Origin of the sequence: Pseudomonas entomophila, assembly GCF_029193575.1 — a bacterium.
GTDB classification, from domain to species: Bacteria; Pseudomonadota; Gammaproteobacteria; order Pseudomonadales; family Pseudomonadaceae; genus Aquipseudomonas; species Aquipseudomonas entomophila_G.
Genome location: NZ_JARGCS010000044.1, coordinates 1 through 113,248, shown reverse-complemented (window position 1 = coordinate 113,248; position 113,248 = coordinate 1). Strand labels below are relative to the sequence as shown.

Annotated in this window: 103 protein-coding genes, 1 tRNA gene and 1 pseudogene; 44 read left to right on the top strand and 61 right to left on the bottom strand. The window is 66.5% G+C overall.

Annotated features, from left to right (window positions below; translation table 11 throughout):
* Positions 1-301: 301 nt before the first annotated feature.
* The 3 genes from feaR to P0Y43_RS20660 all read left to right on the top strand — a co-directional run bounded on the left by feaR (position 302) and on the right by P0Y43_RS20660 (position 3,246).
* Positions 302-1,216 carry a transcriptional regulator FeaR gene (gene feaR / locus P0Y43_RS20670; protein ID WP_275639128.1) on the top strand — a complete coding sequence of 305 codons (915 nt, stop codon included), beginning with the start codon at positions 302-304 and terminating at the stop codon, positions 1,214-1,216.
* Between the two features lie 128 nt (positions 1,217-1,344).
* Positions 1,345-1,740, top strand: a complete 396-nt coding sequence (locus P0Y43_RS20665) for a c-type cytochrome (RefSeq protein ID WP_275639127.1) — start codon at positions 1,345-1,347, stop codon at positions 1,738-1,740.
* A 189-nt stretch (positions 1,741-1,929) separates the two neighbouring features.
* Entirely contained in the window at positions 1,930-3,246 is a 1,317-nt protein-coding gene (locus tag P0Y43_RS20660) for a hypothetical protein (RefSeq protein WP_275639126.1), read from the top strand.
* A 53-nt stretch (positions 3,247-3,299) separates the two neighbouring features.
* Here P0Y43_RS20660 and P0Y43_RS20655 read toward each other — a convergent pair whose 3' ends face one another.
* A complete protein-coding gene (locus P0Y43_RS20655) occupies positions 3,300-3,812 on the bottom strand; it encodes a nuclear transport factor 2 family protein (RefSeq protein WP_275639125.1) in 513 nt (170 codons plus the stop codon).
* Positions 3,809-4,930, bottom strand: a complete 1,122-nt coding sequence (locus tag P0Y43_RS20650) for an amidase (protein ID WP_275639124.1) — start codon at positions 4,928-4,930, stop codon at positions 3,809-3,811. The genes P0Y43_RS20655 and P0Y43_RS20650 overlap by 4 nt, the downstream gene beginning before the upstream one ends.
* A 182-nt stretch (positions 4,931-5,112) precedes the next feature.
* Between P0Y43_RS20650 and P0Y43_RS20645 the strand changes: the two genes are divergently transcribed.
* Positions 5,113-5,592, top strand: coding sequence for a MarR family winged helix-turn-helix transcriptional regulator (locus P0Y43_RS20645; protein ID WP_275639123.1), 480 nt, complete (start codon positions 5,113-5,115; stop codon positions 5,590-5,592).
* Between the two features lie 130 nt (positions 5,593-5,722).
* Here P0Y43_RS20645 and P0Y43_RS20640 read toward each other — a convergent pair whose 3' ends face one another.
* Genes P0Y43_RS20640 through iacA form a run of 7 tightly spaced genes read right to left on the bottom strand, consistent with a single transcriptional unit; the run spans position 5,723 to position 11,360 of the window.
* Positions 5,723-6,220, bottom strand: coding sequence for a flavin reductase (locus tag P0Y43_RS20640; RefSeq protein WP_275639122.1), 498 nt, complete (start codon positions 6,218-6,220; stop codon positions 5,723-5,725).
* An 11-nt stretch (positions 6,221-6,231) separates the two neighbouring features.
* The gene (locus tag P0Y43_RS20635; RefSeq protein ID WP_275639121.1) at positions 6,232-7,191 is read right to left on the bottom strand and encodes a PDR/VanB family oxidoreductase; all 960 of its coding nucleotides are present in this window, start codon (positions 7,189-7,191) and stop codon (positions 6,232-6,234) included.
* 31 nt (positions 7,192-7,222) lie between these two features.
* Positions 7,223-7,963, bottom strand: a complete 741-nt coding sequence (locus P0Y43_RS20630; RefSeq protein ID WP_275639218.1) for an SDR family NAD(P)-dependent oxidoreductase — start codon at positions 7,961-7,963, stop codon at positions 7,223-7,225.
* Between the two features lie 25 nt (positions 7,964-7,988).
* Positions 7,989-8,465, bottom strand: coding sequence for an aromatic-ring-hydroxylating dioxygenase subunit beta (locus tag P0Y43_RS20625; protein WP_275639120.1), 477 nt, complete (start codon positions 8,463-8,465; stop codon positions 7,989-7,991).
* Between the two features lie 16 nt (positions 8,466-8,481).
* Complete coding sequence (locus P0Y43_RS20620) at positions 8,482-9,756, bottom strand: aromatic ring-hydroxylating oxygenase subunit alpha (protein WP_275639119.1); 1,275 nt, start codon at positions 9,754-9,756, stop codon at positions 8,482-8,484.
* Positions 9,757-9,810: 54 nt separating this feature from the next.
* Entirely contained in the window at positions 9,811-10,173 is a 363-nt protein-coding gene (locus P0Y43_RS20615; protein WP_275639118.1) for an IacB protein, read from the bottom strand.
* A gap of 17 nt (positions 10,174-10,190) precedes the next feature.
* A complete protein-coding gene (gene iacA / locus P0Y43_RS20610; RefSeq protein WP_275639117.1) occupies positions 10,191-11,360 on the bottom strand; it encodes an indole-3-acetate monooxygenase in 1,170 nt (389 codons plus the stop codon).
* A 45-nt stretch (positions 11,361-11,405) separates the two neighbouring features.
* Between iacA and P0Y43_RS20605 the strand changes: the two genes are divergently transcribed.
* Positions 11,406-11,651, top strand: coding sequence for a hypothetical protein (locus tag P0Y43_RS20605; protein WP_275639116.1), 246 nt, complete (start codon positions 11,406-11,408; stop codon positions 11,649-11,651).
* A 290-nt stretch (positions 11,652-11,941) separates the two neighbouring features.
* Here P0Y43_RS20605 and catA read toward each other — a convergent pair whose 3' ends face one another.
* The 3 genes from catA to P0Y43_RS20590 are packed head-to-tail and all read right to left on the bottom strand — an operon-like array spanning position 11,942 to position 14,369.
* On the bottom strand, positions 11,942-12,877 hold the full coding sequence (catA, locus tag P0Y43_RS20600; protein WP_275639115.1) for a catechol 1,2-dioxygenase: 936 nt from the start codon (positions 12,875-12,877) through the stop codon (positions 11,942-11,944).
* Between the two features lie 52 nt (positions 12,878-12,929).
* The gene (catC, locus tag P0Y43_RS20595; protein WP_275639114.1) at positions 12,930-13,220 is read right to left on the bottom strand and encodes a muconolactone Delta-isomerase; all 291 of its coding nucleotides are present in this window, start codon (positions 13,218-13,220) and stop codon (positions 12,930-12,932) included.
* Between the two features lie 27 nt (positions 13,221-13,247).
* Positions 13,248-14,369, bottom strand: a complete 1,122-nt coding sequence (locus tag P0Y43_RS20590; protein ID WP_275639113.1) for a muconate cycloisomerase family protein — start codon at positions 14,367-14,369, stop codon at positions 13,248-13,250.
* A 103-nt stretch (positions 14,370-14,472) separates the two neighbouring features.
* Here P0Y43_RS20590 and P0Y43_RS20585 point away from each other — a divergent pair, with 103 nt between their 5' ends.
* The gene (locus tag P0Y43_RS20585) at positions 14,473-15,375 is read left to right on the top strand and encodes a LysR family transcriptional regulator (protein WP_275639112.1); all 903 of its coding nucleotides are present in this window, start codon (positions 14,473-14,475) and stop codon (positions 15,373-15,375) included.
* Here P0Y43_RS20585 and P0Y43_RS20580 read toward each other — a convergent pair.
* Positions 15,335-16,225 carry a LysR family transcriptional regulator gene (locus P0Y43_RS20580; protein ID WP_275639111.1) on the bottom strand — a complete coding sequence of 297 codons (891 nt, stop codon included), beginning with the start codon at positions 16,223-16,225 and terminating at the stop codon, positions 15,335-15,337. The two genes, P0Y43_RS20585 and P0Y43_RS20580, sit on opposite strands and share 41 nt — an antisense overlap.
* Before the next feature lie 138 nt (positions 16,226-16,363).
* Between P0Y43_RS20580 and P0Y43_RS20575 the strand changes: the two genes are divergently transcribed.
* The 5 genes from P0Y43_RS20575 to P0Y43_RS20555 all read left to right on the top strand — a co-directional run bounded on the left by P0Y43_RS20575 (position 16,364) and on the right by P0Y43_RS20555 (position 25,945).
* Complete coding sequence (locus P0Y43_RS20575) at positions 16,364-17,095, top strand: SDR family oxidoreductase (RefSeq protein ID WP_275639110.1); 732 nt, start codon at positions 16,364-16,366, stop codon at positions 17,093-17,095.
* 16 nt (positions 17,096-17,111) lie between these two features.
* Complete coding sequence (locus tag P0Y43_RS20570; RefSeq protein WP_275639109.1) at positions 17,112-17,600, top strand: DUF1097 domain-containing protein; 489 nt, start codon at positions 17,112-17,114, stop codon at positions 17,598-17,600.
* A gap of 56 nt (positions 17,601-17,656) precedes the next feature.
* Positions 17,657-18,547 carry an SDR family oxidoreductase gene (locus P0Y43_RS20565; RefSeq protein ID WP_275639108.1) on the top strand — a complete coding sequence of 297 codons (891 nt, stop codon included), beginning with the start codon at positions 17,657-17,659 and terminating at the stop codon, positions 18,545-18,547.
* An 816-nt stretch (positions 18,548-19,363) separates the two neighbouring features.
* The gene (locus P0Y43_RS20560) at positions 19,364-22,213 is read left to right on the top strand and encodes an ATP-binding protein (RefSeq protein WP_275639107.1); all 2,850 of its coding nucleotides are present in this window, start codon (positions 19,364-19,366) and stop codon (positions 22,211-22,213) included.
* Positions 22,214-22,378: 165 nt separating this feature from the next.
* The gene (locus tag P0Y43_RS20555) at positions 22,379-25,945 is read left to right on the top strand and encodes a hypothetical protein (protein WP_275639106.1); all 3,567 of its coding nucleotides are present in this window, start codon (positions 22,379-22,381) and stop codon (positions 25,943-25,945) included.
* Between the two features lie 192 nt (positions 25,946-26,137).
* On the opposite strand, the gene P0Y43_RS20550 is transcribed toward P0Y43_RS20555, so the two are convergent.
* From P0Y43_RS20550 to P0Y43_RS20540, 3 genes are all read right to left on the bottom strand, one after another.
* Positions 26,138-28,663 (bottom strand): TonB-dependent siderophore receptor, encoded by a 2,526-nt coding sequence (locus P0Y43_RS20550; RefSeq protein ID WP_275639105.1) that lies wholly within the window; start codon positions 28,661-28,663, stop codon positions 26,138-26,140.
* Between the two features lie 99 nt (positions 28,664-28,762).
* On the bottom strand, positions 28,763-29,704 hold the full coding sequence (locus tag P0Y43_RS20545; RefSeq protein WP_275639104.1) for a FecR domain-containing protein: 942 nt from the start codon (positions 29,702-29,704) through the stop codon (positions 28,763-28,765).
* A complete protein-coding gene (locus P0Y43_RS20540) occupies positions 29,701-30,228 on the bottom strand; it encodes a sigma-70 family RNA polymerase sigma factor (RefSeq protein WP_430540269.1) in 528 nt (175 codons plus the stop codon). The genes P0Y43_RS20545 and P0Y43_RS20540 overlap by 4 nt, the downstream gene beginning before the upstream one ends.
* Positions 30,229-30,471: 243 nt before the next feature.
* Between P0Y43_RS20540 and P0Y43_RS20535 the strand changes: the two genes are divergently transcribed.
* From P0Y43_RS20535 to P0Y43_RS20505, 7 genes are all read left to right on the top strand, one after another.
* Positions 30,472-30,633, top strand: a complete 162-nt coding sequence (locus tag P0Y43_RS20535) for a DUF2986 domain-containing protein (protein WP_275639103.1) — start codon at positions 30,472-30,474, stop codon at positions 30,631-30,633.
* A gap of 42 nt (positions 30,634-30,675) precedes the next feature.
* Positions 30,676-31,224, top strand: coding sequence for an AAA family ATPase (locus tag P0Y43_RS20530; protein ID WP_275639102.1), 549 nt, complete (start codon positions 30,676-30,678; stop codon positions 31,222-31,224).
* A gap of 132 nt (positions 31,225-31,356) precedes the next feature.
* Positions 31,357-32,388: an alpha/beta hydrolase family protein gene (locus P0Y43_RS20525; RefSeq protein ID WP_275639101.1), complete on the top strand. Its 1,032-nt coding sequence runs from the start codon at positions 31,357-31,359 to the stop codon at positions 32,386-32,388.
* A gap of 242 nt (positions 32,389-32,630) precedes the next feature.
* The gene (locus P0Y43_RS20520) at positions 32,631-33,116 is read left to right on the top strand and encodes an Hcp family type VI secretion system effector (protein WP_275639100.1); all 486 of its coding nucleotides are present in this window, start codon (positions 32,631-32,633) and stop codon (positions 33,114-33,116) included.
* Positions 33,109-33,822, top strand: a complete 714-nt coding sequence (locus P0Y43_RS20515; protein ID WP_275639099.1) for a DUF4225 domain-containing protein — start codon at positions 33,109-33,111, stop codon at positions 33,820-33,822. The genes P0Y43_RS20520 and P0Y43_RS20515 overlap by 8 nt, the downstream gene beginning before the upstream one ends.
* A complete protein-coding gene (locus P0Y43_RS20510; RefSeq protein WP_275639098.1) occupies positions 33,819-34,127 on the top strand; it encodes a hypothetical protein in 309 nt (102 codons plus the stop codon). The genes P0Y43_RS20515 and P0Y43_RS20510 overlap by 4 nt, the downstream gene beginning before the upstream one ends.
* Positions 34,128-34,488: 361 nt before the next feature.
* Positions 34,489-35,715, top strand: a complete 1,227-nt coding sequence (locus P0Y43_RS20505; protein WP_275639097.1) for an MFS transporter — start codon at positions 34,489-34,491, stop codon at positions 35,713-35,715.
* 137 nt (positions 35,716-35,852) lie between these two features.
* Here the strand turns inward: P0Y43_RS20505 and P0Y43_RS20500 are convergent, their stop codons facing one another.
* Genes P0Y43_RS20500 through P0Y43_RS20440 form a run of 13 tightly spaced genes read right to left on the bottom strand, consistent with a single transcriptional unit; the run spans position 35,853 to position 44,693 of the window.
* A complete protein-coding gene (locus P0Y43_RS20500) occupies positions 35,853-36,899 on the bottom strand; it encodes an EscU/YscU/HrcU family type III secretion system export apparatus switch protein (RefSeq protein ID WP_275639096.1) in 1,047 nt (348 codons plus the stop codon).
* Positions 36,892-37,710 (bottom strand): type III secretion system export apparatus subunit SctT, encoded by an 819-nt coding sequence (sctT, locus tag P0Y43_RS20495; protein WP_275639095.1) that lies wholly within the window; start codon positions 37,708-37,710, stop codon positions 36,892-36,894. The genes P0Y43_RS20500 and sctT overlap by 8 nt, the downstream gene beginning before the upstream one ends.
* Positions 37,711-37,716: 6 nt before the next feature.
* Positions 37,717-37,986 carry an EscS/YscS/HrcS family type III secretion system export apparatus protein gene (locus tag P0Y43_RS20490; RefSeq protein ID WP_275639094.1) on the bottom strand — a complete coding sequence of 90 codons (270 nt, stop codon included), beginning with the start codon at positions 37,984-37,986 and terminating at the stop codon, positions 37,717-37,719.
* A 3-nt stretch (positions 37,987-37,989) separates the two neighbouring features.
* Positions 37,990-38,646, bottom strand: coding sequence for a type III secretion system export apparatus subunit SctR (gene sctR, locus P0Y43_RS20485; RefSeq protein ID WP_275639093.1), 657 nt, complete (start codon positions 38,644-38,646; stop codon positions 37,990-37,992).
* Positions 38,643-39,626: a type III secretion system cytoplasmic ring protein SctQ gene (sctQ, locus tag P0Y43_RS20480; protein WP_275639216.1), complete on the bottom strand. Its 984-nt coding sequence runs from the start codon at positions 39,624-39,626 to the stop codon at positions 38,643-38,645. The genes sctR and sctQ overlap by 4 nt, the downstream gene beginning before the upstream one ends.
* Positions 39,627-39,628: 2 nt before the next feature.
* Positions 39,629-40,102 (bottom strand): hypothetical protein, encoded by a 474-nt coding sequence (locus P0Y43_RS20475; RefSeq protein WP_275639092.1) that lies wholly within the window; start codon positions 40,100-40,102, stop codon positions 39,629-39,631.
* Between the two features lie 13 nt (positions 40,103-40,115).
* Positions 40,116-41,438: a FliI/YscN family ATPase gene (locus P0Y43_RS20470; RefSeq protein WP_275639091.1), complete on the bottom strand. Its 1,323-nt coding sequence runs from the start codon at positions 41,436-41,438 to the stop codon at positions 40,116-40,118.
* On the bottom strand, positions 41,435-42,025 hold the full coding sequence (locus tag P0Y43_RS20465) for a FliH/SctL family protein (RefSeq protein WP_275639090.1): 591 nt from the start codon (positions 42,023-42,025) through the stop codon (positions 41,435-41,437). The genes P0Y43_RS20470 and P0Y43_RS20465 overlap by 4 nt, the downstream gene beginning before the upstream one ends.
* The gene (locus tag P0Y43_RS20460) at positions 42,022-42,639 is read right to left on the bottom strand and encodes a type III secretion protein (RefSeq protein ID WP_275639089.1); all 618 of its coding nucleotides are present in this window, start codon (positions 42,637-42,639) and stop codon (positions 42,022-42,024) included. Before P0Y43_RS20460 ends, P0Y43_RS20465 begins: the two co-directional genes overlap by 4 nt.
* The gene (gene sctJ / locus P0Y43_RS20455; RefSeq protein ID WP_275639088.1) at positions 42,636-43,412 is read right to left on the bottom strand and encodes a type III secretion system inner membrane ring lipoprotein SctJ; all 777 of its coding nucleotides are present in this window, start codon (positions 43,410-43,412) and stop codon (positions 42,636-42,638) included. Before sctJ ends, P0Y43_RS20460 begins: the two co-directional genes overlap by 4 nt.
* Positions 43,413-43,416: 4 nt before the next feature.
* Complete coding sequence (locus P0Y43_RS20450; RefSeq protein ID WP_275639087.1) at positions 43,417-43,845, bottom strand: hypothetical protein; 429 nt, start codon at positions 43,843-43,845, stop codon at positions 43,417-43,419.
* 5 nt (positions 43,846-43,850) lie between these two features.
* Positions 43,851-44,069: a hypothetical protein gene (locus P0Y43_RS20445; protein ID WP_275639086.1), complete on the bottom strand. Its 219-nt coding sequence runs from the start codon at positions 44,067-44,069 to the stop codon at positions 43,851-43,853.
* A 24-nt stretch (positions 44,070-44,093) separates the two neighbouring features.
* Positions 44,094-44,693 carry a type III secretion protein gene (locus P0Y43_RS20440; RefSeq protein WP_275639085.1) on the bottom strand — a complete coding sequence of 200 codons (600 nt, stop codon included), beginning with the start codon at positions 44,691-44,693 and terminating at the stop codon, positions 44,094-44,096.
* Between the two features lie 84 nt (positions 44,694-44,777).
* On the opposite strand from P0Y43_RS20440, the gene P0Y43_RS20435 reads away from it, so the two are divergent.
* Positions 44,778-45,563, top strand: a complete 786-nt coding sequence (locus P0Y43_RS20435) for a tetratricopeptide repeat protein (protein ID WP_275639084.1) — start codon at positions 44,778-44,780, stop codon at positions 45,561-45,563.
* Between the two features lie 5 nt (positions 45,564-45,568).
* On the opposite strand, the gene P0Y43_RS20430 is transcribed toward P0Y43_RS20435, so the two are convergent.
* The 11 genes from P0Y43_RS20430 to P0Y43_RS20380 form a co-directional block, all read right to left on the bottom strand.
* Positions 45,569-45,985, bottom strand: a complete 417-nt coding sequence (locus P0Y43_RS20430; protein WP_275639083.1) for a hypothetical protein — start codon at positions 45,983-45,985, stop codon at positions 45,569-45,571.
* Between the two features lie 11 nt (positions 45,986-45,996).
* Positions 45,997-47,307, bottom strand: coding sequence for a type II and III secretion system protein family protein (locus tag P0Y43_RS20425; RefSeq protein ID WP_275639082.1), 1,311 nt, complete (start codon positions 47,305-47,307; stop codon positions 45,997-45,999).
* Positions 47,304-49,445: a type III secretion system export apparatus subunit SctV gene (sctV, locus tag P0Y43_RS20420; RefSeq protein ID WP_275639081.1), complete on the bottom strand. Its 2,142-nt coding sequence runs from the start codon at positions 49,443-49,445 to the stop codon at positions 47,304-47,306. Before sctV ends, P0Y43_RS20425 begins: the two co-directional genes overlap by 4 nt.
* Entirely contained in the window at positions 49,442-49,777 is a 336-nt protein-coding gene (locus P0Y43_RS20415; RefSeq protein ID WP_275639080.1) for a tetratricopeptide repeat protein, read from the bottom strand. Before P0Y43_RS20415 ends, sctV begins: the two co-directional genes overlap by 4 nt.
* Entirely contained in the window at positions 49,774-50,136 is a 363-nt protein-coding gene (locus P0Y43_RS20410; RefSeq protein WP_275639079.1) for a hypothetical protein, read from the bottom strand. The genes P0Y43_RS20415 and P0Y43_RS20410 overlap by 4 nt, the downstream gene beginning before the upstream one ends.
* Entirely contained in the window at positions 50,133-51,050 is a 918-nt protein-coding gene (locus P0Y43_RS20405) for a SctD/MshK family protein (RefSeq protein ID WP_275639078.1), read from the bottom strand. Before P0Y43_RS20405 ends, P0Y43_RS20410 begins: the two co-directional genes overlap by 4 nt.
* Positions 51,051-51,161: 111 nt before the next feature.
* Positions 51,162-51,326 carry a hypothetical protein gene (locus P0Y43_RS20400; protein ID WP_275639077.1) on the bottom strand — a complete coding sequence of 55 codons (165 nt, stop codon included), beginning with the start codon at positions 51,324-51,326 and terminating at the stop codon, positions 51,162-51,164.
* Between the two features lie 281 nt (positions 51,327-51,607).
* Positions 51,608-53,872 carry a patatin-like phospholipase family protein gene (locus tag P0Y43_RS20395; protein ID WP_275639076.1) on the bottom strand — a complete coding sequence of 755 codons (2,265 nt, stop codon included), beginning with the start codon at positions 53,870-53,872 and terminating at the stop codon, positions 51,608-51,610.
* 92 nt (positions 53,873-53,964) lie between these two features.
* A complete protein-coding gene (locus P0Y43_RS20390) occupies positions 53,965-54,189 on the bottom strand; it encodes a hypothetical protein (protein ID WP_275639075.1) in 225 nt (74 codons plus the stop codon).
* Between the two features lie 456 nt (positions 54,190-54,645).
* Complete coding sequence (locus tag P0Y43_RS20385; protein ID WP_275639074.1) at positions 54,646-54,771, bottom strand: hypothetical protein; 126 nt, start codon at positions 54,769-54,771, stop codon at positions 54,646-54,648.
* A gap of 74 nt (positions 54,772-54,845) precedes the next feature.
* Positions 54,846-55,631 (bottom strand): helix-turn-helix transcriptional regulator, encoded by a 786-nt coding sequence (locus P0Y43_RS20380; protein WP_275639073.1) that lies wholly within the window; start codon positions 55,629-55,631, stop codon positions 54,846-54,848.
* 211 nt (positions 55,632-55,842) lie between these two features.
* Between P0Y43_RS20380 and P0Y43_RS20375 the strand changes: the two genes are divergently transcribed.
* Positions 55,843-56,664 (top strand): carbon-nitrogen hydrolase family protein, encoded by an 822-nt coding sequence (locus tag P0Y43_RS20375; protein ID WP_275639072.1) that lies wholly within the window; start codon positions 55,843-55,845, stop codon positions 56,662-56,664.
* 124 nt (positions 56,665-56,788) lie between these two features.
* Positions 56,789-58,111, top strand: coding sequence for an APC family permease (locus P0Y43_RS20370; RefSeq protein WP_275639071.1), 1,323 nt, complete (start codon positions 56,789-56,791; stop codon positions 58,109-58,111).
* A 43-nt stretch (positions 58,112-58,154) separates the two neighbouring features.
* On the opposite strand, the gene P0Y43_RS20365 is transcribed toward P0Y43_RS20370, so the two are convergent.
* The 3 genes from P0Y43_RS20365 to P0Y43_RS20355 all read right to left on the bottom strand — a co-directional run bounded on the left by P0Y43_RS20365 (position 58,155) and on the right by P0Y43_RS20355 (position 61,672).
* Entirely contained in the window at positions 58,155-59,489 is a 1,335-nt protein-coding gene (locus tag P0Y43_RS20365) for an MFS transporter (protein WP_275639070.1), read from the bottom strand.
* A 220-nt stretch (positions 59,490-59,709) separates the two neighbouring features.
* On the bottom strand, positions 59,710-60,333 hold the full coding sequence (locus P0Y43_RS20360) for an NIPSNAP family protein (protein ID WP_275639069.1): 624 nt from the start codon (positions 60,331-60,333) through the stop codon (positions 59,710-59,712).
* 58 nt (positions 60,334-60,391) lie between these two features.
* Positions 60,392-61,672, bottom strand: coding sequence for an OprD family porin (locus tag P0Y43_RS20355; RefSeq protein WP_275639068.1), 1,281 nt, complete (start codon positions 61,670-61,672; stop codon positions 60,392-60,394).
* An 890-nt stretch (positions 61,673-62,562) separates the two neighbouring features.
* Between P0Y43_RS20355 and P0Y43_RS20350 the strand changes: the two genes are divergently transcribed.
* The 7 genes from P0Y43_RS20350 to P0Y43_RS20320 all read left to right on the top strand — a co-directional run bounded on the left by P0Y43_RS20350 (position 62,563) and on the right by P0Y43_RS20320 (position 70,811).
* Positions 62,563-63,714 (top strand): ABC transporter substrate-binding protein, encoded by a 1,152-nt coding sequence (locus P0Y43_RS20350; protein ID WP_275639067.1) that lies wholly within the window; start codon positions 62,563-62,565, stop codon positions 63,712-63,714.
* Positions 63,715-63,798: 84 nt separating this feature from the next.
* Entirely contained in the window at positions 63,799-64,836 is a 1,038-nt protein-coding gene (locus P0Y43_RS20345) for a branched-chain amino acid ABC transporter permease (RefSeq protein ID WP_275639066.1), read from the top strand.
* A complete protein-coding gene (locus P0Y43_RS20340; RefSeq protein WP_275639065.1) occupies positions 64,833-66,632 on the top strand; it encodes a branched-chain amino acid ABC transporter ATP-binding protein/permease in 1,800 nt (599 codons plus the stop codon). Before P0Y43_RS20345 ends, P0Y43_RS20340 begins: the two co-directional genes overlap by 4 nt.
* Entirely contained in the window at positions 66,632-67,423 is a 792-nt protein-coding gene (locus tag P0Y43_RS20335; RefSeq protein WP_275639064.1) for an ABC transporter ATP-binding protein, read from the top strand. Before P0Y43_RS20340 ends, P0Y43_RS20335 begins: the two co-directional genes overlap by 1 nt.
* Before the next feature lie 50 nt (positions 67,424-67,473).
* Complete coding sequence (locus P0Y43_RS20330) at positions 67,474-68,463, top strand: ketopantoate reductase family protein (RefSeq protein ID WP_275639063.1); 990 nt, start codon at positions 67,474-67,476, stop codon at positions 68,461-68,463.
* A 13-nt stretch (positions 68,464-68,476) separates the two neighbouring features.
* A complete protein-coding gene (locus P0Y43_RS20325; protein WP_275639062.1) occupies positions 68,477-69,244 on the top strand; it encodes a class II aldolase/adducin family protein in 768 nt (255 codons plus the stop codon).
* A gap of 19 nt (positions 69,245-69,263) precedes the next feature.
* A complete protein-coding gene (locus tag P0Y43_RS20320; protein ID WP_275639061.1) occupies positions 69,264-70,811 on the top strand; it encodes a methyl-accepting chemotaxis protein in 1,548 nt (515 codons plus the stop codon).
* A gap of 185 nt (positions 70,812-70,996) precedes the next feature.
* Here P0Y43_RS20320 and P0Y43_RS20315 read toward each other — a convergent pair whose 3' ends face one another.
* The 3 genes from P0Y43_RS20315 to mqo all read right to left on the bottom strand — a co-directional run bounded on the left by P0Y43_RS20315 (position 70,997) and on the right by mqo (position 74,624).
* The gene (locus P0Y43_RS20315; RefSeq protein WP_275639060.1) at positions 70,997-72,217 is read right to left on the bottom strand and encodes a multidrug effflux MFS transporter; all 1,221 of its coding nucleotides are present in this window, start codon (positions 72,215-72,217) and stop codon (positions 70,997-70,999) included.
* Complete coding sequence (locus P0Y43_RS20310; RefSeq protein WP_275639059.1) at positions 72,214-72,762, bottom strand: TetR/AcrR family transcriptional regulator; 549 nt, start codon at positions 72,760-72,762, stop codon at positions 72,214-72,216. Before P0Y43_RS20310 ends, P0Y43_RS20315 begins: the two co-directional genes overlap by 4 nt.
* A 218-nt stretch (positions 72,763-72,980) precedes the next feature.
* Complete coding sequence (gene mqo / locus P0Y43_RS20305; protein WP_275639058.1) at positions 72,981-74,624, bottom strand: malate dehydrogenase (quinone); 1,644 nt, start codon at positions 74,622-74,624, stop codon at positions 72,981-72,983.
* A 416-nt stretch (positions 74,625-75,040) separates the two neighbouring features.
* On the opposite strand from mqo, the gene choX reads away from it, so the two are divergent.
* From choX to P0Y43_RS20290, 3 genes are all read left to right on the top strand, one after another.
* Positions 75,041-75,976 (top strand): choline ABC transporter substrate-binding protein, encoded by a 936-nt coding sequence (gene choX / locus P0Y43_RS20300; RefSeq protein ID WP_275639057.1) that lies wholly within the window; start codon positions 75,041-75,043, stop codon positions 75,974-75,976.
* Positions 75,977-76,000: 24 nt separating this feature from the next.
* Positions 76,001-76,927 carry an alpha/beta hydrolase gene (locus tag P0Y43_RS20295; RefSeq protein ID WP_275639056.1) on the top strand — a complete coding sequence of 309 codons (927 nt, stop codon included), beginning with the start codon at positions 76,001-76,003 and terminating at the stop codon, positions 76,925-76,927.
* Between the two features lie 294 nt (positions 76,928-77,221).
* Entirely contained in the window at positions 77,222-77,977 is a 756-nt protein-coding gene (locus P0Y43_RS20290) for an outer membrane protein (protein ID WP_275639055.1), read from the top strand.
* A 214-nt stretch (positions 77,978-78,191) separates the two neighbouring features.
* On the opposite strand, the gene P0Y43_RS20285 is transcribed toward P0Y43_RS20290, so the two are convergent.
* The 6 genes from P0Y43_RS20285 to dapA form a co-directional block, all read right to left on the bottom strand.
* On the bottom strand, positions 78,192-78,515 hold the full coding sequence (locus tag P0Y43_RS20285; protein WP_275639054.1) for an ASCH domain-containing protein: 324 nt from the start codon (positions 78,513-78,515) through the stop codon (positions 78,192-78,194).
* Positions 78,516-78,878: 363 nt separating this feature from the next.
* Positions 78,879-78,968, bottom strand: a tRNA-Ser gene (locus P0Y43_RS20280).
* Between the two features lie 92 nt (positions 78,969-79,060).
* Complete coding sequence (gene purC, locus P0Y43_RS20275) at positions 79,061-79,771, bottom strand: phosphoribosylaminoimidazolesuccinocarboxamide synthase (protein ID WP_275639053.1); 711 nt, start codon at positions 79,769-79,771, stop codon at positions 79,061-79,063.
* A 30-nt stretch (positions 79,772-79,801) separates the two neighbouring features.
* Complete coding sequence (locus tag P0Y43_RS20270; RefSeq protein ID WP_275639052.1) at positions 79,802-80,560, bottom strand: MBL fold metallo-hydrolase; 759 nt, start codon at positions 80,558-80,560, stop codon at positions 79,802-79,804.
* Complete coding sequence (gene bamC / locus P0Y43_RS20265; protein WP_275639051.1) at positions 80,561-81,673, bottom strand: outer membrane protein assembly factor BamC; 1,113 nt, start codon at positions 81,671-81,673, stop codon at positions 80,561-80,563.
* Positions 81,674-81,690: 17 nt separating this feature from the next.
* Positions 81,691-82,569, bottom strand: coding sequence for a 4-hydroxy-tetrahydrodipicolinate synthase (dapA, locus tag P0Y43_RS20260; RefSeq protein ID WP_275639050.1), 879 nt, complete (start codon positions 82,567-82,569; stop codon positions 81,691-81,693).
* Positions 82,570-82,818: 249 nt separating this feature from the next.
* On the opposite strand from dapA, the gene P0Y43_RS20255 reads away from it, so the two are divergent.
* Both P0Y43_RS20255 and P0Y43_RS20250 read left to right on the top strand, forming a co-directional pair.
* The gene (locus P0Y43_RS20255; protein ID WP_275639049.1) at positions 82,819-83,379 is read left to right on the top strand and encodes a glycine cleavage system protein R; all 561 of its coding nucleotides are present in this window, start codon (positions 82,819-82,821) and stop codon (positions 83,377-83,379) included.
* A gap of 10 nt (positions 83,380-83,389) precedes the next feature.
* A complete protein-coding gene (locus P0Y43_RS20250; protein WP_275639048.1) occupies positions 83,390-83,863 on the top strand; it encodes a peroxiredoxin in 474 nt (157 codons plus the stop codon).
* 34 nt (positions 83,864-83,897) lie between these two features.
* Here the strand turns inward: P0Y43_RS20250 and P0Y43_RS20245 are convergent, their stop codons facing one another.
* Positions 83,898-84,968: an AI-2E family transporter gene (locus P0Y43_RS20245; protein ID WP_275639047.1), complete on the bottom strand. Its 1,071-nt coding sequence runs from the start codon at positions 84,966-84,968 to the stop codon at positions 83,898-83,900.
* Between the two features lie 21 nt (positions 84,969-84,989).
* Positions 84,990-85,229, bottom strand: coding sequence for a sulfurtransferase TusA family protein (locus P0Y43_RS20240; RefSeq protein ID WP_275639046.1), 240 nt, complete (start codon positions 85,227-85,229; stop codon positions 84,990-84,992).
* Positions 85,230-85,348: 119 nt separating this feature from the next.
* Here P0Y43_RS20240 and P0Y43_RS20235 point away from each other — a divergent pair, with 119 nt between their 5' ends.
* The gene (locus P0Y43_RS20235; RefSeq protein ID WP_275639045.1) at positions 85,349-86,782 is read left to right on the top strand and encodes a M48 family metalloprotease; all 1,434 of its coding nucleotides are present in this window, start codon (positions 85,349-85,351) and stop codon (positions 86,780-86,782) included.
* Between the two features lie 40 nt (positions 86,783-86,822).
* Here P0Y43_RS20235 and nadA read toward each other — a convergent pair whose 3' ends face one another.
* Together nadA and P0Y43_RS20225 are read right to left on the bottom strand one after the other, a co-directional pair.
* On the bottom strand, positions 86,823-87,881 hold the full coding sequence (nadA, locus tag P0Y43_RS20230; protein ID WP_275639044.1) for a quinolinate synthase NadA: 1,059 nt from the start codon (positions 87,879-87,881) through the stop codon (positions 86,823-86,825).
* A gap of 275 nt (positions 87,882-88,156) precedes the next feature.
* A complete protein-coding gene (locus P0Y43_RS20225; RefSeq protein WP_275639043.1) occupies positions 88,157-89,665 on the bottom strand; it encodes a YdgA family protein in 1,509 nt (502 codons plus the stop codon).
* Between the two features lie 397 nt (positions 89,666-90,062).
* Here P0Y43_RS20225 and P0Y43_RS20220 point away from each other — a divergent pair, with 397 nt between their 5' ends.
* The 3 genes and pseudogenes from P0Y43_RS20220 (at position 90,063) to P0Y43_RS27125 (ending at position 93,607) form a co-directional block, all read left to right on the top strand.
* The gene (locus tag P0Y43_RS20220; protein ID WP_275639042.1) at positions 90,063-91,415 is read left to right on the top strand and encodes an APC family permease; all 1,353 of its coding nucleotides are present in this window, start codon (positions 90,063-90,065) and stop codon (positions 91,413-91,415) included.
* 44 nt (positions 91,416-91,459) lie between these two features.
* Positions 91,460-92,749 (top strand): annotated as a pseudogene (locus P0Y43_RS27130) (HAMP domain-containing protein); the annotation flags it as partial.
* A 102-nt stretch (positions 92,750-92,851) separates the two neighbouring features.
* Complete coding sequence (locus tag P0Y43_RS27125; protein ID WP_430540270.1) at positions 92,852-93,607, top strand: methyl-accepting chemotaxis protein; 756 nt, start codon at positions 92,852-92,854, stop codon at positions 93,605-93,607.
* A gap of 40 nt (positions 93,608-93,647) precedes the next feature.
* Here the strand turns inward: P0Y43_RS27125 and P0Y43_RS20210 are convergent, their stop codons facing one another.
* Entirely contained in the window at positions 93,648-94,472 is an 825-nt protein-coding gene (locus P0Y43_RS20210; protein WP_275639040.1) for an IclR family transcriptional regulator, read from the bottom strand.
* A 237-nt stretch (positions 94,473-94,709) separates the two neighbouring features.
* Between P0Y43_RS20210 and P0Y43_RS20205 the strand changes: the two genes are divergently transcribed.
* Genes P0Y43_RS20205 through P0Y43_RS20175 form a run of 7 tightly spaced genes read left to right on the top strand, consistent with a single transcriptional unit; the run spans position 94,710 to position 101,268 of the window.
* Entirely contained in the window at positions 94,710-95,735 is a 1,026-nt protein-coding gene (locus tag P0Y43_RS20205) for an ABC transporter ATP-binding protein (RefSeq protein ID WP_275639039.1), read from the top strand.
* Positions 95,732-96,622, top strand: a complete 891-nt coding sequence (locus P0Y43_RS20200) for an ABC transporter permease (RefSeq protein ID WP_275639038.1) — start codon at positions 95,732-95,734, stop codon at positions 96,620-96,622. Before P0Y43_RS20205 ends, P0Y43_RS20200 begins: the two co-directional genes overlap by 4 nt.
* 3 nt (positions 96,623-96,625) lie before the next feature.
* Positions 96,626-97,420, top strand: coding sequence for an ABC transporter permease (locus P0Y43_RS20195; RefSeq protein WP_275639037.1), 795 nt, complete (start codon positions 96,626-96,628; stop codon positions 97,418-97,420).
* Between the two features lies 1 nt (position 97,421).
* Positions 97,422-97,712 carry a (2Fe-2S)-binding protein gene (locus P0Y43_RS20190; RefSeq protein ID WP_275639036.1) on the top strand — a complete coding sequence of 97 codons (291 nt, stop codon included), beginning with the start codon at positions 97,422-97,424 and terminating at the stop codon, positions 97,710-97,712.
* Entirely contained in the window at positions 97,709-99,064 is a 1,356-nt protein-coding gene (locus tag P0Y43_RS20185; protein ID WP_275639035.1) for an NAD(P)/FAD-dependent oxidoreductase, read from the top strand. Before P0Y43_RS20190 ends, P0Y43_RS20185 begins: the two co-directional genes overlap by 4 nt.
* On the top strand, positions 99,061-100,197 hold the full coding sequence (locus P0Y43_RS20180) for an NAD(P)/FAD-dependent oxidoreductase (protein WP_275639034.1): 1,137 nt from the start codon (positions 99,061-99,063) through the stop codon (positions 100,195-100,197). The genes P0Y43_RS20185 and P0Y43_RS20180 overlap by 4 nt, the downstream gene beginning before the upstream one ends.
* Before the next feature lie 15 nt (positions 100,198-100,212).
* Entirely contained in the window at positions 100,213-101,268 is a 1,056-nt protein-coding gene (locus P0Y43_RS20175) for an ABC transporter substrate-binding protein (RefSeq protein WP_275639033.1), read from the top strand.
* Between the two features lie 55 nt (positions 101,269-101,323).
* Here P0Y43_RS20175 and P0Y43_RS20170 read toward each other — a convergent pair whose 3' ends face one another.
* The 4 genes from P0Y43_RS20170 to P0Y43_RS20155 form a co-directional block, all read right to left on the bottom strand.
* Positions 101,324-102,490, bottom strand: coding sequence for an N-acetylmuramoyl-L-alanine amidase (locus tag P0Y43_RS20170; protein WP_275639032.1), 1,167 nt, complete (start codon positions 102,488-102,490; stop codon positions 101,324-101,326).
* A gap of 313 nt (positions 102,491-102,803) precedes the next feature.
* Positions 102,804-104,492: an MBL fold metallo-hydrolase gene (locus P0Y43_RS20165; protein ID WP_275639031.1), complete on the bottom strand. Its 1,689-nt coding sequence runs from the start codon at positions 104,490-104,492 to the stop codon at positions 102,804-102,806.
* A gap of 96 nt (positions 104,493-104,588) precedes the next feature.
* Positions 104,589-106,265 carry a cyclic peptide export ABC transporter gene (locus P0Y43_RS20160; RefSeq protein WP_275639030.1) on the bottom strand — a complete coding sequence of 559 codons (1,677 nt, stop codon included), beginning with the start codon at positions 106,263-106,265 and terminating at the stop codon, positions 104,589-104,591.
* 164 nt (positions 106,266-106,429) lie between these two features.
* Complete coding sequence (locus P0Y43_RS20155; protein WP_275639029.1) at positions 106,430-113,248, bottom strand: non-ribosomal peptide synthetase; 6,819 nt, start codon at positions 113,246-113,248, stop codon at positions 106,430-106,432.

The following is a 113,248-nucleotide window of genomic DNA, read 5'->3' as shown; positions in this document are numbered from 1 at the left end:
GGTTTGCCCCGCGATAGGGCCGGCACAACCACAACACTGTTTCGCAAACACGCACCAAACACGAAAACGCTACCTTTCGGAGCATTTTTCAGAAAGAAAACCCTATTCAAAAAACACGAAATGCGGCCATAACTTAAATTTTTATCTATATATTTCAGTTATTTGATACAAATCCGAGATACAAACCCTCAAGACCAGGCGCGCATTTTGCTTGAAATTTCAAGTGAATATGGGTGCATATCGCACCCCTCCCAAGAATCGCCCAAGCGATCGTGTTCCCGTCTTCCCGTGCGAGGCCTCCATGAACAGCGCAACCCGCGTCGCCGACGACCAGTTCCAGGTCTGGATGCACCAGGTCAACGAGGCCTGCGGCCACTTCAGCGGCCGCAGGCTCGACCCCCGCTTCGCCGGCCAGCTGGACAAGCGCCAGACCGGCGGCATCTCCTTGAGCATCGTGCAGATGAGCCAGGTCAACCTGTTCCGCAACCGCAAGGAAATCCAGGCGGGGGATGCCGACAACTACTACGCCGTGCTGCAACTGTCGGGCACTTCGCGCATCGAGCACCAGGACGCGCGCCTCGAACTGCAACCCGGCGACCTCACCCTGATCGACGCCTGCCGCCCGCTGGACATGCACTTCCACGGGCAGTCGCGGCAACTGTCGATGATCCTCCCGCGCCAACTGGTCGACAGTGGCACCCGTGGCATCGCCGTGGAATGCGCCCAGCGCATCTGCGCGCAATCGCCGCTGGCGCAGTTGGCCGGGCGGATGATGCTCGATGCCAGCCAGATGCCCGAGCTGGCCCAGCACGAAGGCCAGGCGGTGCTCGATGCGCTGGTCAGCCTGCTGCGCCCGGCCATCGCCCGCGAACGCCTGCCCGGCAGCCACGAACGCCTGTTGCGCAAGGCCCTGGCGCTGATCGACCAACACATCGCGCACGAGCACCTGACCCCAGACTTCATCGCCCGCGAAGTGGGCATCTCGATGCGCAGCCTGTACCGCATCTTCGCCAAGCGCGACCTGGTGATCGCCCAGTACATCCGTAACCGGCGCCTGGACTTCTGCGCCGAAAGCCTGCGCAACCCGGCCATGGACCTGAAAGTGTCGTCGCTGGGGTATTCCTGGGGCTTTTCCGATTCGAGCTACTTCAGCACCGCGTTCAAGGGGCGCTTCGGCATGACGCCGGGCGAATACCGCAAACACCACGTGGCCTGACAAGCCCAGCAAAAACGCTGGCAGGCAGAACAAAACGCCGGGGCGGACGCGGCGGCACAATCGCAGGCCTGAACAATAACAAACGCCAGCCGTCGCGCTGGTCGTGCCTTGATCGGGAACCCTGAACGATGTCCACCGTAGTCCGTAGCCTCCCCTTCGTGTTGGCCGCCCTGGCCCTGTCTTCCCCCCTCTCGGCGCTGGCCGCCGAATGCCCGGCGCCGCAACGCCAGCAAGGCGAGCAGGTGTTCGCCCGGGATTGCGCGGCGTGCCATTCGGCGCAGGCCAGCGGGCCGGCGTTGATGGGGCCGAACCTGCACGGCGTGATCGGCCGCGTGCCGGGGAGCGTGGCAGGGGCCAATTATTCCCAGGCAATGAAGGCCCAGCAGGCGGCGTGGACGGCGCAGACCGTCGAGGCGTTCATCGAGCACCCGCAGGTGGCGGTGCCGGGGACCTACATGCCCTATGCCGGGATGCCGAATGCGCAGGAGCGCCAGGCGGTGAGCTGCTTCCTGGCCGGGGGGTGATGCCGCCTGTTCGGGCCTCATCGCGATCCGACTTGCCCCGCGATGAGGCCCGAACAGACACCGCCCCCCTCCTGGCACACCGAAAAAACGTTCTGGCAACCAGCACAAAAGCCCCGCGCAAGGCTTGCTGCATGATCGGGTCGATGCCCTCGAGGTGTCTGCCACGCCAACAACAATGGATGCCAAACCATGCGCAAGCTCCCCCACCTCACCCTTGCCGCGCTACTCGCCGCGGCGTCGGCCCATAGCGCCGCTTATCAGCTCTACAGCGATGACCAGCGCCACCTGGACGCCAACCTCGAAGCCGTGTTCGGCCTGTTCCACAGCCGCGAGCGCTACGCCATGGCCCACGACACCGCCGGCTCGTCGTCCTGGCGCGAGGGCTACGTGAAATACGGCCTGAGCGCCAGCCAGCGCCTGGGCGGCGCAGGCGAGCTGTCCGGCGCCTTCGCCCTGCTCAGCTCCGGCACCTGGGGCGACGGCGATGCCGCCGGTTTCAGCGATGGCTCCGAACGCACCACCAAGATCGAGGACGCCTACCTGGGCTGGAAATCCGCCAACCTGTTCCCGGCCCTGGGCGAGGACGGCATCGAGGCCTCCTTCGGCAAGCAGATGGTCACCGTCGGCGATGGCTTCCTGATTCAGGGCGACTCGCTGAACATGGGCCGGGGCCTGGCCGACGGCGAGTTCAACCGGGGCGGCGGCTACTACCTGGCCGCGCGCAAGAGCTTCGACCGCACCGCGATCCTGCGCCTGGGCGGCAAGCAGGGCTGGCGTGGCGACCTGATGTGGCTGGAGTCGGACAACCGCGCCCAGGCCCGCACCCACCTGCAGGTGGCCACCCTGGAACACGTCGCCGACGCCGGCACCGTGGGCCTGACCTACATCAAGACCGACGACGTCGACGAGGCCTACGCCTCGCCACAGCAGCTCGAACGCGAAGGCATGAAGACCTACAGCCTGCGCGCCCAGGGCAACGCCGGGGTCGAGAACCTGTTCCTCTCCGGCGAGTTCGCCCGCCAGGACAAGCCCGACGCGGCCACCGAGAACGCCTGGTACCTGGAGGCCGGCTGGACCTTCGCCGACCTGCCCTGGCAGCCGAACCTCAGCTACCGCTTCAGCCGCTTCTCGGAAAACTACGACCCGCTGTTCTACGGCCAGAGCCGCGGCATCGGCACCTGGTTCCAGGGCGAGGTGGCGGGCAACTATGCCGGGCCGTTCAACAGCAATACCCGGGTGAACAAGGTGGGGCTGACGGTGACGCCGCTGGAGAACCTGACACTGGGCGCGCAGTGGTTCGACTTCCACACCCTGGACCGTGACCGGGGCAATGCCGATGGACAGGAACTGAACCTGTATGCGGAATGGGCGGTGAGCGAGCACCTGGTGGTGGTGCCGTTGGTGGGGTTGTACAAACCGGAGCGCAGCGCCGAGGAAGGTGGGTTCCAGCTGGGCAACGACCGCAGCAACCTCTACAGCCAGTTGCTGTTCATCACCACCTTCTGAAGCGGGGCACATCCCCTAGGGCGGGCTTGCCCCGCTCAGGGGATGTACTGGTTTCAGCGGCCGGGCACCGGCAGCGCCGCGTCGCTGTTCCAGCCGCTCACCGGCCGGCTGAACAGGTTCTCGGTGGTGAAGTGCGCCATGCGCCACTGCCCCTCCTCCAACGCGAACGCCACCCGCAACTGCGCCGCGTTCAAGTGCGAGGCGCCGCTGGCGAAGGTGCTGGTCTGCAGCATCACCCACTGCCCCTGCCCCCGCTCGCCGTCCACCTCGATCACTTCACTGGTGAGGAAATGCACGTTCAGCGCGAAGTGCGCCGGCGGCTTCATGTAGGTGGCGAACATCTCGCGGATCGCCGCGCGCCCCCGGTAGCCGCCGAAGCTGTTGGCGTACTTGGCGCCCTTGCCCTCCCACACCGCCTCGCGGGTGAACAACCCGGCCAGCTCGTCGAGCGGGGTGTCGGCATCGAGCCGGTCGCACAGGGCCATGTAGCGGTTGATGCACACGCGAATCGCCTGCTGGTTCTCGAAGGCCTGCACGCGCGTGCGCAGTTCGGCGAGCTCGCTCATGCGCCACCTCGCTGCACGTTCAGCAGCAGGCGCTCGGCGATGGCCAGCAGCTTTTCGTCCGCGCCTTTGGCGCCAACCAGTTGCAGGCCCACCGGCAGGCCGGCCTCACTGCCCAGGGGGATGCTCAGCGCCGGGTGCCCGGAGAGGTTGAACGGGCGCACCAGCGAGGTCATGCCCAGCACCGCGCGGGTGTCGGCGGCGTCTTCCAGGCGCAGTGGGAAGTCGGGCATGGTCGGCAGCGCCAGCACGTCGAAGGTCGCCAGGGCCTGGTCGACTTCAGCGGTGAAGCGCTCGCGCACCGCTTCGGCCTCGGCCAGGGCGGCGTCGGTGGTCTGCCCGGCAGCGGCGAGGCGCCCGGCGATGTCGGCGCCGACCTTGCCGGTCGCCAACAGGTGGCCACAGGCGGCGTGGGTCTCGCGGTTGATCACCACCATGCCGGCCTCGTAGGCCGCGCCGAAGTGCTGCAGCTCGACATTGCCCAACGGCAGGCCACTGGCCGCCAGGGTGGCGTGCACGACCTTGTGGATCGCCGCCTCGGCGGTCACCCGCAACACGCCGATGCGGGCACTGCCCGGCACCTGCGCGGCAACGAAGCTCGGGTCGATCATACCCATGGCGCGCACCAGCATCGGCAGGCTGGCGGCGAACGGGCCGACGCAGTCGAGGCTGGTGCGGGCCGGCATCACCCCGGCGCGGCTGACCCGGCCAAAGGTCGGCTTGAGGCCGAACACGCCGCAGCAACAGGCAGGCACACGCACCGAGCCGCCGGTGTCGGTGCCCAGGGTGAAATCGGCCAGGCCCGCGGCCACCGCCGCGGCCGAGCCGCTGGACGAGCCACCAGGAATGCGTCCAGGGTAGCGCGGGTTGGGCGCGGTGCCGGTGTAGCGGTTGATGCCGGTGGTGCCGAAGGCCAGCTCGTGCAGGCTGACCTTGCCGGTCAGGCGCGCGCCGGCCTTGAGCAGCAGGCGCACCACCTCGGCGTGCTGGTTGGCCAGCGGCGCGTCTTCCAGCGCCTGGCTGGAGGCGCGGGTGGCGCTGCCGGCGACGTCGATGGTGTCCTTGACCATGACCCGTGGGCCAGTGCCGCCCAGGTCGAGGGTTTCAACGATGATGGTCATGCCAGGTCTGCTCCCTTAGGATGCGACGCCGTCCACGGCGTCGTTGGTAAGTTGATACATCAACTGAATATTCCCGTAATATGTCGGGCTTCGGCGGGGTACTCATCGCCTGTAGCAGCGGGCTGGCCCCGCGATGAAACCACCACCGCATCCCGACGAACTCCAACCCTGTCAGTGAATCGATGAGTCAACCGAAGAAGAAAAGCCACAGTCATCACGACCCCGCCAGCGACGATTTCCGCAAGGAGGACTTTCCCTTCTACTGGCTGGCCCGTGTGCACGGACGCTACACCCAGAACATGGAACGGCTGCTGAAGAAGGTCGACCTCGACGTGCCGCGCTGGCGGGTGCTGTGGATCCTCAACGAGAACGGCGAGTCGAGCATTTCGGAAATCTCCACTCACGCCATCGCCAAGCTCTCCACCATCACCAAGATCGTCTACCGCATGAAGGAAGACGGCCTGGTCGAGACCGCCACCAGTGCCGAGGACGGCCGGGTGACCCAGGTGCGCATCACCGAGGAAGGGCTGCACACCATCGAACGCATGCAGGACGTCACCCGCGAACTGTTCCAGCGTAGCTTCAAAGGGCTGACCGAGGCGCAGGTGCAGCGGCTGAACCGCATGCTCGAAGTGGTGTTCCACAACCTCGAGAGTTTCTGAGCCGCCTGGGCCGTTGTGCGGCCCGATCGCGGGGCAAGCCCGCGCCCACAGGTGCACAGCCATCCGCAAGGGCAGCGCTGTCACTATGGGAACGGGCTCGCCCCGCGATTGGGGCGCACAGCGCCCCCGCTCAACACGCCTTCGACGCCTCGCTCACCCGGTGATACGCCCGGTTGAAATACACCAGCCCATCGTCCGCGCCACCCTGGCGAATCCCCTGCACCTCACAGTAGAAGATGCTGTGCGAACCCACCTCGTGCACTTGGGCGATCCGGCAGTCGAAGTTCACCAGCGCCTCCTGCATCACCGGCGCGCCGCTTTCCAGCACGCTCCAGTGGGTGGTGGCGAAGCGCTCTTCCATGCTCATCGTCTTGTTGGCGAACGCCCCCGACAGCGCCTGGTGCGTGCCCGCCAGCACGTTCACGCACAACGCACCGTTGGCCTTGAACTGCGCATTGGAATGCGAGGCGCGGTTCATGCACACCAGCAGGGTGGGCGGCGAGTCGGTCACGCTGCACACCGCCGAGGCGGTGAAACCGAAGCGGCCGGCAGGGCCATCGGTGGTGATCACCGAAACGGCGCCGCCGAGCATGGCCATTGCGTTGCGAAAACTGCTTATGTCGACCATGGTCGCTCTCCTCAGATGTCCAGCACGAGTTTCTTGGAACGGGCCCGCGAGCAGCACACCAGGATCTGGTCGTTGGCGGCCTTCTCTTCGTCGGTCAGGTACACGTCACGGTGGTCCGGCTCGCCTTCGAGCACCTCGCACAGGCAGGTGCCGCACACCCCCTGCTCGCAGGAGATGTCGATCTTGATGCCGACCTGCGCCAGGGCCTCCAGGATGGTCTGGCCCTCGGCGACCTGCACGGTCTTGTTGCTGCGTGCGGCGACCACTTCGAAGCTGTCGCCCGAGGCGTCCACCTCGACCTGGAAGTACTCCTTGTGGATGTGGTCTTCGGCATAGCCTTGGCCACGCGCGCCGGCGATCACCCAATCCATGAAGCCCGACGGGCCGCAGGTGTACATATGGGTGCCCGCGTCAGCCTCACCGAGCACGGCGGCGAGGTCCAGGCGCTGGGCCGGGTCTTCGTCGTCGAAGTGGGTGCGCACCTTGTCGGCGAAGGGCGCATCGCCCAGCTCCTTGAGGAACGCGCTGCGGCTGCGCGAGCGGCCGCAGTAGTGCAGTTCGAACTCGGCGCCGCGCTGGTGCAGGGCGTGGGCCATGGCGATCATCGGGGTGATGCCGATGCCGCCGCCCAGCAGGATCGAACGGCGTGCCGAAGGCTCCAGTGGGAACAGGTTGCGCGGCGCGCTGATCTGCACCTCGCGGCCTTCCAGCAGGGTCTCGTGCACGCCGACCGAGCCGCCGCGCGAGGCCGGGTCCTTGAGCACGCCCAGGCGGTACACCCGGGCGTCGGCGGGGTCGCTGCACAGCGAGTACTGGCGCACCAGCCCCGGGGCGATGTGGATGTCCACGTGCGCGCCGGCCTCGAAGCCAGGCAGCGCCGCGCCATCGGTGCGCGCCAGGTCCAGCACGACCACACCGTCGCCCTGCAACTCGCGCTTGCGCACCACTACGTTCAACAATTGTTCATTCATGGCCGGTGTCCCGTGGTTCGCCAATGGAGGTTCAACGCATGAACAGCCCGCCGTTCACGTCCCAGGTCGCCCCGGTGGTGAAGTAGGCTTCGGGCCGCGCCAGTTGCACGATCAAGTCGCCGAGGAAATCCGCATCCCCCAGGCGCTGTACCGGAATGTTCGCCAGCAGCCCCGGCAGGCGCTCGGCCGGCACGGCGGCATGCACCGCCGGCGAGTCGATCGGCCCAGGGGCGATGGCGTTGACGGTGACGCCGCGGCTGGCGAATTCCTTGGCGAAGATCTTGGTCAGGGTGACGATGGCGCCCTTGCTCGCGGCATAGTGCGCACCGGTGGCGGTGCCGCCGTTCTGCCCGGCCAGCGAGGCCAGGTTGATGATCCGTCCGTAGCCGGCCTCGGCCAGGTAGGCGCCGAGCACCTGGCAGCCGAGGAACACGCTGCGCAGGTTCAGGCCGACCACCGCGTCGAACTCCTCGGGGCTGATCTGCATCAGCGGCGTGGTCTTGGTGACGGCGGCATTGTTGACCACCACGTGCAGCGCGCCGAAGTGCGCCAGCACCTGGGCCAGGGCCTGCTCGAAGTCGGCCTTGCTGCCAACGTCGAGCCTGACCGCCAGCACCCGCCCGCCCTGCCCTTGCAACTGCTCGGCACAGGCCTGGGCCTGGGCCAGGTCGCGGTCCGAGACCACCACGTCGAAGCCGGCGGCCAGCAGGCGCGCGCAGAAGCGCTGCCCCAACCCTTGGCCGGCGCCAGTGACCAGTGCAACCTGGTTCATCAGGGCTTGGTTCATCGCGGCGCCCTCAGAGGATGTAGCCGATACCGGCGAGGGTATCGTCGCTGTTGATCAGGCTGATCAGCTTGCGCTGGATCTTGAAGCCGCCGTCATCGCGCAGCAGCGTGTAGGTCAGGTCGGCGCTGTAGTGCTTGAGGCTTTCCTTGCGGAACTCGCGCAGGTTCTGCGCGCAGCGCACGGTGACGGTGCCGCCGTCGTCGGCCAGCACGCGAATCCGCGAAATCGTGCGCACGGTGCGCGGCTGCGGGCTGGTGGAGATCGACTCGCCGCCGATCAGCCGCTGCACGCGCAACTGGCGCATGTGGTGGTCGTCGTAGGCGTAGTTCAGGGTGTTCTCGTAGTCGGTGGCCTTGGGGTCGATAGGGATGATGTAGGTGCCCTTCTCGCTCCACAGGTTCAGCCAGGCGTCGAACTCGCCGTGGTCGAGCATGTCGCCCTCCTGCCAGATGAAGGCGGTGACTTCTTGCAGCAATTGCAGGTTCATGAGGGTTCTCCAGGGCTCAGGCCGACATCATCTTTTTCCACTGCTGGTACGCCGCGCGCATGCCGGTTTCGGCACTCACGTCGGAGACCAGCCCGTCCGCGCTCGGCTGCTCGCCGGGCAGGCCGCGGTTGAGCATGATCCACAGCTCCTCGCCGGCCTTGGCGCCCTTCTGCACGCGCTCCCAGGCTTCGGAGTCGTCCGGCGTGCCGAAGCCCATCGGGCCTTGGAAGTGCTCGTGCAGGCGCAGGCGGTAGCGGTTGGCCACGGCCGGGCCGCCGTCCATGGTGATCACCGCGTGGTGGATCTCGGTCTCGTTCACCGAGATCGGTTGCAGCACGCGGAAGAACGCCATCGAGCAGGCGACATTGGGGAACAGGTTGAGGTTGAAGCCCGAGCCGCCGACCGCCCGCACGATGCGCCGCACCTGCTGCTCGTCGATGCCTTCGTCGCGCAGTTCGGCGGCCAGGCCCTCGAAGCGCTCGGGGATGGGTTTGTCCAGGTCGGCTTCCAGGTCCACCAGCTCGGGGATCATCACCATCACGCTGTGGCCGTTGCCCAGGTCCTCGACGTAGCCGGGGCCCTTGACGAAGTCGAACAGCTCCAGGGTCTGCTCGTCCACCGACGACAGGAACGACTTGTGCACCAGCGGGAAGTGGTAGGCGTCGGTGGTGTTCTCCAGCTGGATCTTCCAGTTGCCGGGGAAGCGGAAGCGGTGCTCGCCGGGCACTTTCACGCCGTAGCCGGCGCCTTGCTTCATGAACAGGTCGATCCACTTCTTGGCCGCGCCGAGGAAGTCTTCCAGCGGCTCGATGTCGTCCTTGAAGGTGGCGAAGATCATCCCGGCGTAGCTTTCCACGCGCAGGCTGACCAGCGGCAGCTCGGACTTGTCCAGGCAGTCGCCGTAGCTCTCCGGGTGCGGAATGCCACGCAGCGAGCCGTCCAGGGCGTAGCCCCAGCCGTGGTACGGGCAGACGAAGCTGTTGGTCTTGCCCTTCTTGTGCTCGCACACCGTGGCGCCACGGTGGCGGCAGCGGTTGAGCAGCACGTGCACGTCCTTCTTGCGGTCGCGCACCACGATCACCGGCTGCTTGCCGATGTAGGTGGTCTTGTAGCTGCCCGACTCGGGGATCTCGCTCTCGTGGGCGACCCAGATCCAGGTGCTGTGGAAGATCTTCTCCAGCTCGGCGTCGAACAGCGCCGGGTCGGTGTACAGGGAGGTGTGGACGCGGTCGGTTTGCACCAGGTCGGCGGGGTCGACCGCCAGGTTGACGGCGGGAATCAGGTTGCTCACGGAAGGCTCCTTGCCAGCGTCAGGGCTGGCAGTGCTGTTGTTCTGTGGGAGGGTTCAGCTGCGCTGGATGATCAGTTCGCGGCCGACCCGCGCCTCGACCTTGGCGTAGCGCCAGAGCTTGTACGGGCCCTCGCCCACCGCGGTGGTGCGGAACAGGTTGCAGGCGGCGTGCACGGTCTCGATGTCGGGCACGTCGGCCAGCAGGTAGGTGGTCCAGGGGAAACCGTCGGAGGGGCCGACCATGCTCTGGTCGTCATCCATGTTGCCCAGCACGCGCACACCCGCCAGGTCGTGGATGCCGTTCCACATCGCGCTGAAAGCGGCCCATACCTGCAGTTGCTCTTCGCGCGGGGCGTCGAAGAAGTTCTGGTTGATGCCCATGCAGAACAGCACGCGCAAGGTTTTCTTATCGCTCATGAGAAAGGTCCCGAAAGTTACAGGTAGCCCGGCAGGGGCTGTTTGCCGAAGAACATCGCCCCGGCGTTCTGGTAGGTGACGTCACCCATGAAGGCGTGCTGGGTGACCACCTGGGCGTCGTTGACGCAACGCGCCAGGGGGCTGTCGTTGTAGATGCCGGTCATGCCCGAGAGCATCTGCGCCGAACGCGCCACCTCGGCGGCGACGCGCGCGGCGTGGGTCGAGGACAGGCGCAGCAGGTTGGTGGCTTCGACCGGCACCGGGTCGCCGGCCAGCACATGGCCCCAGGCACGCTCGATCGACTCGTAGAAGAACGCCCGCGCCGCCCGCAGCGCCGCCTCGGACTTGGCCACGTCGACCTGGGCCAGCGGCCGGTCGGCCAGGGCCGGGGCGCCGGTCACCGAGATACGCCCGCTGGCCATGCCCGACAGCTCGTCCAGCGCCGCGCGCGCCACCCCCAGGCCGACCACCGAGAGCACCTGGGTGGCGAACGACAGCGACGGGTAGCGGAAGAACGGCTCGTCGAGGTTGGGCTGGCCGCCGCGGATGAAGGTCCACTCCTCGCCGACCACCACATCCTCGACCACCAGGTCGTGGCTGCCGGTGCCGAGCAGGCCGACGGTGTCCCAGGTTTCCTCTATGCGTGCGCGCTCGCGGGGGATCACCGCCAGGCGCGGCAGGTCGAGCTTGTCGCCGTTGCGCGGGGCGATGCCGACGCCGACGATGTCAGCGCCCATCGAGCCGCTGGAGTACTTCCAACGGCCATTGATGCGAAAGCCGCCGGGCACCACTTCGGCCGGCTGCGGCGGGAAGATGCCACCGGCGAACACGGTGTCGGGGTTGTTGCGGTACAGCTGGGTGATGGTGTCCAGCGGCAGGGCCGCCAGGTACACCGGGCTCATGCCGAAACTCGCCACCCAGCCGGCGGAGCCGTCGGCATGGGAGATGCGCTCGACCATTTCGCAGAACTCGGCGGGCGAGCATTCCAAGCCGCCGAAGCGCTTGGGTACCAGCGCACGGTAGACACCGTGGGCCTTGAAGGCGTCGATCACGTCACGGGAGATATGGCGCTGGCGATCGAACTCACCCAGGCGGGCCCGATCACGAATTCCATCAAGCAGGGCCTCGAAGGCTGGGCCGGAGGCAAGCGCGCACGCGGGGGCGGCGCTCAGGCGAAGCGAGTCCATGGAGTTTCTCCGTCTACGGGTACGGGTTGGCACAGGGTGGCAGGGGTGAACGACGTCACCGGGAAGCGGTGGCACAGTGGCGCGCCTGGGGTTAGGCAGGCGCCGGCCACTCGCGCTGGGAGCGGGATAGACGGCATGGCATTGACCTTTGTTGTTGTGTTGCCGATGGGGGAAATTTGGGATTATTTACGTGAATTGTCAATTAATTTTTCACGCGAAAAATCCACAAAAAATCGACATGCCAAGGTCATTTTTATTGGTAGTAATCTGTTATTTAAGGAGTTTTTTTGATTTTTTAGGCGTGGGAATTTTTTCTGTTTTTCCAGAAAAAATTTTGGAATGGTAGAAAAATCACGCATCGTCGGTGGGATTGATGCCCCGCGTCAGGGCCGGCAGGCACGCCACGCAGGCAATTTCCCCCACAGGCGCCCTCGCTGCGCGCGAGGACTGCGAGGTATTTTGTGGGAGCGGGCTTGCCCCGCGATGGCCCCCACCCCGCTACGCACAAACGAAAAAACCCAGGCCACCCCCGCACGGGATGACCCAGGCAAAAACCACTTTATGCGTGTTCGCTAAGCCGATCAGGCGTCCTGCAAGGCACGCGGACGCTGGCTGCGATCCTCGGCACCCGGTGCCTTGGCCGCCTGCAGCTGGAAGTCGAACGTCAGCTCGGCGAACGCCTCGCCCTGCACGCCACGCGCCTGCACCGCCGCCGCATCGCTGACGAAACGCACATCACCCACCAAGCCATCGCGGGTGGCATAGGCGAAGTCGTCCCACAGGTATTTGTCGCCCGACAGGTTGATCTGCGTGGTCAGGTGCCGGTACCCCGGCGCCGAGATGAAGAAGTGGATGTGCGCCGGGCGCTGGCCATGGCGGCCCAGCAGGTTCAGCGCTTCCTGGGTGGTGCCGGTGGGCGGGCAACCGTAGCCGCTCGGCACGATGCTGCGGGCACGGTAGCGGCCCTCGGCGTCGGTGATGATACGGCGGCGCAGGTTGTAGTCCGACTGGGTGGTGTCGAAGTACGAATAGGTGCCGTTGGTGTTGGCGTGCCACAGGTCGACCGTGGCGCCGGCCAGCGGCTTGCCGTCGGTGTCGAACACCTGGCCATCGAGGAACATCACCGTGCCCGGGTCGGTGCCATCGTCCATCCGCGCTTCGCCTTCGGACAGCGGCGCGCCAGCCACGTACAGCGGGCCTTCGATGGTGCGCGGGGTGCCGCCAGTGAGGCCGGCCTGCTCGTCGCGGGCGTCCTGCAGCAGGTCAAGGAAGTGCTCGATGCCCAGGCCCGCCACCAGCAACCCGGCCTCCTGGTTCGAGCCCATGCGGTTGAGGTAGTCCACCGCCTTCCAGAATTCGTCGTCGGTGATCTCGAGGTCTTCGATCAAGCGCGCGGCATCGTTGAGAATGCGCAGCACGATCTGCTTGAACCTCGGGCTGCCCTGGTCGTTGCCGACCCCGGCCACTTCCTTGAAGAAGGCTTGTACATCGGCAGTCTGGGAAATCTTCACGGTCATTTCGCTTACCTCGAATTGTTCTTGTCAGGTACTCATCGTTACACAGTGCAGCTCAACGGTCGTCGTCGCGGATCGACGAAGGGTGGCGGCACAGCCCGTCGATCTCAATCTCCATGTACGGGAACAACGGCAGCTGCATCAGGGTATCGTGCAGCGCCTCGACGCTAGGCAGGTCGAACACGCTGTAGTTGGCATAGTGCCCGGCGATGCGCCACAGGTGGCGCCAGCTGCCTTCGCGTTGCAGGCGCTGGGCCAGTTCCTTCTCGTCGGCCTTCAGTTGCGCGGCCTTGGCCGGGTCCATGTCGACCGGCAATTTCACGGTCATCTTCACGTGGAACAGCATGGTGGCTCTCCTTGAGTGGCAGTCGGTTCAGCGGCGGGCGAAGCGCGCCAGGCGGGTTTCGTCCAGCTCCAGGCCCAGGCCCGGGGTGCGCGGCACGTGCAGTTGGAAATCGCGGTACTGCGGCGGCTGGCTGACGATCTCCTCGGTCAGCAGCAGCGGGCCGAACAGCTCGGTGCCCCAGGTCAGCTGGCGCAGGGTGACGAAGGCATGGGCCGAAGCCAGGGTGCCGATGGCACCTTCGAGCATGGTCCCGCCGTACAGGGCGATGCCAGCGGCCTCGGCGATCTGCGCGGTGCGCAGCACGGCGCGGGGGCCGCCGTTCTTGGCGATTTTCAGGGCGAAGATGCTGGCGGCACCGTCGGCGGCCAGGCTGAAGGCGTCCTCGACGCTCTCGATCGACTCGTCGGCCATGATCGGCGCCGGGCTGCGCTGGTTCAAGCGCACTTGGCCGCCACGGTTGATGCGCGAGATCGGCTGCTCGATCAGGTCGATGCCGTTGTCGCCCAGCACCTGGCAAGCGCGGATCGCCTGGGACTCGTCCCAGTACTGGTTGACGTCGACCCGCACGCTGGCGCGTTCGCCCAGCTCACGCTTGATCGCCACCACGTGCTTGAGGTCTTGCTCCAGCGGGTTGGCGCCGATCTTCAGCTTGAACAGGCGGTGGCGGCGGATCTCCAGCATGTGCTCGGCTTCGGCGATGTCGCGGGCGGTGTCGCCGCTGGCCAGGGTCCAGGCCACTTCCAGGCTGTCGCGCACGCGCCCGCCGAGCAGCTCGCTCACCGGCAGGCCCAGGCGCTTGCCCTGGGCGTCGAGCAGCGCGCTTTCGATGCCCGACTTGGCGAAGGTGTTGCCCTTGGCGATCTTGTCCAACTTGAGCATGGCCGCGTTGATGTTGTCGGCCGGCAGGCCGATCAGCGCCGGCGCCAGGTGCGCGTCGATGTTGGCCTTGATGCCTTCGGGGCTTTCATAGCCGTAGGCCAGGCCACCGATGGTGGTGGCCTCGCCGATACCCTCGACGCCGTCGCTGCAACGCAGGCGCAGAATCACCAGCGTCTGCTGCTGCATGGTGTGCATCGCCAGCTTGTGCGGGCGGATGGTCGGCAGGTCGACGATAAACGTCTCCAGGCGCTCGATCAGGGCATTGCTCATCGGTCGGTACATCCCGTGGGTTCACTTATGCAACCAAGGATTGCGCGATCGCCGTCGGCCGGTCCAATATCAAATGAATCTCCCACCATACCCTGGAGGTCTGATGGAACTCCGTCACCTGCGCTACTTCAAGGTGCTCGCCGAAACCTTGAATTTCACCCGCGCCGCCGAGCTGCTGCACATGGCCCAACCGCCGTTGAGCCGGCAGATCAGCCAGCTGGAAGACCAGCTCGGCACCCTGCTGGTGCTGCGCGAACGCCCGTTGCGCCTGACCGAGGCCGGGCGCTTCTTCTACGAGCAGACCTGTACCGTATTGCGCCAGTTGGAGCAGATCAGCGACAACACCCGGCGCATCGGCCAGGGCCAGCGCCAGTGGCTGGGTATCGGCTTCGCCCCGTCGACCCTTTATGGCGTGCTGCCTGCGTTGATTCGCGAGCTGCGCCGCGACGCCGAGCTGCAACTGGGGCTGAACGAGATGACCACGGTGCAGCAGGTCGAGGCGCTCAAGAGCGGGCGTATCGACATCGCCTTCGGGCGCATCCGCATCGAGGATGCGGCCATCGTCCAACAGGTGCTGTACGAAGACCCACTGGTGGCCGTGCTGCCCGCAGGCCACCCGCTGGCCGGCACGGCACTGGCCCTGGAACAACTGGCCGACGAGCCGTTCGTGCTGTACCCCGCCAACCCACGCCCAAGCTATGCCGACCATATCCTCGCGCTGTTCGCCCACCATGGCCTGAGCGTGCGCGTCAGCCAGTGGACCAACGAACTGCAGACCGCGCTGGGCCTGGTCGCCGCCGGCCTGGGCGTGACCCTGGCGCCGGCCTCGGTGCAGCAGCAGCATCGCCCGGACATCGCCTACGCGGACGTGCGCGACCCCGGCGCGGTCAGCCCGATCATCCTCAGCCGCCGCCTGGGCGACCTGAGCCCGAGGGTGCAACGCTGCCTGGGGTTGATCGAAACGCTCAGCGCGTGCGTGCCAGGCACTCGGCCAGCCACTGGGTGAACACCCGCACCCGCGCCGACAGCTGGCGACTCTGCGGGTACACCACCGACACCGGCATTGCCGGCGGCGGCGTGTGCTGCAATACCGCACGCAAGCGCCCACTGGCCAGTTCTTCGGCGATGCGGTAGCGCGGCACCTGCACCAGCCCCAGCCCTGACAGCGCGGCGCCGGTGTAGAGGTCGGCGCCGGTCACCGAGACCTTGGCCTGCAACTGGCGTTCGACCACCTCGCGGCCCACCTGGAAGTCCAGGCCCAGGGCACGACCGGTGGCGCTGGACATATAGGCCACGGCGAAGTGCCGGTCGAGGTCGTCGAGGCTGGCAGGGGTCCCGTACTGCGCGAGGTAGGCGGGGCTGGCCACGGTCACCTGCTCGAGGCTGGCGATCTGTCGGGCGATCAGCGACGAGTCCTGCAGGGCGCCGGCGCGCAGCACGCAGTCCACGCCCTCGCGGACCAGGTCGACGAGGCGGTCGTCCTCGCCGATGTGCAGGGTGATGTCCGGGTAGCGGGCCAGGAACTCGCCCAGCGCCGGGACCACGAAATAGCGCGCCAGGGTGCCTTGCAGGTTGACCCGCAGCAGGCCCTTGGGCGGCGCGTTGCGAAAGGCGCTTTCGGTTTCCTCGAGGTCGCTGAGCAGGCGCACGCAGCGCTGGTAGTAGGCCTCGCCGTCGTGGGTCGGGCGTACGTGACGGGTAGTGCGCTCGAGCAGGCGCACGCCCAGGCGCTGCTCCAGGCGCTTGATCAGGTTGGTGACCGTGGCGCGGGGGATCTGCAGGTCCTCCGCGGCCTGGGAGAAGCTACGGCGGTCGGCGATGCGCACGAACACCTGCATTTCCTGGAAGCGATCCATGGGGTTTCCTATGTGAAGGGGGCTGCGGAGCGGCAACTATTAACGCAAATGAAACATTGATTGCAATTTACCCCTAATTATCTCAACCAACGAACAGTACACACTCCTTCCACCACCCCTCACCCGAAGGAGCCCACCATGACCACTCCCGTAGCCTTGATCACCGGCGCCTCACGCGGCATCGGCGCCGCCATCGCCCGCCGCCTCTCCCGCGACGGCTTCGCCGTGGCCATCAACTACGCCAACAACCATACCGAAGCCGAGGCGCTGGTCGCCGAGCTGACCCAGGCCGGTGGCAAGGCCATCGCGCTCAAGGCCGACGTCGCCAGCGCCGGCCAGGTGCAAACCCTGTTCACCACCGTCGAACGGCAACTGGGCCGCATCGATGTGCTGGTCAACAACGCCGGCATGCTCAAGGCCACCCCACTGGCCCAGACCAGCGACGAGCTCTACGCACAGAACTTCGCCATCAATACCCAGGGCGTATTCAACACCCTGCGCGCCGCCGCCACCGCGCTGAACGACGGCGGGCGGATCATCAACCTGTCGAGCACCACCCTGGCCCTGAACCTCCCCGGCTACGCCATCTACAACGGCACCAAGGCGGCGGTGGAAGCCTTCACCCGGGTGTTCGCCAAGGAGCTGCGCGGCCGGCGCATCACCGTCAACGCCGTGGCCCCCGGCCCGGTGGCCACCGAGCTGTTCCTCAACGGCAAGACCGAGGAGCAGGTGCAGGCCTTCGCCAAGATGCCGCCCCTGGAGCGCCTCGGCCAGCCAGACGACATCGCCGGTGTGGTGGCCTTCCTCGCCGGCCCCGACAGCGGCTGGGTCAACGGCCAGGTGCTGCGCGCCAACGGCGGCGTGGCTTGATAGAGGAGTTGCCAAGATGAGCCATTCATCCGCCTCGCCCCGCGCCTACCTCGCCATCACCCTGGTGGCCGCCGTCACCGCCGCGCTGGCCTCGGCCAGCGCCCTGGCCCTGGGCGTGCCAGTGTGGGCCATGTTCATCGGCTGGATCGCCTTCTTCAGCCGTGGCCTGACCACCCGTTCGACCCTGGAGAACCTTGGCTGCGTGTGGCTGGGCCTGACCCTTGGCGCAGTGGCCGCCAGTGTCATCGGCCTGCTCGCCCCGACCCTCGGGCCACTGTTGGCGGTGCCGCTGGTGGTGTTCACGGTCGCGGTGCTGGTGGTGGGCCTGCGCGGCCTGCCGGTGCTGAACAACCTGCTGGGCTACTTCCTCGGCCTGGTGGCGTGGTTCGCCGCACACCTGGAGCCCTCGCTGGAAAGCCTCGCCCACCTGGCCGGCGCCGGCACCCTCGGCTCGGCCGCCGGCTGGGTCTCGCACCACGTGCCCAAGCGTTTCCTCACGGCCTGAAGCCCAGGCCCGCAGCGCGGGCCTGCCCTTCCCTGAGCTGATCGGAGAGTATCGTCATGCCTGATGTCATCCTCATCACCGGTGCGTCTTCGGGCTTCGGCCTGATGACCGCCAAGGCCCTGGCCCAAGCCGGCCACTGCGTCTATGCCTCGATGCGCGACACCACTGGGCGCAACGCCGCCCGGGTCGAGGAAGTGGCCCACTGGGCCCGGGAACACGGCGCCGACCTGCGCACCGTCGAGCTGGACGTGCAGTCGCAGCCTTCCAACGACGCCGCCCTCGGCCAGGTGCTGGCCGAGGCCGGGCGCCTGGACGTGCTGGTGCACAACGCCGGACACATGGTGTTCGGCCCCACCGAGGCGTTCACCCCGGAGCAACTGATGCAGCAGTACGACGTCAACGTGCTCGGCACCCAGCGGGTCAACCGCGCCGCGCTGCCGCACCTGCGCCAGCAGGGCAAGGGTTTGCTGGTGTGGGTGGGCTCGTCGTCGACCCGTGGCGGTACTCCGCCGTTCCTGGCGCCGTACTTCGCAGCCAAGGCGGCGATGGATGCGCTGGCGGTGTCGTATTCCACCGAGCTGTCGCGCTGGGGCATCGAGACCACGATCATGGTGCCGGGGGCCTTTACCCAAGGGACCAACCACTTCGCCCATGCCGGCGCGCCAGCAGATAGCGAAGTGGCCGCGGCGTACCTGAACGGGCCTTATGCCGGGGTCGCCGAACAGGCGCTCCAGGGCCTGGCGCAGCTGGAGCCGGCCGATGCCGACCCGGCGCAGGTCGCACGGGAGATCGTGCGCGTGGTGGGGCTGCCCCATGGCCAGCGGCCGTTCCGGGTGCACGTGGACCCGTCACAGGATGGCGCCGAGGTGGTCAATGCGGTGGCTGACCGCATGCGCCGGGAGATCTACCGGGCGATGCAACTGGCCGACCTGTTGTCGCCACGGTGACGGCGCGTAGCGGCCTTATCGCGGGCTTGCCCCGCGATAAGGGCCAGTCGGTGCCCCTGGCGGATTACCGCCACCCCACCCACACCACTAACATCCGCAAACAATCGAGCAATTACTCCAATAACCGCTTTCACCCAACAATCACGGGCACATGAACTTCCGCCGATAAAAATCGGGCGAAGAACATACGCTTCCAAGTTGTTGTTTTCTGCTACAGCCACTCACTTCTGAGATCCCTGTCACAAACCCCGCAATGGCGGTTTGTCGCCACGAAATAAACCCTCTCGCGCAGTATCTAACAGCACTCACCGGCCCCCCGAGACCCGGCAACGGCGAAATACCGCCAGGCCGCCAGACGTGCATTAGACCATGACCCTGCAAGCCACGAACGCCGCCCCCCCGCAGCCTCCCCCAAGGCCACTCTGGCAACACTTGGACAGCCACCACCGCGTTACGCATTCGGCTTTCCGAACACCCCCACCCGCGCGCAGTCGGAAACCCGAACAAAACATCCCTGAAGTTATATCGTCATCAACTTCCTCGAAAGTTCTACACCGCCCATTTCCTAGATGAAGTTATATCCATGGCACGATACTTGCCCGCGCTTTTGCCCCACCCGCCTCGACCGGACACTTATTGTGCACAACATGAATATGTGATGACGGCGGGCATGGCATATAGCTATCCATTATCGAGAGACCGCGAAACCAAGACAGAAACTATTACTCCGGATAATGCCGTTTTTCTGTACATGTGAACCATAAAAAGGCGAGCCCCCTGATCGCCAATAACTAACTAATTCATAAAGGTTTAATCATGCGCCTCAACAGAACCCAGCCCGGAAAGATAGTCACCCTGGATGCCCTGGACACGCCTGACCCGGAAAACGCCCTCTGCTTCGGCCCCTTCGTGCTCTACCCCCAGCAGCAACTGCTGTTCAAGCATGGCGAGCCGGTGCACCTGGGCAGCCGCGCCCTGCAACTGCTGGTGACCCTGGCCAGCCGCAGCGGCGAGTTGCTGGAAAAGAACGAACTGCTGGCGCTGGTGTGGCCCAAGGTCGTCGTTGAGGAGTGCAACCTGCGCGCGCAGATGACCACCCTGCGCCGGGTGCTGGGCGATGAGGGCGACTTCACCCACATCGTCACCGTGCCCGGTCGCGGCTACCGCTTCGTCGCCCCCGTGAGCGTGCGCGAAGCCAGCGTGCAAGCCATCGCCCCTGCCAAGGTCGAGACCTGCCTGCCCTGCCCGGCCACCAGCGTCCTCGGCCGCGAGCAGGCCTTGCGAACCCTGGCCGAGGAGCTGCGCGAACGCCGCCTGGTGACCCTCACCGGCAGCCCTGGCATCGGCAAGACCAGCCTGGCGCTGGCCCTGGCCAATACCCTGGCCACGCACTTCCCCCAGGGCCGCACCTTCGTCGACCTCGGTAGCGACAGCGCCCCGGTGGCCCAACAGGTCGCCACGGCCCTGGGCCTGGCGCCGGGCAACGATGCCCTGCCCACGCTGGCCGAAGCCCTGGGCAATGCCCCGCACCTGTTGATGCTCGACAACTGCTGCCACGCCCTGGAAGACACCGCCCGCGTCGTCGAGGCCCTGCTGCGCCAGGCACCGGGTTGCCACGTGCTGGTCACCAGCCGCGAACCGCTGCACGCCGAAGGCGAATTCATCCGCGCCGTGGCGCCCTTGCCGGTCGGCGCAAACGATCACCTGCTGAGTGCGACCGACGCCCAGGCCAGCCCCGCCGTGCAACTGCTGGTGCAACGCGCCGCCATGCTGGACAGCGACTTCACCTTCAGCGACGCCGACGTGCCAGCCGCCGTGGCCATCTGTCGCAAGCTCGACGGCAACCCGCTGGCCATCGAGATCGCCGCCTGCCACGTGCGCGCCTTCGGCCTGGCCTACCTGGTGGAGCTGCTCGACGGCGGCTTCCGTCTGCAGATGACTGGCCGACGCACTGCCCAACCCCGTCACCGCACCCTGGACGCCGCACTGGACGTCAGCCACGCCCTGCTCTGCGCCAAGGAACAGACCATGCTGCGCCAGCTGTCGATCTTCAGCGGCGCCTTCACCCTGGCCGCGGCCAAGGCCGTGGTCGACGTGTGCCCCGGCCAGTACCAGGACTCCGCCTGGCTGCTGGAAAGCCTGCTCGACAAATCGCTGCTGGAGGCCAGCACCGGCGCGCAGGTCAAGCGCTACCGCTTGCCGCATACCGTGCGCCTGTACGCCGCGCACAAGCTCGACCAGCACCAGGAAACCCGCGCCACCGCCCAGCGCCACGCTGCCTACACGCTGAGCGAGCAGCACCGCGCCACGCAAGACCTCGAACGCATGGGCACCGACGCCTGGCTGGCCCTCCACGGCCCGGCCATCGACTGCGTGCGCAGCGCCTTGAGCTGGTGCTTCGGTGACCAGGGCGACCCGACCCTCGGCGTCGACCTGGTGCTGGCCAGCGTACCGTTGTGGCTGCGCCTGTCGCTGATCGACGAATGCCACCGCTGGGTCGACAGCGGCCTGCACTTCGCCGCCGTCAGCACCCGCCAGCGCATGCTGCTGAACACCATCGCGGCCAGCGTCATGGCCCTGACCCACGGCGCCGGGCCAGCCATCCGCCAGGCCTGGCAGCAGGTCATCGACGACGCCCAGGCGCTCGGCGACAGCGAACACGAACTGCGCGGCCTGTGGGGCCTGTGGCACGACCACTGCTGCTGCAACCAGCACCCCCAGGCGCTGGCGCTGGCCGACCGCTACGTGCACCTCAGCGAACGCACCAACCGCCTCGAACGGCGCCTGCTGGGCCGGCGCATGCGCGCCACGCCGCTGTTCCACATGGCCAAGCTGGAAGGCGCGCGCCAGGCCATCAGCGAAGCCCTGAGCTTCCCGCTGATGCCGCCGGCCCACGTGATCGACAGCCACTTCGACCAAGGCATCGCCGCCCGTTCGCTGAAGGCGCAGATCCAGCTACTGCAAGGCCAGGTCGGCCAGGCGCTGCTCACCCTCGAAGCCAACGTCGACGCCGCCATGGCCCTGCACCACCCGGCCAGCCTGTGGTACAGCCTGAGCCTGAGCGCCATCCCGATCACCCTGCTGGTCGGCCATGAAAAGCGCAGCCGCGAATTCCTCACCCGCCTCAAAGACAGCCTCGGCGAGCAGGACCTGCCGGTATGGCGCCTGTTCGTGCGCTGCTTCGAGCACATTCTGCTGATTCGCCAAGGCGCCGCCGCGGAAGGCGTGCGCGGCCTTGGCGAGGCCCTCGACCAGTTGCACGCCATCGGCGACAGCCCGCTGTACAGCCTGGTGCGCAGCGAATACGCGCAGGGCCTGGCCATGCTGGGCCTGGATCAACTGGCAGTGGAGATCATCGAGCAGACCCTGGCCATCACCGAGGCCCGCGAAGAACACTGGTTCCGCCCCGAGTTGCTGCGCATCAAGGCCCAGTTGCTGATTCGCCCCGACAAGCCCGCGCAACGCGACCAGGCCATGGCCCTGCTCAACCTGGCGATGAACGAGGCCAATGCCCAGGGCGCGCGGTTCTGGGCCGGGCGCATCGCCGCCAACCTTTCGCAACTGGCCAACGAGCCCGTGCCAGAGCTGCTCAAGCGCAGCAGCCAACCCTGGGACCAGCGCCGCCAGGAACGGCTGATCAACAACACACAAGCTTCACACACGTGAAACCTTGTTGAAACTTGCCAAGGTTTCGCGGTTCACCGGGTAAGGTCGCCTACGATCGAGGTTCCATGAACCTCGATAGCGGCCGCGCAGCGTGCCTGTCGGGCGACGCGGCCTGCCGCGCCGTCGGTCTGCGTCTTGCCGCCGTCCCCCAACACGGACCGTGCGATGATCACCCCACCCGAAGCGAAACCTGCCCCCAGTGGCAAATCGGACACCCCCGCCAGCGGCTTCTTCGAGAAAGTGCTGAACCAGGCCCGCCTGGCGGCAGGCGTCCCACAACCGGCGGACGGCGAAAAGACGCTCAAGCCCAAGGTGCTGGCCAGCACCCACGCCGCGCCCAAGGCCGATACGCAAAAACCCGCTGACGCCGACAGCTACAAGGACATCACCGAGCTGCCCGAGAAGCTCGACATCGACACCCTCAAGGTGGTGGCCAAGGACAGCGAAGCCGGAGTGATCTACTTCGAGCACGCCGGCAACAAGTACCAGATCAGCGAAAAGGCCGCCCAAGACGCCCAACCCGGCTTCGAAACGTTCGAGAACCTGCGCTTCGGCCACGCCGTGCCAACCCGCGACCCCGTTGGCCCGGACCACGGCACGCAGCTCTACAACCTGCTCGACAGCCTCGCCGAAACCCAGGGCACCCCCGCCTACGACGTGATCAAGGACAGCCTGGCCAACCCCGACCAGGAACTGCTGCGCAAGGACGACGGGCAGTTCCTGCTGGAGAACATCGACAAGGTCGAACAGCCCGCCGACGGCGTGCTCAAGGTCACGCTCACCAGCGGCAAGGAAGTGATCATCGCCAAGGGCATCACCCCCGAGGCGTTCGAGGCCTACAGAGGCGCCGGCAAGACCAAGGAGGCCCTCGCCGACGGCAAGGCCCAGGGCTACGAACAGGTCACCGGCCTGCCCGGCGGGCTGGACGTCGACAAGCTCAAGGTGGTGTCCGAAGACAAGGACACCGGGGTGATCCTCTTCGAGCACGACGGCCACAAGTACATGATCAGCCGCGACGACGCCGCCGCCCACGACCGTGGCTACGACGCGCTCGACAGCGTGCCCTCCGCCGCCGCCAACCAGCCTGCTCCGGAGAACCGCGGCAGCCAGCTGTACAGCTTCTTGCACGCCTTGGACAGCACCCAGGGCACCCCCGCCTTCGACTACATCAAGAACGCCCACAAGCTGCCCGACCAGCACCTGCAAAGCCGCACCGAAGGCACCCTGGGCATGGGCGACATCAGCAAGATCGACAGCCCCACCGACGGCATCGTGGTGGTCACCCAGAACGACGGCAAGCTCGTGGTGGTGTCCAAGGACATCGCCCCCGAGGCCTTCCTCGAATACACCGCCAAGGGCCAGACCCTCGCCGGCATCGAGAAGGCCAAGGCCGACGGCTACAGCAAGGCCGGCCCCGACGACTACCTGCCGTCCACCGAGGACATCATGAGCGTCGGCGGCGTCGGCGATTATGGCCCCGGCCTGATCGCCTTCACCCAGCGCAAGCCCGGTGGCGAGGAACAGAAGATCATCGTCTCGCAGTTCGACAACCCGCAGATGTTCGACCAGATCTCCTCCTACCGCACCACCATCGCCGAGCAGATCACCGACGTCGACAAGCTGCGCGCCGACCACGGCCTGCCGCCGCTCAAGGAGGTGACGGTGGACGAACTGCCGACCACCGAGAAGGACGAGAACGGCCAGCCCCTGTCGGTGCGCGACCTGGCGGTGAGAGACCTGGTCGACGAGTACCGTGCCGGCATCAAGGACGGCAGCATCGCCAAGGACGACCCCCGCGCCAAGTTCGTCCGCGCGCTGGAAGCCAAGAGCATGTCCGAGCACGGCATGCAGATCATCCCCGAGCATGGCTTCGGCAACCACGGCAGCGCCACCGACCCGGTCACCGTCACCTCGCGCGATGTGCGCGACGAGATCTTCGACGTCAAGAACATCGACGCGCAGATCGGCGAACTGCTCGGCAACGAAACCATCGTCAACGACCTCAAGGCCAAGCACGACGGCGCCCTGGCCAAGGTCGAGGGTGGCTCGGCGAAGGTCGACGAAACCCGCCAGAAACTGCTCGACAGCACCTCCTCCGATGCCTTCGTCAAGTACATCAACGACCTCCAGGCCAGCGGCCAGACGGAGCTGGCCACCCGCGAAATCCAGAGCGCCTACGCCAGCCTGGCCGACATCGACCCGGCCAAGGCCGACGAGTTCCTGCAGAACCTGCAGATCGACGGCTACACCATGGAGGTGGACAAGCTCATCGCCGACCCCAGCAAGATCTCCGACGACAACACCGCCCTGGCCACCACCGACCAGGCGCTGCTGATTCTCCAGGCGCTCAAGGCCAGCGGGGACGGTATCCCGCGGCGCTCGCTGGCGACCTACGAGAAGTTCGTGGAGATGCTGGTCAAAGACAAGGACGCCGCCACCGACTTCGGCAAGGTGATGGCGTCGCTGGGCGACGCCTGGCAGAAGAACGGCACCATCACCCTCGATGACATCAACAAAGCCCTCAGCACCGAGCTGATGCCGCACCTGAGCGCCGAAAACCGTGGCCTCTTCACCAGGGCGGTGGCCTTCCTCAGCGACAACGGCGTGCTCGGTTCGATGGGCGGCGCGATCTCCCTGGGCCGGGCGATCTACCAGCTGGTCGGCAAGGGCGGCAGCCTCGCCGACACCCCACGCGAACGGGTAGGCATCGCCAACGACTTCATCGGTTTCCTCAGCACCGGCTCGCACTTCGCCACCCTCGGCACCAAGGTCTTCGACAAAGCGTTCGGCACCAATGCCTACAAGCTGATGGGCCTGGACCGCTCGGTGCCGTTGATCTGGAGCAAGCCTGCCACCGCGCCGGACAGCGTGCCACGCTCACTGCAGGACGTGCATAACCAGTACTACAACATCATCGACGACGCCATGGCCGACGGTAAGGACGTGAGCAAGGCGCTCAACGGCCAGCCATTCGACGAGGCCTCGATGACCAAGCTGCACGAAGGTATCGAGAGCGGGATCGATAAGCGTGGCGGAGTGATGGGGGCCGGCAAGGTGGCGCGTTTCGCCGGTAGCGCGATCAAGGTGATTGGCGCCGGCGCGGATGTGGTGGGTGGGGTGATCAGCGTGGTCACCGGTGGCCTGACCATTCGTGATGGTGTGCGCGAGAAAGACCCGATCAAGATCGCCTCCGGTTCGCTGTCGGTGGCGGGCGGTGTGAGCAGCCTGGTGGGGGCCGCCGGTAGCGTGGCCGGGGTGTTGGGCACAACCGGGCGACTGGTGCCATTGCTCGGGCCGGTTGGCTTCCTGTTCTCCGGGGTGTTCTCGATCGTGGGTGCGATCCTGGGGGATATCAAGTCGGCCAAGCTGCACAAGATCTCGTTGCAGAACTGGGACCAGATCCAGGACTTCAAGCAGGATGGCTTGCTCAAGCCCAAGGGCGATGAGGCGTATGTGTGGTTGCAGACGTACTTGTCGGACTGGGGGCAGCGCGATGCGCCGGGGGATCGGAGCATCTTCGATTTCCGCAAGGAAGAGTGGGATGCGCGGTCGAGCATTCGAAGCGATAACCGCAAGGATCACCCGGACTACGTGGGTGATGGGAACAATCGGCGGTCGGAGGACTACAAGTATTCGCTGAAGCCGTCGGAGTGGGTCGATGACAGCGGGAATATCGTCTGGATGGTCGGGGATGGCTATGGGGGGGCTTACAAGCCGGTGGAGAACAGCTGAGCACGGTCTCCAGAGGCCCGCGATGACCTCCCCGTCATTAGGATGATGCGCTGACTGATCCAGCGCCATCGCGGGTGTAGAACCGGAGCGAGCCCGCTCCCACAGGTAACACGCCGCATTCGAAAACGACGCTGTACCTGTTGGAACGGGCTTGCCTCGCGATGAGGCCATCGACGATAGCCAGGCAACCGCCTAGAAGCTGTACTTCACATTGAACATCACGTTACGCGGCGCGCCCCAGTAGACCGTGCCGTAGTTGCCGATACCACTGTAGTAGTGCTTGTCGAACAGGTTGTTGACGTTGACCGTCGCCTTCAACTGGCGAGTGAAATCATACCCGCCGACCAGCCCCACCAGCAGGTAGGACTTCTGCTCGAACTTGGCCGACGGGTCGTCGACCGGGTACCAGTCCTCGTCGCTTGGCCTGAAGAAGGTCGAACTCTGCCAGTAGGCATTGCCGCCCACGGTGAACTTGTGCCAATCGCCCGGCAAGCGGTAGTTGGTCGCCAGCTTGAGCAGGTGCTGCGGCTGGTTGGTCGCCACCCGCCGGCCGTCCGCATTGTGCGACTCGGCGAAGGTGTAGCCCGCCATCACTTGCAGGTCTTTCATCAGTTCGCCGTTCACTTCCAGCTCGACGCCACGGGTGGTGACGCCCTGCTCCGCTCGATAGGCGCTGCCACCACTCGGCGTGGCACCACCGGTGAGCACGGCGAAGTTGTCCTGCTTGAGCTCGAACAGCGCCAGGCTGGCATTCAGCCGGTTGTCGAAGTAGGCGCCCTTGATGCCGACCTCATAGCTTTCGCCAGTCAGCGGGTCGACGGGCTTGCCGTCCGGGCCGAGGTTGTAGGCCTGCGGTTTGAAAATATCGGTGTAGCTGGCATAGACCGTGTGGTAGGCGTCCAGGTCGTAGGTGACGCCGGCATAAGGCACGATTTCGCTGGAGTTGGTGGCGCTCGCCGGCAGGCGCCGACCAATGGCGTTGATCGTATCGATGCCCCATTTGTAGTCGACGACCCGTGCCCCCAGGATCACCGCCAGCGCGTCCGTCGGCTTGAGGATGGTGGCCGCGAAGCCAACCTTCTGCCGGGCTTCGATATCGAAGGTCGACCACCATTCGAAATCCCTCGGGGTATCGCCGTAACCGTCCCACTGGAACACATCGTCGATCACCCCATTGGTGATGCCGTCGTCACGCTTGGAGGTGGATTCGGTGTGGGCGATGCTGTAGCCGAACACCGCCTCGTGCGTGCGCCCCCCCAGCGAGAATGGGCCGCGGGCATACAGGTCCAGGCCCTTTTCCTTGCTGGTGGTGTTGAACTTGCTCGCGGTGCCGAGGGTGTTCACGTCACCGCTGTCGGGGTCGATGTTGCCACCGATGAAACCATGGGAAATGCTGCCGTCGGCCTGTATGGCCTCGCTGCTGATCCCCGAGATCAGCTCGCGCGAGCGATAGTCTCGGCTGCTGACGACGCCCTTGATCAACCACTCGTTGTCGAAGCTGTGCGCCAGCTCCACGAAGGCCCGCTGGGTTTCCTGGTTGCGCCAGGTCCAACGGTCGGCGGCGTTGCTGTGACGGTCGAACCTGACCGTGCGGCCATCGAGGAAGAACGCAGGCAAGGCACCGGTGGTGCTGCCGTTGTCATAGTTTTTCTGCACGTCGTAGCCGACCGTGAACAGGGTGCTTTCGCTCAGGTCGGCTTCCAGCACCCCGTAGAAGGTGTTCTGTTCGCCGGTCAGGTAATCGACATAACTGTGCTGGGACTGGGTGCCCGCGACCATGCGGCCACGGAGGCTGCCGCTGTCGGTCAAGGGGCCGCCGAGGTCGACGTCGGCCTGGTATTTGTCCCAGGAGCCTGCGCCCGCACCGATATGGCCTTGCAGCTCGCCGGTCGGGCGCTTGCGCACCAGGTTGATGACCCCCGAGGGGTTACCGGCGCCGTTGACCAGGCCGGTCGCGCCCTTGAGCACCTCGACACGGTCGTAGATCAGGCTGTTGCCGATGCTGTAGTTGTCGCGCAACGAGCCACCGTCTGAAGACAGGCTGGGGACGCCATCGAACTGGTAGTTTTCCAGCTTGAAGCCGCGCGAATAAAAGGTGAAGGCCTCGGAGCTTTCCTGGTTGACCGTGATGCCGGGCGTTTGCTTGAGGACATCGGAAACGCTTTGCAGGTTCTGGTCGTCCATCTGCTGGCGGGTCACCACGCTGACCGACTGCGGAGTTTTGCGCAGGCTCAGGTCCAGACGCGTGGCGGCGGCCGTTGCGCCGGTGGTGTAGGCGCCGCTGCCCTCGGTGGTCAGGCCCAGGCTTTCACCCGTGATGCGGGTGGCCCCCAGTTGCAGCGCCGAACCCGCCTCGGCCTGGGTCGCCAGCACCCAGTCGTTCCCCACCCGCACGGCCTGCAGCCCGCTGCCGGCCAGCAGTTGGGCAAACCCCTGTTCGAGGCTGAAGCGGCCTCGCAGCCCCCCGCTTTGCCGGCCCTGGGTCAGCGCCGCGTCGAACGACAGCAGCACCCCGGACTCGCGGGCGAAGCGATTCAGGGTGGTGACCAATGGCCCTGGGGCGATGTCGTAGACGCGGCTGGCCTGCTCGGCCTGGGCTTGGGCGTGCGCCGACCACAGCGGGGCCAGTAGCCCGGCATGCAGCACGATCGCGCCGCCAAGCAGCAGGCGCGTGAGGTGTTTGCGGCGTGGGAATGGGCAGATCGTCGTTCTAGGCATGACAGCTCCTTCAAATGCCTGTTTGGGCGGTTTGCAGGAGAGCTCGAACGAGCACGGCCAATCCGACAATGCAAATGCGAATTTTTTCACCTACCCCTATTACGTGGCGGCAGTGAACCTGACCCACAAGCGTGTGAACCTGTGGACCTTGAGCTGTAGCGCCTCGGCGATCGCCACCAGGGCGCGGTCGGTGTCGTCCAAGGGGAACACCCCCGCCAGGCGCAGCCCGGCCACTTCGTCGCTGCAGCTCAGCACGCCGGGACGGTAGCGCTGCAATTCCACCAGGGCGCGGCGCAGCGGCCAGCCGTCGAGCACCAGGCGCCCTTCGCGCCACGCCGTGCGGGCCAGGTCGTCCGGGCGTGGCGCGGCCAGCGGGCCATTGTCGAAGGCCAGGGCCATGCCGGCGTCGACCCGCACCTCACGCTCGCTGGCAGCGTTGCGCACCGCGACGGCGTGCTCTATGACTGTCAGCTCGGTGCGCTCGTCCAGCAGCCGCACCGTGAAATGAGTCCCCAAGGCACGCATGTCGCCATGCACCGTGCGCACCCGAAGCGGGCGTGGGTCGGGGGCGGTGTGAACGGCGATTTCGCCTTCGACCAGCACGATCAGGCGCTGCGCCGCGCTGTAGCGGATATCCACGGCGGAGGCCGTATTGAGCGTCAGGCGCGTGCCGTCATCCAGTTGCAGGCTGCGGCGTTCGCCCTTCGCGGTGCGCGCATCGGCGAGCCAGCGCGGCGAGTCGTGGTAGCCCGTCCAGGCCACCCCCGCTACCCCCAGGCCGAGCACCAGGCCCTTGAGCACCGTGCGCCGCCCCGGCCCGAGCTGCCCGGCAGCGAGGGTATGCCGGGCCAGCGGGCCGGGTACGCCGGCAAGGCCGGCCTGCAACTGCTCCAGGCGCGCCCAGGCCCAGCCGTGCAGGGGGGATTGTTCGAGCCAGGCTTGCCACTGCAAGCGCTGCTGCGCGCAGTCGGGCGCCGCGTGCAAGCGCGCATGCCATTGCGCCGCCTCACGCAGGGCCTGGCGTTGCTCGGAGGGGTTCATAGTTGCGCATCGAACGCGAACAACAGGCAACGCTCGGTCGCCTTGGCCATGTACTTGGTCACGGAACTGACCGACACACCGAGGCGCTGCGCGACCTCTGGGTAAGTCAGACCATCGAGTTGCACGTACAGGAAGGTGTCGCGCACCTTCTGGCCCAGCCCGTCGAGCATGGTGTTCAGTTGCATCAAGGTTTCCAGCATCAGCAGGCGTTGCTCGGGGGAGCACTCCTCGAGCAACGGCTGGCTGGCCAGGAACTCCAGGTACGCCTGCTCCAGGTTGCGCCGGCGCAGTTGGTCGATCATCACCCGCCGGGCCACCGTGGCCAGGAAGCTGCGTGGCTCCGCCAAGGGCTGGCGCAGCGCGCTGCTGAGCAGGCGCAGGAAAGTATCCTGGGTGATATCGGCCGCTCGGTCCGCATCACCCAGGCGCCTGCGCACCCAGCCTTGCAGCCATTGGCTGTGGTCACGATACAGGGCGTGCATGTCGTCATGGGGGGAGGACGCGGGCGGCTGAGGGTAGGACACCTGGATCTTCCTGATGATGAGGTGCGGATAAGAATTGATCGCAATTATAGGGAGATGGAGGCGGTTTGCAATGCAGTAGAAGGGAGGCAGGCAACGTGATGAACTTCACGGGCGTTGCCGGTGATCGCGGGGTGAGCCCGCGTCTACAGAATCCTGCCAAAACGACCGGGGATTACTGTACTGTTCGCGCCGACTGGACCTTTGCAGCACATCGCCATGACCCCGTCCACTGGAAGCGAAAGCATGAACCGCCGCAAGAAAATCAACCAACTGTTGAAAGCCCACGCCAAAAAGGCAAGCGCCAAGCTGGCGCCTAAAAACAAGCCCAAGTACATCTGCAAGGCGGAGCGCTTGAAACTGGCTGAGCAGGCCAGCGTGGATGAAACCCTGCCTCTGGTGAACTGATCGCGCCACGCGTTGCTTTGGCACAGAAAGAAGGAGCTTTTGATGCAACGGGTCATGATCGTCGGGCAACCTGGGTCAGGGAAAAGTACCCTGGCTCGCCAGTTGGGCGAGCGTACAGGCCTACCGGTCGTCCACATCGACACCATTCATTGGCAGCCTGGGTGGGTAGAGCGTAGCCGGGACGAAAAAACGCGTCTTTGCCACGAAGTCGAAGCGCGTGAGCAGTGGATATTCGAAGGTGGCCACTCGACCACATGGGACAACCGCATCGCCCGGGCAGACCTATTGATATGGATCGATCGCTCGTCAATGCTTCGGTTCTGGCGCGTGCTGTGCAGAACGCTGACCCAGCGAGGCCGTACCCGTCCTGACCTTCCAGAGCACTGTCCAGAGCTGATTGGCAACCTTCCCGAGTTTTTCAGCTTCATGTGGAAGACCCGAACATCGGCACGCGACAAGCTGGAGCAGCTCTTGGCGACAGCACCGCCGACATGCCGCGTCGTTCGCCTGCGCTCCAACCGGGAGAGCGAGCTTTTTCTCGCGTCCGTTCAGGTCGATAGCGCAAGCGCGCCGATCAATGAGAGCCACTGACGCGAAGGAAGCGGGAGAGCAAGTCCTCACGCTTGTTGGTTTCTCAGCGTACGTTAGCCCTATACAAGAAAGGCCGCGCAACCTGCCCTCGCACATCGCGATACGTTTATCTATTCAAGGAAGATAACCACGATGAAAACCGCTTTCGCCGCGCTCGTTCTGCTCTGCCTGAGTGCCAGCGCACTGGCCGACGACCACCCTATCGGCTTCCAGTCCGCCACCCTGCCCGACCCGCATAATGACCGCGCCCTGGAGATGGTCGTCTGGTACCCCAGCGCCACCCGCGCGGCCCCACAATTGATTGCCGACTCCGTGGTGTTCGTAGGTGCATCTGCGGTTCGTGACACACCACCAGCAGCAGGCGAACACCCCTTGGTCGTGCTGTCCCACGGTTTCGGTGGCAACTGGGGCAACCAGGCTTGGCTTGCCAGCGCGCTGGCGCACAAGGGTTACATCGTGGCGGCCGTCAATCATCCTGGCAGCACCAGCCGTGACCGCAGCCCACACGCCGCAGCGCAGTTGTGGCAACGGCCGGTCGACCTGAGCCGGGCCATCGAAGCGGTCACCCTGCAACCGGAGAAATTCGGCCAGGTCGCGCCACGCCGAATTGCCGTGGTGGGCCACTCACTCGGCGGCTGGACCGCCATGGAGCTCGCCGGTGCGCGGTTCGACCCAGACCGCTTCGCCCGTGACTGCAAAGCCCACCCGCAGTTGTCCAGTTGCAGCGTCTACCAGCGGATGAACCCCGCCAATACCTCAGGGCTGGCCGCCGACCTGCGTGATAAGCGGGTAACCGCGGTGGTCACCCTGGACCTGGGGCTGTCGCGCGGGCTGACGGATGAAAGCCTTGCGGCGCTGCCGGTGCCCGCGTTGGTGATCGCCGCCGGGGTGCCGTCACAGGAACTGCCCGCTCGGTTGGAGTCCGCCAACCTGGCCGAACGCCTGCCGAAAGCGTCCAGCCGCTACGTCGAAATCAGTGACGCCAGCCATTTCAGCTTCATGGCGGTGTGCAAACCGGGTGCGGTGGCGGTGCTTGAAGAGGCCGTGCCAGGTGACGGCATCATCTGCGGGGATGGTGACGGCGGCCGTTCGCGGGAATTGATTCAACAGCAGGTGGCGACATTGATTGCAGGTTTTTTGGCGCAGGTGTCGGGTGAGGGTTGAACCCACTGATAGACAACGCGGTGCATGGCACGGGCGTTGCCCGTGATCGCGGGGCAAGCCCGCTCCCACAGGTGTAACGCCGTTTTCATGAATAGCGGTGCGCCTGTAGCGGCCAGCAATTGATCCACCCCCTACAACCCATCTCCAAGTCGATCCCCAGCATTTAATTTCAGACACGTCTGACATACAAAAACACGAACACCCTATATAGCTGCGAGCTTCGCTTACAGAGAGCTCACACCATGTCCTATCATGGCTACATATCGATAACGGGTGCTCGCCAAGGGCTGATATCAGCCGGCTGCTCCACGGAAGAGTCCATGGGCAATCGCTGTCAGAGCGACCACCTGGATGAAATCATGGTACTAGCCTTCAGCCACAACCTCTCCAATCCTGGCAATACCCAACGAATAACACATCGCCCGATACTGATTACCAAGCATATCGACAAGGCCACGCCACTTCTGGCAGCAGCCCTTAATTCCCGCGAACTGCTCAAGTGTGAAATAAACTTCTATCGCATCAACCGTACTGGAAGGCATGAGCGGTATTTCAGCATGCGCCTTGCAGGGGGACTGATCGTCGATCAGAGGTTGGAAATGCCTCACTCCATCTACATGAACGGACAAGATGCTCAGGAATACCTGGCTATCCGCTACAGCGATATCGATTGGCACCATCACATCTCCGGTACAAGTGGCTACGCCTCGTGGGGGGATTATGAATAGCTCGAACAAACTCCACTCCCCCAGCAACGCGGACTTCTGGGAAGTCAGTCATGCTGCGGCGGAGCTTACGCACTATGCATGTGAAATCGGCGCACGCTACGTGGATGATGATGTACTGCGCATGCAGTTCACACAGGAAGTGGCGTATGTAGGCAAAACGATCGTGGATGAGGTTCAACATGGCGCTAAAACACCTGCCGAGGGCATGGCAGCCATTCAGGCTGAGCGTATTGCTCTGGGGCAACAGGTTATTGAGTACCTTCGTCTCATTGCCGGATTTACCTCGGGCGCCCTTCAGGTCGGCACAGGGGTTGCAGTTTGTCAAATGACTGCGGGTGTTGCCTGTGGCTTAGCAGGGCTACCTATGATGTTGCATGGTCTGAATAACATGTACGAGAACGGTCGAAATATCGCCCTCGGCCGCAATGACAGCACCGGTCCTGTTCGAGAGGGATATCAACAGTTGTCGGCATTCGCGGGTGGCACACACGCTCAAGGAAACGTGGCCTATGGTGTTGGTGACCTGGGTCTTTCTATTTATGGACTGTTTCGTCTGGTGCTCAAGCCTGGGGCGTGGCGTCTATTCAGGTACCTAGAAGCGGATAAGGTTCGCGCTCATAAGGTAATGGGTACGGGTCCCTTGGTGTTCGAGATAGGCATCGACATGATGACAGGGGAGCAAGTCTACGTAGAGCTAAACAAGTGACCTATTTCCTTTTCCTTCTAGGTGTGACCACCTCGGTCTCACTCGCCTATTTTCTTCGAACCAAGCTATCGGGAGAGCGGTTCTCCTTCCTGGGATTTTCAGGAGCCCTCGCCTACAACGTGTTCTTCCTGACCTACTACTTGCGGTATGCAGAAACTGAGCACCTGCTATTTTTCGGCCATTACCCAAGCCTTCTCTACGACCACACCTCGGTCATCTGGATATGCATCGCCGCGATGTTGTTGCACTGCTATGCGATGCCTGTGCAATGGCGGCCTCGCAAGTGGTTCAACGGCAAAAAATAACAGGCGCACCACGGTATTCATGGACGGCGCGGTACCTGTAGGAACGGGCTTGTCCCGCCATGAGGCCCTCAATAACAACCTCATGCCTCAGAGAATGGGCTGGCAGGTAGGGCCCTATCGCGGGGCAAGCCCACACACAGGTTCACCGCTGTTCTCATGGACAGTGGGGTACCTGTGCCCCGCGATGACGCCAATGCACATATCAATGCCAGACGCTCTATCGAGCACCTTTCATCGATCACATCGATGATTACTATCGAACGGCCCGCCTATTTGCCTAGCAAACCCGCCCCCTATAATCGCCCCCAATCCCCCGCTCTCCCCGCCTGCCCGCAGGCGACCTCCCTCTATGGAACCCAGCATGCCAAGCATCGACCAGGCCCCCAGCGGCCTCCCTGAACATAGCCAGCAAAGCGTCAAGCAGCAGTGGCTGGCGATTCTCTCGGTCGCGGTGGGCGCCTTCGCCCTGGTGACCAGCGAATTCCTCCCGGTCGGCGTCCTCAACGATGTCGCCAGCGACCTGGGCATCAGCGCCGGGCAGGCCGGCCTGATGGTCACCCTGCCCGGCATCATGGCCGCGCTCGCGGCGCCGTTGCTGTCGGTGGGCATCGGCGCGATGGACCGCCGCTACCTGTTGATCGGCCTGACGCTGATCATGATCATCGCCAACTCGATGGTGGCCTACGCCAGCGACTTTAACGTGCTGCTGGTCGGCCGCGTGCTGCTGGGCATCAGCATCGGTGGCTTCTGGGCAACGGCGATTGCCTTGAGCGGGCGCCTGGCGCCCAAGGGGGTGGGCGTCGCGCAGGCCACGTCGATCATCATGGTCGGGGTGACGCTGGCCACCGTGCTCGGGGTGCCCGTGGGCACGTGGCTGAGTGGCCTGATGGGCTGGCGCATGACCTTCCTGGTCACCGCGCTGGTGGGCGTGCCGGTGCTGCTGGCGCAGGTGTTCCTGCTGCCGCGGCTGAACCCGGACAAGGCCATTCGCGTCAGTGACCTGCCAGCGTTGTTCATCAACCCGCAAGCGCGGGTGGGGCTGATCGCGGTGCTGCTGATCGGGCTGGCGCACTTTGCCGCGTACACCTACGTGGCGCCGTTCTTCAAACAAAGCGCCGGGTTCGATGGGCCGACCATTGGCTCGCTGTTGCTGCTCTATGGTTCGGCCGGGGTGGTGGGCAATATCTTTGCCGGGTTCGCGGCCAACCGCAGCGTGCGCTACACGCTGTTGCTGGTGGCGCTGTTGATCGGTGTCAGCACGGCCCTGTTCCCGTACTTCGCCACCAGCCTGGTCGGCGCGGCGATGCTGATCGCGCTGTGGGGCTTCGCTTTCGGCGCGTTCCCGGCGTGCGCCAGTGTGTGGATGTTCGTGGTGGCGCCCAAGGATGTCGAGCGCGGCATGCCGCTGTTCGTGGCGATGTTCCAGGTGATCATCGCGTTGGGTTCGTTCTTTGGCGGGCGCATCGTCGACCAGTTGGGCAGCTCGGTGCTGTTGAGCCTGGCCACGGCGCTGGTGGGCTGCGGGTTCGCCACGGTGCTGGTGCTGGGGCGTAGCGTGAGCAATCGGTTGGTGGCGCAGCCGGGCTGACCTTCGGCGGTACATGGTACGGGCGTTGCCCGTGGTCCCGGGGCGCCCGCTCCTACAAGTGCACCACCGCTATCATGGACGGCTGTGCACTTGTGGAGCGGGGTTGTCACGCGATGAGGCCAACGCAGGCCTACAGCTCAAATCAACCGCGCCGCCACCAACAGGTCCGCCACCGCCTGGAACGTGCTGTCCGGCACCGGGTCCCCCGCCACCGTGCGCCGCGCCAGCTCCTGCGCCAGCCGCCCATCCATCGCATGGGCGATCCCCAACCCCGCCGCCTCGGCCAGCATCCGCGCGCTCTCCTCCGGCTCGGCCCGGCACACCACCACCGGCACCGGGGTCTCGCCGCGCACATAGCGCAACCCCACCACCCAGCCACCGGCCACGCCCACCACCAACGACGCCCGCCCCAGCCCCAGCTTGGTCGCCATGGCCTGCATCTCCTGGCGCTGGCGGCGCAGTTCGCCCTTGATCAACGGGTCGCCGTCGACATCCTTGCGCTCGCGCTTCTGCTCGCTGCGGGTCATGCGCATGTCGCGCCCGAACAGCCAGCGCTGCATCATCACGTCCGCCGCACCCAGCAGCAGGAACGCCGCCAGCACGGTGAACACCAAGGGCTTGAGCACCAGGAAGAAGGTCGCCTGCAAACACTCCGGCCCGCACCGCGACGACTCCATCAGCGCCTGCAACGCATGCCGCCCCACCACGTAGAACGCCAGCCCCAGCAGGTGCACCTTGACCAGCCCCTTGATGAACTCGACCACGTTGCGTAAGGCGAAGATGCGCTTGAACCCCTCGGCCGGGTTGATGCGTTTGAAGTCGGGCTTGAGCGGCTCGACCGAGAACACCACGCCGCGCATGGTCACCAGGTTGGTCAGGATCACCACCACCACGGTCACCGCCATCACCGGCACGGTGATGCTGATCAACAGTTGCTCGGCAGTGTCCAGCACCCGTGGCCAGACGCTGGCGAAGGGCTCGACGTAGATCTGTGCGACCAGGTCGACCAGTGCGCTGACCTGGGCCTTGGCGCGCGGCGCCATGATCGAGATGCACAAGGTGCAGAACAGGATGACCATGCCCGAGACCAGGTCCTGGCTCTTGGCGACCTGGCCCTTCTTGCGCGCGTCCTTGAGCTTCTTGTCCGTGGCCGGCTGGGATTTCTCTTCGCTGGTGTCAGCCATCGCCGGCGTCCACCAGGTTCTTCAGCACCTCCACCGTGCCACGGAACTCGGCCAGCTGGTCGAGCATCACCGGGATGAGGAAGCCGATGTACACCACCATGAGAAGGGCGAAGAACAGGTTCTTCACCGGCAGCGACAGGTCGAAGATGTGCAGGCTCGGCGCCATGCGCGAGAGGTAGGCGAGCATCAGGTCGGTGACCAGCAGGGCGATGATCAGCGGCGCGACCATCAGCACGCCGATGCGCATCACCTGGTCGAGAATCGCCAGCACCGCCGGCAGCGCGGAGCTGGCGAACAGCGGCGTGAAGTCGCTCACCGGCCACAGCTGGTAGCTGTGCAGGTAGCCGTCGACCATCAGGATGAAGCCGCCCGACATGAAGTACAGCGCGATCAGCATCACCGTGAGCAAGGTCGACATCACCCCCGACTCGCCTGACGACAGCGGGTCCACCAATTGCGCCATGGTCGAGCCGCGCTGCAGGTCGATCAGCTCGCCGGCCACCTCGGCGGCCCAGAACGGGATGCCGAACAGCAGCCCCACCACCAGCCCCACCAGGAACTCCTTGATCAGCAGCCCCAGCAGCCAGAAGCCGCCATGCTCGGGCAGGCTGGTGAAGGCCGAGAACACCGGCACGAACATCGGCACCGAGATCGCCACCGCCGCGCAGCTGCGGATCATGCCGGTCAGGCCCAGGCGGTTGAACGCCGGGGTGATCACCACCACGCCCATGGCCCGGGCGCTGGCCAGGGCCGCCGAGCCGATGGTCGGGTAGGCGACTTCGAGGAACTGGTTGACCAGCGCGGCGTCCATGGGCCCTCAGCGCGTCCACAAGGCGAAGTTGTCGAGCACCTGGTTGCCCAGGCCGACCACCTGCCCGGCCAGCAACGGCCCGACGAAGACGATCAGCAGCAGCACCGCCACCAGCTTGACCACCTGCGGCAGGGTCTGGTCCTGGATCTGCGTCAGCGCCTGCAACAGGCCCACGCTCAGGCCGACGATGATCGCCACGCCCAGCGCCGGCGCCGACAGCAGCAGCACGGTCATCAGCGCCTGTTTCATCAGTGAAAGGAAAACGTCCTGCCCCATGGTTCAGCTCCCGTAGCTCAGAATCAGCCCGTGCATCAAGCGCGACCAGCCGCTCAACGACACGAACAGGAACAGCTTCAGCGGTATCGAGATCAACGTCGGCGACACCATCGACATGCCCATGGCCATCAACACGTTGGACACCAGCAGGTCGACCACCAGGAACGGGATGTACAGCAGAAAGCCGATCTCGAACGCGCGGGTCAGCTCGGAGCTGACGAACGCCGGAATCAGCACCACCAGGTCGTCGTCGCGCAGGTCGGCGCGCGCCTCCGGCGACCAGACGTTCTCGGTGGCCTGCACGAAGAAGCCGCGCTCGCTCTCGTTGGCGAAGCGCGACAAGTGCGCCTGCAACGGCGGTCGCAAGGCCTGGCCGAGTTCCTTGACCTGCTCGGCGTTCTCCATCTGCAAGCCATGGCTCTGGGCCGCGCGGTACATGTCGCCGATCAATGGCGTGGTGACGTATACCGAGAGGATCAGCGCGATGCCGTACAGCACCAGGTTCGGCGGCGTCTGCTGGACGCCCAGGGCGTTGCGGATCAGGAACAGCACCACGGAAATCTTCAGGAAACCGGTCAGGGTCACCACCGCCAGCGGAATCAGGCCGATGGAGGCGACGACCAGAATGATCTCGATCAGGTTGGGCTGGTAACCGCTCATGACACGGCGAAGCTCAGCAGGCGCACGCCCAGGCCGTCGCCGATCTTCACCAACTGGCCCTGGCCGACACGTCGGCCATTGATCACCAGGTCGACGCCCTCGTGCAGGCGCGGCGCCAGCTCCAGCACGCTGCCGGGGCCGAGTTCGCGCAACTGGGCGAGGCTCAGCTCGACGCTGCCGACCTGGCAGGTGAGTTTCAATTGCAGCTCATCGAGGCTGCTGTCCAGCGGGCTGTCGCCGGCTTCGCTCATGGTGGCTTCCTTCAAGGTCTTGGGGTGTTCAAGCAGGTGCAGGCGATGGCCTTCGCGCTGCGCCCTGAGCAACAGTTGCCGGCCCAGGCGCAGGCACACCTGGGTGTCGGGCCAGGGGTCGAGCATCACCACGTCGCCCGGCAGCAGGCTGCGCAGCTCTGCCAGGGTCAGCCAGGCCTCGCCGCCGTCGGCGTGCAGCGACAGCGGCAAGGCGCCGAGGTCGTGGGGGGCGGGAACGGTGTGCTGATCGAGGGCGTCGAGCAGCACCGACCAACCAACGGCATCGCTGTCCAGGCGCACTGCCAGCGCGGAGCCGCCCACGGTCAGGGTGAGGTCCAGGTGCAGCGGCGCCAGGACGGCGGCGGGCGTGCTGTCGAGCACCTGCAGCGGCAGCGCCAGCAAACGCTCCAGCGGCTCGATCAGCGGCAGCAGGGCCTGCTCCAGCAGCAGCGCGCTGGCCAGGCCCGGCAGGTTCAGGCTGGCGGGCAGGCCGAGCCGTTCGATGGCCTGGGCCGGCACGCTCAGGCGCACGGGGGCGCCGTCCAGCGCCAGCCACCAGTGCTGGCGCCCTTCCCCGCCCTCGCCCGCGCGCCAGTCGAGGTGCAGCGGCTGCCCGTCGAACTGGCCCTGCCACGCTTGGCGCGGGCGATGCAGGCGCTGCTGCCAGGGCAGCCAGCGGGGGTCGTGCCGCTCCAGCGCCTGGGCGAAGGCCAGGGCCTCGGTCGGCACGCTCAAGGGGCGATGTCCGACAGCGGCGCGAACAGGTCGTCGGCCTCTTCGCGCAACTCGCCTGCGCGGCGCTCGCCCTGGGCATGGCGCTGCACCATGGCGTCCCAGGCATCGGCCTGGCGCTGGCGGGCGGCGTGGGCCACGCGCAGGGTCTCGCGCGACGCTTCCTGCTCGGCGTGCCGCTGGTGGGCGTCATCCAGGCTGCCGAGCAGCGACTGCTGGTCGTCCTCCAGCTCGGCCAGGCGCAACTCGACCGCCAGCCAGGCCTTCACCGACAGCCCCTCGCTGAAGCGGCCATAGAGTTTCTCGGCTTCACGCGCCGAGGCCTCGCGGTGCTGGCGCAGGCGCTCGCGGGCGTCGTCGAGCGCGGCGTGGCTTTCACGGCAGCGCTGGCGCTGCGCCGCCAGTTGGCTGGAGGCGCGTTGTTCGCGCAGTTCGCGCAGGGCTTGCAGGTTCTTCAGGTCGTGGACGTTCATCGGTTTTCCTCGTTCATGCCAACACCTTGCGCATGTGCTCCAGGGTCTGCCGGGCGCCGCTCGGTTCGTCGGCGGCCTGGCGCAGGAAGTTTTCGATGGCCGCGTGGCGGGCGATCGCCTCGTCGGCCAGAGGGTCGCTGCCGGCGGCGTATTCACCGATGCGGATCAGCATTTCGATGTCGTTGCGCCGCGCCATCAGCTCGCGCATGCGCATGGCCAGGCGCCGTTGCTCGGTGCCGGCCACTTGCTCCATCAGGCGGCTGCGGCTGCGCAGCACATCGATGGCGGGGAAGTGGTTGCGCTGGGCCAGGTCGGCGCTGAGCACCACGTGGCCGTCGAGGATCGAGCGCGCCTCCTCGGCCACCGGGTCGGTGGCGGCGTCGCCTTCGGTCAGCACCGTGTACAACGCGGTGATACTGCCGCGCGCGGCGGGGCCGGCGCGCTCCAGCAAGCGCGGCAGGGCGGAGAAGAACGACGGCGGGTAGCCGCGCCGGGTCGGTGGCTCGCCCACGGCCAGGCCGATCTCGCGCTGGGCGCGGGCGAAGCGGGTCAGGCTGTCCATCAGCAGCAGCACGTTGCGGCCCTGGTCGCGGTGGTACTCGGCCAGCACGGTGGCCACGTAGGCCGCCCGCGCCCGCTCGGCGGCGGGCCGGTCGGAGGTCGCCACCACCGCCACGGTGCGCGCGCGGGCCCGGGCGTCGAGCTGCACGTCGAGCAATTCGCGCACCTCGCGGCCACGCTCGCCGATCAGGCCGATCACCACCACGTCGGCATCGGTGTTGCGCACCATGCTCGCCAGCAGCGACGACTTGCCCACGCCCGGCTCGCCGAACAGGCCCATGCGCTGGCCACGGCCCAGGGTCAGCAGGCCGTCGATGGCGCGCACGCCGACCGCCAGCGGCTGCTCGATCACCTGGCGGGCGAACGGCTCGGGCGGCTCGGCCTGCAAGGGGTAGCGGGTCAGCGGGCCGGTGGGGGGTTGGCGGTCGCCGTCGAGGTAGTCGCCCATGGGGCTGATCACCCGACCCAGTTGCGCGTCGCCGACGCTCACGCCCATGGCCTCGCCAGTGGCGGTGATCTCGGTGCGGGTCGACAGCCCTTCCAGCGAGCCGATGGGCGAAAGGATCGCCTCGTCGCCGTCGAAGCCGATCACCTCCGCCGCCAGCGCGCGGCCGCTGGAGGGGTCGTGCAGGCGGCACAGTTCGCCGATGCGCACCCCGGCGACACTGGCGCGCAGCAGCACGCCACGAATGCTGCGGATGGTGCCTTTCATCGGCCGTGGGCGGGCCTCGCCCAGGCGCGCCTGCAAGCGCGGCAGCAGCTGTTCGAGGCTCACGGCGCCACCTCGGCGAACGGCAGCAGGCTGCGGCGCAAGGCTTGCAACTGCGCCTCCAGGCCCAGCTCTACCGAGCCGACCGGGCTGCCCAGGCGCGCCTGGCCGGGGTGCAACTGGTCGTCGGACTCCACGGTAACGCTCGCCAGGGCCTCGGGCGCCTCGCGCAGGTGGCGGCGCACCGCTTCGACCTCGGCGCGCGGCACGTACAGGGTCAGGGCCTGGTCCTGGCGGAAGGCGAGCAGCGCCTTGCGCGCACTGAGGATCACCCGCTCGGCGTCGCCGAGGCTCTCCAGCACTTCGCGGGCGATGCCCAGGGCGAGATCGGCCAAGGCGCTTTCCAGGCCGGCCAGGTAGGCGTCGACCTGGGCGCTGGTTTCCGCCAGCAGCGCGCTCATGGCCTCGGCCCCCTTCGCCCGGCCTTGCTCGAAGCCCTCGGCGCGGGCCTGGTCCAGCCACTGGGCGCTGTCGTCGCGCACACGCTCGGCCTCGTCGCGGGCGGCTTGCAGGTAGGCGTGGCCGTCGGTCCACAGTTGCGCCTCGGCGGCGCGCAGGATGCGCGCGGCCGGGCGGCTTGGCAGTTGGCTCATGGGGTCACCTCTTCGAGCGGCTTGGCCAACAGGCCGGCGACCCGGCGCACCAGGCCGGGGTCGAGGGTCGCCGAGAACGGCTCGACCGGCGGCAACGGCAGGCGCAAGCGCAGCCAGTCGCGCAGGGCATCGGGTTGCGCTTGCAGCCAGGCGTGCACGCTGCGCGCGCCGTCGGCGTCGATGGCGGTCAGCAGGTCGTCGGGCTGGCGCAGCAGGTCCATGGCGCCGCTCCATTGCCGGTGCGCCAGGGCCAGGTTGAACACCTCGTGGCCCAGCGCCTGGCGCAGGCGCTCGACCGCCTCGCGGCGGATCTCCCGGCCCAGCGCGGCGCCATGCCAGATGGCCCCGCACAGGCGCGGCAGGCGGGCGAAGGCGTCGGGGGCCAGCAGCAGCACGGGCAGGTCTGCCGTGGCGGGCGCAGGCACCTGCGCCAACGGTTGCAACTGCTGCTCGCGCATCAGCAAGGCCAGCAGCCGGGCCTGGAAGCGCGGCGCCGTGGCCAGTGCCTGGATGCGTGCCGGCAGCACATCGTCGGCGAAGCAGGTGCGCAGGTGGCGAGGGTCGATGAAGGCCAGCGGCTGGGCCAGCAGCGCCTGCCAATGCTCCAGGCTCATGAGGCCTCCGGTAGGCGGTACAGGGCCCGGGCGCGGCGCTGGCTCCACTGCTGCCAGCCGAGCACCCCGGCCAGGGCCAAGGCCAGCAACAGCCCGCCGCCGACCAACAGGCGCGCGCGGGTCAGGTCTTCCTCCACCAGCCACACGCCCATGAAGCGGGTCAGCCGGGGTTGGTTGTCAGCGTCGCGCGGCGCGCTGGCGGCCTTGATCGCAGTCACCGAGACACCGTCGTAGCCCAGCCCGGAAATACCGTTGGCCACCAGGGTCTTGATCTGCGGGATCAGCGGGTTGATGTCGGTGTTGGCGTCGTAGCGCACCAGCACCGAGGCCGACGACGGCGAGATCACGCGCTTGAGCAGGTCGTTGTCCGGCAGCACCACGTGCACCCGCGCCGAGACGATGCCGTCGATTTGCGAGACGCTGTGCGACAGCTCCTCGCTCAGCGCATAGACCATCTGCGCGCGCTCCTGCACCGGCGACGACACCAGGCCGTTGCTCTTGAACACCTCGCCCAGGTTGGAGAACGACTGCCCCGGCAGGCCAGCTTCGTCGAGCCGGGCCATGGCCTCGGCGAACCGCCGCTCGTCGACCACGATCTTCAACTGGCCGTTGTCCTGCACCTTGCGTGAAGCGGGGATGCCCTCGCGCAGCAAGACCGCGAGCATGGCGTTGGCCTGGCGCTCGCTGAGGTTGCTGTACAGGTCCATGTCGCAGGCCTGCAGCAGGCAGGCCATGGCGATGACGATCAACAGGCGCACGGTACGGCGGGCCATGGCTTCATTGTCCTTTGAGCAGGGTGTTGGCGGAGCCGGAAACCTGGGTCGCGCCACGCACCACCATCTGGGTTTCGATGGAGTAGTCGAACATCCGCCCCAGGGACTGGACGATCTGGTCCACCTGGGGGTCGCCGACCTTGCGCGCGCCCTCGCCGCTCACCGTGGCGAACGAAGTCGGCGGGTTGGCCGCCAGCGGCGGTTGCACGCCCGCGCGGGTGAGCGATTCGGCGCGCTCGGCGAAGGAGCGCGAGCGGTCGATGAAACCGTCCAGGCGCTGCATCAGGCTCTCGCCGATCTGGTGGGGGCTGGCGCCTTCGGGCATGCCCTTGGCGTTGCCGGCCATGTGTTCGAAGAGGTTCTGGGAGGCCATCGGCCCCCCCTGCCCTCCTGCGGGCGGCAGCGCCGCCGAGCTCGCAAGGCTGACGGTCATGGCCGTTACTCTTCGTCGTCTTCCGAGGACATGGCCTCGTTCAGGATCTCCTGCACCTTGGGCATGATGATGAACTGCCCGCCGACGGTGACCGCGTTGTTGGCCAGGGCGGTGGTGAGGTCCTCGTCGCTGAGTTCGTCCTGCGACTTGTCCAGGGCGGCTTGGAACTTGGCTTCGGCGCTGGGTGGGGTGGCGCCGGCGGTGTCGATGGGGGTAACGGCCATGGTGGCTCTCCTTGGGGTGGGTTTTCAGTGGTCGCTGACGCTGGCGCCGCGGAACACGCGGATGCCCCGGGCCTGGGCCACGGGTGCGGGAGCGCGTGCTTGTTCGGCGGCAGGCTGCGGCTGGGCGTCGAGGTGCTGCTGGATCATGCTCAGGTAGGCCGGCGGGCCGGAGACGTACAGCTCGTCGCCACCGGCGCCCTGGCGCAGCGACAGTTGCGGGCCCTTCACGTCCAGCTCGGCGAGGTATTCGTGCAGCGCTTGCGGGTCCAGGCCCGGGCGGCGGTGGATCAAGCGCGTGGCGACTTCGTCGTCGGTGTTGATGTAGAGGATGTTGCCGTCGAAGTACCAGCCCAGGCCGTTGCTGGCGCACAGGCGGGTGATGAAGTCGCCGGCAGTGTCGCTGCGCAACGGGCTGCGGGCCTTGCCACGCACTTTCTCGGACAGCACCACGATCAGCCCGAGGTTGTGGCCGAACTCGCTGAAGGCGCCACGCAGGTCCTGGTCGACCAGGGCGTAGGCGTAGGGCTCGGCGAACCAGTCCGGGCCGTCCAGCGGCACCTCGGCGTGGGCCGGCAGGCACAGGCTGGCGGCCAGCAGCGTGGCCAGCGCCAGGCGCCGGCTCACAGCTGTGAAATCGTATGAAGGGCGGTCGCCTTTGTCGGCCAAGTCGCTAGAATGGGCGTCCCGTCGCCCGGCCGAGTCCTGCCCATGCCGAACCGTTTGCCGTCCACCCTGCTGTTGCTCGCCAGCGCCCTGCTGGCCGCCTGTTCCAGCCAACCGCCCGCCACCGACGCAGGCTACGAGCGCCTGATGCACCTGGCGGGCGACCTGCAAAAACGTGGCGACAACGCCTCGGCCGCCGCGCTCTACGAGAACGCCGCGCAGCAGCCGGGCAGCCACCCCGAAGCTTGGCTCAAGCTGGGCGAAACGGCCCTTGCCGGGGGCGATGCGCGCGCTGCCGAACGCGCCTACCAGCAAGCGCTGCAGGCCCGGCCGAACGATGCCGACGCGCTGCTCGGCCTGGGCAGCGCGCAGTTGCGCCTGGGCAAGCTGGAGCGCGCCGTCACGGCGTTGACCCAGGCCGCCGAGCGCGGCGACCAACCGGCCGCCTGGAACCGCCTGGGCGTGGCGCAGATCCTGCGCGGCCAGGCCTCGGCGGCCCAGGCGGCGTTCGCCAAGAGCCTGGCCCTGGCCCCGGACGACCTCGACAGCCGCTGCAACCTGGCCCTGGCCTACGCCCTCGATGGCCAGGCGCAACGCGCCCTGGACAGCCTGCGCCCGGTCGGCCAGTCGCCCCGCGCCCTGCCCCGCCACCAACGCAACATGCTGCTGGTGACCGTGCTGGCCGGCCACGAGCAGGACGTTTCCGGCCTGGCCCTGGACGACCTTTCGGCGGACGAGCGCCAGGCCCTGCTGGCCGAGGCGCGGCGCATCAAGGCGCTCCCCGACGCGCAGGCCCAGGCCCGCGCCCTCGGTTTGGTGGACGGGCGCTAGCGGCTTCATTGGCGCTCCTGGCGGTCGACCCGCGCCTGTTGTTCGTCCTGGCGACGGCGCAGCTCGGCGCGGTCGTAGCCCTCGATGTACACCTGCGCGGCGCGGCCCACGGGGGCGGCCATGGTCGCGCCGGTCACCCGGCCCTGGGCCAGGTCGGCGGGTTGCTCGACCATGCGCATCAGGGTCAGGTTGTTGGCGCAGCCAGGGGGCAGCAGCGGGACGAAGTCTTCGCCCAGGTCGAACTGATCCTTGGCGGCGGGCTTGAGGCATTCGACCGGCAGCAGCACGCCGCTCTGCGCCTGGCGCTGGAAGTCGCCGGAATAGGACACGGGCTCAAGGTGGGTCTGGCAGCCGCTGAGCAGGGCCAGCAGGACGGCGATGCACGGCCAAGGCTGCAACAGGGTTCGATTCAAGGTTTGCATGCCCACCCCACTCAATTCACGTAGAAGCCGAACTTGCCGCCGCTGCGCGGCCCCGCCGACGCCGTGGTGGCGCCTGGCAAGGCATCCAGCGGCGTGGCCAGGTCGCGCTGGCGCACCGGCTGCACCAGGTACGGGGTGATCAGGATCACCAGTTCGGTTTCGTTGCGTTGGAAGCGCTTGGAGCGGAACAGGTTGCCGAGGATCGGCATGTCCCCCAGCATCGGCACCTTCTCCACGTCCTGGCTGCTCTCACGCTGGAACAACCCGGCGATAGCGAAGGTCTGCCCGCTGCCCACCTCCACCCGCGTGTCGGCGCGCCGCACACGGAACGACGGCACCCGGTAGCCGCCCACGTCGGTGGTTTCCGAGCCCACCAGGCTGCTGACTTCCGGGCGCACCTGCAGGGCGATGCGCCCGTTCGGCAGCAGGGTCGGGCTGAACAGCAGCGACACGCCGAACGGCTTGTACTCGATGCCCACCAAATCGCGGTTGACCGGCACCGGCACGGCCACCTCGCCACCCGCGAGGAAGCTGGCGGTCTGCCCGGTCATGGCGGTGATGTTGGGTTCGGCGAGAATCTCCAGGATGCCGTTGCTCTGCAGCGCTTCGAGCATGGCGTCGATGTTCACGTTGCCGGAGCTGAGCCCCGCGCTGATCACGTTGGACGCGCCGCTGGCGGCGTCGGCGGCGAGCCGGCCACCGGTGAGCAAGCCGAACGAGAAGGTGCCGTTGTTGAACAGCGCGTTCCAGCTCACCCCGTAGCGCAACAGCTCCGAGCGCGAGACCTCGGCGAAGCGCACGCGGATGTTGACCTGCGCCGAGCCTGGGTAGGTCGCGCCGTTGAGCGCCGGCACCTGGCCCTGGTTGTCGAGCAGGGCATTGAGGTCGGCGGCCTGGGCCACATCCTGCACCGCGCCCTTGGCCACCAGTTGGTTGCCCACCGCGCTGACCTGCACGCTGCTGTTCGGGTGCAGGTCCTGCAAGGGGCGGCTGACCGCCTGGGTGCTGCTGTTGACCGACAGGCTGAGGCTGGCCAGTTGCTTGCCGGCGTCGTCCAGAGCGATCAGGCTGGTCTGCCCCGGCGCCTTGCCGAACACGTAGATCACCCCGGCGGACACCACCTGCAAGTCGGCGACGCCAGGCTCGGCCACCAGCACCGAGGCCACCGGCGCCTGGAAGTGCAGGATGCGCCCCTCGCCCGCGGCCAGGTCCAGGGTGCCACGGCTGCCCACCGCCAGCTCCTGGGCGACGCTCAGCAGCGACCAGGCCAGCCCCAGCAGGCCCAGGCAGAAATGCACGGCAATACGCGAAGAACGGTTCATGAAGCACTCGCCATGGTGGTGACCGAAGCGCCGCTGGCGCTGCGCCGTTGAGGGGTGTCGCCGGGCTCCAGGGTGCCGACGGCCTGCAGGTTGTACTCACCGGCCAGCTCGCGGAACGACAGCACCGGCAATTCGAAGTCGCCGCGCAGCACCAGGCGGCGCAGGTGCCTGCGCAGTTCCGGGTGCACCAGCAGCACCGTGCGGCGGTCGTCGGGCAAGCGCTCGCAGACCTCGCGCAGTTGCGCCAGCAAGGCGCGGTTGGCCGCCTCGGGAATCGCCTCGCGGCTGCCATCCTGGCGACGCAGGCCGCCGCGCAGTTGCTGCTCCAGCGTCGGGGCCAGCACCAGGGCGCTGATCACCCGGTTGCGGTCGGCGTGCTGGTGACTGATCTGCCGGGCCAGGGCTGCGCGCAGGTGTTCGGCCAGGTGCAGGGCGTCGGCGTCGCGCCCGCCCCAGTCGACCATGGCCTCGAGCAGCGCGCGCTGGTTGCGGATCGACACGCCCTCGCCCACCAGTTGGCGCAGGGCCTCGGCCATGCGTTGCAGCGGCAGGTTGCGCAGCACTTCCTTGATCAGTTCGCCGTAGCTGGCCTCGATGCCTTCGAGCAGGGCACGGGTTTCCTGGATGCCGAGGAAGTCCGCGGCGTAGCGGCGCAGGGTGCGTTCCAGGGTGGCGCGCAGCACCTCCTCGGGCAGCAGGAAGCCCACGCCGGCCTGCTCCAGACGTGCCTGGTGCGACCGCGCGATCCACTGCCCGCCGCGGGCGGAGAGCGGCGATTCGGCGTCGATCAGCGGAATGTCCAGCAGCTCGGCGTTGACCGGGTCGTCGCGCAGCAGCAGGCAATCGGCGGGCAGTTCGCCCTCGCTGACCGGCACGCCTTCGAGTTCGATGACGAAGCGCTGGGCGGCCTGTTTCGGGTCGACGTGAATCGCCGCCAGCGGCACCTCGATGCCCAGCTCGCCGCGCAGTTCGTGGCACAGCGCCTCGAAGCGCTGGCGCAGCGGCTGCTCGGGCGCGCTGGCGGCAAGGCCGGGGCCGATCACCAGCAGCAGGCGGCAATCCAGCGGCTTGGACGTTGGCGCGGCGGGTTCGAGCGGGGCCGCTTCGGCGGCCTCGACGGGCAGCTCGTCCACCGCCACCACATTCGCCGCACGCGTCTCGCGGCGCTTGAGCAGGAAGGCCGAGCCGCCCAGCAGCGCGGCCAGGGCGATGAACACCAGCGCCGGGAAGCCCGGCAGCAGGCTCACGCCCAGCAGGATCAACGCCGTCAATGCCAGGGCGCGGTGACTGGCGCCGAGCTGGCGGATGATCTCGCTGCCCAGGTCGCCGCTGGCGCCATCGCTGTTCACCCGGGTGACCACCGTACCGGCCGCCACCGAGATCAGCAGCGCGGGAATCTGCGCGATCAGGCCGTCACCCACGGTGAGCAGGGAGTAGGTGTGCACCGCCGTGCCGAACGGCATGTCGCGCTCGACCATGCCGATCAGCATGCCGCCGAGCAAGTTCACCGCGAGGATCACCAGGCCGGCGATAGCGTCGCCCTTGACGAACTTCATCGCCCCGTCCATGGCGCCGAACATCTGGCTCTCGCGCTCCAACCGCGAGCGGCGGCGGCGCGCCTCGGCCTGGTCGATGTCACCGTTGCGCAGGTCGTTGTCGATGCTCATCTGCTTGCCAGGCATGGCGTCGAGGGTGAAGCGCGCGGCCACCTCGGCGACACGCTCGGCGCCTTTGGTGATGACCACGAACTGCGCCACGGTGATGATCAGGAACACCACCAGGCCGACCACCACCTGCCCGGCGATGACGAAGTCGCCGAACGCCTTGACGATGTGCCCGGCGTCGCCGTTGAGCAAGATCAGGCGCGTGGTGGTGATCGACAGCGACAGGCGGAACAGCGTGCTCAGCAGGATCAGCGGCGGCAGCGCCGAGAACTCCACCGAGTGGGCGATATAGAAAGCGACGATCAGCACCAGCAGGCTCAGGGCGATGTTCAGGCCGATCAGCGTGTCGACCAGGTAGGTCGGCAGCGGGATGATCATCATGGCGATGGCCATCAGCATGAACGACACGATGATCACGTCGGTGCGCTGGGAGGCGGCCTGGGCCAGGCCGTTCAGGCGTGCGAGCGGGCTCATGGGGTTGCCCTCCGGGCGGCCAGGTAGCGTTTGAAGCACTGCCGCGCTTCGTCCTTGCGCGCCCCGCGCCACAGGGCGTGGCTGCGCAGCAGCAACAGGCCGGGCGATTCGCCTTCCAGGGCGATCACCCGGTCCAGGGCATTGAGCGCCCGCGCGGCATCGCCGCTGTCGGTGAAGGCCATGGCCAGGTGGCGCAGCAGCGCGCCGTCGCTGGGCGCCATGTGCGCGGCGATCAGCAGCATCACCAGCGCGCGCTGGGGCTGGCCGCTGCGCCGGTAGAGGTCGCCCAGGCCCTTGAGCAGGTCGATGCCATCCTGGCGTGGGCTGCTCATGGCTCGTGCACCTCGGCGCGTTGCTGCTCCAGCGACTGGCGCAGGTGCACTTCTTCGCGCAGCAGGTCTTCGGCCAGCAGGCGGATTTCTGGTTCCGCGTCGAGCATCGGCAGGACCTCGTCGAGCAGGTAGTGCAGGATGTCCAGCGCACGGGTGCCGCTGAACAGTTCGGGGTTGAGCGCTTCGCTGGCGCAGGCCTGTTCCAGCTCGCTGCGCAGCGAGCGCCGGCTGGCCACCTCGCGCTTGCCCAGCAGCGCATCGAATCGCGCGTTGGGGCGTGCCTGCAGCGGGCGCACGGCCTCGACGGCGGGGGTTTTCTCGGAGGGGGTCGGCAGCAACGGCCGCGGGTCGATCCTCATAGCGTGAGGGTGAAGCGTTCGTCACCCCGCGCCAGCACCACCTGCTCGCTGTCGATGCGCTCCAGCACCCAGCCATCGGCCACGGCCGCGCCGGGGTACAGGCGCTTGCCGCCGTCGCCGATCACGTAGGGGTTGTCGCCGAACCACACGGCCTGGAAGTGCACGCGCGGCTTGGCCGTTTCGGCCTGGGCACTGACCGTGCTGCGCAGCAGCACCTGCTGGCCGAAGCGTTGGTCGAAGGCCTGGCGCAAGGCCACCCAACGGGCGTTCTGCGCCTGTTCATGGCGGCCTTCGGCGAGCAACTGGCCGTCCACCTCGGTGAGCGTGACGCCCTTGAAGCCGGCGGCGAGCAGTTGTTGCTCCAGCCACTGCCGGGCCTGGGCGATCGGTGCCGGCCGCGGTGTGCTGGGCGCAGTCGCGGCGGCCACGGCCTGGGGCTTGGCCGGCTCGGCGCGGAAGGCGAAGGCCATGGCGCAGATGCCCATCAGCCCCAGCGCCAGCAGCAGGCGCGGCTTGGCCAGCCAACGGGGCAATACAGGGGTTGGCGCGCGGACCGGGGCGTCCAGGTCGATGCTCAGGCGCGCCTCGCCGAGTTGAATACGCAGGGGCAGCTGGCCACGGTAGCCACTGCCGGCCGGGACGAGAACAGCTCGGCCCTGGCGGTCTTCGACCCGCACCTCGCCGCCCAGGGCTTCGACGGCAAGCTTGCCATCGGCCAGGCGCAACACCAGGTGCCGGGGCGCGATGCCCGGGTCGTTGAGAATGAAGTCGGCATCGAGTGCGCTGCCGAGGGTGTACCGGGTGGCGTCCAGACGAATACGCCCGCCCTGATGCAGGCCGTGGGTGACGCAAAGCACGGGCGCAGCCGGGGTGGCGCGGTCGGTCACGGAGGTCAGGGATGTGAGCGCGGTCATGGGCGATTACCACCGTGAAGCCCACCGACGGTGAAGCGTCAGCGGCCTTGGCTGGGAATTCTTCGGGGTAATGGATATGCGGGCGGCGCCGGCACCGCCCGCATGGCAACGTCAGTTCTGCGGACGTTGTTTGGTGGCGTCGAGCTCGGCCTTCTTGGCGGTGGTCAGCTCGGTGATCTTGGCCGATTTCTCAATGGCCATGTTGAAGGTGGCTTCCATCTTGGCGATGGCTGCATCGGCGCCGCCACCGGCGCTTGCTGGAGGAACGTTGCTCATCGTGAATCTCCTTCTGGGGGTGGGATGTTCATGGGCCGCGGCGCGGCCAACGGAAGTTCTGTGCGTCAGGGCGGTCAGCTCTCTGGCACGGGATCCATGTTAGGCAGGGGGCGCCGGCCACTGCTGTGAAACCTTGTGAAAGGTCATGAAGGTCGGCGAATGGGTGGGGGTCAGCGGGTGTGAAACGGTGAAAGCGTTGACGAATGGCCAGGGGTTTGTGGTGGGTTTGCCCCGCGATAGGGCCGGCAGCAACAACAAAGCTCTCCTGCCCGACCCCAGGCTCAGATCGTTTTGGCCGGCAGGGCCCGCGGCTCGAACAGACACGCCGGCACGCCCTTCGACCTACGCAGGCTGGCATCCACCAACAGTGGCAACGGGTGCTGGCGCTGGTAGCGCAATTCTTCGGCGAAACGCTGCGCATCGACCGCGCCCCCCTCCGGGAAGAACCAGCGGATGCGCGCCGTGTAATAGGCCGCCAGCTCACGCATGGCGCCATAGATCCAGGGTGAGGAATCGAGGGTCACAGTCGCGGTGTTGTACTGCGGGTAGTGGGGGCATCCATCACTGGCCGTACCGCCACGCTTGCCAAAGTTCTTGCCGATGAAACCAAACACCTCGCACGGCGCCGCCGCCGCCCCGCGCCACAGCGGGCTGCCGTCATGCAGGCTGTTGGGTGTGGTGCACGCCGCACGCACGGCGTCCAGGCAATCCTCAGCATCTCTACTGCCAGCGCACGCCTGGCCAATGGCACGCACATGCTCGCGCATCGAGGGCATGCCCAGCGACGGCTTGATGACGAACACCCGCGCACTGTAGGGGCCGTCCCGGCGGTTTTCCGGCAGCCGCTCGCACCCCTGCCCGGCCAACGCCTGCGGCACGATGCAGCCGACCAACACGGGGTGCTCCCAGGCATGGATGTCATAGCCGGTGGCCTCGAGCTTGACCACCCGGCACTGCGTTTCCAGGCTGCTCAGGCCCGGCAACAGCAAGCTCAGGCCCTGCCCCTCCAGGCCCTCCTTGAGTCGACAGATATCGGCCATCCACCCTGCGCGGTCCATGGAATGGTCGGAGATGATCAGGGTCGACACACGCCGGCGCACCAGCGCATAGGCCCCGAGGTTTTCCGACATGCCGCCATCGGACAGGTGCAGGTAGGTCGAGTGGCTGGCATCGGCCAGTCGGTCGGCATGGTAGAGCGGGAACGGCAGCAGGTGATGCAGGTAGAACAGCGTGTCGCTGGTGTAGCGCGGGTTGCGCACCGACAACCCCCAATCCTGTGCCGCCAGTTTCAGCAAGGCATTGCCGAGATTGCGCCACGGCGGCTCGGCCTTGACCTTCTGCTGCGAGTCGAGGAACGCCGCGGAGGCCGCCACGGCCCTGGCCGGGGTGACCCCGTCGAGCTGGCCGGTCCGGTAGCCATATAGCCCAGACCCATACTGGTAAGCCCCCATCTCGAAAGCCGACAGCGCAAAGTCCATCTGCCCGTGCCGGTCGAGCACGCTGCGGTCCTCCCCCGCCGTGGCATTGATGATCCACAGTGGCGCGCCCTTGACCTCGTAGGCGCGGCGCAACTGGGCGAAACTCAAGCTCAGTGCGCGGCGGGTGTCACCTTGCAGGCGCACGCTGTTGCCGAACAGCGTGGTGATACAGGCATCGGGCTGCAGCTCGCAGTCGGGCGCGCTGGCCCCGTAGGTGCGCTCAATGCCCTTGGCGTAGGCGTGCTGCGTGCTCGACAGGTTGATGTTCCAGTCGAACGCCAGGTTGGCCACGCTGTTGAGCACGATCGAGCCGAGCATCAGCGGGATCATCTCTACGGTTTCATTGATGAAGCGCAGGTCATCCTCGGTGGTGTTGTAGTCGAAGGCATGGGCGCCGAACAGATTGCGGCCGGTGCTGAAGATGTCCTGGTAGCCGCGCAGGTAGTTCTGCGCACGGTAGGGGTCCTTGCCCAGTTCGGGGCGGTTCAGGGCGGCCAGGGCGCGGTCGATGTTCATCTGGTCGTGCTGGCGTTGCCCGGCGTCCTTGTAGGTCTTGTCCGCTGAGATCATCAGCAGGTTGGTGTTGTTCGGCTGTGGGCACGGCGGCGGGTAGCCAAGCGCCCAGTGCTCCTCGGACGGGCCATTGACGCCCTGGTAGCGCGAGGGCAGGCAATCGAGGAACATCGATTTGCGAAAGGCCTCGCGGGTGGGCACGTCCTGCTCGAAGGCCGGGTCGTCGAGCACCAGCCGGGCGTAGTACCAATAGGCGGCGTAGCTGCCGCCGGACACCGAGGAAATGACTTGCACGTGCGCCATCTGCCCGGACGCCACCAAACCCTTGAGCACGCCGAGCGAGAACCCTGCGGCCTTGGTGCCACCCCCGGCCAGGGCCACGCCCAGCGTGGGCATCGAGGGCGCGCCGGGGCGGCGTTCGTTGGCGAAGCGCTGGTCGAGGCCATGGGCGCTGAGGTCCATCCGCGGCGTGACGGGCGGGGCGACGCAGGCACTGGCGAGCAGAAAGGTGATGACCAGGGACAGCCGGGCGAGGGAGAGCGGGCAGGCAGGCATGGGCACCTCATCCTTGAAGCGATGATGGCATTTTGCTCAGCGTAGCTGCTGCTCGAGGAGCGTGGTGGCCTCATCGCGGGGCAAGCCCAGGCCTACTCCACTACCTGCCCTTTCAAATGCCCCAACTTCCCACACTGCTCACTGACCAAACGGCTGATGATCTGGATCGCCTGATGGATACCCGCCGTGTTGCGAAAACTCAGGTGCGGGTTGTGCTCACACTCCAGGATTTCATCATGCTGAACCAACGCCTCCCCAAGCAGTTCAAGGGTCCAGGCGTAGTTCTGAATCGAGGACAAGCGTTCCTGGTCAGTCATGGGACACCTGCCTGAACCTGGAGGATGGATGAGGGACCGCCAGTGGGCGGCGAGCGGATGCGGGGATCAAGATCAGCATGCATAAGGCTCCAAGTTTGGGTTGGAGCTACCACGATCCTTCCTACGGGATTGGGTGGCAGCCGTGTGTGGGGTAGGAATACCGGGAAACTTGGAAACCCGGCCAGGCCAAGGCCTGCCCACACACAGCCGCCATGACACGGCGGGCACAAAAAAGCGCCTGCTGTGGTGAGGGGCGCCTGGTGCTTGCGCCAAGTTTACCAACGGGTTCCTACGCCCGGTCGCGGAATTTGCCGCGACTGAGGGAATTTATTCCGGCATGCAGGCTGTCGCAAGCTGCGAAATGGAAGGGAAAATCGCTGTTTCGTGTAGGAGTTTTCGTTGTAAGTTGGCTTTTCTGATATGCCCCGCGAGAGGGCCAGCCCTGCTCTCGCAGTGTCAGGCCACATTGAAGTCCAGCGCGTAGTGGCCCGGCTTGTCCTGTATCCCCCGGTAGCACACCAGGCCACTGATCTCCCAGGTCAGTGCCGCACTCGCCGGCGCCCCCAACAGTAGCTTGCACATACGCCCCTCGGTCGTTTCCAGGACGATGAACAGGTGCAACGCAATCTCAAGCCGTCCTCTCCCCCTGCGCCTGTCTACCCCTGCGCCTGAAGGAACAACGAAAACAACTCCGACTGCGACTTGATCCCCAGCTTGCTGTACATGTGCTTGCGGTGCACCTTCACCGTCTCCGCCGAAATCGCCAGCTTGCGGGCGATTTCCTTGCTCGAGCAGCCGCTGAGCATCAACCGCCCCACCTCCAGCTCGCGCGCGGTCAGCGGCGTTTCCAGGGCCTCGACGGTTTCCTCCAGGCGGCTCTGCCAGCGCGGCGCCGGCGGCGTGGCCTGCTCCAGCAGCTCGCGCTCGAAGGCCATGCGCTGGCGCATCAGCCCCGCCACCCAGGGGCGCAGCAGGTCCAGCAGGGTGACCTGCTCGGGGCTGAAGCGGCCCTTGCTGCCCAGCGACAGGCACAAGGTGCGCTCGGCGTCGAGCTGCACGTTGAACTGCACTTCATCGGCGACCACGTTGAGGCGGAAGTAACGCTGGTAGTAATCGGTCTGCTCGAAGCATTCCGGGGCCACGTCGGCCAGCTGGAACAGGCCGCTGCCAGGGGCCTCGCGGCTGGCGATGTAGAACGGGTCGAGCAGGTACAGGCCCTTGAGGTAGTCCTGGAACAGCGGGTCGGGGCCGCCGTCCTCGGCAGGACATTCGGCGAACACCTGCGGCCGGCCATTGCTGAAGAGCAGCGCCACCCAGCTGTCGAACGGCACATACTGCTTGAGCAGGCGCACCTGGGCGAGCCAGAAGCCGGGCTGGTCCAAGGTTTCGATCAGTTGCCCGACCGCGCGGTGCCAGGCCAGGTCCTGGAGCGTAAGGTTCATGCCTCTACCCCTGTTGGGTTAACACATGGGCGTAATTACCCCGGCACGGTGGCCAACTGCATACTCGGCGCATTCTGACCGGTTTTGGCCGGGCGGTCATTTTTCCGGGTGGGGCGCCCTTGACGTGGGGGCCTTGCCAACGCCATCGCGGGGCGAGCCCGCTCCGACAGGGAGCGCGGCGGGCTGGGATGGGTTTATCAGAGGAGCTGCAATGAAGGTCGAACTCGTGCAACTGGCCGGTCGTGATGGCGACACCGCCTACAACCTGGGCCGCACCCTGGCGGCAATCCACGCCTGCCCCCGCGGTACGGACCTGGTGGTGTTTCCCGAGACCCAACTGATGGGGTTCCCCACCGAGGCCAATATCGCCCAGCTCGCCGAACCGCTCGATGGCCCCAGCGTGCGCGCCGTGCAGGAAGCCGCCAAGGCCCGCGACGTGGGCGTGGTGGTCGGGTTGGCCGAGGCGGGCGAAGACGGCCGGTTCTACAACACCACCGTGCTGATCACGGCGGACGGCATTGCGCTCCAGTACCGCAAGACCCACCTGTGGGCCTCCGACCGCGGCATCTTCACCCCCGGCGACCGCTACGCCACCACGCTGTTCAAGGGCGTGCGCGTGGGCCTTTTGATCTGCTTCGACATCGAGTTCCCGGAAAGCGCCCGCGCCCTGGGGCAGTTGGGCGTTGAGCTGCTGCTGGTGACCAACGGCAACATGGACCCCTACGGCCCCACCCACCGCACCGCGATCAGCGCGCGGGCCATGGAGAACCAGGCCTTCGCGGTGATGGTCAACCGCGTCGGCGAGGGTGATGGCGGGCTGGTGTTCGCTGGCGGCAGCGCGGTGGTCGACCCGTTTGGCCAGGTGCTGTGCGAGGCCGGGCGCGAGGCGTGTCGGGTCGGCCTGGCGCTGGACCTGGGGCAATTGGAGGCGGCGCGGCGTGACTACAGCTACCTGGCCGAGCGGCGTTTCGTGCTACCGGGCGAGGTGCGCGAGCGGGCCGATGGCCTGCGTGAACTGGTGATCGGGGACTGATCGCGGGCGGGGCCGCACAGCGGCCCCGGCAACCCACCCTGACAACGATCCGCGGCCGGCCAGGGACGCCGCCTTTGCGTCGATTTCGACTCTGCATAACAAACACAAATTGGAGTACGCAGTAATGGCTCGACTCACGCGAACCCTTTCGCTCGGTTCGGTGGTGCTGTTCGGCATCGCCTACATGACCCCGATCATCGTCCTCGGCACCTTCGGCATCCTCGCCGACACCACCGGCGGCGTGGTGCCCTCGGCCTACCTCGCCGCGTCCGTCGCCATGCTGTTCACCGCCCTGAGCTACGGGCGCATGGCCGCGGCCTTCCCAGTCGCGGGCTCGGCCTACACCTACGTGCGCAAATCCATCAGCCCGAAACTGGGCTTCCTCGCCGGCTGGGCAGTGCTGCTCGACTACCTGTTCCTGCCCATGGCCATCTGGCTGATCGGCGCCGCCTACCTGCACTCGGCCTTCCCCGCCGTGCCACAGGCGCTGTGGGTGCTGGCGTTCATCGGCGTCACCACGGCGATCAACGTGGTCGGCCTGCGCCTGGCGAAGAACATCAACGGCGCGCTGATGCTGGTGCAGTTCCTGGTGCTGGCGGCCTTCGTCGCGCTGGCGGTGCACTATGTGCTGGGCGATGCGAGCACACCGCTGTGGTCGCTGGCGCCATTCTTCAAGGAAGGCGTGCAGTTGCCGCTGATCATGAGCGGCGCGGCGATCGCCTGCTATTCGTTCCTGGGCTTCGATGCGGTGAGCACCCTCACCGAGGAAACCCACGAGCCGCGCAAGAACATCCCCCGGGCGATATTGCTGATCACCCTGATCGGCGGCTTCATCTTCATCGCCGCCAGCTACTTCGTGCAGCTGGCGCACCCTTCCACCACCTTCGACAACGCCGACTCGGCGGCCTACGAGATCGCCCGCAACATCGGCGGCGACCTGTTCGTCAGTTGCTTCCTGATCGGCCTGATCGTCGGCCAGTTCACCTCGGGCCTGTCCGCCCAGGCCAGCGCCTCGCGCCTGCTGTTCGCCATGGGCCGCGACGGCGTGCTGCCCACGTCGTTCTTCGGCCGCTTGAGCGAGCGCTTCGGCACCCCGGTGGGCAGCATCGTGCTGTGCGGCGTGGTGGCGCTGCTGGCGTTGCGCATGGACGTGACCACCTCGACCTCGTTCATCAACTTCGGCGCGTTCCTGGCGTTCAGCCTGGTGAACCTGTCGGTGATCTTCCACTACTGGATCGCCCGAGGTGAGCGTGGGCTGCGTGGGGCGGTGCTGTTCGTGCTGTTCCCGTTGATCGGCCTGGCGGCGGACCTGTGGTTGATGGCCAGCCTCGATCACCTGGCGATCTACCTGGGGCTGGCGTGGCTGGCGGCGGGGGTGGTGTACCTGACGGTGCTGACCGGCGGGTTCCGCCGGCAGCCGCCGGAGATGCATTTCGAAGAGGCGTGAGGTTGGCGGTGGGTTTGCCGGCTCGCGATGAGGCCGGTGCGGCTCACCGCACTGTGGGCTGGCGCACCACCGTTCGGGCGCTCTGCCGGCCGATCACGAACACCAGGAAACACCCGATGACGGTGAGCAGGCACAGCGGCGTCAGCGCCACCGGGAAGCTGCCGGTGGTTTCCTTGAGGTAGCCGATCAGGAAGCTCATCACGCCGGTCCCCAGGTGCCCCAGGGTGTTGATCGCGGCGATGCCCGCCGCCAGCACCGGTGCCGACAGCGACTCGGAGGTCAGCGACCAGAACGGCCCCTTGACCGCGTAGTTGCCCATCAACGCGAAGGTCAGCAGGATCAGCGTCAGCACCAGCGACCCGGTGAGCAGGGTCGCGGCGATGCTCACCGCCACCAGCGCCAGGGGGATGGCGGTGTTCCACAGGCGCTCGGCGCTCTTGTCGGTGCGAATGCCCCACACGATCATGAACGCCGCGGCCACGCCGAACGGGATCATGTTCAACAGGCCGGCCTCGGTGGTGCTCATGTCGAACGACTTGAGGATCTGCGGCATCCACAGCGAGAGGGTGTTGCTGGTGGCCGAGCTGCCGGTGTAGATCATCGCCAGGATCCACACATGGCGGTTGGTCAGGGCGGCGAGGATCTTGCTCCTCCCCTGCCCGTCATCGGCAGGCGCCGCGCGCAGCTTTTCCTCGTGCTCGGCGGCCAGGCACGCCTGCAGCCACTGGCGCTCTTCGGGGCGCAGCCACTTCGCTTCGTTCGGCGTGCTCGGCAGCATGAACCAGGCCAGCACGCCCAGCGCAACTGCCGGCAACGCTTCGAGCATCAGCAGCCATTGCCAGCCCTTGAAGCCCCAGGTGCCGTCCAGTTTCATCAGCATGGCCGACAGCGGCGAGCCGAAGAAGCTCGACAGCGGGATCGCCACCATGAAGATCGCCACCAGGCGCGCGAGATAGGCTTTGGGCACCCACTGGGTGAGGTAGAGGATCACGCCGGGGAAGAACCCGGCCTCGGCGGCCCCCAGCAGGAAACGCGACACCGAGAACGACACAGGCCCCACGGCGAACGCCGAGAGGAAACCGACGATGCCCCAGGAAATCATGATGCGGGCGATCCAGCGGCGCGCGCCGAAACGTTCCATGGCGACGTTGCTGGGCATTTCGAACAGCACGTAGGCCACGAAGAACAGGCTGGTGCCGAAGCCGAACAGGGTGGACGTGAGGCCGATGTCGCTGCTCATGGTCAAGGCGGCGAAGCCGATGTTGACCCGATCGACATAGGCGATGAAGTAACACAGGACGAGGAAGGGGACGATCCGCCATCCAATCTTGCGTAAGGTGCTGCGTTCAACCGCACTCAGGGCAGTTTCCTGGGACATGGCCAGCCTCTGTTTTCATTGTTCTTGGAATCGCTGCGCAGCGAGGCGCACTCGGCCACATCCTGAAACACATTTCTTTCGACAGCCTTTCAGCGGGTTGCCTTTCATCTTCGCGGTGGTGGGTTTCATGAAAGTGGGCCGGCAAATCCAGCCACCCACACGCAAAAAAGCCCGCGAGGAGCAGCGGGCATAATGCGCGATGAACGGTGAAAACCGGCTGTCAACGCAGCGGCGAGAAACGGGCGGGCAAATACAACGTGGAATGCATCTCACGCAACAGCGGCGCAGAGTTCTCGGGCGGCCAAACCCCGTCCGCCACCGCTCGGGTACGTACCTCCAAACGCTGCTCCTGGCTGGCGTAGGGCCAGATATGCAGGTAGCGCGGGGTTCGCCCATCGGTCGCGTAGAACGCCGCGTACACCGCCGAATAACCTTCCGCGGTGCGAGGCCCGATCGCCTTCCTCCACCCCTCCATGCACGGCACCACGCCCGAAGGCACCAGGTGGTACTCGCGCAGTTCGTAGAACGGCCCGTGGTTGCCAGGCGCCAGGGGCTCGAGGAACGGGAACAGGCTGTAGTTGGCCACCTGCATGTCCAGCAAGTACTGCTCGATGCCAAAGGCATCGTGCGTGGTCAGAAAACGCTCGCGCTCAGCCTGCCGTGCGGCTTCGTCGACAAACCCGCGCAGCACGGCGACCTGGTTGAGCGGGCCGATCTCCGAAGCCCAGCACCCCATCAAGGTACAACCTGGCGCCGCCTGCGCCAGCGTGTGTTGCAGGCACTCCAGCGCCAACGCCGGGGTGCGCACGCGCAAGGTGAAAGTGATCAGTTCGTAGAGTCGCATTGGGGCCTCGTCGGCAGTGCACCTGCGGGCCGGCACCCAGGCCGGCCCGGCGGGTGCCTCAGAACTTGAAGGTGTAGGTGGTGATCAAGCGGTTCTCCTGGTAATCCGCCCCCGACGCACTGCCATTGCCGTAACGCGTCTTCACGTCGATGTTGCGCCACTCCAGCCCCAGCCCCTTGAGCGGCCCGCTCTGGATCACGTAGCTGAGGAAGAAGTTGCGCTCGCTCTCGACGTTCTGGTCCAGCGCGTTGCTGCCCCGGTCGATGCCAGTGCCGCGCATGTAGCGGGTCATCAACTTCAGCCCCGGCACGCCGTAGGGCGCGAAGTCCAGGTCGTAGCGCAACTGCCAGGAACTCTCGTTGGGCTTGACGAAGGCGACGGTCGACCAGTTCACCAGGTACGGTTGCGGCGCATAGCCGTTGAGGGTCGGGAAGGCCGACTCGCCGAGCATGCGCTGGTAGCCGACGCCGATGGCATGGGCGCCCTTGCGCAGGGTGGTCATCACGCCGTAGGAACGGTTGTCGATGTCGCCGTACAGCGCCTTGCCGTCTGCGCGGTGGTCGAAGTAGCGCAGGTCGGTCTTGAGCCCGAAGCCGCCGCCCAGGTCGGCGTTGTAGGTGCCGCCCAGGTATTGCTGCTGGTAGATGTCTTCGAGCTGGCCATAGAAGTACGAGGCCGTCAGCGCCGGCGTGAAGGCGTAGGTGGCGCCGCCGAAGTTCAGGCCATCGCTGCGGCGCTGGATGTCCGGGCCGTTGAACAGGTACAGCTTCTCGCGGTTGGACGACTCGCGGCTGCTGATCTCGTCGAAGCGCCCGGCGGTGAGGGTCAGCTTGTCGATCTCGCGCGACTCCAGCAGGAAGCCATGATAGGTGGTGATCAACTGGCGCGAGTCGTCGTAGAACGCCACCGGCAGCATCGGCCGATGCTCGCCGACCTTCAACTCGGTCTTGGAGTAGCGCATCTTCGCGGTGAGGGCGGCGCGGCCGTAGTCGCGCACCTGCTCACCCTTGCTGTCGTCGTACGGAATGATGGTGTCCGGGCCGCGACCGCCGCCGCCGTCGAGGCGGTAGGCATATTGCGCCGAGACGTCCAGGCCGAATTGCAGCGGCCCTTCGGTGTAGCCGGAGATGGCGCGAAAATCGAACCCCTGGGTCCAACTGCCGATGCGCGACTTGGGCGCGTCGTGTTGCTTGAAATCACGGTCGATGTAGAAGTTGCGCAACCCCAGGCTGACCTGGCGGTCGTTGATGAAATCCGCGTGGGCGAAATTCGGCGCGAACAACCCCATCAGGCCTGCGGCGGCAACACCGCCGACCAGCCCGTTCTTCTTCTGGAACATGGACTTGATCCTTTCTTACATGCGCACGCAAGGCGCATTGAGTGGGAGCAGATTAATGACGAAGCGCGTGTTGGCAGTTAATCCGCAGTGTTGTTTTTATAACCACTGACTGCAAAAAGGTCGTAGGCAAGGCCATTGCCTGAACAGCAGGAACACCCCTTCTTATTGTTATGGGTAAAACCCCGGGCGCGGCCTGTGAGCACAGTGCCACTCCGCGTTGCGAAGAATCGGAATAATTACGTGAAAAGTCAATTGAATTATCACAGGAAAAAGTGTGTAAATTCGGTGCACTTTTTGAGGGATACGCCACATAAACGTGCAGATTGGTAACAGCCTGGAAAAATCGACCTGCGATATGAAAATCATTTAAATCTTTTAAAATCAGTACTTTATTTATAAAAAACGACAGAAGTCATTCTTTCCAGGACAAATTCACGGCACCGATCACCCACGCGAACTGACCGATTATCGAACAGATAAAACGTCATCACACGAAAAAATATTCAGCCTAAAAAATAAAATTTACAGGCAAAAAAAGATTAGTTTTTCACCCTAAAAAAACCACCTCGCCGATGGCCTGCGAACCGCCTGCAACGCTGCCTTGCTCGCCTTTTCAGCCCCCTGAGAAATGATGGCGAAATGCACCTTCAGGCCACCCCCGGGCCCACCCGTGCGCGCCCTTGCGAAGGCCCTGCCACGGGGTCGCGCAGCCCTCCTGCGGATTTTTCTGGCACGGGAGGTGCAATCAAACCCTCCAGCCAGGCGGTAGACCCGCCGGCAGCGCCCCCAAAGCGCAAGAACAACAAGAAGGCAGCACGCCCACGTCGCCCACCGCGTCGACGTCCCCTGTGGACCACTGCCTCTCACCAGCCTTGCAACCGGAGTACGTCATGCACTTCAAGAAAGCCGTGTCCACCCTGCTCCTGAGCGCCGCCTGCATTGCCCATGCGCAGGCGGACGTGAAAATCGGCGTCATCACCTCCTCCACCGGCCCCATCGCCCTGGTCGGGCTCCCACAGAAGAACTCCGTACCCTTGCTGCCGACCCAGGCGGGCGATCAGCAGGTGAAGTACATCGCCCTGGATGACGGCAGCGACCCCACCGCCACCGTCAAGGCCCTGAAGAAGCTGATCAGCGAAGAGAACGTCGACGCGATCATCGGCCCCAGCGGCTCGCCCAACGCCATGGGCGTGATCCAGTTCGCCGCCGAGGCTGGCGTGCCACTGCTGGCACCGGTGGGCACCGCCGCCGTGGTGCTGCCGATGAACGAGCAGAAGAAATGGGTGTTCAAGACCACCCAGAACGACGACCTGATCGCCAAGGCCCTGGTCGAGGACATGACCCGCCGTGGCGTGAAGACCCTCGGCCTGATCGGCACCGCCGACCCCTACGGCGAGAACTGGTCGAAGGTGATGGGCGCCCTGGCCACCGAGCACGGCATCAAGCTGGTGGCCAGCGAACGCTTCCAGCGCCAGGACACCTCGGTCACCGGGCAGAGCCTGAAGCTGCTGGCCGCACGCCCCGACGCCGTGCTGGTGGCGGCCCCCGGCAGCGCCGCGGTGCTGCCGCAAACCACGCTGTACGACCAGGGCTACCGTGGCCAGATGTACCAGACCCACGGCGCCGCGCTGCCGGACTTCCTCAAGCTCGGCGGCAAGAAGGTCGAAGGCACCATCCTCGCCGCCAGCCTGATGCTGGTGCTCGACGAGATGCCCGACAGCCACCCGTCCAAGGCCATCGCGCGTGACTACGTGGCCGCCTACGAGAAACTCAACGGCAGCAAGCCGGCCACCTTCGGCGCCAACACCTACGACGCCGGCCTGCTGCTGCAGAAGGCCATTCCGCTGGCCGCCGGCAAGGCCCAGCCAGGCACCGCCGAGTTCCGCGCGGCGCTGCGCGACGCGCTGGAGGCCAGCCATGAAGTGCCGGCGACCCAGGGCGTGTACAACATGACCCCGGCCGACCACAGCGGCTTCGACGAGCGTGGCCGCGAGCTGATCCAGGTGAAGAACGGCAACTGGACCCTGCTCGGCAGCAACTGATCGCCCGCGCAGGCCGCCCCGCCGTCGCCGGCGTCGGGCGCCCCTGCGCGCTTCCCACGGCACGTGCAATAAGAGTGTTTCACTATGAATTCCCAGATAGCCCTGCTGCTCGGCCAGGATGGCATCACCAACGGCGCCATCTACGCGCTGCTGGCCCTGTCGATCCTGCTGGTCTTCACCGTCACGCGCATCCTGCTGATTCCCCAGGGCGAATTCGTCACCTATGGCGCACTGACCATGGCCGCGCTGCAAGCCGGCCAGCCCACTGCGCTGGTGTGGTTGTTGCTGGCACTGACCCTGGCCGACTGCGCCCTGGACCTGTTCGACGCGGCGCGCGCCCAGCGCGCCTGGCGCTTCCCCAGGCGCGTCGCGGTCAAGCTCGGTTACGCCCTGGGCTTGCTGGCACTGCTGCGCAGCCTGCCGCTGGCCGAACTGCCGATGGCCGTGCAGGCCCTGCTGACCCTGGCGCTGGTGGTGCCCCTGGGCCCGCTGCTCTACCGCCTGGTGTTCCAGCCACTGGCCTCGGCCAGCTCGCTGGTGCTGCTGATCGTGTCGATCGCCGTGCACGTGGCCATGGTCGGCATCGCCCTGCTGCTGTTCGGCCCGGAAGGCGCGCGCACCGCGCCGTTCTCCGACGGCGGGCTGAGCGTGGGCCCGGTGACCTTCAACAGCCAGACCCTGTGGGTGATCGCCGTGTCCCTGGCGCTGATCATCAGCCTGTTCCTGTTCTTCGAGCGCAGCCTGTACGGCAAGGCCCTGCGCGCCACGGCGGTGAACCGCCTGGGCGCGCGCTTGATGGGCATCTCGCCGAACCTGGCCGGCAAGGCCACCTTCACCCTGGCGACCTTCATCGGGGCGTTGTCGGGGATTCTCATCGCGCCGATCACCACCCTGTACTTCGACTCAGGGTTCGTCATCAGCCTCAAGGGCTTCGTCGGCGCCATCATCGGCGGCCTGGTGAGCTACCCGGCGGCGGCCCTGGGCGCCCTGGGCGTGGGCCTGATCGAGGCGTTCTCGATGTTCTGGGCCAGCACCTACAAGGAGATCATCGTCTTCACCCTGATCATCCCGTTCCTGCTCTGGCGCTCCCTTACCAGCCGTCACGTGGAGGACGATGAATGAAACCGCGCTACCTGATCCTCGCCCTGGTCGCCGTGCTGGCCGTGGCGCCGGCGCTGCTGCCGCCGTACTACGTGACCCTGCTCAACTACATCGGCCTGTACACCCTGGTGGTGCTGGGCCTGGTGCTGCTCACCGGGGTCGGCGGCATGACCAGCTTCGGCCAGGCGGCCTTCGTCGGCCTGGGCGCCTACACCAGCGCCTACCTCACCACCGTGCAGGACCTGCCCACCTGGCTGGCCTGGACCAGCGCCTCGCCCTGGCTGACCCTGCTGGTGGGCCTGGCCCTGACCGCCGCCGTGGCGCTGATCCTCGGTGCCCTGACCCTCAAGCTCTCGGGCCACTACCTGCCGCTGGGCACCATCGCCTGGGGCCTGTCGCTGTACTACCTGTTCGGCACCCTGGAATCGCTGGGTGGCCACACCGGGGTCAGCGGCCTGCCGAGCATTTCGCTGCTGGGCTGGACGCTCGACAAGGGCGAGAAGATCTACTACCTGATCTGGGCCATCCTGCTGTGCGCCATGCTCATCACCCAGAACCTCCTGGACTCGCGTGAGGGCCGCGCCATCCGCGCACTCAAGGGCGGCCAACTGATGGCCGAGTCGATGGGCGTGAACACCTTCCGCGCGAAGATGGTGATTTTCCTCATCGCCGCGCTGTTCGCCGCACTGTCCGGCTGGTTGTACGCCCACACCCAACGCTTCGTGAACCCCACCCCGTTCGGCCTGCACATGGGCATCGACTACCTGTTCATGGCGCTGATCGGCGGCGTGGCCAGCGTCTGGGGCGCGCTGCTCGGCGCTGGCGTGCTGACCCTGCTCAAGCAGTGGCTGCAAGACCTGCTGCCGCAGCTGCTGGGCAGCACCGGCAACTACGAGGTGATCGTCTTCGGCATCGCCATCGTGCTGCTGATGCAACGCGCCCCGGCCGGCCTGTGGCCGCTGCTGCTGCGCCTGCTGCCCAGCGCCTGGAAACCGGCCAAGGCCGCGCGCGCCCTGGAAGACGCCACCGCGCTGCCGACCCGCGAAGCACCGGCGCCCGGCGAGGTGCTGCTCGAAGCGCGCCACGTCACCCGTCGCTTCGGCGGCTTGGTGGCCAACAACGACATGAGCCTGGACGTGCGCAGCGGCGAGATCCTCGCCTTGATCGGCCCCAACGGCGCCGGCAAGAGCACCCTGTTCAACCAGCTCTCGGGGGTCGACACGCCAACTTCGGGCGACGTGCTGTTCCGCGGCCAGCGCATCAACGGCATCCCCTCGCGCCGCGTGGCGCGCATGGGCATGAGCCGCACCTTCCAGCACGTCAAGCTGCTCCCGCAGATGAGCGTGCTGGAGAACGTCGCCCTCGGCGCCCACCTGCGTGGCAGCAAGGGCGTGCTGGCCGCGGCCCTGCGCCTGGACCGTGGCGAAGAAGCGCGCTTGCTGGCCGAAGCCCGGCGCCAGTTGGAGCGCGTCGGCCTGGGCGACTACCTGCACGTGGAGGCCGGCAGCCTGGCCCTGGGGCAGCAGCGCATCCTGGAGATCGCCCGCGCCTTGTGCGCCAACCCCTGCCTGCTGCTGCTCGACGAGCCGGCCGCTGGCCTGCGCCACAAGGAGAAGGAGGCCCTCGGCCTGCTGCTCAGCCGCCTGCGCAGCGAAGGCATGGCGATCCTGCTGGTGGAGCACGACATGGACTTCGTCATGGGCCTGGTCGATCGGGTAGTGGTGATGGAATTCGGCCAATGCATCGCCTTCGGCCTGCCGGCCGACGTGCAGCGCGACCCTGCGGTGCTGGAAGCCTATCTCGGAGGTGCGGAGTGATGAACATGCCAGTACAAGAACCCCTGCGCCCGGACAATCGGGTGAGCAACCCAGTGCTGGAAGTCAGCGACCTGAGCGTCGCCTACGGCAAGGTCGAGGCGCTGTCCAATGCCAGCCTGCGCGTGGGCCAGGGGCAGATCGTCACGGTGATCGGCCCCAACGGCGCCGGCAAGACCACCCTGCTGAGCGCGATCATGGGCGTGCTCGGCTCGCGCGGCCAGGTGGCCTTCGACGGCAGCCTGGAAGCGGTGCCCGAGGTCGAGGTGATGGTCGCCCGCGGCCTGGGCCTGGTGCCGGAAAAACGTGAGCTGTTCAGCAGCATGAGCGTGGCCGACAACCTGTTGCTGGGCGCCTTCCAGCGCCACCGCAGCGGCCTGCGCGACCATGCCCAGACGCTCGACGAGGTGTACACGCTGTTCCCGCGCCTCAAGGAACGCCGCGACCAACTGGCCGCCACCCTGTCCGGCGGCGAGCGGCAGATGCTCGCCGTGGGCCGGGCGCTGATGGCCAAGCCCAAGCTGCTGATGCTCGACGAGCCGAGCCTGGGCCTGGCGCCACTGATCACCCGCGAGATTTTCCGCATCATCACCACCTTGCGCCAGCAGGGGGTGTCGATCTTGCTGGTGGAGCAGAACGCCCGCGCCGCGCTGCGCGTGGCCGACTACGCCTACGTGCTGGAGACCGGGCAGATCGCCATGCAGGGCCCGGCCGCGCAACTGGCCGACGACCCCCGGGTGATCGAGTCGTACCTGGGCCTGGCCAGCAAGCATCAGGAAATGCTCGCCACTTGAACCCGAGGCGCCCGCCCGGCGGGCGCCCTTCCGCCTCAAGGAACCCTGCCATGCCCGATTCACCCACCCCGCGCGTCTGCATCGCAGGCGCCGGCGCCATCGGCTGCACGCTCGCCGCGCGCCTGGCTGCCAGCGGCCAGCCGGTCAGCCTGCTGGCCCGTGGCGCCACCCTCGCCGCCCTGCGCAGCCACGGCGTGCGCCTGACCGACCTGGACGGCGAACACCATGTGCCGGTAGCCGCCAGCGACGACTGCCAGGCCATCGGCGAACAGGACGTGCTGTTCATCTGCACCAAGGCCCCGGCCCTGGCCGGCCTGCTGCCCACCCTCACGCCACTGATCGGCCCCGACACCGTGGTGGTGCCGGTGGTCAACGGTGTGCCCTGGTGGTACTTCCACGGTGTCGAGGGGCGCTTCGCCGGCCGCCGTGTCGAAGCCGTCGACCCACAGGGCGTGCTCAGCGCCAGCCTCGATGTGCGCCACGTGCTCGGCTGCGTGGTGTTCATCACCGCGCAGAACGACGCCCCCGGCGTGGTGCGCTCGAACAACCCGCACCTGATGATTCTCGGCGAACCCAACGGCCAGCTGAGCGAACGCCTGGAGCGGGTGCGCGCGCTGATCGCCCGCGCCGGCATCGAGGCGCGCGCCACCGAGCGCATCCGCGACCCGCTGTGGACCAAGATCATCGCCAACCTCACCTCCAACCCGTTGTCGGTCATCACCGGCGCCACGCTGGAGGAGTTGTACGCCCAGCCCGGGCTCAGTGCCGTGGTGCGCAAGGTGCTCGACGAAACCTTGCTGACCGCCGCCGCCTACAGCGCGCGCATCGACTTCGACCCGCAGACCTTCATGGAGCTGGGTGCCGGCATGGGTGCGGTGCGCACCTCGATGCTGCAAGACCATGAGCAAGGTCGCCCGCTGGAACTGGCAGCCATCGGCGATGCGGTGATCGAACTGGCCGGACACCATGGCCTGCCCATGCCCACCACCCGCGACATCCTCAACCTGGCGCGCTTTCGCGGCGCCCGTTCCGCCCACTGACTAGGAGCCCCCGATGACTGCCCCGCACGCCTTGCACAAACCCGCCCATTGCAGCGACGAAGAGTGGGCCCTGCGCGTCAAGCTCGCGCACTGCTACCACCTGGTCGACTACTTCGGCTGGACCGAAACCATCTTCAACCACATCTCCGCGCGCCTGCCGGGGCCTGCGCACCACTACCTGGTCAACCCCTTCGGCCTGAACTACGTGGAGGTGACGCCGGCCAACCTGCTCAAGGTCGACCTGCACGGCACCAAGCTCGAAGCCTCGCCCTACGACGGCAACCCCGCCGGCTTCGCCCTGCACAGCGCCGTGCACGGCGCGCGCGACGACCTGCACTGCGTGATCCACACCCACACCACGCCGATTTCCGCCGTGGTGCAGAAAAAGCGCGGTTTCACCCATGACGACTTCTATGGCGCACAGCTGTTCGGCCGGGTCGGCTACCACACCTTCGAGGGCATCACCCTGTTCGACGAAGAGAAAGCCCGGATGATCCAGAGCCTGGGCGACAAGCACGTGCTGGTGCTGCGCAACCACGGCGTGGCGGTGGGCGAAAGCAGCATCGAGAAGGCCTTCTTCCTGCTCTGGACCGTGCAGCGCGCCGCCGAGAACCAGTGCGCCGCCGGCGCCCTGGGGGGCGAGGACAACCCGCTGCAGGATGGCATCGCCGCCAAGTGCGCCGACCTCACCGCGATGCTGATCCGCGAGAGCGGTTTCGCCACCAAGTTCTTCGATGCCATGGTGCGCAAGATGCGCGCCGAGCGGGTCATGGCCTGGTAACCGGGCAAGGAGTCGTCACATGCAAGCCCCCCTTGCGCTGTTCCAGGAGCCGGCCATTTCCCGGCTCGACCCCCAAGGCGTGCTGCTCAGTTGCAATGCCGCCTACCTGCACATGAGCGGCTATGCCGAGCACGAACTGGTCGGCAAGCCGCATGGGCTGATCAACGACCCGGGCATGCCGCCGAAGGTGCTGGCCAGCATGTGGCAGGCGCTGCACGCTGGCGTGCCATGGACCGCGCCCATGGTCGGCCGGCACAAGCAAGGCGGGCGTTACTGGTGCCACTTGTACGTGGTGCCGCTGTTCGACGATGGCAAGCTGGCAGCGCTGGGCACGGTCTACCAGCCGCTGGAAGCCGTGCAGGTGCGCGAGGCCGAAGCCTTGTACGAGCGCCTGGCACAGGGCCGCGCGCCTTGGACGCCCGGGCAACGCCTGGGCACCTTGTTGGCCGGGCACGGCCTGCAACTGGCGCTAGGCCTTGGCGCGCTGGCCGCCACCGCGCTGGCGGCCGTCCCCGCTGCCGTGGGCCTTGGGCTTTCAGGGGCGCTGCTGCTGGCCGGCCTGCAACCGCACTGGCGCCAGCGCCAGGTGGCCCGCGCCCTGCTCGCCCGCTACCCGCAGGCCTACGCCGACCCGCTGCTGGCGCCGCTGCATGGCACGCACGCCGACGCCACGGCGCTGCTGGCGATGGCCCTGAGCAGCCAGCGCGCGCGCATGAGCACGGTGATGTCGCGCATCTGCATCAACAGCCAGGTGCTGCGCCAGCAGGCGCAGACCTCCGCCGACGTGGTCGAGTTCTCCGCCGGGCAACTGGACCACCAGGTGCGCGAGACCGAACAGACCGCCGCGGCGATCCAGCAGATGAGCGCGACCATCCAGGCGCTTTCGCGCAACCTGCAAGACACCGCCCAGGCCGCGCAAAACGCCGACCAGCTGGCCCGCGACGGCGAGAGCCTGTCGGACGACAGCCAGCGCTCGACCCAATCGATGCGCGCCTCGGTGGAGCAGATCGGCCAGGCGGTGGGCGAGCTGGCCGAGGCCATCGCCTCGATCGGCAGCATCACCGAGGTGATCCAGGGCATCGCCGAACAGACCAACCTGCTGGCCTTGAACGCGGCGATCGAGGCGGCGCGCGCGGGGGATTCGGGGCGAGGTTTCGCGGTGGTCGCCGACGAAGTGCGCGGGCTGGCCTCGCGCACCCGTGAGTCGACCGAGCAGATCCAACGTTCCATCGAGCGCCTGCGCAGCGACAGCGGCAGCGCCCTGGCCACCGCCCGCCAGGGCGAGCAGGCGGCGCTGCGCGCCAGCACCGACGTGCAGCAGACCCGCCAGGCGCTGACGCGCATCTGCGCGGAGGTGGCGCAGATCAGCGGCATGAGCCTGCAGATGGCCGCGGCCATCGAGCAGCAGGGGCAAGTGGCCGAGCAGATCAACCAGCAGATCGCCGAGATCGCGGGGGCCACCGAACGCACCAGCCAGCAGGCCGGGCGCAGCCGCGAGGTGAGCCAGGCACTGCATCAGCTGGCGGAGTCGCAGTTGGGGTTGGCGCAGCGGTTTCTGCAAGGCTGATGGATCGGTGTGGGCCCTATCGCGGGGCAAGCCCGCTCGCACATCTATGGTCCTCCCGGGGCTCCCCCAGTGAAAGCCTAAGCTTTCACTGGGGGAGCCCCGGGAGGACCATTTCATTAGATACCCCGCACTTCCTGGGGTCAGCGGTGAACCTGTGGGAGCAATAGGACCGACACTGCCCCCCATCACCTCATCGCCTGCACCTGGCTCTGCCGCCCTCCCGGCAACAGGAACAACACCAACGCCGCCCCCGTCGCCAACGCCAACACCCCCGCCAACGACACGCTCGCCGCATACGGCAACCCCAACGCCAGCGCCGAGGCCCCCGCCGCCATCGCCATCTGCAGGAAGCCGATCAACGCCGACGCCAGCCCCGCCCTGTTGGCGAACGGCTGCAACGCCGCCGCCGTGCCCACCGGGTTGGCCAGCCCCATGCCGAACAGGAACACCGTCATCGCCAGGGAGAACGTCAGCAGCGTCAGGCTGCCCGCCCAGGCCATCAGCAACCCCGAACCCGCCAGCGCCAGCCCCGCCCCCGCGCGCATCACCCGCTGCACGCCAAACCGGTGCACCAGGCGCGGCGACAGCAGGCCGGCGGCGAACACCACCAGCACGGTCAGGGCGAAGAACACCCCCAACTGCACCGCCGACAGCCCCAACTGCCCCATCAGCAACCCCGGCGCGCTGGCAAAGAACGCATACAGCGCGCCGATCACCAGGCTCACCGCCAACGCCGGGCGGCTGAAACGCCAGTCGCCCAGCAGCTCGGCATAGCCCCGGGCGATCATGCCTGGCGAACTCGGGGCGCGCAGCGCCAGCGGCAGGGTCTCGCCGACCCGCGAGACGTACATGAAGCCCACCACCAGGCTCAGCACGCCGACGAACACGAACGCCGCGCGCCAGCCGAACGCGGTGTCCAGCAAGCCGCCGATCAGCGGTGAGAAGCCTGGGGCCGAGGACATGATCACCATGGTGAAGGCCAGCACCCGGGTCAGCGCCTCGCCCTCGAACAGGTCGCGGGCAATCGCCCGCGCCAGCACCGACACCGCGCACACGCCCAGGGCCTGGACCACACGCCCGGCGACCAGCAGCGCCAGGGAGTCGGCCAGGCCGCAGATCGCGCTGCCGGCGACAAACACCGCCAGGCCCGCCAGCACCACCGGCCGGCGCCCGAGGCGGTCGGACAGCGGCCCGACCAGCAACTGGCCGAGGGCGAAGGTGATGAAGAAGCTGCTCAGGGTCAGCCCCAGACCGTGCGGGCTGGCGTGCAGGGCCTGGGCGATGGCCGGGAACGACGGCAGCATGATATTGGTCGACAACGCGCCCAGCGCCGCCAGGCCGCCGAGCAAGAACAACAGCCCGGCGCTGATGCGCCGCTGGCCTTGCAGGGTATCGACCTGGGTCATTGCGCCGCTCCGCTGATGGCTTGCCGCGCGGCCTGGCGCAGGTCCCGGGCGAGTGCGCAGTCGTCCACCGCACGCGAGAGCACCAGCGCCCCCACCAGGGTGGCGAGCGTGGCCATGGCTTTTTCACGGTCGCCGCCGAGCAGGTCGAGAAAGGTCTCGACGCCCTGGGTGAACTGCGCGCGCACCTCGGGCCCCTGCCGCGCCGCGTCGGGGCCAAGGGCGGCCAGTACACAGCCTTTGGCGCTGCTGTGCTGGTGGCCGTCGGACAGGTAGAAACGCGCCAGTGCCGCCAGCGGGCCGTCGGGGGCGCTGGCAAGGGTGGCGCGCCAGTCGCTGGCGTTCATCTGAAGGCCACGCTCGCAGGCCTGGCCCATCAGGTCGTCCTTGGACTGGAAATGGCCGTAGAAACCACCGCGGGTGAGGCCGGCGGCCTGCATCAGGTCGTTGATGCCGATGCCGTTGAAACCCTTTTCACGGAACAGATGGCTGGCCGTATCGAGGATGCGCTCGCGGTTCTGGGCGTTTTGTTCTCTGCTGACCTTCATGGGGGCGTTCCCTGGGGGTGGCGATTAATCATGATAGTCGACATTTATAGTAATCATGTCAATTGTCATGATTAAGACCGAGGTGCGCCCATCGCGAGGCAAGCCCGCTCCTACCCCCGCGATAGGGCCGCAGGCGCTTCTACAAAACCTGCGCCCACAAAAAAACCACGAGACCGCCGAAACGGACCTCGTGGTTTTCGTCAGCCTGAACCTGAGCCTTACAGCGCCAGGTCGTTGGCCGCCTTGCCTTCGACCGGCGCGGTGGACCCCACGCCCGTAGTGGTGCCGGCGCTCTGGTCGATCACCGGCGGCTTCTCCAGCTGCAGCACTTCGGCGGTGTAGTTCCACTCTTTCTGCACCGCGGCAGCCGAATCGTTCAGCTTGGTGCCATAGCTCGGCACGATCTCGCGGATCTTGGCCTGCCACTCAGGGGTGGCGACCTTGTCCTTGAACACGGTCTCGAGCACGGTCAGCATGATCGGCGCAGCGGTCGAGGCGCCTGGCGAGGCGCCCAGCAGGCCGGCGATGGTGCGGTCTTTCGACGCGACGATCTCGGTGCCCAGCTTCAGCACGCCGCCCTTGGCTTCGTCCTTCTTGATGATCTGCACGCGCTGACCGGCCTGCCACAGGCGCCAGTCTTCCTTCTTGGCGTTCGGGAAGTAGGTGCGCAGGGCTTCGAAGCGGTCGTCATCCGACAGCATCAGCTGGCCGGCGAGGTACTCCACCAGCGGGTACTCGTCGATACCGACCTTGGTCATCGGCCACACGTTGTGCACGGTGGTGCTGCTCAGCAGGTCGAGGTACGAGCCGTTCTTCAGGAACTTCGGCGAGAAGGTGGCGAAGGGGCCGAACAGGATCACGCGCTTGCCGTCCAGCACGCGGGTGTCCAGGTGCGGCACCGACATGGGTGGCGCGCCCGTGGAGGCGATGCCGTAGGCCTTGGCCATGTGCTGCATGGCAACGGTTGGGTTCTCGGTCACCAGGAACGAGCCACCCACCGGGAAGCCGCCGTATTCCTTGGCTTCCGGGATGCCCGACTTCTGCAGCAGCTTCAGCGCGCCGCCGCCGGCACCGATGAACAGGAACTTGGCGTCGGTAGCGGTCTTGGTGCCGTCCTTCAGGTTCTTGTACTCGACGTGCCAGGAGCCGTCTTCGTTGCGGCTGATGTCCTGCACTTCGCTGGACAGCTTCAGCTTGAAGTTGTCGCGGGTCTGCAGGTGGCCGACGAACTGGCGGGTGATCTCGCCGAAGTTGACGTCGGTGCCGATCGGCGTCCAGGTCACGGCCAGCTTCTGGTTCGGGTCACGCCCTTCCATCATCAGCGGGACCCACTTGGCGATCTGCGCGTGGTCTTCGGAGAACTGCATCGGGCGGAACAGCGGGCTTGCCTGCAGCGCTTCGTAGCGCTTCTTCAGGAAGGCGATGTTGTCGTCGCCCCAGACGAAGCTCATGTGCGGGGTGGTGTTGATGAACGAGTGCGGGTTCTTCAGCACGCCCTGACGGACCTGCCACGACCAGAACTGGCGCGACACCTGGAAGGCTTCGTTGATCTCGACAGCCTTGGCGATGTTGACCTTGCCGTCCTTGTCCATCGGGGTGTAGTTCAGCTCGGCCAGGGCGGAGTGGCCGGTGCCGGCGTTGTTCCAACCGTTGGAGCTTTCCTCGGCGACGCCATCCAGGCGCTCGACCATTTCCATCGACCAGCTCGGCTCCAGTTCGCTGAGCCATACGCCCAGGGTCGAACTCATGATGCCGCCGCCAATCAGGAGCACATCGACTTTCTTGGCCTCGTCGGCGTGCGCTTGCATGAAGCTCGCCGCGACAGCCAGACCCAGCAAGGTCTTGCCAGCTTTCTTGAACATTGATCACTTCCAGTCAGTGAGAACGGAGGATGGGCCTGTGGCTGGCCCAGGTGTTTCTGTTCTTCAGCGCAGGCTTTTTGTGATCATTGTTCGGCAGCCAGAGAACCCTTGTGCGAGACAGCCTTTCGTCTGATTGACGGAGTCGGCTGAAACGGTTGCGGATTGTAACCGAAACGCCAGCACAAACAAATTGGCGGGCGGGGCGTCAACGTGGCGGGTTGTCTCATGGGCAGGGCCTTGTACTGGCGATGCCAGCCCTATCGCGGGGCAAGTCGCCAGCGTGCAACTACAGGTCGCCAGGGTGCGCTATTTCGTCGCAGACTCTCCGTACCTTGGCAAACAGCCACCGCCGCGCGCGGGGCCATGACACCACAACAACGATAAACAGTGCCGCAAAGGCCTTTAGGGGAGAAGTCATGAAGCGTTCGATCACAGCGGCCGCCTGCGCCGCGTTGCTCACCCTCACCACCCACACCTGGGCCGCGGAACCTGCGGCGTGCCAGAACGTGCGCATGGGCTCGGTGAACTGGACCGACGTGGTGGCCAGCAGCGCCGTCGCCGAGGCCCTGTTGGGCAGCCTGGGCTACAACGTCAAGCAGACCAGCGCCTCGCAGCAGATCATCCTCGGCGGCATGGCCGAGAAGCGCCTGGACGTGTTCCTCGGCTACTGGCAGCCGACCATGCGCCCGGTGGCCCAACCGTTCCTGGACAAACAACAGATCGAGGTCATCACCCCCGCCACCCTGAGCGATGCGCAGTCGACCTACGCAGTGCCGGCCTATGCCTATGACGCAGGCCTGAAAACCTTCGCCGACATCGCCAAGTTCCGCGACAAGCTGGGCAACAAGATCTACCTGATCGAGCCGGGCAGCGGCATGAACCGTATCACCGCGCAGATGATCGCCGACGATAAGTTCGGCCTGAAGGGCTTCAAGGGCGTGGAGTCCAGCGAAGCAGGCATGCTCGCGGCGGTCAAGCGCGAGGTCGATAAGAAGCAGTGGGTGGTGTTCGCCGGCTGGAAGCCGCATCCGATGAACCTGCAGATCGACATGAAATACCTCTCCGGCAGCGACGATGCCTTCGGCCCCGACGAAGGCTCGGCGACCGTCTCGATCATGACCGCCGCCGGTTACCAGCAGCAGTGCGGCAACGTCGCCAAGCTGTTGCACAACCTGCGCTTCACCAGCGAGGGCGTGAGCGAGGTGATGGAGCCCATCCTCGCCCGCACCCCGCCGATCGACGCCGCCCGCGCCTGGCTCAAGGCCCACCCGGAGCAGGTCAGCGCCTGGCTGGTCGGGGTGACCACCTTCGAGGGCAAGCCGGCCGACGCCTCCCTGGTCGCCAGCCAGTAAGCCACCCTGGGAACGGATGCCGCCATGACCCACTACCCGCTGTCCGCCGGCATGGCGGCCTTCGTCGAACGCACCTGCACCTTCGCCAGTGCCGACCCGGACCTGGCCGCGCAACGCACCGCTTATACGCGCATGGCCACGGCCTTCACCCCGCCGCCGCCAGCGGGCCTGCGAGTGCGCGACCTGCTGCTGCCGGGGCTGGCCCCGCTGCGCCTGTTCCACCCCGCGCACCCAGCCCCTGCCAGCGGCTGGCCAGCGGTGCTGTTCCTGCATGGCGGTGGCTGGATGCTGGGCGGGCTCGACTCGCATGCGTTCTTCTGCGCGGAGCTGGCCGCGCGCTTGGGGTTGCTAGTGGTGGCGGTGGACTACCGGCTGGCGCCGGAACACCCCTTCCCCGCCGCCCTGGACGACAGCCTGGCGGCCTGGCGCGCGCTGCGTGACGGCGTGCTGGGCGAGCCCATCGACCGTGCCCGGCTGGCGGTGGTCGGCGACAGCGCCGGCGGCAACCTGGCCGCCGCGTTGTGCCTGGCGCTGCGTGAAGCGGGTGAGGCGCAGCCCTGCACGCAGGCCCTGATCTACCCCGCGCTGGGCAATGACGACAGCCCCTCGCGCGTCGCCTGCGCGGATGCGCCGCTGCTGTCCAGCGACGACGTCCAGGCGTGCCTGGATGCCTACCTCCCCCTCCCCCATCAGCGCCAGCAGCCGCTGGCCCTGCCGCTGTGCGCCGAGCATTTCTCGGAGCTGGCGCCAGCGTTCATTGGCGTGGCCGAGTTCGACCCGTTGCGCGATGACGGCCTGCGTTATGCCCGGCGGCTCGGCGTGGCGGACGTGCCGGTGGAGTACTTCGCCGGGCCCGGGCTGGTGCATGGGTGCCTGCGGGCCAGGGAGCTGCCCGAGGTCGACCGTTTGTACGAAGCGCTGTTCGAATCCCTGCACCGCCACCTGGCGTGATTGGCCCCTTGAGCGGGCTTGCCCCGCGATTGCGGTCTATCAGGCACACAACGGCCGGCACGGACGACGCTATCGCGGGGCAAGCCCGCTTCTACAAAGGGCGGGCATGTCGTTTTTGAGATTCACTGAAAAAGCCTGGAATAAAACCTCCGCGGCACCCGTTGTCCTTTTCGAAAGCGCCAATCGACGCTTGCAACCGCCAGCCCCCACATCTCCATCAACGAATGCCATGCGCACGCGGCGTAGGGCTGTGGGCAAGAACAATCTCGAAAACGACACCTTCGGAGCATTTCCATGTTCAATCGCTTCCTCGCCGTCACCACCCTCTCGCTGCTCGGCGCGATGACCGCCCAGGCCGCCGAGCCCTCTGGCACCTACGACTGGACCGGTTTCTACGGCGGCGTCAACGCCGGCTACGGTTTCGGCGGCGACCACGACGTGCGCACCAAGGGCCAGGCCGCCCCGAACATCGCCAACATCGCCGGCGGCGCCCGCCCTGGCTCGGTCGACCTGGACCGCAACGGCTTCGTCGGTGGCGTGCAGTTGGGCTACAACTACCAGTTCGACCAGTGGGTGGTCGGTGTGGAAACCGACATTTCCGCCACCGACCTGAGCGACTCGCGCAACATCGGCACCCGCGCCCTGAACACCGGCGCTGCGCTGAACAACAAGTTCAAGTCCAGCATCAACTACCTCGGCACCCTGCGTGGCCGCGTGGGCTATGCGTTCAACCGCACACTGGTGTACGGCACCGCCGGCCTGGCCTACGGCAAGACCGAGCAAAGCGTGGAAATGTTCGGGGCCACCGGCAATACCCAGTTCGCTGGCGACCAGTCGCGCTTCCGTCTGGGCTACACCGTGGGCGCGGGAGTCGAGCAGTCAGTGACCGACGACCTGAGCTTCAAGGTCGAGTACCTGTACTACGACCTGGGCACCGACAAGTTGGACGTGGCGGTGATCCCAGGCAGTGGCGGTGCGGGGACCGGGTATGACTCGAAGTTCAAGAACGATGGGCAGTTGCTGCGGGTGGGGTTGAACTGGAAATTCTGACGGCCCGTGCGTGGCAGCCTCGGGCATGGATGACGATGGCTTGCCATCACAGCAGTGCTGGCCCTGTCGTGGGGCCAGCACTTACACGCTCTGCGGGAGGAGGAGAACACCGCATCGTGGTCAAGAAATCGCTCATTGCCGGCTGCTGGGCGACGTGTTCGAAACGTCCGAAAGGCATCGGGGCAGCACCATGACGCAAGATCAGGTGTTGCACTTAGCTTTGGCGGCTGCCGGGCGTAAAGTGATGTATCACCTCAACCTCTGAATCGAGGTTGATTTCTGGATAGTGCTCACGCATTCCCTCCAACAATACAGGGTCGGGCCACTCTCCTGTTCTGTTGAGATAACGTGCAACGGAACGAAGCGGCATCGTTTCTACTTGAGTGACCCACACGACCAGCGTGTCGCAGCTATTCTCCGAATTCACATACAGCATCGGGCCGGGAACCACGTTGCGTTCACGCCAACGAATCGTATGTTGTTTTCTTCCTGAGCGTACTTCAGGAAGCAAGCGCGGAACAATTTCAAGGCTCTGCAAAAGTGCTCTCCTGCCGGTTTCATGTTGGAAAACCTACCATCATCGTAAGCACTCCATGAAGCCCACATGCAAAGCGCTCAGTTGATCGCAGATGCTGCGCTGCTGATTTCTTTTCTCGGCCCGCCGAGCACGATGCGCCCCGACGCCAACGTCGAAAAGCGTAACTGCCCAACCCGTCGACGTTCGAAAATCCGTCGACGGCTTGGCCGCCCGGGTCGAACGGAGTACCAAGGGATAGAGTTCAAGACGCAATAGGCAGCCTACAGAGGGCTGGACGGCGGCGGCTTTGTCATAAACGCTGCGCTCAAAACACAAAACCCCTGACTTCTTCTCAGAAATCAGGGGTTTCGTGCTTCATATGAATGGCGGAGAGATAGGGATTTGAACCCTAGGTACTGTTGCCAGTACAACGGATTTCGAATCCGTCCCGTTCGACCACTCCGGCATCTCTCCAGTGGCGCGCATCATACCAGCGATTTCTTGAAACGCAAACCCTTATTTTCAAAAAATTCGCGTGGTATCAGGCGCTTGCGTGAACGCGCCGCTTACAGCGGCACGCCCAGGCGCTTGGCGACTTCTTCGTAGGCTTCGATCACGTCGCCCAGGCCCTGGCGGAAGCGGTCCTTGTCCATCTTCTTGCGGGTTTCCTTGTCCCACAGGCGGCAGCCATCGGGGCTGAACTCGTCGCCCAGGACGATCTGGCCGTGGAACACGCCGAATTCCAGCTTGAAGTCGACCAGCAGCAGGCCGGCGTCGTCGAACAGCTGGGTCAGCACTTCGTTGACCTTCAGCGACAGCTTCTTCATCTCGGCCAGTTGCTCGGCGGTGCCCCAGCCGAAGGCGACGACGTGGGATTCGTTGATGAAGGGGTCGCCCTTCTCGTCGTTCTTCAGGAACAGCTCGAAGGTCGACGGCGACAGCTGGATGCCTTCCTCGACGCCCAGACGCTTGACCAGGCTGCCGGCGGCGTAGTTACGCACCACGCACTCGACCGGGATCATGTCGAGCTTCTTGACCAGGCATTCGTTGTCGCCCAGCAGTGTGTCGAACTGGGTCGGGATACCGGCCGCTTCGAGTTTTTGCATGATGAAAGCGTTGAACTTGTTGTTCACCATGCCCTTGCGGTCGAGCTGCTCGATGCGCTTGCCGTCGAACGCCGAGGTGTCGTTACGGAACAGCAGGATCAAGCGGTCGGCGTCGTCGGTCTTGTAAACCGATTTGGCCTTGCCGCGGTAGAGTTCTTCGCGTTTTTCCATGATGGGCTCCGCTTGCTTGAGTGGTGTGGGCTAGGCGATTTCGCGCCAGTCGAGCCCGTGTTCCTGATTCGCCACCTGGAGCCAGTCCGGGTCGCACCCCAAGGTGTCGACGAAGCACTGACGGGCCAGTTGTGGCAGGTTGTTCTTGCTGCTGAGGTGAGCCAGCACCAGGTGTTGCAGGTGCTGCCAGCCCAGCTCGGCCACCAGGCTGGCGGCCTGGTGGTTGTTCAAATGCCCTTGGTTGCCGCCGACCCGCTGCTTGAGGAAGTACGGGTAGTGCCCGCGCGCCAGCAGGTCACGGCAATGGTTGGCCTCGATCAGTAGCGCATCCAGGCCCTGGTAGCGCGCCAGCAGGCGTGCGTCGAACGAGCCCAGGTCGGTGAGCATGCCGAAACGCCGGCGCCCGTCGCTGAACACGTACTGCAAGGGCTCCAGCGCGTCGTGCTCGACCCGCGCGGCGCTGACTTGCAGGCTGCCGATGCTCAAGGTGTCGCCACAACCGAGAAAACCGGCCACCTCCACCGGCTTGCGCATGCCGCGCAAGGTGCCCTGGCTGAGGTAGACCGGTACATTGTAGCGCCGCGCCAGCAACCCGACGCCATGCACATGGTCGGCATGTTCGTGGGTCACCAGCACCGCGTTCAGTTGCGTGGGCGATACCCCGAGCAGCGCCAGGCGCCGCTCGGTCTCGCGCAGGGAAAAACCGCAGTCGACCAGGACACAGGTGTCATCACTGGCGATCAGCGTGCCGTTTCCCTGGCTGCCGCTTCCGAGTACCGCGAAGCGCACTTAGCCCAGACGGTCCTGGATGGCGCTCAGCACGCGGCGGGCCACATCGGCCGGGGCCACGGTGTTGATGTTCTTCTCCACGGTGACCTGGACGTTCTCGCCCACCTTGCTCAGGCGTACCTGGTAACGCTCGGCACGCGCTTCACGCTCTTCCTTGGTCGGCTCGCTGCCGAACAGGCGGCTGAAGAAGCCCGGCTCTTTTTTGTCCTCGGGTTTCTCGGACAGGTTGATGTAGTACAGGCCCAGGCTGCGGTTGATGTCCTCAACCCGCCACTCGCCCTGCTCCAGGGCGCGGCCCACGCTGGACCAGGCGCGGTCCAGGTCGGCGCCCAGGTACAGCACCGGGTTGCCGCTACCGTCCTCGCTCAGGCTGACCTGGCTCGGCGCGTCGAAGTCGCGCGCGGCCAGCAGCGAGACCGAACCGCCCTTCTCGGCGCTGCGGTTCATGCTGGCCAGCAGCTCGTCGACCAGCAGCGCGTCGGTGCCGGTGTTGCTGGAGGTGGACGGGAAATCAGGCTCGGCGCTGCTGCCGGCCGGGCGCTCGACGCTGACCACGTACACTTCGGAAGTGTTGCGCTGCACGCCGGGCTCCATGCGCACACGCACCCGCACTTCACTGTTGGGGCTCGAGGCGGTGCTCGCCAGGCGCTGGCCGAGCGAGGCGGAGAGCTCGTCGAAACGCTGCCAGGTGGTGTTGAACTCACCGGTCTGCGGGCGTTCTTCAGCAATGCGGAAACCGTTGTCCTCGAAGTACTGGCGGGCCACCGGCCAGACTTCCGCCGGCGAGCGCTGGGCCAGCACCCAGCGGCTGCTGCCGCTGCGCTGCAAGGTGAAGTTGCTGACGTCGGCACTGGCCGACAGCGGCAGCGGGCGCGGCACCTCGAACTCGCCGGTGGCGTGGTCGTCGGCGACGTTACGCGGGATCGGCAGCAGCGGGTCCATGCGCTTGACGTTGGTGGCGCCCGGCGGCAGCTGCATGGCCGCCGTCGGTTGGGCCTGCAGGTAATCGCTGCCGCGGTCGCGGAAATAACCCTCTTCGCCCCACAGCCAGCCGCAACCGCTGGTGCTGGAAATGATCAGGGCAAGGGCGGAAAGACCAGCCAGTCGCTTCATGCGGTGTACTTCCTCGATTAAACCAGTACGCCGGACTGGCGCAAGGCAGTACGGACTTTTTCGTGACAACCTTCGCTCAGCCAGGTCAGCGGCAGGCGAATACCCTTGTGCATCAGGCCCATTTCCACCAGCGCCCATTTCACCGGGATCGGGTTGGCTTCGCAGAACAGGTCTTTGTGCAGCGGCATGAGTTTTTCGTGGATCGCGCGGGCCTTCTCGGCATTGCCCTCAAGGGCGGCCTCGCACAGATCGGCCATTTCGCGCGGGGCGACGTTGGCGGTGACGGAGATGTTGCCCTTGCCGCCCAGCAGGATCAGCTCGACAGCGGTCGGATCATCGCCGGACATGACGATGAAGTCCTCGCTCACGCCGTCGATGATCGCCTTGGCGCGGGCCAGGTCGCCGGTGGCTTCCTTGATGCCGATGATGTTCGGCACGGTGGACAGGCGGATCACGGTCTCGGCCTGCATGTCGCAGGAGGTGCGGCCGGGCACGTTGTAGAGGATCTGCGGGATGTCGACGGCTTCGGCGATGTGCTTGAAGTGCTGGTACAGGCCTTCCTGGGTCGGCTTGTTGTAGTACGGCACCACCAGCAGGCAGGCGTCGGCACCGGCGCTCTTGGCGTTCTGGGTCAGGTGCACGGCTTCGGCGGTGGAGTTGGCGCCGGTGCCGGCGATGACCGGGATGCGGCCAGCGACGCGCTTGACCACGCGCTCGATGACCTGGATGTGTTCTTCGACGGTCAGTGTGGCGGATTCACCGGTGGTGCCGACAGCAACGATCGCGTGGGTGCCCTTTTCCAGGTGGAAGTCTACAAGTTTATCGAGGCTGTCCCAGTCCAGACGCCCTTGTGCATCCATGGGTGTGACCAATGCCACCATACTGCCCGCGATCATGTAACTGCTCCTGCCGGAAAAAGAGAGCGGTAATGGTACTGGCGCCTTCGGCCTTGCACAAGCGAAGCTGGCGGGCGGAGCATTCCCCTCGGCGCCGCTTTTCGCTACCCTTGATCCTTTGATCGGCGCAACGCGGCCCGCCGGGCCGTCGACAGTGTTGCACGCCCGTGCCCATGGCCCCTGCAGGCCCTGGTGCCGCGCAGGCTCGACCCGTCCCGCGCCGACCGCTCATCGCTTTAGGAATGCTGCATGTCCACCGCCACCGTCCGCGAACAGTTCCTCGTCATCAGCGCCCTGGGGCCCAACCCCATGGAGCTTGCCAACGTATTAAGCCGCGCCGCCTTCGACAACCGCTGCGCGGTGGTCACCTCGCGCCTGTCCCGCCACGGCGAGACCAGCGCACTGGTGCTGCAGGTCGGCGGCAGCTGGGATGCCCTGGCCCGTCTCGAAGCCACCCTGCCGGGCCTGGGCAAGAAACACGGCCTGACCCTGGACGTGGTGCGCAGCGCCGACCAGGAAGTGCGCCCGCAGGCCCTGCCCTACGTGGCCTACGTCAGCGCCGCCTACCGCCCGGACATCATCAACGAGCTGTGCCAGTTCTTCCTCGACCACCGCGTCGAGCTGGAGAGCATGACCTGCGACACCTACCTGGCGCCGCAGACCGGCAGCAGCATGCTCAACGCCCAGTTCACCGTGATCCTGCCGGCCGGCACCCAGATCAGCTGGCTGCGCGACCAGTTCCTGGACTTCGCCGATGCCCTGAACCTGGATGCGCTGATCGAACCGTGGCGCCCACAGAACCCCGTGTAAGGAAACCCTCATGGCCGTAGCACTCGACCAACCCGTCGCCGATTTCCAGGCCCAGGCCACCAGCGGCCAGGCGGTCAGCCTCGCCGACCTGAAGGGGCAGCAGGTGGTGCTGTACTTCTACCCCAAGGACAGCACCCCGGGCTGCACCACCGAAGGCCAGGGCTTCCGCGACCAGCACGCGGCGTTCCAGGCGGCCAACACCGTGGTGTTCGGCGTGTCGCGCGATGGCCTCAAGTCGCACGAGAACTTCAAGGCCAAGCAGGGCTTCACCTTCGAGCTGATCAGCGACAAGGACGAGGCCCTGTGCCAGCTGTTCGACGTGATCAAGCTGAAGAAGCTGTATGGCAAGGAATACCTGGGCGTGGACCGCAGCACCTTCCTGATCGACAAGGACGGTGTGCTGCGCCAGGAATGGCGTGGGGTGAAGGTGCCAGGGCACGTGGATGCGGTGCTGGCGGCGGCACAGGCGCTGAATAAAGGTTGAGAACGAAGGGGCCGCTGCGCGCGGCCCATCGCCCCTAGAGCATCGGCGCCACGCTCGGCTCCTGCCGCGGCCAGGCATCCAAAACCGCCTTGAACAGCGTCGCCAGCGGAATGGCGAAGAAGATCCCCCAGAACCCCCACAGCCCGCCAAACAGCAACACCGCGCAGATGATCGCCACCGGATGCAGACTCACTGCCTCGGAGAACAGCAGCGGCACCAGCACGTTGCCATCCAGCGCCTGAATGATCGCGTACACCGCCATCAGGTAGATGAACTGATCGCCCCAGCCCCACTGGAACAGCGCGATCAGCGTCACCGGCACCGTCACCACCACCGCCCCGACGTAGGGCACCACCACCGACAGCCCCACCAGCAGCGCCAGCAAGGCCGCGTAGTTCAGCCCCAGGGTGATGAAGGCGATGTAGGTGGCGATGCCGCAGATCAGGATCTCGATGCCCTTGCCGCGGATGTAATTGGCGATCTGCCGGTTCATCTCGTCGCCCACCCGCGTCAGCAGGGTGCGCTCACGCGGCAGATAGCCGCTGACCCAGCGGCCGATCAGCTCGCGGTCCTTGAGGAAGAAGAACACCAGGATCGGCACCAGCACCAGGTAGATCATCGCCCCCACCAGCAGCGGCAGGCTCGACAGCGAGAAAGTCAGCGCCCATTGGCCGAACTTGCCTATTTCCCCACGCACCGACTCGATGGCACGCAGCACCTGCTCGTCCGACACCAGGTGGGGGTAGCGCTCCGGCAACAGCAGCAACAGCGACTGCCACTTGCCAAGCATGCCCGGCAGCTCGTTGAACAGGGTGATCAGCTGGTGCCAGAGCAGCGGCACCAGCACCAGCAGGAACACCGCCAGCGCGCCCATGAACAGGGTGAACACCAGCCACACGGCCACCCGCGTCGGCACCTTGAAGCGCTCCAGGGCGTTGACCAGCCCCTGCATCAGGAAGGCCAGGACCATGCCCGCCAGCACCGGCGCGAGCATGCCGCCGAGCGTCAGCACCACAGTGAAGGCCAGGAACAGCAAGACCGCGAGCACCACCGCCTCTTCGTCGGAGAAGTAGCGCTGCATCCAGTCGCGAAGCACTTTGAACATTGAAGATCCTTGGAAAAAGACTCAGGCCTTGCGCAGCCAGTAGGTGTACACCCCGGCATCGGCCGTTTCACGCAGCAGCGTATGACCGGCGAGCTGGGCAAAGGTGCGGAAGTCGCGCTGGGAACCGGCGTCGGTGGCGATCACCTTGAGCACCGCGCCACTGGCCAGCCGGTTGAGCTCCATTTTCGCCTTGAGCAGCGGCAAGGGGCAGTTCAGCCCGCTGGCGTCGAGTTCGGCGTCGCAGGTCGGGGTGTCAATCATCCGGAAGTCTCCTGGCGGGGCAACAGTGCATTGCAGACAAGTCTCGTAGGATACCGCCACTGGTCGCCCACGTGTGAGCGGGCTACAGTAAGCCTCTTTGATCGACGCGAGCTTCATGCATGAATCTACTGCGCCCCACCCTGCTGGCGCTGGCCTGCCTGATGGCCCTCCCCGGCCACGCCGACGACTTGCCGTCGTTGGGCGACGCCAGCTCCGCGATCGTTTCCCCGCAGCAGGAGCACCAGCTCGGTCGCGCCTGGCTGAGCCTGCTGCGCGGCCAGGTCAACCAGCTCAACGACCCACAGCTCAAGGATTACGTCGAGACCAGCGTGTACAAGCTGGCCGAAACCAGCCAGCTGCAGGACCGGCGTCTGGAGTTCATCCTGATCGACAGCCGCGAGCTCAACGCCTTCGCCGCGCCAGGTGGCATCGTCGGGGTCAACGGCGGCTTGTTCCTCAATGCCCAGACCGAAGGCGAGTACGCCTCGGTGCTGGCCCACGAACTCGCGCACCTTTCCCAACGCCACTTCGCCCGCGGCGTCGAGGCCCAGCAACGCATGCAGTTGCCGATGATGGCAGCGCTGCTGGCCGGTATCGTGCTGGCCGCCGGCGGTGGCGGTGACGCCGGCATCGGCGTGATCGCCGGCACCCAGGCCGCGGCCATCCAGGAGCAGCGGCGCTTTTCCCGGCAGAACGAACAGGAGGCCGACCGCATCGGCATCCAGAACCTGGAAAAGGCCGGCTACGACCCGCGCAACATGCCGTCGATGTTCGAACGCCTGGCCCGCCAGTACCGCTATGACGCCAAGCCGCCGGAATTCCTGCTGACCCACCCGGTCACCGAATCGCGTATCGCCGACACCCGCAACCGCGCCGAGCAGGCGCCCAAGGGCGGCGTCGAGGACAGCCAGCGCTACCAACTGATCCGCGCCCGCGTGGCACTCACCTACGAAGGCACGCCAGGGCTGGCGGCCAAGCGTTTCCGCGCCCAGCTCGACGAGAACCCCAACCTCGATGCCGCGCGCTATGGCCTGGCCCTGGCGCAGATCAAGGGCGGCCAACTCAACGAAGCGCGCGAGAACCTGAAGCCGCTGCTGGCCAAGGCGCCCAACGACATCACCTACAACCTGGCGCAGATCGACCTGGATATCACCAACAACCGCCTGGCCGACGCCCAGCAACGGGTCGCCCGCCTGCAGGGGCTGTACCCGGGCAACTATCCACTGAAACAGGTGCGCGCCGACTTGCTGGTCAAGCAAGGCAAGCCGGCTGAAGCGGAGAAGGTATTGGATGACCTGGTGAAGAACCGCCCAGACGACCCGGACGTGTGGTACGACGTGGCCGAGGTGCGCGGGCTGTCGGGCAATACCATCGGCTTGCACCGCGCGCGCGCGGAATATTTCACCCTGGTGGGGGATTTCGACCAGGCGGTGCAACAGTTGGATTTCGCCAAGCGCCGGGCGGGGAGCAATTTCCCGTTGGCTGCGCAGATCGACCAGCGTCAGCGGGAGATTCTGGAACAGCAGCGCATGGTCAAGGACATGATGCGTTGATATGAACAGGGGCTGCTGTGCAGCCCCTTTCACATTCCGCTCAGGCGTTGCCCGACAACTTCAAGCGCGCCGCCTGGGTGAAATCCAGCATGCGGTTCAGCGGCTTGATCGCCCGCGGAATCAATGCCGGCTCCACGAAAATCTCGTTGCTGCCCTTGCGCAGGCAGTCCAGCGTGCGCTCAAGGGTATTCATGGCCATCCACGGGCAGTGCGCGCAACTGCGGCAGGCCGCGCCGTTGCCGGCGGTCGGCGCCTCGACGAATGCCTTGTCCGGGCACAGCTGCTGCATCTTGTAGAAGATGCCGCGGTCGGTGGCGACGATGAAGGTCTTGTTCGGCAGGGTCTGCGCGGCCTTGATCAACTGGCTGGTGGAACCCACCGCGTCGGCCAGCTCGATCACCGCCTCGGGCGACTCCGGGTGCACCAGGATCGCCGCCTCCGGGTACAGCGCCTTCATGTCGGCCAGTTGCCGCGACTTGAACTCCTCGTGGACGATGCAGGCGCCGTCCCACAGCAGCATGTCGGCACCGGTCTGCTTCTGGATGTAGCGGCCCAGGTGCTGGTCCGGGCCCCAGATGATGGTCTCGCCGTTGTCCATCAGGCTTTCGACGATCTCCAGGGCGCAGCTGGAGGTCACCACCCAGTCGGCACGCGCCTTCACCGCCGCGGACGTGTTGGCGTAGACCACCACCGTGCGCTCCGGGTGCTGGTCGCAGAACGCCGAGAACTCCTCCACCGGGCAGCCCAGGTCGAGCGAGCAGGTCGCCTCCAGGGTGGGCATCAGCACGCGCTTTTCAGGCGTGAGGATCTTCGCCGTCTCGCCCATGAAACGCACGCCGGCGACCACCACGGTGCTGGCTGGGTGGTTTTTGCCGAAGCGGGCCATTTCCAGGGAGTCGGAGACGCAACCGCCGGTCTCCTCGGCCAGCGCCTGGATGATCGGGTCGCAGTAGTAGTGGGCGACCAGAACGGCGTTCTGGGCCTTGAGCTCGGCAGCGATGGCTGCACGGTATTCAGCCTCCTGCGCGGGCGTCAGGGTGATGGGCTGCTTGGCGTCAAGGTGGGCTTGAACCAGGAGGCGTTCGGAAATCTGGGTCATGATCGCTGGGCCTGCATGCGCGTCAGTCGAGTGTATCACCCGGCCCTGGCAGATCGGCTAATGGTGCCGGACGGCCGGCGTGGCGGGCCATCACGGCCCTCTGCGGGCGCGGATTATTATCGGACGGCGAAGGCTACAGACAATCGGGGGAATGCAAAAGGGGTTTTTGCGGGAGGGCTGGACAGGGTTGCCTGTGCCAGCCCCATCGCGGAGCAAGCCCCCCCACAGGTACCTGTGGAAGCGGGCTTGCCCCGCGATGGGGCCGACGCGCTACGTCAGCCCTGCGGCGACAGCGCCGCCAGGCGCATGCTCAGGAGCACGGCGAACTCCTCGACAGTCAGCTTCTTGCCATTGAAATCGACCATGCCATCGGCGTAATGCAGGCTCGACACCACGTCATTGCCCTGCACCGTGGCCATGCCGCTTTGCAGCGCCATCATGCCGAGCATCTCACCCGCCTGGCCGGACTGCATCGCGATCGCCTGGGCATCGGTCTGGCCATCGAGCAGCGCCTGCAGGGTCGCCAGGTCACCGACCATCGCCTTGGACACCGACAGCTTGCCTTGCAGCTTGCTCACCAGTTGCTTGCCCAGCTGGTCCGGTGGCAGGTCGAAGGACGCCGGGTTGGCCAGGTCGACCGCCAGGGTGAAGCGGCTCTCGCCGTTAGCGGTCTTGAACGACAGGTCTTCGACAGCCAGTTGCGGCTTGTCGGCCAGCAACTGCTGCAGGTCGGCCTGGACCTTCGCCTGCTCCTGCGGGGTCATGTCCAGGGCCGGCACTTCCTGACCCTCGGCGGCAGCGGCTTGCAGTTGCGGCAGCTTGGTCTGGTACCACTCGATCAGCGACTGCATGGCCGGAATGTTCAGCGACTTCATGGTCAGCACCATCTGCCCGCTGCCCACGGCACGGCCAGCGTAGGTGATGTCCGAGACCTTGTAGGCCAGGCGACCGCCCAGCTTGTTTTCGCCTTCGGCGCTGTACAGGCTGTTCTGCTCCAGCCCCTTGAGCACCAGCACTTCCTGCTTCGGCCCGAGGGTGACCTGGGTTTCGCCCAGGTAGAGGTCGAGGTGGCCGACGTAGACCATGTCATGGCCGGTGCTGGCCAGCTCGCCGCCCATCTTGAAGCCGCCCAGGTCGAGCTTCACCGGTGGCTGGTCGTCGCTGACCAGGTTCATCACCAGCTTGTCGGCGGTCGCGTGGATCTTCACCGCCTTGCCTTCGCGGTCGCCGCTGAGCAGCAACTGCATGCCGGTGAAGTCCAGGGTATTGCCGTTGTCTTCCTTGAGGGTGACCGGCGCCAGGCGGATATCGCTGTCGACACTGCCGTCGTAGCCGAGGCTGACCTGACCGGTGACCGGCGCCTTGTCGCCGGCGGCGGCGAACCAGGGCGCGGTGAAGTCATCCTTCTGCAAGGCGCTGTTGCTGGTGGCCAGCACCGGCATCAGCTTGCCCGCCTTGACCCGCGACCAGGGGAACGGGCCATGTTCGATGTCGTCGAGCACGCCCACTTCGAAGTTCAGCGACTCGCTTTCGCCCACCTGGATGTCCTTGGCCTTCAGGCGGTATTGCGCGGTGCTGGTGAAGAGGCGCTGGTCGAGCGAAACCAGCTCGATGGTCATGCTGCCGCCGGTGCCGACCAGGGCCTTCTTGAGTTCCTCGTTACCGCGCGCGACAGAGCGCTCCAGTTCACCAGGCAGCTGCTTGCCGGTGTACCAGGCGCCAGCGGTGGTTGCGACGGCGATGGCGATGGCCAGGCCGGAAAGGATGCCTACTGATTTCTTCATGAATAGAACCGATTGCTGTCCGTAGTGATGGGCCGCAGCCATCGCCGCGCCCAGGGCCGGCAAGGGTAGCACTGTTGCTTGCCGTGTGGCGTCGCCACAGGCCGACGAGGTCTTGGGCAATCGCGTCACCCGTTAATTTTTTAAAACACGAAAATCGATAAACGGTGCAACTCTGCGCAAAAAAAAGCCAAAAAAGGCAATAGTTATCGATAAAAATTACGAATCAGTAACATCTTGTCATGTTTAACTTGACACACATCAGGGCATCGTTTTTTATTTTCATCACCCACCCCGCTCCAACAATAAAAGGTGAACAACATGGAGCCCGCCCGCTCGCCCATGCCGTCCGCGCAATACCCTTCGCCCGCCGTTTCCGCCCAGCAGGAGCCTTGCCAGCATGCAGCCTGACCACAGCGCCCCTGGCACCGGCCAACTGCAGAAAACCCTGCGCCTGTGGCACGTGATCATCATCGGCCTGGCCTATCTCACGCCGATGACCGTGTTCGACACCTTCGGCATCGTTTCCGGCATCACCGCCGGGCACGTGCCCAGCGCCTACATCCTGGCGCTGGCTGGCATCCTGTTCACCGCACTGAGCTACGGCATCCTGGTCCGCCGCTTCCCGCAGTCCGGCTCGGCGTACACCTACACCCAGCGCGCCATCAACCCGCACGTGGGCTTCCTGGTCGGCTGGTCGTCGCTGCTGGACTACCTGCTGCTGCCGATGGTCAATGCCCTGCTCGCCAAGCTCTACCTCTCGGCGATGTTCCCCGAGGTGCCGGAGTGGGCCTGGGTGGTCGGCTTCGTCACGCTGGTCAGCCTGATCAACGTGCGCAGCGTGAAGCTGGTGGCGCACTTCAACCTGCTGTTCGTCGGCGTGCAGGTGGCGATCATCGCGGTGTTCATCTACCTGTGCATACGCGGCCTGAACCAGGGCGAAGGGCTGGGCACCGCCTGGAGCCTGGCGCCGTTCGCCGACGAGCATACCCAGCTCAACGCCCTGGCCGCCGGTGCGACCATCCTGTGCTTCTCGTTCCTGGGCTTCGATGCGGTGACCTGCTTGTCGGAGGAGACCCGCAACCCAGCCCGCACCATCCCGCTGGCGATCTTCCTGACCGCGCTGATCGGCGGCCTGATCTTCATCACCGTGTCCTACTTCATCCAGGCCTATTTCCCAACCATGGCGCGCTTCCACGACCAGGAGGCGGCCCTGCCGGAAATCGCCTTGTACGTTGGCGGCAAGCTGTTCCAGTCGATCTTCATCGCCTGCACGGTGATCAACACCATCGCCTCGGGCCTGGCCTCGCAAACCAGCGTATCGCGCCTGTTGTACGTGATGGGCCGGGACAACGTGATCCCGGCGCGGGTGTTCGCCCGCCTGCACCCGCGCTACAAGACCCCCGTGGTGAACATCCTGGTGGTCGGGTTGATTTCGCTGTCGGCGATCTTCTTCGACCTGGTCACCGCCACCTCGATCATCAACTTCGGCGCACTGGTGGCCTTTAGCTTCGTCAACCTGTCGGTGATCAACCACTGCTACCTGCGCGAAGGCAATCGCCAAGGGCTGGCCAACCACCTGAAGTACCTGGTGCTGCCGACCATCGGCCTGTGCATCATCGTCTCGCTGTGGCTCGACCTGAACGGCCACTCGCTGCTGTTCGGGGGTGTCTGGGCAGCGCTAGGCGCGCTCTACCTGGCCTGGATGACCAAGGCCTTCCGCGTGGCCCCGCCCAGCTACGCCGCCGAATGAACCACCCTGCCGACAACGCCCGCGCCTGAACGCGGGCGTTGTCCATGATCGAGAAGGAAAGCCCCATGTCGCTGCGCCGCCTCTCCATCCAGTGGAAGATCACCCTGCTCGCCGGCCTGTGCCTGCTGGCGATCGTCGCCGTGCTGGTGGTTACCTCGCTGACCCAGTCGCGGCGCAGCGCCGAGCAGGTGTTCAAGGCCAACACCGAGTTGCTCGACCACAGCGCGCGCCTGCGTTTGCAGGCCCACGCCGAGACCCAGGCGCTGCGCATCCAGCGCTACTTCATGGACGCCTACCAGTACGGCAACGGCTTCGCCCGCCTGGTGCAGGTGCTCAAGGCGCGCGGCGGCGACGACCTGCGCGCGGCGCTGAACACCCAGGCCGAAGCCGCCCTGGCCGGCAACCCCGACCTGATCGGCCTGTACCTGGTGTTCCAGCCCGACGCCCTCGACCAGCAGGACGCCCGCTTCGCCGGCAATACCGAGTTGGGCAGCAACGAGAGCGGACGCTTCTCGCTGTACTGGTCGCAGCCCAGCGTCGGCCAGCTGGAGCACGAGGCCATGCCCGAGTCGATGCTCGCCGACACCCGCCTCGGCGCCAACGGCTCGCCCTATAACCGCTGGCTGACCTGCCCGCAGGAAACCGCCAAGGCCTGCGTGCTCGACCCGTACTTCGACGAGGTCAACGGCCAGCAGGTACTGATGACCAGCATCGCCCTGCCGTTGCTGGAAAACGGCAAGGTGGTCGGCGTGGTCGGCCTGGACATCGGCCTGGACAACCTCCAGCAACTGAGCCTGGACGGGCGCAAGGAGCTGTTCGACGGCCAGGGCCAGGTCAGCATCGTCAGCCCCGTCGGCCTGCTGGCCGGGCACAGCCAGGATGCCAGCCAGCTGAGCAAGCCCTTGGAACAGGCCCTCGGCCCCCGGGCCCAGGCGCTGCTGGCGCCGATGCGCGCCGGGCAGCCGATCGAACGCCAGGAAAGCGGCCTGATGCGCGTTTCACGCCCGTTCGCGCCAATCCCTGGCGCGGCGCCCTGGCAAGTCCTGCTGGAGCTGCCGGAAGCGGTGCTGCGCGCCCCGGCGATGACCCTCAACCAGCGCCTGGCCAGCGACAACCAGCAGGCCAACGTCCACAGCCTGTCGATTGGCCTGGGCGCCGCGGTGCTCGGCTTGCTGCTGGTGTGGCTGATGGCCCGTGGCGTGACCCGGCCGATCCTGGCGGTGGCCGCGCGCCTGCAAGACATCGCCAGCGGCGAAGGCGACCTGACCCGGCGCCTGGATCACACCCGCGAGGATGAACTGGGCCTGCTCAGCGGCTGGTTCAATCGCTTCCTCGACAAACTCCAGCCGGTGATCGCCCAGGTCAAGGGCTCGCTGCACGAGGCCCGTGGCACCGCCGACCAGTCCGCCGCCATCGCCAGCCAGACCAGCGCCGGCATGCAGCAGCAACACCGCGAGATCGAGCAAGTCGCCACCGCCGCCAACGAGATGAGCGCCACCGCCCAGGACGTGGCGCACAACGCCGCGCAGGCCGCCGAAGCCGCGCGTGGGGCCGACCTGGCCAGCGAAGAGGGCCTGCAACTGGTGGCCTCGACCCGCGAGGCCATCGACCGCCTGGCCGCCGGCATGGATGCGGCGATGGACGAGGCGCGCTCGCTGGCCGGGCGCAGCGAGCAGATCGGTTCGGTGCTGGAGGTCATCCGCGCGATCGCCGAGCAGACCAACCTGCTGGCGCTCAACGCCGCCATCGAAGCGGCCCGGGCCGGCGAGGCCGGGCGCGGCTTCGCCGTGGTCGCCGACGAGGTGCGCAACCTGGCCCAGCGCACGCAGGTGTCGGTGGAGGAGATTCGCCAGGTGATCGAGGGCTTGCAGCAAGGCACCCGCGACGTGGTCGGCGCCATGCACGAGGGCCAGCGCCAGGCCAAGGACAGCGCCACGCGCATGGAGCAGGCGCTGCCGGCATTGCAGCGCATTGGCGAGGCGGTGGCGGTGATCAGCGACATGAACCTGCAGATCGCCTCGGCGGCCGAAGAGCAGAGCGCGGTGGCCGAGGAGGTGAACCGCAACGTGGCGGGGATTCGTGACGTGACCGAGTCGTTGTCGGGGCAGGCCGAGGAATCGGCGCGGATCAGCCAGGCGTTGAACCGGCTGGCCAACCAGCAACAGGCGTTGATGGAGCAGTTCCGTACCTGACACCGCGCCCCGCGATAGGGCCCGCCCGAACACCGCACCTCTACTCGCCGAACACCCGCGTCGGATGCCGTAGCGTCGGGTCGAACGGGTTGATCTTCGGCCCGATCGCCGCCGTCTCGCGCTTGAGCAATTCCACCACCATCGGCAACCGCTCCGGCCCCAGCCGGTCGCTGATGGTCGCCACGCTCAACGCCGCCACCGCATGCCCGTTGCCATCCAGAATCGGCACCGCCAAGCCGGCCATCCCCGGCAACACCCCGGTATTGCGCGCGGCATAACCCAGGCGCCGCACGTTATCCACCTCGGCGCGCAGGAACACTTCGTCGTACAGGTGGAAATCCCGCAGCCGCGGCAGGTTGTGGCGGATCACCGTCTCGCGCTCCTCCTCCGGCAGGAACGCCAGGATCGCCAGACTCCCCTGCCCCACGCCCAAGGCCACGCGCCCACCGATGTCGCCGGTGAAGGTGCGGATCGGGTACGGCCCCTCGCTGCGGTCCAGGCACACCGCGTCGAACCCCGTGCGCGCCAGCAGGAACAGCGAATCACCCAGCGACGCCGACAAGCGCAACAGGCTCGGCCGCACCAGGTCGCGCAGGTTGCCGCTGTTGCCGGCCCGCGCCGCCAAGGCGAAGAACGCCAGGCTCAAGCGGTAGCGCTTGCTGCGCGCGTCCTGCTCGACCATGCCCTCCTCCACCAGGCTGCGCACCAGGCGGTGGGTGGTCGGCTGCGACAGGCCCACCTGCTCGGCCAGCTCGCTCACCCGCATGCCATCGGCCGGCGCCTCGCCCAACACCCGCAACACGGCGAACAGGCGCGACACCACACTGACCCCAGGCTCCTCGAAATTTCGTTTATCGGAATTCAATTTGCGGCATTCCTGACTTTAATTTCATTCAACGAATAAAACTGAAAATAGTACTCAACCCAGTGAAATTCTCCATTGAGGCCATCCTAGTCTTGGGCCTACTCTGCGTCCACCGGGATAAATCGAACAACACGCCGGTGGCCTTGCCCGGCAAGGCCCGCAGCCGATTTCCCGCTTCGCCTCTGCCCCAACAACAAGCGCGCAAGCACGCGCCATAAAGACAGGTGGAACGCAGCCATGGCCTTTCTGCACCTCGAAAACCTCTCCAAACGCTATGGCGCCATCGACGCCGTGGCCGCCACCAACCTTGCCATCGAAAAAGGCGAGTTCGTCTCACTGCTCGGCCCCTCCGGCTGCGGCAAGACCACGACCCTGCAAATGATCGCCGGCTTCGTCGAGGTCAGCGCCGGGCGCATTCTCCTCGATGGCCGCGACATCACCCATGCCAAGCCCAGCAGCCGTGGCCTGGGCGTGGTGTTCCAGAGCTACGCGCTGTTCCCGCACATGACCGTGGCCGACAACGTCGCCTTCGGCCTGCGCATGCGCAAGCAGCCGCAAGCCGAGATCCAACGCAAGGTCACCGAAGTGTTGGCCCTGGTGCGCCTGGACCAGCACGCCGAGCGCTACCCTCGCGAGCTTTCCGGTGGCCAGCGCCAGCGCGTGGCCCTGGCCCGGGCGCTGGTGATCGAGCCGCCGGTGCTGCTGCTCGACGAGCCGCTGTCGAACCTCGACGCCAACCTGCGCGAGGAGATGCAGTTCGAGATCCGCCGCATCCAGAGCGCGGTCGGCATCACCACGCTGATGGTCACCCACGACCAGGCCGAGGCGCTGTCGATCAGCGACCGCGTGGTGGTGATGCAGGCCGGGCGCGTCACCCAGGTCGACGAGCCGTACCGCCTCTACGAACACCCGCGCACGCGTTTCATCTCCGACTTCGTCGGCAAGGCCAACCTGTTGCCCGGCAGCCTCGACGGCGATGGCCGCCCACAGGTGCACGGCGCCCGCGAGGCCAGCCTGACTCTGAGCCTGCGCCCGGAGAAGATCGACTTGCTCGGCGCCGGCCACGGCCGCCTGCAAGGGCGCATCCTGACCCGCTACTTCCTCGGCAGCCAGTGGCTGTACCGCATCGGCACCTCGCTGGGCGAAGTCACCGTGGTGCGCCGCAACGACGGCAGCGCGCCGCTGGGCGAAGGCCTGGACGTGGGCCTGGACTGGCAACCGGAACTGCTGCGCGTGCTGGCCAGCGACGAGGTGGGCGCATGAACGCCATCGCCGCCCCCACTGCGCGGCGCGCCAAGCCGCGCCGCGACCTGCGTGGCTACCTGCTGTCGGCCCCGGCACTGGCGCTGTTCGCCGCCCTGCTGGTGCTGCCGCTGCTGCTGACCCTGGTGCTGTCGTTCAACGTGTTCGACTACGAGGTGGGCATCCGCGGCGATGCCTGGACCCTGGAGCACTACATCGCCCTGCTGGGCGACAGCTACTTCCTCGAGATCTTCTGGCGCACCTTCTGGATCAGCGCCCTGGTGACCCTGCTGTGCGTGGTGATCGGCGTGCCCGAGGCGTACATCCTCAGCCGCATGGGCACGCCCTGGCGCTCGATGTTCCTGGTGGTGATCCTCACCCCGCTGCTGATCTCGGTGGTGGTGCGGGCCTTTGGCTGGAGCCTGCTGCTGGGCGCCGACGGGCTGGTCAACCATGCCATCGCGGCCTTGGGCGGCACGCCGGTGAAGCTGCTGTACACGCCGTTCGCGGTGATCGTCGCGCTGGTCCACGTGATGTTGCCGTTCATGATCATCCCGGTGTGGACCTCGCTGCAGAAGCTCGACCCAGCCGCCGAGCAGGCCGCGCTGTCGCTGGGCGCCAGCCAGGCCCAGGTGATGCGCCTGGTGGTGCTGCCGCAGGTCATGCCCGGGGTGCTGTCGGGCACGCTGATCGTCTTCGGCCTGGCCGCCAGCTCCTTCGCCATCCCCGGCCTGCTCGGCGGGCGGCGGCTGAAGATGGTCGCCACGCTGGTGTACGACCAGTACCTGGCCGAGCTGAACTGGCCCATGGGCGCAACCATCGCCATCGCGCTGCTGCTGGTCAACCTGCTGATCATGCTGTCGTGGAACCGCATGATCGAACGCCGCTACAAGAAATCCCTGGGGTGAATCATGTCCAAGAACGGTCCTCTGGCCTTGACCTTCCACGCGCTGGTGGTGGTCTTCATGCTCGCGCCGCTGGTGGTGGTGTGCCTGGTGGCATTCACCCCTGAGAACACCCTGAGCCTGCCCAGCGCCGGGTTCTCCCTGCGCTGGTTCGCGGCGGTGTTCGAGCGCGCGGATTTCCTCGAAGCGTTCAACAACAGCCTGCGCCTGGCGTTTCTCGCCGCCACCCTGGCGACGCTGATCGCGGTGCCGGCGGGGCTGGCGATCACGCGCTATCAGTTCCCGGGGCGGGACTTTCTCAACGTGCTGTTCCTCTCGCCGATCATCATCCCGCACCTGGTGCTGGGGGTCGCGCTGCTGCGCCTGTTCGCCCTGCTGGGGGTCAGCGGCAGCTTCACCTGGCTGGTGCTGGCGCACACGGTGGTGATCACCCCGTACGTGCTGCGCCTGGTGATCGCCGCAGCCATCGGCATCGACCGCAGCGCCGAGCAGGCCGCCGAGTCGCTGGGGGCGAGCCGGCTGACGCTGTTCCGCCAGATCACCCTGCCGATGATCCTGCCCGGCATCGCCGGCGGCTGGCTGCTGGCGTTCATCAACAGCTTCGACGAAGTGACCCTGTCGGTCTTCGTCACCTCGCCGGCGACCCAGACCCTGCCGGTGCGCATGTACGTCTACGCCACCGAATCCATCGACCCGATGATGGCCGCGGTATCCGCCCTGGTGATCGCCCTGACCGCGGTGACCATGATTCTGCTCGACCGGGTCTATGGCCTGGATCGGGTCCTGGTAGGGAAACACTGACATGGCCCTGTTCAAACGCCTGGCCGAGCGGCAACGCCCGGTGCTGGACTTCACCCTCGACGGCGAGCCGGCCAGCGGCCTGCTCGGCGACACCTTGCTGACGGCCGTTCTGACCTGCGGCCAGCACCTGCGCGGCAGCGATTTCGGTGCCGAGCCGCGCGCCGGCTTCTGCCTGATGGGTGCCTGCCAGGACTGCTGGGTGCGCCTGGGCGACGGGCGCCGCGTGCGCGCCTGCGCCACGCCCCTGGAAGCCGGCCAGCAAGTGCTGCGCGAACCGGGGCGGCGGCCATGAGCCCGGTGGTCATCGTCGGGGCCGGCCCCGCAGGCATCCGCGCCGCCCAGACCCTCGCCGCCCATGGCCTGCGCCCGCTGTTGCTCGACGAAGCCAGCCAGGGCGGCGGGCAGATCTACCGCCGCCAGCCGAGCAACTTCAGCCGCCCGCCGCGCCAGCTTTATGGCTTCGAGGCCAATAAGGCGAACGCCGTGCACAAGGCCCTGGACGCGCTCGCCGGGCACATCGACTACCGCCCCGGCACCCTGGTGTGGAACGCCGAACACGGCTGCCTCGACACCCTCGCCGAGGGGCGCATCGAGCACCTGCCTTACGAACGGCTGATCGTCGCCACCGGTGCCACCGACCGGGTATTGCCGGTGCCCGGTTGGACCTTGCCCGGGGTCTATACCCTGGGCGCAGCGCAGATCGCCCTCAAGCACCAGGGCTGCGCGATCGGCCAGCGCGTGCTGTTTTGCGGCAGCGGCCCGCTGCTGTACCTGGTCGCCTACCAGTACGCCAAGGCCGGCGCCACGGTGCTCGGCGTGCTCGACAGCGCGCCGTTCAGCGCCCAGGCCCGTGCCCTGCCCGACCTGCTGGAGCAACCCGTCACACTGGCCAAGGGCGTCTATTACCGCGCTTGGCTGCTGGCCCACGGCATCCCCGTGCACCAACACGCGACCCTGGAACGCATCGACGGCGAGCGACAGGTGCAACGCGCCGTGTGGCGCCAGGGCGAGCAGCGCCACGAAAGCGAATGCGATGCGCTGGCCTTCGCCCACGCCCTGCGCAGCGAAACCCAGCTGGCCGACCTGCTCGGCTGCGAATTCGCCTGGAACCCGCTCAACCGCGCCTGGTTGCCGCGCCGCGACGAGGCCGGGCGCAGCAGCGTCGCCAATGTGTACCTCGCTGGCGACGGCGCCGGGATCATGGGCGCCGACGCTGCCGAGATGGCCGGCGAACGCGCGGCCCTGGCGCTGCTGCAGGACATCGGCCAGCCGGTCGACAGCCAACGCTGCCGCGCCCTGGAAAAGCGCCTGACGCGCATCGAACGTTTCCGCGAAGGCCTGGAAAGCGCGTTCCCCTTTCCCGAAGGCTGGGCCGAACAGGCGCCGGACGACCTGCTGGTGTGCCGCTGCGAGGAAGTGCGCGCCGGCGAGCTACGGGCCGTGGTGCGCGAAGGCCACTGGGAGCTGAACCGGGTCAAGGCCCATTGCCGGGTCGGCATGGGCCGTTGCCAGGGGCGCATGTGCGGTGCGGCGGCGGCGGAGCTGGTCGCCCAGTGCAGCGGTCGAGCGCTGCCGGAGGTCGGCCGCCTGCGCGCCCAGGCGCCGATCAAACCCTTGCCGTTCGGTGTGGAGCCTGCGCCATGAACCTGTGGATCGAATCCGAAGTCATCGTCATGGGCGGCGGCATCGTCGGCGCCTCGGCGGCCCTCGCCCTGGCCCGTCGCGGGCGCTCGGTGACGCTGCTCGAACGCGGCTTCTGCGGCGCCCAGTCCAGTGGCGTCAACTATGGCGGCGTGCGCCGCCAGGGCCGCAGCCTGCCGCAACTGCCACTGTCGCAGCGGGCCCATGAAATCTGGGGCAACCTCAGCGCGCTGATCGGCATCGACGGCGAATACGTGCGCTCGGGGCACCTGAAGCTGGCCCGCAGCGCCGCCGACTTCGAAGCCCTGCAACGCTACGAGGCCGCCAGCCGCGACCACGGCCTGGACCTGCAACTGCTCGACCGCGCCAGCCTGCGCGCGCGCCACCCCTGGGTCGGCGAAGTGGCCGTGGGCGCCTCGTACTGCGCCGACGATGGCCACGCCAACCCGCGCCTGGTGTCGCCGGCCTTCGCCCGCGCCGCCCGCCAGCAGGGCGCGCGGGTGATCGAACAAGCGGGCGACAGCCGCGTCGAGCACGATGGCCAGCGCTTCGTCCTGCACACCGACAGCGGCCTGCGCCTGCGCGCGCCATGGCTGTTCAACTGCGCCGGGGCCTGGGCGGCGGATCTTGCCGCGCAGTTCGGCGAAGCGGTGCCGATGGAATCGGGCCACCCAGCGATGCTGGTCACCGAGCCGCTGCCCTGGGTGATGGACGCCAGCACCGGGGTCGAGGGCGGCGGCATCTACGCGCGCCAGGTGGCCCGTGGCAACTGCGTGCTCGGCGGCGGTCGCGGCTTTGCCCTCGACGACCGCCACGCGCGCCCCGGACAGGCGGCGGTGCTGGCGATCCTGCGCAACGCCGTGGCGCTCTACCCGTTTCTCGCCGGCGCCCAGGCCATTCGTACCTGGAGCGGCACCGAGGGCTACCTGCCCGACCACGAACCGGTGATCGGCCCCAGCAGCACGCAGCCAGGGCTGGTGCACGGCTTCGGCTTTGCCGGTGCCGGTTTCCAGATCGGCCCGGCGGTCGGCGAGGCGCTGGCCGAGCTGGTCTGCGACGGCGCCAGCCGCCAGCCGATCGAGGCTTTTTCCATCCGTCGTTTCCAGATTGCCCGTGATCGGGCATGCAACCCGTAGAGGAAGGTCGCTTTCATGAAGAACGTCAAACGTATCGTCTGCACCGGCTTGTCCTGCCTGTCGCTGGCCGTGCTGCTCGGCAGCCCGGCAGCACGCGCCGCCACCCCGACCCTGTACCTGGGCATGAACGGCGGCACCATGGAACGCACCTACGCCGACAAGGTGCTGCCAGCCTTCGAGCAGGCCAACAACGTCAAGGTGGTGATCGTCCCCGGCACCTCGGCGGACAACCTGGCCAAGGTCCAGGCCAACAAGGACAAGCCACAGATGCACGTGGTGCTGCTCGACGACGGCATCATGTACCGGGCCATCTCCATGGGCCTGTGCGCCAAGCTGCAACCGAGCGAGGCGCTGTCGCAGATCCCGGAAAAGGCGCGCATCAAGGAGGAAGGCGTGGCGGTGAGCCTGGGCGTCACGGGGCTGGCCTACAACGCGCGGTTGTTCAAGGAAAAGGGTTGGGCGCCACCGACCTCGTGGGCCGACCTGAGCGATGCGCGCTTCAAGGACAAGCTGGTGTTCCAGTCGCTGGCCTCCTCGACCTTCGGCCTGCATGGCTTCTTGATGTTCAACCGCTTGCAGGGCGGTGACGAAGGCAACGTCGAGCCGGGCTTCAAGGCCTGGCCGAAGACGGTCGGGCCCAACGTGCTGGAGTACATCGCCAGCTCCGCGAAGATCTCCGAGATGGTGCAAACCGACGAAGCGGCGCTGTTCCCGCTGACCCCGACCCAAGTCACCGCGCTCAAGGCCCGGGGCATTCCGGTGGAGTACGCGCAACCCAAGGAAGGCGCGGTGGTGCTGAACTTCGCCGAGTGCGTGGTGGCCAACAACGACCAGCCGGAGCTCGCGCAGAAACTCGCCGCCTACCTGCTGACCCCGCAGGCCCAGGCGCCAGCGCTGGAGGAAGGTGACCAGATCCCGTCCAACCCCAACACCCCGACCACCGAACGTACCCGTGGCCAGGTGGTGGCGATGGAGCAGTACCAGCAGACGGCGATCGCCGTGGACTGGGACCAGGTGAACCTGCAACGCCCGGCGTGGAACGCGCGCTGGAGCCGCTCGATCGAGCGCTGATCAACACCCGCGCAATCGCGGGGCAAGCCCGCAGCCAAAGGGGTAGCGTCGCACGCTAGGCGCCAGCCAGTGTCGCCAGGTAGCTGCCCTGAGGCGCGCGCTGGCGGAAGTGGCTGGCGAGGCCGGCGAAGATGGCATCGGCCACTTTGCGCTGGTGACGCGGATCCTGCAGTCGCTGGCAGTCGCGCGCATTGGACATGAAGCCGGTCTCCACCAGGATCGACGGCACCGTGGGCGACTTGAGCACGGCAAAACCTGCCTGCTCGACCCGGGCCTGGTGCAGCCCGGCCACGCCCTCCAGTTGCCCGAGCACCGCGTGCCCGAGGTCGAGGCTGGTGGACAGCGTGGCGTTCATCGACATGTCCAGCAGCACCCCGGCCACCACTGGGTCCTTGGGCGCTTGCTTGACCACGGCCGACACCCCGACGAAGTCCGCGGCGTTCTCGCGCTGCGCCATCCAGCGTGCCACGGTCGAGGTGGCGCCATGTTCGGACAAGGCGAACACCGACGCGCCAGAGGCGGTTCGACGGGGTGCGGCGTCGGCGTGCACCGAGATGAACAGGTCGGCGTTCAGCCGTTGGGCCATCTCGGCGCGCTTGCGCAGCGGGATGAACACGTCCTGGTTGCGTACCAAGCGGGCCTTGAACCCCTTTTGCGCATCGATGCGCCGGGCCAGGGCGCGAGCGATGGCCAGGGCCACGAGCTTTTCCTGTTCGCCCGCGCTGCCCACCGCCCCTGGGTCCTTCCCGCCATGACCGGCATCGATCACGATCAGCAAGTCGCGCCCCTGCGGCGCGCGGGGCGTGCCAACGGCCTTGGCGAGCGGAGGGTTGCCCAGGCGGATGGCCAGTTGCCGGTTCTTGAGGGTGGTCTTGAAATCGCTGGCGAGTGCCGGTTCCGACAGGTCGAGGACGATGCGCAAATCGCCGTTGGCCGTTGCCGCGCTACGGATGGCCCGCACTGGCGAGCCTTGCAGGGCCAGGTGCTCGAAGCGGGTCGCAAGGCCAGTGCCCGGCAGGTCGATGACCAGCCGTGGCGGTGCTTCCAAGGTGAAGGTGCGGGCCGCGACCGGGCCGCTCAGGTCCAGCAACAAGGTGCTGCCGTCGGCCCCCCGCTGCAGGCTGGCCGCGCGCACCCATTGCCCGGTGCGGGCCTGCGCGAGGCTGCCGAGCGGCAAGGCACAGCCTGCGAACAGCAAGTGGAGGAAGCGGCGTCTGTCCATCACGGTAGGCACTCACGTCAGCGGAACACGAGAAATGTTAGTGTTATAACATAGCATTTTAAAGTGCCATGCAAGCTTTCCTTGCCGCCAATCACCTGCTCTAGCGCGGGCGCGCTAGAGCAGGTCGGGAAAACATGGCGATGAAAGTACCTATCGGCCAGGTGGGTTCAGTCAACTTAGCTTCGCGCCAGGGGCGCTTTGAGTTGGCAGCTGCGCAGCAAAACGCAGACAAGACCATCAGGCGCGCCTTGCCATGAAGCCTTTCATGAACCCCTTACCTGCCGGCCGCGTGCTAACGACTGGCGTGCCAGTTTCAAGACACCACAAGCGCATCCGGTGACATGACATCGCATCCGACTTCGCCCTCGAATGTCACTTCGCGACGCAGGTAAAGCCGTTCGGCAGGGATGCCCTGGCTTTCGCAATGCTCGATGAACTTGTCGGCTTCGGTCAGCTGTGTGCTGTCCGGCGTGTACTGCAGACCCATGATGCATTTCATCCACGGCTCCTGGCCCATCGCGTAGACGAACACGCGCGACGCGACGAGCTCCGCGAGAATGTTCGAGGCACGCTCGCTGTCGGCGCCCGACAGACGTCGGGATTCGTTGTTGCGTCGGTTCACCGGCTTGGCGAGCAAGGGCTCGTAGAGCCAGTTGAGCGGTGCGCCGACGCACTCCATTCCGATGAACAAGGCGTCGATCGCGCCGACCTTGGCAGCCATTCGGCGATACATCACGGCATCGCGGCCATCGGAATCCACCAGGAACACGAATTTTCGGCCCAACAGGTTCATCAGCACGCTCTGCTTGCCATAGATGGGCAAATCCGCATGCTCGCCGGTGAACGGCAGGCTCGTGATGGTGCCGCCCGGCACCTCCACCTCGTCGTAGCAATCCACGACGATGACATTGTGAATGCCCAAGGCCTTCAAGGTCAGCTTCAGCGAAGGATCGGCGATGTTCCCGCTGTTGGTCGCAGGGACGATGAAACACTTGGCTCGATGCCGAAGCTGAATCAGCATCTCCGGGTTGAAATGATCCTGGTGCCCATGCGAGATGACCACGTAGTCGATCGAATCGGGCAGGTCATTGAACGTGAGCCGCTGCCCGTCACCCTCCTCGATGCTGACGAAGGGATCGAACAGAATCGATACATCGCGAGTCTGGAACAGCACGCAGGCGTGTCCGAAGAAGCGCATCCGGACGCCATCGCCGTCGTACTGCTGTCCTGTCCGCTCGCGCGGCGCCTCAGCGGTAAAGAACTGGCGGAAATCGGCCATGCGCTGCTCTTCCACCTCGAACTGGCGCGCGACTTCCGCCAGCGAGGCGGGATGGCTGCGCATCCGCGCCAGCATGTCGAGCCGCGCGTCCGAAAACTTCATTCGGAAGAACTGACTCGCGGGCGTCTCGATACGCGGCGTGCTCATGAAGAAATGCCGGTCGCCCTCGGCAGCCTGTTGCAGCATCACTTCCTGCGTATGGTCGGCAATACCGGATTCGTAGAGCATCGGCTCGAAGAATCGGAAGCTCGGGCGATGATGGACGTCGTACATGAACTCGACCACGCCTTGCAGCGATTCAGGCAATCGATCGTAGAACTCGTGCAGCGAATAACCCTGGGCGGCCTTTTGCAAATCGGTGTCCAGCGCGCGCACGTCCTCGGCGAGCTGAATCAGGTGCGCGCATCCGGCCTTGGTGTCGGCGATCAACCGGGCGACGCCCTCGATATCGGCCTCGTCGAGACTGACGAACGGCCCGCCGTACATGCTGGGATCGCGATTGGCCGAGATATGCACCATCGGATTGTCGACGAAGTTCTGCATCAGCGGCAGGATCCGATAATGGAGATGCAGCGCCAGCTGCACGGGTGAAATCAGATGCGACCAGGCATACCAGCGGCACACCAGCGGCTCCATCTTTACTTCGGGCTTCAAATAAACCAAATCTGACATGATCGTGTCCTGTGTGGTGATGTCGACGATCCGGCCGGCCGCGCGCTCCACATCGCGCGCTCGGGAGCGCGCGTTTGGGCGCCTGGACCGGATAGGATCGACGTGACGGGTGAATCATTACGTTGCATCGGACGGCATGCCCGTCCGTCAGTTTTCGTGGTCGTGCAATGCGTGCCATGCCGGCGGCGCTCCCGCCGCGGCGACGGCCACCGGATGCACCTCGGTGCAGCGCCCCTCCTCAAAATGCAGCCATCGGTCGGCGCACGCGAAGTACTGTTCGTCATGCGTCACCGCGATGACGGTTTTCCCCATCGCCTTCAGGCGCGGCAGCTCGGTCCGATAGAACCAGCGGCGGAACGTCGGGTCCTGGTCCGCGGCCCACTCGTCGAAGACATAGATCTGCCGGTCCTCCAGCAAGGCCACCAGATGGGCGAGCCGTTTGCGCTGCCCGGTGGACAGGTCGGTGGTCGAGAACGAGCGGCCGTCGAAATGCGTCTTGCCGTCGAGCGACAATCGTGCAAGGTGCGCCTCCACGACGCCCGCGCCTGGCGACGCCAGGCCGTACAGCGTGGGAAACAGGTAGAAATCCCAGAACACCGCGCTGAACAGGTTGCGATAGGCCGCCACATGCTCAGGCTCGATCACCGCGCCGTTCAAGCGCAGCGTGCCCTGATCGGCCAATTGCAGGCCGGTCAGCAGCTTCAGGAACGTGGACTTGCCGGAACCGTTACCGCCCGTCACGAACACGATCTCGCCTTGCCGCAGCGTCAGGTTCAGCGGCCCCACGCCAAAACCGCCGCCATCGGCGACACCGTAGGAAAACCTGACATCGTCGAGCTCGATCACTGACATCACGTCCGGTTCGGCGGTGTGCGCGACCCGCTCCGGCACCGTCGCCTCGTCCAGTTCCCGCTCCAGGCACTCGACCTGCGCCACCGCGGCATCGGCCATCGCGTAGAGCGGCAGGATGCTGACGAAATGATTGAGCGCGCCGGACAGGAAGAGGATCACCGCAACGATCTTCACCAGCAGCACGGGATCGACGGCAGCCAGGGCCGGCATGCCGAAGACGACGACGCCGATGAACGCATAGAGGATCAGCTGGATTACCACCAGATGGTCGCTCGCCATCACGTACGCAACGCGGTTGAGCCGCATGCTGTTGCTGGAGGCGTCATCGAGCTCGTCGAAGAAATCACGCTGCCGCTGCCGGTTCAGCTTCAGCTCCTTGAAGCCGCCGAGCAGATGCGCCGCCAGCCCCGTCAGCACGCTCTCGGCCGCCAGTGCCTGCCCCGCGCTGCGGGTGATCGGCCGCATCCGCGCGAAATGCAGCAGCAGGCTCAGCCCCATCACGACCATGCACAGCACCAGGGCCGTCGGCGACAGATAGGCGAGATAGACCATCGTGCAGATCAGGACGATCGCCGATTGTCCTGCCGCGATGATCGCCACCGTCGCCCCCGAAATCGTCTTCAGCAGTTTCTCCAGCGTGGCGAACGAACCGCCCTGCCTAACACGCTCGAACGAGCGCAGGCTGGCGGATCCAGACTTGTTCATCAAGCGCATGCGGATGACGTGAACCGACCGCTCGACCCGGTCGATGGTCAAGCGGGACGTGGTGCACTGGGCCACCACCAGCAGTGCGAGGCCGGCAAGCACCCAGGCCAGGGATCGCCAATGCGGCACGTCCGCAGCCTCGCCGGCCACCCGCGTGAGGATCATCAGCACCCCCGCGCTGGCCAGCCCGGCGACCGCCTGCGCAAGCAGCAGGACCAATACACCCGACAGGCCGGACTGCTCCAGCAGCAGCCTGATCATGCGCATGGCTGCCTCCCGGCGTGGCGGCCGATCACAGCCCGCCTCGCAATCGGTCGGCTTGCCGCCAGGTGGCCACGGCGCGGGAAGAACCCGGCTTGCGCATGCTGATTTTCACTGTAGCGATTCATTGAATTGACTCCGCATCGAGATTAATTTCCAAAGCCTAGGCATCACGTCGACGACGGCTCGAAGCGCGCGGACGATTCCATCCACGCGGCAGCGATCCGCTCCACATGCGGCGACTTGAGCAGGCTGAAGTGATCGGCATCCACCACGCTGACGGTCAGGTTCGGCACCCTGAGCCGCCAGGCGGCGGCGGTCCGTTGGTGATCCCGCTCGTTGTCGGCCCGCGACAGCCGCGGATCGAAGGCGAGCACCAGGCAGGCAGGACCATCGAAGCGATGAACCGGTCGGTACCTGGTGCGCAGCGCGGCCGCGAAGGTGCGGACCGGGCCACTGAGCGCGTCGACCGTGGTGCGAGCCGGCAACAGCTTGGCGCGCACCATGGCCGCCTGCAGTGCCTCCAGGGCCTGGACACCGTCCATCCGGGCCAGCATGCCGGCGTCGAGACCGAGGGACTGGCCCGACGCAATCTCCATCGCATCGACGAACTGCAGCAACGCCTCGTCGGCCGTATAGCCAGCCCCGAGAATGCCGGCATCGGCGATACCCGGCCCCTGGCTGTCGAGCAGCATCAGCGACTCGACGGGCCGGCCCGCCGCTTGGAGACGGGCCGCCATCTCGAAGGCGATCCAACCGCCAAACGAATGACCGACCAGATGGAGGGGGCCGCCGGCCGAATCGCGCGCCAGCGCGCTGAGATGGCTTGCCGCCGCTGCCTCGACACACATATGCGGCGTGAGCTTGCCGTCGACACCGCGCGGCTGGAGCCCCTGCACCAGGCATTCGCCATCCAGCGCCCTGGCAAACGGCAGGAAGCGGACCACGCTGTCGCCGGCCCCGGGAACGCACACCACACGCTCACCCTCCTCTGTCGCCGCGCCGATCGTCAGCAGCAGCGTGGGTTCCCGCTCGGCAAGTCGCCGCGGTGGCTGCTCCGACACGACCCGCAGCGCATCACTCAAGGCCTGGCCGAGTTGGGCCGGATGAGCCAATACCATCGAACGATGATCGCCGGGCAGCACAACCCGGGTCAGTTGCGACTCGGGCAGCACGCTGTCCCAGCCAAGCCAGGCGCGCTCCTGCTGCGTCTCGCCGGCCCGCCACTCGTCCCCCGCCACGAACAGGTGCAACGGCACCGGTAAGGGCGCGACCGCGTAGTGGGCCTGCGCATAGCCATGCGCCACGATGCGGTCGATGAACTCACGGATCTCGTCGTCACGGGCTTCGAGCATCTCCTGCGGCAGCAGGCCCTGACGGCGGCAAGCCTGGAGCACCGCATCAAAATCCATATCCTCGGCGAGCCAGGCCGGGTCCGCCGTCTGCGCGCACCATTCCAGCAACTGCGCACGCTGCGGCTGCGCGCTCGCTTCCCATGCCTGCTTGCCCGCGCTGACGAGCCGCGGGTGCCGGCTGTCCAGCAGGCCGACGAATTCGACCGGCTGGTCCTCGCCCACCAGTTGCAGGGCGATCTCGTAAGCGAGCACGCCACCGAACGACCAGCCGGCGATTCGATACGGGCCCTCGGCCTGCACCGTGCGCATCGCATCCTTCAGGCGCGCGGCCATCTCCTCGATGGTCCGCAGTTGCGCCATGCCCACCGGCACGGCGGCCAGCGCATAGACGGGCACCGTCTCGTCGATATGCGCCGCCAGTGACGCGGCATAGGCGTCGAGCCCGGCGAGTTCGTGCACGAGGAACAGCGGGCGCGCGGAGCCGCCGGTGCGCACTGAGACCAACGCCTCGTGCGCGGGCGGCCGAGCGATCGCCTGAGCCATCTCGGCAACCGTGGTGTGCTGAAACACGTCCGCCAGGGTCAGGCCGAAGCCGGCCTTGCCCAGCCGTGCCGTCAAATGAACCGCCTGCAATGAATGGCCGCCCAGCAGGAAGAAATCGTCATGCCGACCCACCCGCTCGACGCCGAGCACCTCGCCCCAGATCCCCGCCAGTTGCGTCTCGGTCTCGCCCTGTGGCGCGTGGTAGGCCGTGCGCACCTGCGCATCGACCGTCGGCTCGGGCAGCGCACGCCGGTCCAGCTTGCCGTTGGACGTCAGCGGCAGCGCCGCGAGATGAACAAACGCCGAGGGCAGCATGTAGGCCTGCAACCTCGCATGCAGCCGCTCCCGCAAGACGCCGGGGGCTACTGCCGTGCCGGTATACCATGCGATCAGGCGCGGTTCTCCGGTCGCGTCGGGGCGCGCCATCACGATCGCCTCTCGCACGCCCTCGCATGCGCTCAGGCTGGCCTCGATTTCGCCTGGTTCGACGCGGAAGCCGCGCAGCTTGATCTGGTTGTCATTGCGCCCGAGGTAGGCGAGATTCCCGTTGGCGAGCCAGCAGCCGATGTCGCCGGTGCGATACATACGTTGCCGGGCATCGCGGTGGAACGGATCGACGGTGAAGCTGCTGGCGCTCAGTTCGGTGAGGTTCAGATAACCCCGCGCGACGCTGGCACCGGCAACGTGGATCTCTCCCGGCGTACCGGTCGGCACCGGCTCGCCGTGCGCGTCCAGCACATACACCCGCATGTTCGCGATGGGCCGGCCGATGATCGAGTGCGCGCAGACCGGCGTCGCGTCGCGATAGTCGAAGAAGCTGGCTTCCCCGTTCACTTCGGACGACCCATAGAAATTGAGCAGGCGCGTACGCGGGTATCGCGCGGCGAACCGCTCGGCAAGTTCCGGCGCGAGCCGTTCGCCGCTGCACACCAGCGTCGCGAGCGCCTCGAGCCCATGCATGTCGCTCGCCACCAGGTGCTTGAGCAGCGAGGGCACGACCACCAGATGGTCGACGCCGCTGGCCGCCACCTGCCGGCCGAACCGCGCCACGTCTCTGACGGTTGCGTCGTCGAACGTGACCAGGCGACCGCCCGCCAGCAGCGCGCCGAGCGTCTCGGTCACCGAGTCGACAAAGCCGATACTGGTCTTGAGCGCGGTCACCGGCGCGGCGTCCAGCACGTCGCGGATAAACCACTGCAGGCGGTTGCCGAGCCCACCGATGGTCGCTTCCACGCCCTTCGGCCGACCGGTCGAACCCGAGGTATAGATCACATAGGCGAGGTGGTCCGGGCCGAGGCCTGGCACCTGCGGCGCATCGTCCGCGTACGCGGTCCATTCCTGCTGATCCAGGTCGATGACGACGTGGCCCGCCGCGATCAAATCGCGCGTAGCCGCCTCCACCAGCACGACCTTGGGCTCGCTATCCGCGAGGATGTAGGCCATCCGCTCGGGCGGATGGGCTGCATCGATCGGCACATAGGCAGCGCCGGCCTTGAGAATGCCCAGCAGGCCCGTCACCATCGACAGACCGCGCCCGGCGCACAGGGCCACGCGGTCTTCGATACCCACCCCGAGCGCCTGCAGGTGGCGAGCGAGCCGGTTGGCGCGCCGGTCGAGTTCGCGATAGGTCCAGCTGCCATCGCCGTGCACCAGGGCAACCGCATCCGGCGACTTCGCCGCCTGAGCCTCGAACAGCGCCGCGATCGTCTCACCGCGGTAGTGTGTCGAACCGGTCGCATTCCAGTTGTACAGCAGCTGCTGACGCTCCCTCTCGTCGAGCAGTGCGATACGCGCGACTTCGATGCCGTCGTCCTGGACCATGGCGCGCAGCATGCGCTCGAGGTAGCCGAGGTGGCGTTGCATCGTAGAAGGGTCGAACAAGGCCGTGGCATAGTCGAAGCTCCCGACAATGCGCCCGTCCATCTCGGCCAGCTCCAGCGCGACATCGAACTTGGCGATATCGCGGGGCGCGGCGATGCCCTCGAGCTGCGCGTCACCGAGCGACAGCGCCAGCGGATCGGTGTTCTGCCAGGTCAGCGAGGCCTGGAACAGCGGACTATGGGCCAGGCTGCGAACCGGATTGACACGCTCGACAACCTGCTCGAACGGCAGGTCCTGATGCATCTGCGCCGCCAGGCTGGCGTGCCTGACCCGCCCCAGTAGCTCGGCGACCGACGGGGCGCCCGACAGGTCCACGCGCAAGGCCAGCGTGTTCACGAAGAAGCCGATCAGGCCTTCCGTCTCGCTGCGTGTGCGATTCGCCACCGGCACGCCGACCACCACGTCATCCTGCCCCGCGAGCCTGCCGAGCACGGCAGCCCATCCCGCCTGCACGACCATGAACAGCGTCGCGCCGTGGCGCCTGGCCAGGTCTTTCAGTCCGGCGGTCAAGGCCTCGTCGAAGCACACCTCGAGCGAAGCGCCGCGATAGTCCTGGCGCGCTGGACGCGGTCGGTCGGTGGGCAGGCTCAGCAAGCCGGGAGCGCCGGCCAGAGTGGATTCCCACCATGCACCTTGTTGCTGCATCACCTGCGCGTCGAGCCAGCGGCGCTGCCAGAGCGCGTAGTCGGCGTACTGGATCGGCAGAGGCGGCAGCGAGTCCGGCTCGCTGCGGCGGCAAGCGGCGTAGAACGCGGCCAGTTCGCGCGTCAGGATGCCAAGCGACCAACCGTCCGAAATGATGTGATGCATCGTGACGAGCAACACGTGATCCTGGCCGGACAGGCGAATCAGCCGGCCGCGGATCAGCGGCCCGTGCGTCAGGTCAAAGGCGGCGCTCGCTTCCTCGCCGGCCATCCCGGCAATACGCGATTCGCGATCGGGGTCGTCGCTCAGATCCTGATGCGCGAGGGAGAAGCCCGCATCCGACGGCGCGATGCACTGCCACGCTTCGCCGTCATGCATGACGAAGCGGGTGCGCAATGCCTCGTGACGCGCCACGATCCGGTCCAGCGCTTCGTGCAACGCGACGACGTCGAGTTCCCCACGCAAGCGCAAGCCTGCGCAGATGTGGTACGCGGCGGAACCGCCTTCCATCTGCGCGAGGAACCACAGGCGCTGCTGCGCGAACGACAAGGGCGCCAGGTCGTCGCGACTGACCGCCGCAATCGCAGGCAACTGGCTGCTCGCGGCCTCCGAGACGGTTTGCGCCATCGCCGCGAGGCGCGGACGAGCAAACAGCTTGCCAAGTTCGACCTCGACGCCAAGCTGGCGACGTACCTGGGAGATCAACTGCACCACCTTCAGCGACTGGCCGCCCAGATGGAAGAAGTCGTCGTCGCGACCGACGCGTTCAACACCCAGTAGCTGCGACCAGATGCCCGCCAGCGTCGTTTCGAGCGGCCCCACCGGGGCCTCATACGCGTGCGCGTCGAATGCATCGGCGCCGGGCGCCGGCAACGCGCCGCGGTCGAGCTTGCCGTTCGGCGTCAGCGGCAGCGCATCCAGCCGAACATAGGCCACTGGCAGCATGTATTCCGGCAAATTGGCCTGCAGGATGTCGCGCAACGCGCCGGTCTCGGGAATTGACTCGCCCGTGAGATAAGCCACCAGACGCGGCTCGCCCGGTGTATCCATACGCGCCAGCACCACTGCCTCCCGAACACCCTCCACCTGCGCCAACCGCGCCTCGATCTCGCCAAGCTCGATGCGGAAACCACGCACCTTCACCTGGTGATCGTTACGGCCCAGGTATTCGATCTCCCCTCCCGGCAGCCAACGCCCCAGGTCCCCCGTGCGGTACATCCGTCCGCCCGCGCGGAACGGATCCGTCAGGAAACGCTCCGCCGTCAGGTCTTCACGGTTCAGGTAGCCACGCGCTACCCCAGCGCCGCCGATGTAGATCTCACCTGCCACGCCCATTGGAACGGGCTCGCCATGCGCATCCAGCAGGTAGAACTGCGTGTTGTCGATCGGACGACCGATATGCGGCAGGAACCCGCTCTCGCGGTCCATCGATACCCAGCTCGAATACGTCGTGGTTTCGGAGGGGCCATACAGGTTGTTGATGCGCCGGATCGGGGTCTGTGCGAACACCTGTTCGACCAGTTCGCGCCTGAGCGCCTCGCCGGCGACATTGACCGTGCCGACCTCGTCCAGCGCACGGCCCTCGTCGAGCAGCGCTTTGAGTGCCGACGGCACGGTGTTGACCAGGCTCACGCCGAGACTACCGGCACGCAGGTCGAGGACGTTGTTGACGACCACGACGCTGCCACCCGACGTCAGCGGCGCGAAGCATTCGTAGACCGCCAGGTCGAAGCTCAGCGAGGTCGAGAACAGGGTTCGTGCCAGCGTCGCCTTGTCGAAGGAGCGATGTGCCCAGTTCAGGAAATTCACGGTCTGTCGGTGCTCGATCATCACGCCCTTGGGGCGGCCGGTCGAGCCCGAGGTGTAGATCACGTAGGCCAGGTGATGCGGCTGTACAGTCACACGCGGATCATGCACCGGCTGCGAACGCCATGCCGCATCGTCCAGGTCGACGACCTGTACTCCCGCATCCTCGACCACGCCACGCGTGGCCTCGCTCACCACCAGCGCCGACGGCGTGCTGTCCTCCAGCATCCACGCCAGTCGCTCCGACGGATAGGCCGGGTCCAGTGGCACATACCCCGCGCCCGACTTCAGGATCCCGAGCAGGCCCACCACCATCCCCGCGCCACGCTCCACGCACAGCGCCACACGGTCATCCGCGCCGACGCCCAGCTCGATCAAGCGGTGCGCCAGTTGGTTGGCCTGTTCATTCAGCTCGCGATAGCTCAGCCGAACCTCGCCCGCCTCCACCGCCAGCGCATCCGGCGTGCGTGCCACCTGCGCTTCGAACATCGCGCTCACGCTCGATTCGCCCGTGTGCGCCACCTCCGTCGCGTTCCAGGCTTGCAGTACCTGCGCACGCTCCGCCTCATCCAACAACGCGACTCGGCCGACCTCTCGCTCGCCCTCGGCCGCCATCGCCTCCAGCATCCGCTCCAGGTAGCCCATGTGCCGCCGCATCGTGCTTTCGTCGAACAACGCCGTGGCGTACTCCAACACCCCGACGAGGCGTCCCTCGAGTTCCCCCAGCTCCAGCGTCAGGTCGAACTTCGCCGTGCGCAC

Bases quoted from the DNA above. Each gene is read 5' to 3' on its own strand.
- P0Y43_RS20240 (WP_275639046.1), bottom strand. From the start codon at position 85,229: ATGATTGACACCCCGACCTGCGACGCCGAACTCGACGCCAGCGGGCTG.
- P0Y43_RS20395 (WP_275639076.1), bottom strand. From the start codon at position 53,872: ATGCCTGCCTGCCCGCTCTCCCTCGCCCGGCTGTCCCTGGTCATCACC.
- P0Y43_RS20245 (WP_275639047.1), bottom strand. From the start codon at position 84,968: ATGTTCAAAGTGCTTCGCGACTGGATGCAGCGCTACTTCTCCGACGAA.
- P0Y43_RS20350 (WP_275639067.1), top strand. From the start codon at position 62,563: ATGCACTTCAAGAAAGCCGTGTCCACCCTGCTCCTGAGCGCCGCCTGC.
- sctV (WP_275639081.1), bottom strand. From the start codon at position 49,445: ATGAGCCCGCTCGCACGCCTGAACGGCCTGGCCCAGGCCGCCTCCCAG.
- dapA (WP_275639050.1), bottom strand. From the start codon at position 82,569: ATGATCGCGGGCAGTATGGTGGCATTGGTCACACCCATGGATGCACAA.
- P0Y43_RS20580 (WP_275639111.1), bottom strand. From the start codon at position 16,225: ATGGATCGCTTCCAGGAAATGCAGGTGTTCGTGCGCATCGCCGACCGC.
- P0Y43_RS20650 (WP_275639124.1), bottom strand. From the start codon at position 4,930: ATGACCATCATCGTTGAAACCCTCGACCTGGGCGGCACTGGCCCACGG.
- feaR (WP_275639128.1), top strand. From the start codon at position 302: ATGAACAGCGCAACCCGCGTCGCCGACGACCAGTTCCAGGTCTGGATG.
- P0Y43_RS20590 (WP_275639113.1), bottom strand. From the start codon at position 14,369: ATGAGCAATGCCCTGATCGAGCGCCTGGAGACGTTTATCGTCGACCTG.
- P0Y43_RS20185 (WP_275639035.1), top strand. From the start codon at position 97,709: ATGAGCCCGGTGGTCATCGTCGGGGCCGGCCCCGCAGGCATCCGCGCC.
- P0Y43_RS20465 (WP_275639090.1), bottom strand. From the start codon at position 42,025: ATGAGCCAACTGCCAAGCCGCCCGGCCGCGCGCATCCTGCGCGCCGCC.
- P0Y43_RS20545 (WP_275639104.1), bottom strand. From the start codon at position 29,704: ATGAACCCCTCCGAGCAACGCCAGGCCCTGCGTGAGGCGGCGCAATGG.
- P0Y43_RS20555 (WP_275639106.1), top strand. From the start codon at position 22,379: ATGATCACCCCACCCGAAGCGAAACCTGCCCCCAGTGGCAAATCGGAC.
- P0Y43_RS20655 (WP_275639125.1), bottom strand. From the start codon at position 3,812: ATGAGCGAGCTCGCCGAACTGCGCACGCGCGTGCAGGCCTTCGAGAAC.
- bamC (WP_275639051.1), bottom strand. From the start codon at position 81,673: ATGAAGCGACTGGCTGGTCTTTCCGCCCTTGCCCTGATCATTTCCAGC.
- P0Y43_RS20365 (WP_275639070.1), bottom strand. From the start codon at position 59,489: ATGTCCCAGGAAACTGCCCTGAGTGCGGTTGAACGCAGCACCTTACGC.
- P0Y43_RS20400 (WP_275639077.1), bottom strand. From the start codon at position 51,326: ATGAGCAACGTTCCTCCAGCAAGCGCCGGTGGCGGCGCCGATGCAGCC.
- P0Y43_RS20235 (WP_275639045.1), top strand. From the start codon at position 85,349: ATGAATCTACTGCGCCCCACCCTGCTGGCGCTGGCCTGCCTGATGGCC.
- P0Y43_RS20525 (WP_275639101.1), top strand. From the start codon at position 31,357: ATGAAAACCGCTTTCGCCGCGCTCGTTCTGCTCTGCCTGAGTGCCAGC.
- P0Y43_RS20490 (WP_275639094.1), bottom strand. From the start codon at position 37,986: ATGGGGCAGGACGTTTTCCTTTCACTGATGAAACAGGCGCTGATGACC.
- P0Y43_RS20565 (WP_275639108.1), top strand. From the start codon at position 17,657: ATGCCTGATGTCATCCTCATCACCGGTGCGTCTTCGGGCTTCGGCCTG.
- P0Y43_RS20505 (WP_275639097.1), top strand. From the start codon at position 34,489: ATGCCAAGCATCGACCAGGCCCCCAGCGGCCTCCCTGAACATAGCCAG.
- P0Y43_RS20635 (WP_275639121.1), bottom strand. From the start codon at position 7,191: ATGAATGAACAATTGTTGAACGTAGTGGTGCGCAAGCGCGAGTTGCAG.
- P0Y43_RS20530 (WP_275639102.1), top strand. From the start codon at position 30,676: ATGCAACGGGTCATGATCGTCGGGCAACCTGGGTCAGGGAAAAGTACC.
- P0Y43_RS20570 (WP_275639109.1), top strand. From the start codon at position 17,112: ATGAGCCATTCATCCGCCTCGCCCCGCGCCTACCTCGCCATCACCCTG.
- P0Y43_RS20445 (WP_275639086.1), bottom strand. From the start codon at position 44,069: ATGGCCGTTACCCCCATCGACACCGCCGGCGCCACCCCACCCAGCGCC.
- P0Y43_RS20425 (WP_275639082.1), bottom strand. From the start codon at position 47,307: ATGAACCGTTCTTCGCGTATTGCCGTGCATTTCTGCCTGGGCCTGCTG.
- P0Y43_RS20205 (WP_275639039.1), top strand. From the start codon at position 94,710: ATGGCCTTTCTGCACCTCGAAAACCTCTCCAAACGCTATGGCGCCATC.
- sctT (WP_275639095.1), bottom strand. From the start codon at position 37,710: ATGGACGCCGCGCTGGTCAACCAGTTCCTCGAAGTCGCCTACCCGACC.
- P0Y43_RS20315 (WP_275639060.1), bottom strand. From the start codon at position 72,217: ATGACCCAGGTCGATACCCTGCAAGGCCAGCGGCGCATCAGCGCCGGG.
- P0Y43_RS20320 (WP_275639061.1), top strand. From the start codon at position 69,264: ATGCAAGCCCCCCTTGCGCTGTTCCAGGAGCCGGCCATTTCCCGGCTC.
- P0Y43_RS20460 (WP_275639089.1), bottom strand. From the start codon at position 42,639: ATGAGCCTGGAGCATTGGCAGGCGCTGCTGGCCCAGCCGCTGGCCTTC.
- P0Y43_RS20175 (WP_275639033.1), top strand. From the start codon at position 100,213: ATGAAGAACGTCAAACGTATCGTCTGCACCGGCTTGTCCTGCCTGTCG.
- P0Y43_RS20380 (WP_275639073.1), bottom strand. From the start codon at position 55,631: ATGAACCTTACGCTCCAGGACCTGGCCTGGCACCGCGCGGTCGGGCAA.
- P0Y43_RS20660 (WP_275639126.1), top strand. From the start codon at position 1,930: ATGCGCAAGCTCCCCCACCTCACCCTTGCCGCGCTACTCGCCGCGGCG.
- P0Y43_RS20535 (WP_275639103.1), top strand. From the start codon at position 30,472: ATGAACCGCCGCAAGAAAATCAACCAACTGTTGAAAGCCCACGCCAAA.
- P0Y43_RS20335 (WP_275639064.1), top strand. From the start codon at position 66,632: ATGAACATGCCAGTACAAGAACCCCTGCGCCCGGACAATCGGGTGAGC.
- purC (WP_275639053.1), bottom strand. From the start codon at position 79,771: ATGGAAAAACGCGAAGAACTCTACCGCGGCAAGGCCAAATCGGTTTAC.
- iacA (WP_275639117.1), bottom strand. From the start codon at position 11,360: ATGGACTCGCTTCGCCTGAGCGCCGCCCCCGCGTGCGCGCTTGCCTCC.
- P0Y43_RS20385 (WP_275639074.1), bottom strand. From the start codon at position 54,771: ATGTGCAAGCTACTGTTGGGGGCGCCGGCGAGTGCGGCACTGACCTGG.
- P0Y43_RS20415 (WP_275639080.1), bottom strand. From the start codon at position 49,777: ATGAGCAGCCCACGCCAGGATGGCATCGACCTGCTCAAGGGCCTGGGC.
- mqo (WP_275639058.1), bottom strand. From the start codon at position 74,624: ATGTTCAAGAAAGCTGGCAAGACCTTGCTGGGTCTGGCTGTCGCGGCG.
- P0Y43_RS20450 (WP_275639087.1), bottom strand. From the start codon at position 43,845: ATGACCGTCAGCCTTGCGAGCTCGGCGGCGCTGCCGCCCGCAGGAGGG.
- sctJ (WP_275639088.1), bottom strand. From the start codon at position 43,412: ATGGCCCGCCGTACCGTGCGCCTGTTGATCGTCATCGCCATGGCCTGC.
- P0Y43_RS20390 (WP_275639075.1), bottom strand. From the start codon at position 54,189: ATGACTGACCAGGAACGCTTGTCCTCGATTCAGAACTACGCCTGGACC.
- P0Y43_RS20560 (WP_275639107.1), top strand. From the start codon at position 19,364: ATGCGCCTCAACAGAACCCAGCCCGGAAAGATAGTCACCCTGGATGCC.
- nadA (WP_275639044.1), bottom strand. From the start codon at position 87,881: ATGACCCAGATTTCCGAACGCCTCCTGGTTCAAGCCCACCTTGACGCC.
- P0Y43_RS20575 (WP_275639110.1), top strand. From the start codon at position 16,364: ATGACCACTCCCGTAGCCTTGATCACCGGCGCCTCACGCGGCATCGGC.
- P0Y43_RS20195 (WP_275639037.1), top strand. From the start codon at position 96,626: ATGTCCAAGAACGGTCCTCTGGCCTTGACCTTCCACGCGCTGGTGGTG.
- P0Y43_RS20190 (WP_275639036.1), top strand. From the start codon at position 97,422: ATGGCCCTGTTCAAACGCCTGGCCGAGCGGCAACGCCCGGTGCTGGAC.
- P0Y43_RS20515 (WP_275639099.1), top strand. From the start codon at position 33,109: ATGAATAGCTCGAACAAACTCCACTCCCCCAGCAACGCGGACTTCTGG.
- P0Y43_RS20430 (WP_275639083.1), bottom strand. From the start codon at position 45,985: ATGCAAACCTTGAATCGAACCCTGTTGCAGCCTTGGCCGTGCATCGCC.
- choX (WP_275639057.1), top strand. From the start codon at position 75,041: ATGAAGCGTTCGATCACAGCGGCCGCCTGCGCCGCGTTGCTCACCCTC.
- P0Y43_RS20325 (WP_275639062.1), top strand. From the start codon at position 68,477: ATGACTGCCCCGCACGCCTTGCACAAACCCGCCCATTGCAGCGACGAA.
- P0Y43_RS20665 (WP_275639127.1), top strand. From the start codon at position 1,345: ATGTCCACCGTAGTCCGTAGCCTCCCCTTCGTGTTGGCCGCCCTGGCC.
- P0Y43_RS27125 (WP_430540270.1), top strand. From the start codon at position 92,852: ATGCAGCAGCAACACCGCGAGATCGAGCAAGTCGCCACCGCCGCCAAC.
- P0Y43_RS20405 (WP_275639078.1), bottom strand. From the start codon at position 51,050: ATGACCGCGCTCACATCCCTGACCTCCGTGACCGACCGCGCCACCCCG.
- P0Y43_RS20340 (WP_275639065.1), top strand. From the start codon at position 64,833: ATGAAACCGCGCTACCTGATCCTCGCCCTGGTCGCCGTGCTGGCCGTG.
- P0Y43_RS20295 (WP_275639056.1), top strand. From the start codon at position 76,001: ATGACCCACTACCCGCTGTCCGCCGGCATGGCGGCCTTCGTCGAACGC.
- P0Y43_RS20625 (WP_275639120.1), bottom strand. From the start codon at position 8,465: ATGAACCTGCAATTGCTGCAAGAAGTCACCGCCTTCATCTGGCAGGAG.
- P0Y43_RS20630 (WP_275639218.1), bottom strand. From the start codon at position 7,963: ATGAACCAGGTTGCACTGGTCACTGGCGCCGGCCAAGGGTTGGGGCAG.
- P0Y43_RS20435 (WP_275639084.1), top strand. From the start codon at position 44,778: ATGCCGAACCGTTTGCCGTCCACCCTGCTGTTGCTCGCCAGCGCCCTG.
- P0Y43_RS20345 (WP_275639066.1), top strand. From the start codon at position 63,799: ATGAATTCCCAGATAGCCCTGCTGCTCGGCCAGGATGGCATCACCAAC.
- P0Y43_RS20360 (WP_275639069.1), bottom strand. From the start codon at position 60,333: ATGCGACTCTACGAACTGATCACTTTCACCTTGCGCGTGCGCACCCCG.
- P0Y43_RS20310 (WP_275639059.1), bottom strand. From the start codon at position 72,762: ATGAAGGTCAGCAGAGAACAAAACGCCCAGAACCGCGAGCGCATCCTC.
- P0Y43_RS20370 (WP_275639071.1), top strand. From the start codon at position 56,789: ATGGCTCGACTCACGCGAACCCTTTCGCTCGGTTCGGTGGTGCTGTTC.
- P0Y43_RS20640 (WP_275639122.1), bottom strand. From the start codon at position 6,220: ATGGTCGACATAAGCAGTTTTCGCAACGCAATGGCCATGCTCGGCGGC.
- P0Y43_RS20410 (WP_275639079.1), bottom strand. From the start codon at position 50,136: ATGAGGATCGACCCGCGGCCGTTGCTGCCGACCCCCTCCGAGAAAACC.
- P0Y43_RS20180 (WP_275639034.1), top strand. From the start codon at position 99,061: ATGAACCTGTGGATCGAATCCGAAGTCATCGTCATGGGCGGCGGCATC.
- catA (WP_275639115.1), bottom strand. From the start codon at position 12,877: ATGACCGTGAAGATTTCCCAGACTGCCGATGTACAAGCCTTCTTCAAG.
- P0Y43_RS20250 (WP_275639048.1), top strand. From the start codon at position 83,390: ATGGCCGTAGCACTCGACCAACCCGTCGCCGATTTCCAGGCCCAGGCC.
- P0Y43_RS20170 (WP_275639032.1), bottom strand. From the start codon at position 102,490: ATGGACAGACGCCGCTTCCTCCACTTGCTGTTCGCAGGCTGTGCCTTG.
- P0Y43_RS20220 (WP_275639042.1), top strand. From the start codon at position 90,063: ATGCAGCCTGACCACAGCGCCCCTGGCACCGGCCAACTGCAGAAAACC.
- P0Y43_RS20355 (WP_275639068.1), bottom strand. From the start codon at position 61,672: ATGTTCCAGAAGAAGAACGGGCTGGTCGGCGGTGTTGCCGCCGCAGGC.
- P0Y43_RS20585 (WP_275639112.1), top strand. From the start codon at position 14,473: ATGGAACTCCGTCACCTGCGCTACTTCAAGGTGCTCGCCGAAACCTTG.
- P0Y43_RS20550 (WP_275639105.1), bottom strand. From the start codon at position 28,663: ATGCCTAGAACGACGATCTGCCCATTCCCACGCCGCAAACACCTCACG.
- P0Y43_RS20645 (WP_275639123.1), top strand. From the start codon at position 5,113: ATGAGTCAACCGAAGAAGAAAAGCCACAGTCATCACGACCCCGCCAGC.
- P0Y43_RS20475 (WP_275639092.1), bottom strand. From the start codon at position 40,102: ATGAACGTCCACGACCTGAAGAACCTGCAAGCCCTGCGCGAACTGCGC.
- P0Y43_RS20160 (WP_275639030.1), bottom strand. From the start codon at position 106,265: ATGCGCATGATCAGGCTGCTGCTGGAGCAGTCCGGCCTGTCGGGTGTA.
- P0Y43_RS20520 (WP_275639100.1), top strand. From the start codon at position 32,631: ATGTCCTATCATGGCTACATATCGATAACGGGTGCTCGCCAAGGGCTG.
- P0Y43_RS20225 (WP_275639043.1), bottom strand. From the start codon at position 89,665: ATGAAGAAATCAGTAGGCATCCTTTCCGGCCTGGCCATCGCCATCGCC.
- P0Y43_RS20290 (WP_275639055.1), top strand. From the start codon at position 77,222: ATGTTCAATCGCTTCCTCGCCGTCACCACCCTCTCGCTGCTCGGCGCG.
- P0Y43_RS20255 (WP_275639049.1), top strand. From the start codon at position 82,819: ATGTCCACCGCCACCGTCCGCGAACAGTTCCTCGTCATCAGCGCCCTG.
- sctR (WP_275639093.1), bottom strand. From the start codon at position 38,646: ATGAGCGGTTACCAGCCCAACCTGATCGAGATCATTCTGGTCGTCGCC.
- P0Y43_RS20500 (WP_275639096.1), bottom strand. From the start codon at position 36,899: ATGGCTGACACCAGCGAAGAGAAATCCCAGCCGGCCACGGACAAGAAG.
- P0Y43_RS20200 (WP_275639038.1), top strand. From the start codon at position 95,732: ATGAACGCCATCGCCGCCCCCACTGCGCGGCGCGCCAAGCCGCGCCGC.
- catC (WP_275639114.1), bottom strand. From the start codon at position 13,220: ATGCTGTTCCACGTGAAGATGACCGTGAAATTGCCGGTCGACATGGAC.
- P0Y43_RS20375 (WP_275639072.1), top strand. From the start codon at position 55,843: ATGAAGGTCGAACTCGTGCAACTGGCCGGTCGTGATGGCGACACCGCC.
- P0Y43_RS20330 (WP_275639063.1), top strand. From the start codon at position 67,474: ATGCCCGATTCACCCACCCCGCGCGTCTGCATCGCAGGCGCCGGCGCC.
- P0Y43_RS20615 (WP_275639118.1), bottom strand. From the start codon at position 10,173: ATGAGCGATAAGAAAACCTTGCGCGTGCTGTTCTGCATGGGCATCAAC.